This window comes from Sinomicrobium endophyticum (assembly GCF_052983315.1).
This window is the reverse complement of sequence record NZ_JBRKIS010000066.1, coordinates 57672-141144: the sequence shown is the minus strand read 5'-3', so window position 1 is coordinate 141144 and position 83473 is coordinate 57672. Positions and strand designations below refer to the sequence as shown.

The window sequence follows — 83473 nt, the reverse complement described above, 5'->3', positions numbered from 1 at the left end:
AGGTTGCTTCCGATGTCCTACCCAACTACTTCAGCGGCAAACCGGGTTACGTTGACCGCTAACGGGTTTGCTTCCGATGTCATACCCAACTACTTTAGCGGCAAACCGGGTTACGTTGACCGCTAACCGGGTTGCTTTTGATGTCATACCCAACTGCTTTGACGGTAAACCGGGTTACGTTGACCGCTCAGGGGAATGAGTTTACGGTGCCATGAACCTCTTTAGCCGTAAAAGGAAAAGGGGATGAATGCGTAAGCAATTGGGTTAGCGGTCAACCTGGTTGCTTACGAATGCATACGCAAATACAAAAGCGGCGAACTTAATTAAGTTCGCCGCTAACCGGGTTGCTTTAGCCGCTAACCCAACCCGGTTCCGTGTATACGCATTCCCTTAAATGGGGCTATCCGGGCTTGTTTGGAAACAAAAATCTACACGGTTCTTAAAACCGGAAGTGCTTCCGGAGCACTCGGGAAGGGACTATAAAGACCATAATCGCTATGGCGATCAACCACCGGCTGGCGCCGCGGGTGCCGGTACGTTCTACCCCCTTGGCCTCGTGCTGCTGTACTTCGCGGATATAGCTGCTGTCGCGCAGCTTGCGTTTTTCCTGCCGGGTATGGCTGTAGTGTTGGTTTTGCAACGCATCGTAAGCCACCTTACGCCGATTGCAGATCACCACCTTTCGGCCTCTCTGCCGAAACCCTAACCGGGTTTCCACTGTCCTTGTTTAAGCCCGGCGGAAACGAGGGCTGTCGTATAATGCGTTTACTTCGATATCCCGATAATCCCGATAATATCGGGATCGGGATCAGCACAGGTGTAACGCGCGTGAAAAAGTATTCAAACAAATGAACCTTAACTTAATACAACGCCCTTCGGCAAACTAGGATATCATATTTCGACATAGGGCATCGGGGGAATTAAACTCGTCTAATGGAGTAAATTCGTATCTTTGATTAAAAAGTGAATAGTATGGATTTGCAAACCAGGAAAATAGAGTTTGTCCAAGAGTTTTTAAAACTCCAAAGTGAGGAAGCTATCGCCCGGCTCGAAAAATTACTAAAAAAAGAGCGAAAAGCAGCCGTTCACAAAGACTTCAAACCAATGACAAAGGAAGAATTAAACCAAAGGATAGATCAATCGGAATCTGACTTTAATAATAATAGGTTTAAACGAGCTTCTGAACTACTCTCCAAATATAAATAATGGAATTCGAAGTTATCTGGTCTGAATTTGCCGAGAGGCAACTCGACGATATTTTTGAATATTATAGTGAAAATGCCAGCGCAAGAGTTGCCAAAAAATTGGTCATTGGCCTTATAAATGAACCTCAAAAATTAATCCACAATCCATCTTCCGGACAAGCAGAACCACTGCTACAGGAGCGTAAAGAACCTTATCGTTATTTAGGGCCTGTTAACACTACACACTCAAAGCGGCTTTTTGGCCTATTTTCTGCCTCTCTTCGTTATTTTTTCCTTATTTGGCAGCGCCAAACTCGTCAAACATGCCTCGATAGACAAAAAATATACTCAAAAATCCATCTTTTCTGGTAGTGTTAACAGGCCCTAGTACATAAAAGTTATAAAATCATCTATTCGGTAGACCAGAAAAACGGGTTTATCAAAGTCGCCGATGTTTTTGACACCCGTCAAAAAGATCAAAATAGATTCCCAGGAATAAAGCTTCCCATGCCTGCTCCAGGAAGTATTTAAGACCCTGCGAGTACCCCTCGCACTGCTCCTCGTTTTGTAAGACTGCGGAGGTGATAAAAGTGGAGCCGGTTGAAATAACCGGACAGGTTCGAAACCATGGTATCTCCAACACAGGTAAACAAGGCCCTTATATATGGAGGCACAGAAAATCAGACCCGGACATCCTACCATGTCCCGGGCTGGAAAAATATCTCCGGGCAAAAAGATTAAACCGGGAATTTTAGAACATGACAAAAATAGAATTTCAGCAATTCCTAGATTGTCTCTTTCTCGTAGCCTTTTTACGACTCCCTCCCAAAACCCACAACTCCAAAACTAACAACTAAAAGAGGGATAGACTACTTTACAGAACGGTTCGTTTTAACAAGTCCTTACGGCCCCGGATTTCACCCCCGGTACTTTTTCACATACCACGCTACTGTCTTCCGGATACCGCTTTCGAAATTCTCTTCGGCTTTCCAGCCCAGCTTATTTTCTATTTTGGCCGCATCTATAGCATAACGCCTGTCATGGCCGGCGCGGTCTTCCACATAGGTGACCTGGTCCTTATAAGAACCGGATGTTCCGGGACATACTTCATCCAGGATATCACAGACGGTACGGGCTATATAATTGTTGTCCTTTTCGTTTTTCCCACCGATATTATATACTTCCCCGGCATCGCCTTTATGGAAAGCCAGGTCGATCCCCAGGCAATGGTCTTTTACGTAAAGCCAGTCTCGCACATTACCCCCGTCACCATAAATCGGGATAGGTGCTCCCGTCAGCGCTTTCCGGATTATGGTAGGTATCAGTTTTTCATCGTGCTGTTTTGGGCCGTAATTATTGGAACAATTGGTAATAACGGTATTCATACCATAGGTATGATGATAGCTACGCACAATCATATCGGACGACGCCTTACTCGCAGAATACGGCGAATTGGGGGCATAAGGGGTTTTTTCGGTAAAAAGCCCTGTTTCCCCCAGGGTGCCGTAGACCTCATCAGTTGAAATATGGTGAAAACGGCAGTCCGCATAGCCCGGCTTACAGGAAAAAGGCCGCTGCATCCAGTACCTGTAGGCTATATCGATAAGGGTAAAGGTTCCCTTAACATTGGTTTCGATAAATACTCCCGGGTTGCTGATGGAATTATCCACATGCGATTCCGCCGCGAAATGGATAACCCCACTGATATCGAAACGATAAAAGATGGTCTCCACCAGGTCCCTGTCGCACACATCGCCTTTTACAAAGGTATAACGAGGGTTATTATCCAGTTCCGCCAGATTTTCCTCTTCCCCGGCATAGGTGATGACATCCAGATTGATCACATGATAATCCGGGTATTTTTCCAGAAAATAAGGAATGAAATTAGATCCTATAAATCCCAATCCCCCTGTAACCAGTATTTTCTTTTTTTCGGACATATTTGTTGTTTGTTTTTTGTTGTGTGCCCTCCGTCCCGGATCCCAGCCCTAAAGGGTGGGACGGAGGGAAATCAACATATCTACATATTAACTTCATTCATTCCCCTTGACCAAGACTTCTCCGAAATTCCGCTCCCTTTAGGGTTGGGGTAACGGAATTTCAAGCTCGTATCGTCTGCCCCCTCCGTCCTGAACCCCGGCCCTAAAGGGTGGGACGGCGGGATATCAATATATCTACAACTAGCTTCACTTATTTCCTTCGATAAAAATATTCTCCGAAATTCCGCTCCCTTTAGGGTCGGGGTAACGGAATTTCAAACCTCAAGCACTCTCTATTCCTTCATTCGGTATTAAGATTATATATCATTTCTCTAATCTCCTGCATTACCATATCCATATTATTTAAAACCTGATCGTTTGTAAATCTAATAACTTTTATTTCCTGAAATGTAAGTAACTCCTCCCTTTCCAAATCCAGTTTCTTCTGTTCCGGGCTGTTATGATATTCACCATCCAACTCAATAATCAGGTTTAGTTTGTGACAATAAAAATCGGCAATAAATTTATGTATGGGGTGTTGTCTCCGAAACTTATATCCATCCAATTTATTTCCTTTTAATTCTTCCCATAACAATTTTTCAGCTTCGGTCATGCTCTCTCTTAAGACTTTAGCTCTCGCAAAAATCTGAGCAAAGGCACCTTTCCACATGCTTTCATCGTGATATGGGTGTTTTTTGTTCATTTCCTGTTCAAACCATAAAATCTGTTTATAGTAACCTGGGCGCCCTCCGTCCTGAACCCCGGCCCTAAAGGGTGGGACGGAGGAAAATCAACATATCTACAACTAGCTGCACTCATTTCCCTAGACAAAACCTTCTCCGAAATTACGCTCCCTTTAGGGCCGGGGTAACGGAATTTCAAGCTCACCCCATCCCCTTCAAACACCCTCTCAAACTATCCCTCCAATACGGAATATCCATTTTAAAATCTCTTTTAAAGGCCTGTTTGCTCAACACGGAAAATTGTGGCCTTTTGGCTTTGGTAGGATATTCGGAGGAGGGGACGGGTATTACTTGGCAGGGTAATTTACCGTATTCCATAATGGCCTTTGCAAAGTCATACCAGGAGCATACGCCTTCATTGGTATAGTGATAGGTCTTTACGTTCTCATTGTCCAGCCCGGGAAGTATTTCCAGGACGGCGGCAGCGAGGTCGGCAGCGTGGGTGGGGGTTCCAACCTGGTCGTCTACTACCTTTATGGTTTGTTTTTCCTTTCCTAATTTCAGCATGGTCCTGACGAAATTATTTCCCCGGGATGCGTATACCCATGAGGTACGGATGATTACCGACCGGGGTGGATTTATCTTTCGCATCGCTTCTTCGCCCTCCCATTTGGTTTTGCCGTAGATACCCAGCGGGGCTACGGGATCTTCTTCAAGATACGGGCTGTTCTTTTGTCCGTCAAAAACATAGTCCGTGGAAAGATGTACCATCTTCAGGTTCTTTTCTTTACATACTGCTGCCAGTATTTCCACCGCCTTGCTGTTCACCAGTGCAGTCGGTTCCGGATTGTCTTCCGCATCGTCTACGGCGGTAAAGGCAGCACAGTTAATTATGGCTTCTACCGGGTGTTTTTCCAGGAACTGCCGTACGTTTCCGGCATGGGTAATATCCAGCGCATCCCGGTGGGCAAAGAGAAAATTTTCTTTTCGGGAGGCGGACAGTTTTTTTATTTCGGAACCGACCTGCCCGGATGCTCCCGTAACCAGTATTTTACCCATTTCGTTCGGTTTTAAGTTCAAAATACTCGGCTTCGGCAAACAGGGGCTGGTCCTGGTCTTTGGCGGACAGTTTTAACCGGTTTTCGGGCAACTGCCAGTCTATGCCAAGGGCGGGATCATTATAGCGTATGCCTCTCTCGCTTTCCGGGTGATAGTAGGCATCTGTTTTATAAGAGAAAACCGCTGTTTCGCTCAATACTACAAAACCATGTGCAAATCCCCTGGGGATAAACAACTGTTTTTTATTTTCCCCGGAAAGCTCTACGGCTACCCATTTCCCGAAGGTGGGCGATCCTTTCCGTATGTCGAGCGACACATCCAGCACCCGGCCTTCGATGACCCGCACCAGTTTTGCCTGTGCATGAGGGGGCAACTGGTAATGCAGGCCGCGGAGTACTCCTTGTGAGGACCTGGATTCGTTATCCTGGCAAAAATCCGGTTTTTGACCCAGGAATGCCTCAAACCGGTCCTGCCGGAAACTTTCCATAAAATATCCCCGGTGGTCTCCATGTATTTCCGGTTCGCATATAATGACGTCCGGTATTTCGGTTCGGGTAAAGTTCATATATTCTTTTTTATTCTTTATGTCCGGATCCTGTATTTCAGGAATCTTTGACTGTTTATATTTTGTTGGGCATGAATACACAAATTGTTTATTCGCCCTGTGTTGGGATGGACTATGGCTCAAACAGGGATTGTTATGTCATTTACCCCAAATGTTTTTCTATATACAAAGATCACCTCTTTTTAGTATTTGACAAAATTCGATACCTCCTCTCCCGAAAGCCTGCCTGGCCGGCCAGGCAGGCTTTCGGGATTGTTATCCCAGCCATTTCGACTGGGTCCAATGCATCGCCTAAAGGGCAATGTCATTTAATTAAGCCAATTTGTTCGTTTTTTGGCCTTTTTTAAAGCTCCCCGCTTCAGATGAAGAGGGGTGGACCGCTTTGCGGGACGGGGAGTTTGACAAGTCCAGGCTTTCGCGTGTTTGCCTTAACGTTTGGGAGTATCCCTATGGCCGGGGATTTCAAAACCCTCCCCCCGTAGCTGCGCTCGGGTACCTCCCTTCATCACAAGGGAGGAGCTTTTTTGGTTTTTTCTCCTTTCTTTACCCCATTATAACTCCACAGAGCTCCCCGCTTCATCCCGATAATTATCGGGAGAAGAGGGGTGGACCGCTTTACGGGACGGGGAGTTTGACAAGCCCAGGCTTTGGCCTATTTGCCTTAACGTTTGGGGTTATCCCTATGGCCCGGGATTTCAAACCCTCCCCCCATTGCTACGCTCGGGTACCTCCCTTCATCTGAAGGGAGGAGCCTCTTGATTTTTCTATTATCAATACTATTTTTCTATTCTTTTAAATATTCTTTGATTTCCCATAACACAAACTCAAGGTTTTCAAAGACCATTTTATTTTCAAAACGAAGTACGGTATATCCCTTTTTATTCAATTCTTCTGTTCGGATAAAATCATATTCCTCCGCTTGCGGGTTGTTATGAACTTTTCCATCCAGCTCTATTATAAGATGTGCTTTAGCACAATAAAAATCTACTATATAATTAGCTATGCTATGCTGACGTGTAAAACGATATCCATTAACCTTCCTCGCTTTTATATGTTCCCATAGGAATGCCTCGGCAGGAGTCATATTTTTACGCAGTTCACTTCGGTATTCCCGGAGTTCTTTAAGATTATGAATTTGTGTCTTTTTCATGTATCTCATTTCCTATGGCACTTGTTTCCCAATAATAAACCCTGCCAGGGTTTTCTCTTGTGATGAAGACAAACCCAGGCTTTAGCGTATTTGCCTTAACGTTTGGGAGTATCCCTATGGCCTGGGATTTCAAAACCCTCCCCCCGTAGCTGTGCTCGGGTACCTCCCTTCATCACAAGGGAGGAGCCTTTTTGGTTTTTTCTCCTTTTTTTACCCCATTATAACTCAATAGAGGCTCCCCGCTTCATCCCGATAATTATCGGGAGAAGAGGGGTGGACCGCTTTGCGGGACGGGGAGCTTGACAAGCCCAGGCTTTGGCCTGTTTGCCTTAACGTTTGGGAGTATCCCTATGGCTTGGGATTTCAAAACCCTCCCCCCGTAGCTGCGCTCGGGTACCTCCCTTCATCACAAGGGAGGAGCTTTTTTTATATGCTTTTTCCAGCATCCTGCCTAAATAGCCGAATAACTCCCACTCCAAAACTCACAACTAAAAGAATGGTACTCAGTTTACGGAAGGAACTTATTTGCTGTTAACTCAAAATTAACTACACGTTTAACCCTGCATTTTTACCGCTCTCCACCCCTATTCGCTTTTCGCAACAGATACTGTCCGTACGCGCTTTTGTGCATGGGTTCTGCCAGGGCGAGCAGCTGCTCCTTGTTTATATATTTGCGGTCAAATGCTATTTCTTCGAGACAGGCCACTTTAAGTCCCTGTCGTTTTTCTATGGTCTGGATAAAATTGGAGGCTTCCATCATGGATTCGTGGGTGCCCGTATCCAGCCAGGCAAATCCCCGCCCCATGAGTTCTACTTTTAAATCGCCACGGCGTAAGTATTCCTGGTTTACGGAAGTTATTTCCAGTTCTCCCCTGCCACTGGGCTTTACCTGTGCTGCAATATCCACTACGGAATTCGGATAGAAGTAAAGCCCGGTAACGGCATAATTACTTTTAGGGGCCTTTGGTTTTTCTTCGATACTGAGGGCATTGCCTTCCGTATCGAAATCTATGACCCCATACCGCTCCGGGTCCTGTACATAGTAGCCGAATACGGTGGCTTTGTTATCTTCCTCCACATTCCGCACCGATCTTTGTAAGAGATCGGTGAGACCGTGACCGTAAAATATATTATCGCCCAGGACCAGGCATACGTTATCGTCTCCTATAAATTCCCGGCCTATAATAAAAGACTGGGCCAATCCGTCCGGACTGGGTTGCTCCGCATAGTGCAGGTTAATCCCCAGTTCCGACCCGTCACCCAATAACTTTTGGAAATTGCCGAGGTCTTCCGGGGTGGATATGAGAAGTATTTCCCGTATCCCGGCCAGCATAAGCACGGAAACGGGATAATAGACCATGGGTTTGTCATAGATAGCAAGCAACTGCTTGGAAACACCTTTGGTTACCGGGTATAAACGGGTACCGGAACCCCCGGCAAGGACTATTCCTTTCATACTACTCCTTTTTGTTGTCATTTCATTGATCCTATAAATGTATAAATATATAATGAACCCGTGTAATTTTTTTGGGAAGGAGAGGGGAGCCGGTGGCTTCGATACACCCCGGTGGAGCCGGGGCACTCAGCCACCTTTGCTCGGGCTATATACGGAGATTAGGTTATCGGGAATAAGTAAAAGACTCTGTTTCCACTGTCCCGATAATCCCGATGTATATTGAAACCATGGGAGAAGAGGGACGGACTGCTTGCAGGACGGGGAGTTTTGACACGCCCAGGCTTTGGCGTATATACCCTAACATTTGCGCTTATCATACGGTCCGAGATATCAAACCCTCCGTCTCATCATAGATGAGCCACCTCCCTTCATCTGAAGGGAGGAGCCTTCTTGTATACCTTTTATAACATTCTCCCTAAATAACCGAGTAACTCATTAACCAAATAACTCAATCCACTTATTAACCTGTTAACCCGAAACATAACTTTCCAAAGACCAAAGAAATCCATAATCAGGAAATACACGAATCGTTATAACATACTATTACATCCGTGTATCCGTGGCTAAAAATTTACAGAATGACATTCCATAAAAAAAGCCGTTTTCCATAGAAAACAGCTTTTTATTTATGACTATATGTTTATTTACTGCACAAGAAACCAGTTATTCAGCAGGTTTTCCCTGTTGTATTTCATTTCTTCTTTTGTGGTGTAATCTATGACCTTAAAGCCGGCATGTTCGCAGATGGCCTGTCCGGCTGCGGTATCCCATTCCATCGTTGGGGCAAAACGCGGGTAACAATCGGCTTCTCCTTCGGCTACCATGCAAAGTTTGAGGGAACTGCCTTTGGAAATGGTTTCTACCTCCCCGTATTTTTCTTTTAATGCATCGATAAAATCTTTGGTTTCCGGGGAAAGGTGAGATCTGCTGGCGACAACGGTATATGCCTTCTTATTTCTTTTAGCGGGAAGTTTAACGGCATCGGATATCTGTTTTTTCCATGTACCGTTTTCCAGGCTTATATCTTCACATTTAAACGAACCGATTTTCTTTCCGGAAAAGTAAAGTGCCCGGGATGCCGGCACGTAAATTACTCCCAGTACCGGTGCCTGTTGGTGAATAAGGGCTATATTAACGGTGAATTCCCCGTTCTTTTTAATGAATTCCCTGGTACCGTCTATAGGGTCTACTATCCACAGTTTTTCCCATTTTTTTCTTTCTTCGTACGGAAGCTGTCTGCCTTCTTCGGAAAGTACGGGAATACCTGTTTTATCAAGGTATTCCATTATAATATGATGTGCGGACACATCTGCAGTGGTAAGCGGGGAATTATCGGATTTATAATCCACATCAAAATCCCCGCTATCGTATATTTCCATTATTTTTTCTCCGGCATCCAGGCTTGCTTTTATGGCTACCTCCAGGAGTTGGTCTGGCTTCATATTAAACGATCATTCCTGCCGCTACGGTTTCGTTGGTACTTTCGTCTACCAATATCAGGCTTCCCGTAGTGCGGTTTTGTTGATAGGAATCGAACATGAGGGGTTGGGTAGTGCGTATTTTCACCTTTAAAATATCGTTCATACCGATCTCTTTGTCTTCCAGGTTCCTGTCAAACGTATTAATGTCCACCTTATAAAGTACTTCCTTGATCATTGCCTTTTGCTCGTTGGACGTATGCCTTATGGTGTATTTGGCCCTGGGACGGGCGGGACGAGCTTGTAACCAGCACAGCATAACATCGAGATCCTGGGATGCTTCGGGCTGATTATTGGTCCGCACGATCATGTCGCCACGGCTGATGTCGATATCATCTTCCAGGGTAATAGACACGGACATAGGCGCAAAGGCTTCTTCCTGTTCGCCATCGAACGTATCTATGGATTTAATGCGTGAAGTAAAACCCGAGGGAAGTACGGTAACTTCATCTCCCCTGTAGAAAATACCACTTGCTATCCGTCCGGCATAACCGCGATAGTCCCGGAATTCCCCACTTTGCGGACGCAGTACGGTCTGCACGGGGAAACGGGCATCTACCTTATTGGTATCGCTGCTGATATGCATGTTTTCCAGTGTATACAGCAGGGTTGCTCCTTCATACCAGGGCATATTCTCCGAGCGGTTCACCACATTATCGCCCAGCAAGGCACTGATAGGCCGGAAACGAATGTCTTTTACCAGCAGCTTGGAAGAGAATTCCTCGAACTGGCCAACGATGTCGTTAAACACTTCTTCGGAATAATCTACCAGGTCCATTTTATTTATACATACTATAATATGTGGTATTTGGAGAAGCGACGCGATGAACGCATGTCTCCTGGTTTGCTCAATGACTCCATGACGCGCGTCCACCAGGATAATGGCCGCATTGGCCGTAGAGGCACCGGTAACCATATTCCGGGTATACTGAATGTGCCCGGGGGTATCGGCAATGATAAATTTTCTTTTCGGGGTGGTGAAATAGCGATACGCCACATCGATAGTAATACCTTGTTCCCTCTCGTCCCGAAGGCCGTCGGTAAACAAAGCGAGGTCTACCCCTATATGTCCTTTTTTCTTACTGGTCGCTTCCACCGCTTCCAGTTGATCCTCAAAAATAGATTTGGAGTCGTATAACAGACGGCCTATCAACGTACTTTTTCCGTCATCCACACTACCGGCCGTGGTAAATCGCAATAATTGACTATTATCTAGTTGCATGTTTTCTTTCTTTCTTTAATCCTTAGTATGTTAGAAATATCCCTGGCGTTTCCTGTCTTCCATGGCAGTTTCCGAACGCTTGTCGTCGGAACGGTTACCGCGCTCCGTCTGCCTCATAGCCGAAACTTCTTCGGCAATTTTCTCTACGGTATCCGCTTCGGACTCTATTCCTCCCGTAATGGTGATATCTCCCAGTGTACGGAAACGTATTTTTTTCTTTATTACCTCTTCGTGTTCTTCCAGTTTCAGGAATTCGGAATTGGGTATCCAGGAATTATTGCGCCACACGACTTCTCTTTCATGGGCAAAATAGAGGGAAGGAATTTGTATATTCTCTCTCTTTATATAGTTCCACACGTCCATTTCCGTCCAGTTGCTTATGGGGAATGCCCGGAAGTGCTCTCCTTCAAAATGTTTGCCGTTGAAGATATTCCACAACTCCGGACGCTGGTTTTTAGGGTCCCATTGTCCGAAATCGTCCCGGTGCGAAAAGAAACGTTCTTTGGCCCTGGCTTTTTCTTCGTCCCGGCGCCCTCCTCCTATGGCACAGTCTACCTTATTTTCTTCTATAGCGTCCAGCAAAGTGGTGATCTGAAGGGCATTACGCGTAGCGTTCTTTCCTCTTTCTTCCGCTACACGTCCGTTATCTATGGATTCCTGTACCGAACCTACAATAAGCCTTACCCCCAGGCTTTCTATTAACCTGTCCCGGAATTCTATGGTCTCCGGAAAATTATGCCCGGTATCTACATGCATCAGCGCAAAAGGTATTTTGGCAGGATAAAACGCTTTATGTGCCAAATGGGTTACTACGATGGAATCTTTACCTCCCGAGAAAAGAATAACGGGATTCTGGAACTGCGCCCATACCTCACGCAATACATATATGGCTTCCGATTCGAGTTCATCGAGGTAATTAAGATAATATTTACTCATGGTTTCTACGCTTAACTCTAATTCCTTTTCCAACATCTTTTTAACTTTTACCGGTACGACTTAATAGTCTACAAAATTACTAGACTTTTGTTATAATCAAACACCTGGAACGTTTTTTTTTCGTTATTTAGAGTAAATCCAAGATTTGTCCGGTAAAAAACCCCTTCCGAAAAAAACATTAATACACTGTAAATCAAAACATAAGACGGAAACAAGGAAGGTTTGAAACATCATTAAATAATTGTATTGCAGTACCTTAAATCGTAGATATTCCAAAAAAACAGAGCCCGGATCATGCACATACAACGGAACACTATAGAAACAAGTTAACCGTACCTGGCCATTCTTTTTAAACTAAGCTCCCAAAAAACGGCTTAGTATATGACAAAATTAGATTTTGGCACTATTTGTCGGAAAATCAGTTTTACCCCAACCCTAAAGCCTGCCTGCCGACCAGGCAGGGGAACCTGATTTTCCTCAATTTCTCCCTTTAGGGCTGGGCTCAAAAATTGAGGAAAATCCCGCGGAATTGAATTTTGTCATATACTAAAAAAAGGGATAAAAGGTTATTACGTTTATTCCAGGTAATGCATATAATTTTCAGAAGTTATAATATCTATAGGTAAGAGTTTATTATCCGGGATTTTCTTGTCAAAGGCAAAGTATTCGGACAGGTAACTGACACCGAGGTAGGCCTGTTGCTTCGGGTTTTGATGTATGAGGAAATCAATACTGCCGGAGCTAAGGCATTCGATATTCTTATCTATAAGGTCATAGCCCACAACGGGAATGGAAGGCTGTGCCTGCTGAAGCGCTTCGGCGAGAAGGTACGCCTTGGAAGTGGTGACGAATATTCCGGATATCTCCGGATTGTCTTTCAGAAAATCTTTAACGGACTTCCGTACGTTCTTTATGTCTTTATGCGGAACTTTGTGTGTAATTATTTCGTGTCCCTGTTTAAGGCCTTCGAAGTAATCGCGGAACCCTTTTTCCTTTTCCTGCATGTGGATGGCATTTTTATAGGCTTCGTCCATATGCACCACAGCCGCCTGTCTTTTACCGGCCAGCAGGGTGTACATGAGTTTTCCGGCCACCCTTCCGCTCTGGTGCAGGTCCTGGCCTATAAAACTCCTGGCATTATCGGCGCTGAGGTAACTGTTGAACGTAGCCAGGGCAATGCTGTTCTTTTTGCAACTCTCTACAAAAGTGAGCGCCTCCTTATAGAACAGGGGGACAAACACCACGCCGTCGGGTTTGTTTTTCAGCACTTCTTTGCTTTTGGATATAAAGCTTTTTGTAGCGGTGGGATCAAACAGAAAGGTTTCGATCATCACACCAAAAGCCTGGAATTCGACAGCCGCCGTTTCTATTCCTTCTACACAAGGAGCCCAATAGGCGTCCTTTTCCGGGTCCGGTATCAATACCAAAAGCCTGTACGTCTTGTTCTTTTTCAGGTTTCGGGCGACTAGATTAGGCTGATAATCAATATCTTTAAGTATCTTAGTGATCTTCTCATGAGCCTTTTTGGATACCTTGCCCCTCTTGTGGATAACCCTGTCCACAGTACCTTTAGAAACCCCGGCCATGAAGGCTATATCCGCGATGGTGTACTTTTTCCTCAGCATTGCTTTTATTTAACATTCAAATATATAAAAATAATTAATTCTTTTTATACATTTGTGTTCGAACACACAATTTGTATATTTGTTCTTCCCTAAAAAGGGATTTTATATTTTAGCTTTTAGTACGTGACAAAAAGCGTTTTTGTAAAATTTTGACAGGAAAATCAGTTTGACCTCTCCCGATAGTTATCGGGATCGGGAGAGGAATTATCGAAATTCAATTTTTGTAATGCACTAAAAATTTTAGCCATATCGGAACGTATTAACAGACACAAACAGTGCTTTTTAGTTTCGATGAGATAACCTGAATTACATGACCCACTTAAAAAAAACAGAAGAAATACTTTCTATAGCCCCCGGCCGGGTGTGCCTTTTCGGAGATCACCAGGACTATCTCGGACTTCCTGTAATTGCCTGTGCTATTAACCGGTTTGTTACGCTTAAAGCTACGGAAAACGATAAAAAACGGTTTAACCTGCTGCTACCGGACCTCAACGACCAAAGGAGTATTGCCCTGGATGTTTCCGCGGATGAACTCACTTACCGGGATTACCTGGTATCTTCCCTGAAAGTGCTGCACCGCTATGGCTGCAGGCCGGATACGGGATATGATATAGAGATCAGGGGCGAAGTACCGATGAACGCGGGGATATCCAGTTCGACCGCTGTGGTGGTTGCCTGGGTGAATTTCCTGGCCACCACTTTTGGCACGGAAGAGGAAATAACCCCTGCCCTGCTTTCGCAGATCGCTTATGAAGCGGAAGTACTGGAGCACGGTGAACCGGGCGGGAAGATGGACCAGTATAGCATAGGTGTGGGAAATATCGTTTATATAGACACCGGGGACGATTTTTCCTGCCAGATCATAGGCGACACCCTGGACGGGCTCATTGTAGCGGAATCCGGTATCCCAAAAGAAACCATAGGAACACTGAGCAGGCTGAAAAATAACGCTTTGGAGGCTGTAGCCCATATAAAGAACAAGCGTGAAAATTTTGTGCTGGAGGACACCGTTCCGGAAGAAATTCCGCAATACCTGGACATGCTTCCGGAAGAACTGCATCCGTTCTTTGAAGCTGCCGTAAGAAACCACGCCTGTACCCGGCAGGCCCTGGAAATACTGAAAGGAAAAGATCCCGACATGGAACACCTGGGAAGCCTGATGAACGAGCATCACAATATTTTACGCGACCTGCTGCACATTACCGTACCGCGGATAGATGCCATGGTGGAAGCAGCACTACAAGCCGGCGCTTACGGGGCCAAAATAGTAGGCTCAGGGGGCGGGGGCAGCATTGTGGTCATTGCCCCGGAAAACCGACAGGAAGTTATCCGGGCGCTCAAAAATGCCGGGGCAAGAGACGCTTATGAAGTAGTCGTAGACCAGGGGGCGAGGATAGTGAGTCCTGTTGTAAAAACAACTAACAAATCGTAACCGGGAAGGGACTGTGAGTGTGGTTATTGGGTTAATGGGCTATTCGGTTATTTGGTCAATACCCATAAACTCCGTATCCGTAGACCGGGAAATGAAAACAGGGAACCGCGTGGTATAACAAATGACAAATTGTGACTGAAAATTGGGAAGAGATAATGGAATTGATAGATTTATTGAGTTAATAAGTTATTTTTTAGTACATGACAAAAATTAAATTTCGATAATTCCTCGATTTGTTACCCCCAGCCTAAAGGGAGCAAATCGAGGAAAATCAGGCTCCCTTTAGGGCAATGTCATTTAGTTAGTGTTATAATAGGCTGAAAAAGAAGTATGTTTAGAAAAGGACAAAAGGCTCCTCCCTTCAGATGAAGGGAGGTACCCGAGCGTAGCGAAGGGGGGAGGGTTTGAAATCCCGGACCATTGGTATAAACGTAAACATTGTGTATATGCGCCAAGGTTCGGGCTGGTCAAAACTCCCCGTCCCGCAAAGCGGTCCACCCCTCTTCATCTGAAGAGGGGAGCTTTAAAAAAGGCCAAAAAACGAACAAATTGGCTTAACTAAATGACATTGCCCTTTAGGGTCGGGGTTAAACTGATTTTCCGATCAAATTGTACAAAACCGATTTTTGTCATGTACTAATAAGTTATTTAGTCAACACCCAATTAACTTATTAACCCAATAACCCATTAACTCAACAACCAAACCTAACAATAAAACACAACCAGAGACATGCACGACAATCTGATTATTTTAGCGGGAGGAGCTTCTTCCCGAATGAAAAAACCGACACAATCCGCATCACTTACGGAAGAAGAGACCAACCAGGCCAACGAACGAAGCAAGGGACTCATCGGGGTAGGCCCCAACGGAAGGCCCCTGCTGGATTATGTTCTCTACAATGCCCGGAAAGCCGGGTACATAAATATCTATATTGTAATCAGTGAAAAAGGCGGGTTGTTCAAGGAATTCTATGGCAGTAACACCAAAGACAACGATTTTCACGGTCTGAATATATCTTTTGCCGTGCAATATATCCCCGAAGGAAGGGAAAAACCGCTGGGGACGGCAGATGCCCTTTTCCAGGCAGTGGAACAATACCCGGAACTGAACAAGCAGGCCTATTCCGTATGCAACAGCGACAACCTGTATTCCGCCGAAGCTTTGCTCGAACTGCGAAAAGCGGAAGCTCCTAATGCATTTATCGCCTATGACCGGGATTCGCTGGAATTTCCCCACGAAAGAGTATCCCGTTTTGCCGTTGCCCATATGGACAATGATAATGCTTTACTTAATATTGTAGAAAAACCGGCCGTAGACGATATTCCGAAATACGCGGATGAAAAGGGTAAGATACGGGTAAGTATGAATGCCTTTAAATTTGACGGAAAGGCATTTTACCCTTACCTGGAAAACTGCCCGATCCACCCGGAAAGGAATGAAAAGGAACTTCCCACCGCATTGCTGAACATGATCAATGATCTTCCGGAATCTGCAATTGGTATTCCCTTTGCGGAACATGTTCCGGACCTGACGGCCAAGGACGATATTGTGGATGTAAAGAAATACCTGGAAAAACATTTTTCCGAACTGGACTGGGCGTAATCAGGATACAAAAATCGGGATTACGAGGGTCTCTAAAAAGATTTTTAACCACAAAGTTCACAAAGCAGGCACAAAGGCCACGGAGAAATAAACTCCGGATTACAAACTATTTCACTCTTTGATTCCTTTGTGGTTTTGATAGGATACCCGGACTTTTTGTATACCTTTTATAATAGAACTCGTCTTGAGTTGTTCTATTATCTGACAAAATTTGTTTTGGGCAGATAAGAGATTGAATTGTCTTAAAGGGACACCTCCCTGGCCCCTCAATACACACCCCCGGCCCCTCTCAAGAGGGGAGCTGTAACGTTTTTAAAGGTCACAACTCCCCCCTCGCTGCGCTCGGGTACCTTCCTCCTTCTTCGGTGGACAAGATTCATCACAAGGGAGGAGCCTTTTATTTTTTCTTCTGTATTTGCCCCGTTATAATTCAACAAAGCTTCCCCGCTTCATCCCGATGATTATCGGGATGAAGGGAGGAGCCTTTAGAGACTTGTAAAATGTAGAACATATCTCTTTTTCAAACTAATATCACACTAATTAAATGATATTACCTATAGGGTGGGACGGAGGAAAATCAGTATTTCTACATAATCAACTACCTCGGGGCAACCCCGATAATTATCAGGATCAGGACAGGCGTTGGGGAATTAGACCCATTTAATGGGATTAACTTTGCTTCTTTCTCTTGACAAAAGCTTCCCGGAAATTCCGCTCCCTTTAGGGCCGGGGTAACGGAATTTCAAGCCTGTACCCTCTGTCCTGAACCCCAGCCCTGAATAACATTCCCCCCGAAAGGGAGCAATAAAAAAGCATCCGTGTATCCGTGGCTACTAAAAAACCTTCTCTTTTCCATTGTAAAAAGAAAAAAACCGCCCTGTATTTACAGAACGGCTTTTTGCCAAATCAAAATAACTAAAAATAAAAACTAAAGTGCTATTATCTTCCCTGACTGTTTTATTCCAGTCCGGACAGGTCTACGGAAGGGGGGACTCCCGTAGCTTCCCTGGTGTGATAGCTGTCTATTGGTGTATTTTCACTGAAAAAGCCACAATTTTTCATAAAAAAGCCTGTTCCTTCCACGCCCCCGGCATAATCCATACGGGCTTCTTTGCGGGCTGTGGCATCCGCGGTGAATTTAGCTTTAGTGAGTTCATGCCATTCTCCGGCAGTGTCCCTTACCCATTGATTGGTATAAAGCCCTTTACGGCCTTTAAACCCGGTTTCGGTCCGGAAATTTTCCAGGAAAGAATGCGGCCTGGTCAGGTAGGTACTGGTATGCGGCCTTCTGAAGCTGGCAATAAGCTGCCAGTCGCCAGTCTCAGGAGCATAGAACCAGGCGGTAAAATCGGTGGAATTGTTTTCTGACGGTTCTCCTTTCAACAGAAATTTGTACGTCGTCCCCGCTTCCCACATAAACTTCTTATAGCTCTGTCCGCCCGAACCTTCGTTCCCGAATTCACCTGCATGTACATCTTCTCCTTTATCCAGCAGTATGATCTTATAATCATCCGGGATACTGGAAGGGTCGTCGGTTTCATACGGACTCCACACGGAAAACAATATCCTGCGTTCCGACTCCGAGTTTACCTGGATACCGAAATACCCCTGGCCAAACCCGTTAGCCATAAAGTAAGAACCCAGAACATCTTCTCCTTCCGGTACGGTGATCTCGTTGTAAAACCAAAGGATATCCTCCGTAGTGGGTACTTCATAACCCAGGTGTACCGAAGGGCCTCTCCTGCCCCAGTAAAAATCGTCTTTTACATAATACACCTTTTCTTCGGTGGCGCTTCCGCCCAGGAGTACTTCGTTGACATCGGCTATGTAAGCAGACGATTTTTCCTTGCCCTGCAATTCCACATAGTAATAGCCGGGAGCCTCTACTTCGAATACCCCTACGGGGACATCTTCATAATCGGTATTTTCCAGGGTTATTTCCCTGGTTTCTTCTCCCAGGGTAACTTTTACTACCGATACGCCGGTCGGAGCCTTGGCATTCAGGCCTACGTGGACTTCTCCCGCCCTGCTTACTTTAAACCAGGTACGTATAACATGATCGGTATTGGTCCAGTTGTGTATACCGGAATCAAATATAATGTCTCCGTTGGCTTCCGGGTTGTTCACCACCCAACTGTTTCCTCCGGGGGAAACACGGATGGAAAATTCCAGTTCGGGGTCCTGGTCCGGATCTCCCGGTATAATGTTTCCGTTTACACAGGAAATAAGGAGTACTGCCGTTAGCAATACATAAAACTGTTTCATAAAATGCTTCATAACTTAAGTGGTTTTTGGTTAATCGTTCTGTATCAATGACGGTTGCGCATTGATCTGGTTTTCGGGGATATATTCTATAACACGGTTATCCGTGGGTTGCACTTCGTAATAGGGATTGTTACCGTTAAGATGGGTTCCGGGATAACGCCTGTCCAATACCCGGTTGTTACGGAAAACATCAAATTTACGGTGCCCTTCATAGGCAAACTCCAGCCGGCGTTCGTCCAGTACTACATCCAGGACATCCTGACCTGCGGGGAGATCAGAAGCATTTTCATAGGCAGGTATTCCGGCCCTTTCCCTAAGGATATCCACATTGGCAATGGCTTCACCTCCGTTACCCATTTTGGCATAGGCCTCCGCTTTGTTCAGGTACATTTCCGCCAGGCGGGACACTACGGGCGACCACAACTGGGGGATATTTTCCTGCATGGATGCTTTGAGAATGTAAAACTTGGGATACCCGTTTCGTTTTTCCATATCGTGATCTTTGGTAACATATACCTTGTTACCGCCATGTATAAAGTAATACCTGGTATTGGTTCCGTCGGCTTCCTCCTGTACTTCCACATTGGTCTCCCCTTCTTTAAAATAGGTTTTTCCGCTTTGCTTAAAAGTTTTCCGGAACTGGTATTTATACTCGGCATCCGTCCAGTAAACAGCAGGTATAAGGTTACCATCCTCGTCTTTGAGATACTGAGCTTCTATAAATTCTTTTCTCACATCTTCGGGATGCCGGTTAATGAGGTCCAGGTATGAAGCGGAAGCGTACATTTCGCCCCAGCCGACATTTTGTATGCTGGCATACAACGATCCTACCGTATACCATCCGTTACTGTAATCGGATTCTTTATGGTATCGCAAACAGAAAATGGTCTCCGTATTCTCTTCGGGTGCTTTAGCAAAGTACCTCCCCATTTCCGATCGGGGGAGCAGTTGGAAACGCCCGGAGTTAATTACCTTATCCGCATATTCTATGGCTTTTTCATTTTCTTCCATGTAGAGATATACCCTGGAAAGCAAGGCTTGTGCCGCCTCCTTGGTCGCATAGGCATTGGTCTTTTCTATGTTCATCAGGGATTCGGCCTTCAGCAGATCGGAAACTACCTGTTCGTATACTTCTCCTACCGTGTTCCTGTCCGGAAGGTCGTTGACATCGGCCGTTAGTTTAAGCGGCACCCCGGGATTGGATGTTCCCTGGGAATAGGGCCTTCCGTAAATGTTTACCATTTCGAAAAAAACATAGGCCCGGAGGAAGTAATTCTCCCCGATAAGCTGATCCGACTCCGGGGACTCCCCTTCTTCTATAAGCGATATCACCTTATTGCAACCAACCACGGCTCTGAAGCCGGAAGACCACAGGTCGTTGGAGCGGTAACTGTTTATTATATTCCGATAGTTATAAGCATAGAACAACGGATCGGTAGTGGTTCCGCTCAGGGAAATATTATCCCCGGGATACTCGCTGTAGCGGTGCAATTGCGGGGCAAATCCGTATCCATCAGCATTTCCTTTCAATATGGAATAGTTACCCAAAGTTACCGCTTCTATGGCGCCTTCGTTCTCAAAGAGTTCTTCTTCCCGGATATCCTTGTGGGGAAACCGGTCTACATTACAAGCGACTAAAGTGACCGCTGTAAAGATGATATATATGATTCGTTTCATTGGTCTTTTAGTTTTAGTTAAAATGAAAGGTTGATTCCCAGCGTTAACCTTTGAGATACCGGGTATAGCATGCTGTAATATCCCACCCCCTGTATGGGGTTATTGGAATCTACTCCTACTTCGGGGTCCATACCGGAGAAATCGGTAAATGTCAGCAGATTGTCGCCGGACAGGTACAACTCGGCATTGGTAATACCCACGGAGCGCAACCAGGTTTCCGGGATGGTATAGCCCAACCTTATATTTCGCAACCGCAGGTAACTGCCATCTTCCAGGTACCTGGACGAGATCTTATTGGACAGGTTATTACCCCCGTATATCAATCTGGGGTGTGTGGCATTATCCCCCGGTTCTTCCCACCTGCTCCAGCCATCGGCCAGGGCCTGCTGGTTATAGGTAGGGTATGCCCCGTCCGCATCGTACAGTTCCCGGCTGGAGTTGTATATTTTCCCTCCTTTGCTGAACACAAAATTGGCGGATAGTGAAATTCCTTTATAGCCAAGCCTGGTGTTGAACCCTCCGTAAAAATCAGGAGAAGCTGTTCCTACCTTCTGCCGGGTCGCAGTATTGTAATCGGAAGTCTGTGACTTTTCGCCGGTCTGCGGATCTACCACTTCCCAAAGGGGATCGCCGGTTTGGGTATCGACCCCGAGCCACTTGCGCATATACCAGGTATTGACATCTTCCCCTTTACGGAAAATCTTGGTGTCGTTATTTATAATATCCTGGTTTTCGAACAATTCCGTAATCTCATTTTTGTTGGTACCTATATTAAAACCGAGACTCCAGGAAAACGTATCGGTCGTAAAGGCATCAAAAGAGGCCGAAGCTTCATACCCGATGTTCTTAACGCCTCCTATATTTTCCCAGTAACCGTCATACCCGGAAGATGCGGGCAGCTTTACGAAATAGAGCAGATCGGAAGTGTTCTTGTTGTAGTATTCTACGGAAAGGTTCAGTTTATTGAAAAACCTGGTATCTATACCGATGTTGGTCTGGTACGATTTTTCCCAGGCCAGGTCGTCATTGCGCAATTGCTTCAGCGCGGCGGCAGGCCTTCCGTCATAAGGGTTATCTACGGAATACAGTTCGAATTGCGGATACAGGTTATCCGGCCGGTTTCCCAGTGCCCCGTAACTTGCCCTTAACTTTAACTGGTCTACTGTTTTCGAGTTGAAGAAATCCTCGTTGTGGATGTTCCAGCCTGCGCTGAAAGAGTAGAACGTTCCATATTGATTATCCAGCCCGAAGTTGGATGCCCCGTCCCTACGAAGGGATACCTGGGCAAGATAGCGGTCCGCATAGCCGTAATTGGCATTGAAAAGAACAGATTGCAGGGCATATTCGTTCTTTGTCCCTCCTACTGCCCCTGGCGTTACCGTATTGTCCAGCACTTCATTTCCGGAGATCAGTCCCCGCCCCGTAGCCGAAAGACTTTCATACACATAATCATTATACTCATAAGCCGCGAGGGCGTTGATACTGTGATCGCCGAATGTGTTGGAATACCGTAGCATCTGGTTGGTAAACCTGGTAATCCTTTTGGAATCGAACTGGTACAGTTCACCGTTGACCGCCTGCCCGGAGGTGGATTTCGGATCGGTATAGGATTTACTGTCATTCCTGTAAAGCGTATAACTGTTGGTAGATATAAACTTCAGGTTGGGCAGTATTTCAAATTCGATATCAAAATTGGAATACAGGTTAAATTCGGTTCCTTTACTGTAGTTCCACTGCAGGTCATAGAGATAGTTACTCTGGTCCCTTCCGTACCAGGTACCGGAAAAATTCCTCGGGTTTATAAGGCTGCCATCGGCGTTATAAGGAGAATCCCATGGAAGGTTGAGATACATTTGGTACAGGGAATGCTGCCTGTTTTCGCGGGTATTGTAGTTTACTGCGAATTTGGGTTTCAGGGTGAGCCTGTCATTCACTTTATAATCGTGATTCAGACGAAAACTCAGCCGGTCGAACTCGTAATCCTTTACCGTACCGGTCTCGTCGTAAAACCCGAGCGAGATAAATGTTTTGGATTTCTCCGTTCCGGAAGTAAAGGTCAGCGTGTGGTCCTGTACCGTACCGGTTTTGGTGCTGTTGTCTATCCAGTTGTAATTGTTTTGCTGTACATCTTCGGAAAACCAGTCGGGTATACTGCCCGGATTGGTGAATTTACCGAAGTAATCGTATAACTGGTTCCCGTTCATGACCTCGAAGTTCCCCTGGTTAAAAAAGGAAAAACCGGTTTTGGAGGAAAGGGTAAGCTGACTCTTACCTGCCGAACCTTGTTTGGTGGTAACTACCACCACCCCGTTGGCTCCCCTGGAACCGTAAAGTGAAGTTGCGGAAGCGTCTTTCAGTATCGAAACGGACTCTATCTCGTTAGGGTTGAGGTTGGGAGTACCGTGCATGATAACCCCGTCAACGACCCAAAGCGGGCTTACGTTCCCGTTGATGGCGGCTATCCCCCGGATACGAATTGCCGGAAGTGATCCCGGCTGGCCGGACCCCTGCATTACCTGTACACCGGAAGCTTTTCCCTGTAACATGGTAGACACATCGGGCGAGGTAATGTCTGTCAGTTCTTTGGAACTTACACTTTGCACCGATGCCGTCACGTCCGACTTCTTCTGGGTGCCATAAGCTACGACAACTACTTCTTCCAGTTGGGAAACATCTTCCTTCAACTGTACGTTAACAGTGCTTTGCCCGTTAATGGTTATGATCCGGGTAACCATTCCCATATAAGACACTTCGAGGGCAGTTCCCCCGTCGGGTACGGCAATGGTGTATTCGCCGTCCATGTTCGTGGAAGTTCCGACGGAAGTTCCTTCAACGACAACACTGGCCCCCATAATAGGGACGCCTGCATCGTCCGTTACTACTCCTTTTACCGTCTGGTCACTCTGTGCACGTACACACAAAGAGGCGGAAAAGAAGAAAGCTAAAATGATCCATACATTCTTCATAAAGTTTGAGTTTGAGTTAGTAGTTTAAAAAAATGAACAACTTTTAACCATGATATTTCCCGGTTAAAAGCTGTTATAAGATCAATATGTATCCTTTATCCAGTTATAAGGCTGCCGCCTTACCCAAAGCCCCCTGGTAAAGTCCGGAAAATCCTGTGGTTCCCCGTTGTTTTCAATGGATGCTTCGGAAAGTGGGGTGATAGCACTCCATGCCGCGGCATCATAAGCGTCCATAGGCGGCGCTATATTTTGTTTGGCCGATTCGACGAAGGCATTGAGAACGAAGAAGTCCATCCCTCCGTGGCCCGCCCCGGTGGCATGTTCGCCATATTTCTGCCAAAGCGGGTGGTCGTACTTTTTAAGCCATTCCTTGTCGGCATCCCAACGGTGCGGTTCGGATTTACCTTCAATATACATGCGGTCCCCGTCATTTTCCCACAGTCCGTTTGCCCCCTGTACCCGGAATCCGAGGGAATAAGGTCGCGGGAGGTTACAATCGTGCGTAACGATTATGGTTTCTCCATTGGTGGTTTCAATAGTGGTGGTAATAACATCTCCCTGTTTGAATTTTACCTTAGCGTTGGGATGATCCTTCCCCCCGTGCTTTACCACATAATTGTGAAGTCCGATTGCTTTGGTAGCATTTGAAGTCAGGGACATAAAACGGTTTCCCCTGTTTATATCGCACATTGCTGCTATAGGGCCCGCGCCGTGTGTGGGATAGGTATCACCGTTGCGCAACACGGAATGCCAGGTTCGCCATTTGGCTTCGGAAATAGCATTGTCCCCGAATTCCACACCGCCTCCGTAAGGTTGTTTTCCGTTGTTGAATTTCACCTCACGCAGGTCGTGCTGATAGCCGCAACGGAAATGTACCAGTTCGCCGAAAACATTTTGTTTTACCATATTGAGCACGGCCAGGACATCTCTCCGGTAGTTTACGTTCTCCAGTATCATCAGGTGCGAACCTGTTTCTTCATGGGTATTTACCAGGTCCCAGCACTCCTCTATGGTATTTGCGGCAGAGACTTCCAGCCCGGTATACTTACCGGCTTTCATAGTATCTACTGCCATCCGGGTGTGCCAGAGCCAGGGTGTGGCGATGACTACGGCATCTACCTCTTTTAATTCCAGAAGGTTGCGGTAATCATAATCGGAATCCCCGAATACTTTCGGTTTTGTAAAACCGGCCTCCTCTATTTTTTTCAAAGCGATTTTGATCCTTTCGGGATCTACATCGCAAATAGCGGTTATTTCAAGGTCTTTTCGTTGCAGGGCGTTATTCAGGTGGTTGGTTCCCCTGAGCCCTACTCCTATAAACGCGAGCCTCAGTTTACTATCCGCCGTACCGTATATGTTTCCGAAAGACATATTCGGCATTACGGAAATCCCGGCTCCCGCTATAGCAGTTTTTTTGATAAAATCCCTTCTTGAACTCATTTCAGTCAGTATTATAGTTTGTTAATATAATTCCGGATTAACGAACTCATTTAAACTTTTTTTGATGGAAGTGAAAATGAATTCAATTTCTTTACGAAGAAATAAATTTTTTATTAAAAAACAAATGTGTTCGATAACAATTTTATATAACAAACAAAATTTTAACAGAATGTGAATACCTATTGTTGCTTTTTTCTCGTGTTTTTTGTAATAAAATAATACGGAATGAAATCTTTAAACAGAGAGAATACCAAATACCAGGTAGAGCAGTGTGGTTAATACTCCTCCGATAAGGGCGTACGGTAACTGGGTGTTTACGTGGTCTATATGATCACTCCCGGATGCCATAGACGATATGATAGAGGTATCGGAAATAGGCGAACAGTGATCTCCGAAAACTCCTCCGCCCAGGGTTGCGGCTACCACCAGCGTTAATTCGGACTGATGGATTTCGGCCATAGGCACGGCAATGGCCATCATAATGGCAAAGGTACCCCACGAGGTGCCGGTAGAAAAAGCGATAAATGCACTTATGAGGAAAACAATGGCCGGCAGGAATTCCGGGGAGAGCCAATTCCTGGAAAAATCGGCTACAAACTGTCCGGTTCCCAATTCGTTACAGGCATTTCCGATTGCAAAAGCAAACAGCATCAGCAGTGCCAATGGCATGAGTTCACTAATCCCCTTTAAGGTAATATCGATCATTTCTTTTGTCTTCATAATACCCTGTGCCCTGTACATGACCATCGCCGTTAAGATGGAAGCGAGAACAGCATACAATACGGCGGAAGAACCGGACCCCTGCCCGATAGACCGGAAAAGATGTTCTGAAAACGAATCAGCGCCTTCCACGTTCCCCCAACCGGTATATGCCAGGTTCACCGGCATCATGACGACCATAACTGCAAGGGGGACGATCATATTAAAAGCCTGGGGCCTGACCCCTTCTTTGGTTTCGAACGAGGTTACTTCGTCCGAAAGCATGGGCTTGGCATTGTCGTTCATCAGCTTCCCCGTTTCCCTGGTCCTTTGTTCCGCCTTTGCCATAGGACCTATGTCTTTTTTGGTAAGAACTACAATCAGCACAATAACTATGGCAAGGAGAGGGTAAAAGTTATAGGCAACGGTAGAGAGCATCAGTGAGAACGGGGCTTCAATCCCCTGGGTCACCAAAAGTCCCATAACAAACGCGCCCCAGGCGTTAAACGGAATGAGAATGGATGATGGCGCCGAGGTGGAATCTGCAATATAGGCCAATTTTTCTCTCGGGATTTTAAGTTCGTCAAAAACCGGGCGGTACAACGTACCCACGGTCAATGAGCTGATATTGGTCTCTACAAAAAGTAAAAGCCCGGTGAGCATGGCCAGTAACTGTACTATAACCCTACTGTACCCTTTTTGCTTTTTTTCAAAATAGACAATGAGTTTGTTCAGCTGAAGAATAAATCCTTCCACTCCACGTGAATATTGGATAAACAACAATAATGCCCCGACGAGGGCACTGAACATGATGGTCCTGGTGTTTCCGGGGGATTTGAATACATCCACGAGACCTTCTATGGTTGCCAGTGTTCCGTCCAGCACATTCCAGTCATTCATGATCAGCCACGAAAACCAGATACCGAAAAGCAAGGCCAGGTAAACCTGTTTTGTTCTCAGCGCAAGGATAATTGCCAATACCGGAGGTAAAACGGAGAGGAAGCCATAGTTGTCCATAGAGGTAGATAAAATATAAAAGCTCAATACTAAATCACCCTGCACCGAAAGGTGCATAGGTCTTAATAAATAATCCTGCCCATCCGGCGGGGAAATTGCTCTATAGTTATTGGTTATTGAGTTATTCAGCTAGTAAGGCGACATATATAAACTCAATAACCAAACTATAATTTTACACTATTAAAGTGCTGTAATAATCCCCGATCCCGATAATTATCGGGACTATCGGGAGCAGGTTTTAGCCCCTCCACGAGGACCAATAAACCGGCCCCTTCAGCGATGGGCGTAACACTAATGTCCGTACAGGCAGTAGCTCAGCACAAAATAGGTGATTTTTATTGAAAAAACCAATTCCGTAGCCCCCGGAGAAAAGTTTCCGGTTAATTTCATTTTTCTACTCTTTTAACCACTTGGTTTTCAACACTTCCATGTCTACATCAAAATAACATCCAGAAAATACCTTATATTTATTTGGCAGATCATAAAAACATCGTATCTTTGCCACCGCAAACATCGCGGGATAGAGCAGTAGGTAGCTCGTCGGGCTCATAACCCGAAGGTCACTGGTTCGAGTCCAGTTCCCGCTACAACAAGCCAAATACGAAAGTGTTTGGCTTTTTTTGGGTCATTAACTCAGTTGGTTTAGAGTGTCACCTTGACAGGGTGGAAGTCGCTGGTTCGAGTCCAGTATGACCCACATATACAGAGAATTCAAAGGAGGCTGTCTAAAAAGGCAGTTTTTTTTCAATTTTTAATGATACAGTCTTCTTGGATCATGCCCAATTGTTGTGTTTATGCAAAAATAGTGGTCAATCTATAAAGGAAGAACATAACTGCAATTCTGAATATTTTTTTCATTTATTTTTTCTTTCGTTCAAAAATGGATAGTCGATATAACCTTCTTCAGCACCTCCAAACATGGTAGCCTTGTCTGGTTGATTTAATTCAGCATCTAGTTCAAATCGTTTTGGTAAATCTGGATTCGCTAAAAATAGATTCCCAAAAGAAATCATCTTTGCAATGCCTTTTTCTAACTCTGCTTCTGCAGATGCTTTGTCGTAGCCAGTATTGGCCATTAAAGTTTGTTTAATTCTTTTACCATACAATTCTACCTCATCACCTTTTGGATAGTGGGCTGGTGGTGGGAAATATGGATTTTGTCTCATTAGTTCCACAAAAGCAAAATCCAATTTATTGAGTTCATCAATTAAATAGGTGTATGTTGCAACCGGGTCATCATAAAATATATCCCCATAGGGATGGTATGCAGAAATTTTAATTCCCACTTTATCACCTCCCACTGCATTTATCAATTCCTCCATTACTTCTAATACAAAACGAGCTTTATCTGGAATGCTTCCACCATACTGGTCAGTTCTTTGATTGGCACTTTCTGCTAAAAACTGATTTGGTAAATATCCATTAGCAGCATGCAATTCTACACCATCAAAACCTGCTTCTATGGCATTTTTGGCTGCTTGTCCATAATCCTTTACTGTTTGCTTTATTTCGGCTATAGTAATTTCTTGTGGTGTTTCATATTCTTTCATCCCTTGAGAGGTGAAATGTTGCATTCCTTTAATAGGTAAAGCTGATGGAGCAAGGGGTAGTTTCCCATTTCTATCAATTGAATGCCCCGCACGTCCCGTATGCCAAAGTTGCGCGATGATGATACCACCTTTATCATGAACTGATTTTGTCACTTTTTTCCAAGCTTCTATTTGCTCATTGGTGTAAATACCCGGAGTTAGCGGGCTACCGGTTGCTTCTTCACTTATCCTGATGGCTTCGGTAAATATCAGACCTGCACTAACTCTTTGCGTATAGTATTGAACTGTTAAGTCGCCAACTATTCCGTTATAATCTGCACGGCTCCGGGTCATAGCAGACATGGCCATTTTATTCTTTAATGTTAAATTTCCTAATTGTGTTTTTTCTAATAATTTCATTTTATTTATTTTTAAAGTGTTATTATTTATGATACAAAGTTGAGCTGAATACTTTTTTGAAACTTGTATCAAATCACTATTAGCATTAACTATTGTAAATAGGCAGGTAAATTTCATTTACAAATTCTTCTGCCGTAGTAGGGGTTGTAGCGGATTTATCCCTTTTTTGATAATTCATCATTCCTGATTTGATAGCAACCGCCATACCTAACAGGTTATCTACAAAATCTCCTGAAAAACCGTTACCTAAGAATACCTGCTTTGCCTGGTCTATGGGGATTTGCACATAAGGTAACTCAGGATTTCCGATGGCTTTGCCAATGATATTGGTAAACTCTCTGTATGTATAATCTCTTGGCCCCATTACGGCATGAACGCTTTTACCCGTAAAGTCAAGATTTGACAGATGTGCCGCTGCAACTTTCGCTACATCCTGCGTAGCAACCATTGGTATGGCATGGTCACCCTCCGCAGCAGTACCATTGATACCTTTAGATTTAACCAAACCAATTGTTCTTAAAAAATTCTCCATGAAGTAGGCAGAACGAATGTGCAATACATTTACACCTTTCAATTGATTTAATCTTACTTCCTGCTCGCCAGTACCGCCCATGATGCCATTACCCTCGTGCATATGAGAACCAAGGCTGCTCATGTTTACAATATATTTAATGCCTGATTTTTCAATAGCTTCTATATAGTTGCTGGTAACCTGTCTTTGGTATCCCCTGGTGTGCTCTGCTTTTACATTATCCGGTAAAATGATAAAGGCACTGTCAGCATTTTTGAATGCATCAATAAGTGTGCTGACATCATTGACATCACCTGAAATGACTTCAGCGCCCAACCTTTTAAATTGTTGTAACTTATCTGTATGTCTTGCCATTACTTTGATCTGATTTTTTCCTTCCTCCAAAAGGATTTTCACAATTTTACTTCCCACCGTTCCTGTTGCCCCAAGGATTACTATTTTCTTTTTCATGATTATTAAATTTTTATCGATTATTACTATGCAAAGATTGCGTGATTAAAAATGTGAAACTTGTATCAAATCACTGTTATACTCATTATGCACCCCAAGTAGTTCTATTTTCTAGCTTCCCGGTCTCCAGGTCATTTTTTATGATATCCAAGGCATTTTTAAGCATGGATTTCAGCGCTTTCATGAGCACCAGCTTGACCATAATCCTTGCTAGAAAATTTGTTGGGATGGTGCGGTACGTCCATTCAATTTTAGTTTTGTTATTTCTTAAATCCGTGAACAACCATTCACCTTCCAGCCTTTTAAGAAGTGCCGAAAGGACTTTCGAAGTAAATTGCTCGTTCTTATACGAAAATGAAGTTGGCGCATTGACTGTCAGAAGGGTTTCCTGGGAGGTCGACCCATCTGCAAAATAAACCGTTCTTCGTAACCCTGCCTTATTCCATCCCTGTTTTACACTGGTATCAACGATGGCAGGAATCATGGCATTTCCGCGAAAGATGTGCATTAAGTTGATCGGAGCGATATAATGGAAAGCTTTATCAATATCAGAATTGACGGTCATTACCATGGTTATTTCCGGATTTTTTTTGGGATTTTCGGTTTCTCTATTGGTTTTCATATTATAATGTTTTTGGTGTTTGTTGTCTGATTACTATACAAAGGTGCGGGGATTGCGAGCGATAAACTTGTATCAAATCACTGTTCTAATGTTGTTTGGAGTCGGCTTATTAGTGGAGATTACCGCTGTACATGCCCCCATCAAAATGTTTTGCATCCGTTTGGGTAATAAATAGTACAAGGTCAGCTGTTTCAATAGCAGTAAAAGTTGGATTTTCATTTTCTATCAAAACACTTTCACCGGTGTCGAGCAGCATAGTACCATTGACTTGTATTTCTCCATTAAAGACATACAATAGAAATGATGTATTCTCCATAGATAGTTCGGGCAAAAACATTTCTTCACCTTTTTGTAACTGCATATCCATAAGCCAAGTGTTGCTTCTTATTTGCAGTGGATAATCATTGCCTTTACCAGCTATTTTTCGCCATTGATTGATACTGTAGATTTCGGATAATTGATAAAATTGTACTTGTGGGTTTAAATTTTCACTTTCCGGTCTGATAAAAATTTGCAAGCCTTCCAATACTTCTCCTTCTTCCAAAACTTTCTCTTCGTGATAAAATCTTGAACCTGCATTCATCATCATCAATTTTTTATTTGAAATTATATCAGCATGTCCTTCGGAGTCCTTGTGCTTTACTTTTCCACTGCGTAAATACGTGAGTATTTCATCATCTTTATGCGGATGCATCGGTATGAGTGTGCCGGGTATTACCCGTGCTTGATCAATTCTTCCAATGGTAAAAAAACCCGTATCCTTTAGTTCAGGTTTTATAAGACCCGGATATAAAATATGGATTCCAAAGCCACCATGTTGTTTACCATATTTTATGGTGTTGTCTATTTTCGTTATCATTCTTCTGATTATTAGGATTGCTAGTTTATTTCTACGGCAACTTTTCCTATGTATCCCCCTTTTTCAGCGAATTGATAGGCTTCTTTGTATTGAGCAAATGGAAATACTTTATTGACTTCAATTTGTAATCCTTTTTTTACTGATCTTACCAAAACATCTGTTTGCTTTGTAGATGGACTTGAAAGTATGACAATGTGTTTTTTTGAGGTAAATATGTTTTTGAAAAGCGAAGTTGGGATTTCAATTGGTTTGGGTGTCGGGTTTAGAAAAATAGCTTTGGACTTCATTATTTTTTTGGCGGTTTTGTAACTCATTTTGCCTGATAAATCAATGACAATATCGTAGCGGTTTTTTTGCGACAGTACATTTTCTTTAGTGTAATCAATCACATAATTCGCACCCCATTTTTTGGCTGATTCTATGCCTTTCGCGCTTGTAACAGCCGTTACGTCTGCTCCTTTTTCCCTTAATAATTGAAGTAGAAACATCCCAAAACCTCCTGTAGCGCCATTCACTAAAATTTGAGTCCGTGCTTTAATATTTCCCATCTTTTTTAATGCTGTAAGGGCTGCGGTACCAACTACTGGAATAGAGGCAGCTTGGGGAAAATTGATATTGGAAGGTTTTTTCCAGACCAATGAAGATGTCACGGCGACATATTCAGCTGAAGCACCTTCTTTCATCATGTTTTTGACCACCCCAAAAACTTCATCGCCTTTTTTAATGCCAATGACAGAGGATCCAATTTCTTCAACGATACCGGCGAAATCAGTACCTGTGTGCTTTGGGAATTTTGAACCGGACATTAATGTCATTTCTCCTTTCCTGATTTTCCAATCCATTGGATTGATGGAAAATGCTTTTACTTTGACCAGTACCTGATCTGTTTTAGTAGTAGGCCTGGATTGTTCTACAGTTTGCAGAACATCTGTAGTTCCGAATTTTTTATACACTATTGCTTTCATGATATAATTTTTAAATGGTTAAATTGATATCACAAAGTTGCGAACAAGTTCATCTTCAAACTTGTATCAAATCACTGTTGTGTTAGGATTAAGCTTAATGCGGATGAGCTAAAAAGAAAAAGGTACCAACAAAAAATGCAGGTACCTTCAATAAAATGGGAGTTAACTTAAAATAGCCAGGTTAATAAATCTGAATCAAATCACTATTATGTTTTAAGGCCTTAGGAGGCATTCCAAACATTTCGTACATATACTTATTAAATTGGGGGAGATCGTAAAAGCCGGTATCGTAGGCAATATCGGTAAGGCTTCTGTCTTTGTCGGAAAGTGCGAGATAGATGGCCTGGCGTAACCGTGTCCACAGTAAATATTTGGAAAGACTACTTCCAGTTTGTTGTTTAAAGAGTGACGCTAAACGGGAGGGAGAAAGAAAAACTATATCGGTAAATGTTTGTGGCGTGATATCGGATTGAAAGTAATTAGCCTTAATGTATTCCACTATTTTAGTAACTCTTTCGTCATAGTTATTAGAAGGTAATTTAGAGAGCAAAGCATCAACTACTTTCGTAACATCCAAACTGTCTTTTGGTGTCTGAAAGAACGAATTTGTTTCTACTGGTGTTTCAAAAACAATATATTCTTCACTTTCTTTAAAGCGTCCAGCTAATTCTAAACCAATATTTGAGTAGGGTTCTATATTTAAAACATTCAATGTTCCTTTTTCCGCAACGCAAAAATGCGGCATATGAGGTTTTATCAGAAAACCGTGAATGCGTTCGTATAACGTCCCACTGATGGTCGAATTAAAGGGTGTATCATTGGACAGAACGATTTGATATGCAGAATGATGATGGATTTCTACTGTGAGATTTCGGGCTTTAAGAGCAAGAATGAATGGGTTATTGTGCTGTTTTTTCATATAACTTAAATTATTGCGATATCATTTGTTTGAAATTTACCAATTTTATGGATAGTTATTAAATTATTCGGACTGTAGTATCGTTTTTTAATATCGAACTCGTTTGAACTTTTTCCTGAATATTCCCTATAAAATAACTACTTTTCATACAGAGTAATTATTTTTCCCAGTATAGAATCAGGAACAATTTCCGAAAAACAAACGAAGGAATCTTCTATTTTGGTATAGGTTTTGGTACGGTCTGCAAAAACTCAGTTATCATGAAAGCAATAATATTTAAACAAACCGGTTTATTTTTAGTCGCACTTTTGTGCATGAGCTCCATAGCTATGGGCCAATCATCCATAACAAAAACCGATTTATCCATTTATCCCGAACCTGAAAAAGGGTTTAAGCAAATGGTGATTGAAGTTCCTTATTCCGATAAGGATTCCAAAAAGAAAATAGAATTTACCGTCGGAAAGTGGATGGAGACGGATGCGTGTAACAAACACGGTCTTCAGGGTACCTTAGAAAAAAAGGACTTGCAAGGTTGGGGGTATAATTACTATGTTTTCAAGACCAACGGAAATGTCGTATCAACACAAATGGCATGCATTGATGACAAAACAGTTAATCAATTTATCTCAGCCCAGCCCGAAATGGTGAGATACAATGGAAAATTACCTGTTGTCATCTATGTTCCGGAAGAATACGATGTACAATTCAGAATATATAAAGCGGAAGAAGATATTTATCAGGCCAGTGAAGTTAAGCAGTAATATGACCGTTACCTACGGCAGCCAGTATATTATATTTTAGTATATTTCGTCCGGGATATTTTATATCCCGGACTTTACAAAAGTTCCGGAAATTCAGGAGCTCTTTTTTATTGGATCAATCCCAAACGTTGCGGACTACACAAAAATTCACAGACCACCCCTACCTCAACCTTATCCTCAACACATACATATCATTAGTGACATACAACGTCTTTTCATCTCCCGAAAGGGCCACATTGGATGCCGATTCGTCCAGTCTTATTTTACCCAGGACTTTTCCATCCTTATTAAATATCCATATTCCTCCCGGTCCAGTGGCATAGACATTTCCCTTTTTATCGATCTTTAATCCGTCCGGCGAGCCTTTTAGTCCTTTGCGCTGATCGGTTGCACTGTAAAATATGACCGGCTCTTTTTCGGTATCGTTGACATCCAGCAGGTACCAATCGGCCGCGCTTCGATCGGAACAGGCTACAAGCAGTTTTGTTTCTCCCGGGAATAACGCGATGCCATTCGGCCTTGTGATGCTATCGGTCAATAATACCACTTCGCCGTTCCGCTTCACTTTATAGACGCCATTAAAGTTGATCTCTTTTGTCGGGTCCTCGTCATTTTGCATCGGGAGTCCGTAGGGAGGGTCCGTAAAGAACAGGTCACCGTTACTGCTGTATACGGCATCGTTGGGACTGTTAAAACGTTTACCCTCATAGTTATCCGCCAGATTGTGGAACACCGGTTCCGGTTTACTTAACGGCGCTTCCATTCTTGCCATCCGGCGGTTGCCGTGCTGACAAAGAACGAGATTACCTTTGGTATCCAGCAACAACCCGTTGCTGCCCGGTTCTTTACTCTGACTTGGTTCTGTTCCGGTATAACCGCTTGGCCGTAAATAAATTTCGGTACCGCCTTCTTCCGTCCATTTGTAAACCGTATTCTCCGGCACATCCGAGAATAACAACATCTGTTCGCTTTCTACCCATAAAGGCCCTTCGCTCCAGACAAAACCTTCGGCAATAATTTCGGCTTTGGCCGTGGTATTCATAATCGCATCCAATGCCGGGTCTATTCGCTCCATACTACCGGTGGTTTTATACGTTGTTTCCTGGGCGATACTATGGTTCACAGCCAGGGCTAATACCAGTAAGACAAATGGGGACTTCATACTTTCCTGTTTTTTGTTGCTATGATTAATGCTGTTTTCTCTACTCTCTTTCTTTACTTAAATTTTCAAATAGGTCCAGGCCCACCATATCAATACGAATTGCAATGGAATTCTCCATACCAAAAGCCATCGTGGCAAACCTGCGCCTGCTTTCGGGGAAGAAAGCATATGAAAATGTACCGTAAAAAAAATTACAAGCATGACAATGATACCGTAAACCGCATAATCTTTGGTCTCCGGAAAACACAGCCCCAGACCAAGCAGTATTTCCGCCACGCCACTAAGATTAACCATAGTACGGTGCACAGGAATATAAGGCGGCATAATTCTCATATACATTTTCGGCCGGACAAAATGATTTATTCCTGCCAGGATGTACAACGCAGCCATTATATAAAGATGCCAGGGAAATTGCATTTCACTCTTTTAAGTCAGTTAATATAGACTTTTTTTGTCAGTTTTCCCAGTCCGGACTCCTTTTACACAGGGCAAACGCATTATACAGGAGAGATAATTGATAAGCGGTAACCGTGTTATAGTTTGGAGTTGAGGAGTTATTTTTGTTACAAGTTCCAGGTTCCAGGTTTCATTGCATTCCAGAAAGAACAAAGCGAGGTGGCTGAGTGTCCCGGCTCCGCCGGGATGTATCGAAGCCACCGGATTTTCCCGGTCCCTGAGCCCTTCGGTAGGCTCAGGATACCCGCCGGACGGGCAGGAACCAAGACCGAAAGGCTGGTTATAGGTTTATGAAAACCTGCAACTTGCAACATGGAATTTTAAAACGTTGCTATTATAGTTTTTTTAATGCGTTTACCCTGCCCTTTTTACATCCCGTTATTTTCCAGCAGATAATCAGTGATGAGAGTATACAGGTGACGTTGTGTGTTTGCCCCCTCATAGATACCATGCGAGCGATTGGGATAAGCCATCATCCGGAATTGCTTGTTCTTACGGATGAGCTCATTGACCAGGTATTCCATATTCTGGTAATGTACGTTATCGTCTCCTGTTCCGTGAATAATCAGCAGGTTTCCTTCCAGCTTCCCGGCGTGGGTAACAGGAGAACCTTCGACAAAATCTTCCGGGTTTTCCTGCGGAAGCCCCATATAGCGCTCCTGGTAGACGTTATCATAAAAAAGCTGGTTGGCCACAGCGGCTACGGCTATTCCTGTTTTGTATATTTCCGGGTAGCGGAACATCAGGTTGAGGGTCATGGAACCTCCTCCGCTCCATCCCCATACGGAGACTTTTTCGTCGTCTATGAAATCCCATTTCAGCACTTCTTTTGCGGCCAATGCCTGGTCGTCGGTATTTATCACTCCCACTTTCCTGTAAATACTCTTCCGCCATGCACTTCCTTTTAGCGAAGGCGTTCCCCGGTTATCCATATTGATAATTACAAATCCCTTCTGCGCCAGGAAAATATCATAAAGGCCTATCCAGCTATCGATAGCCATTTGCCCCCAGGGTTCCCCGTATACATGAAATATCACAGGATATTTTTTGGAAGGGTCAAATCCGGAAGGTTTGGTTATCCGGCCTTCCACCTCAACACCTTCGGAAGTAGTTACCCGGAAGAACTCTACGGACGGGAGTTGCAGGGTTTTCAGTTTACCCTTCAATTCTTCATTATCCACCAGTACACTGATAGTCTTATGCCCCGGCAGACGGATAAGCCTGGTAGTAACGGGATTTTCGGCATCGGTATGGTTGTGAATGGCATATTTGCCATTCGGTGATATGTTATAGGTGTTCACCCCACTGAAATCGTTCGGAGTTATGCGTTTTAAATCTCCTTTTCCGTTCAACGGTACGCTGTAAAGATAACGCTGCGCGGGGTCGTCCGGAGAGGCACTGAAGAAAATATCCTTATTTGTGATGGCGTAATATGCCGCAACATCGTATTCACCCGGAGTAAGCAATGTTTTGCTGCCGTCTTCCAGGCTTATTTTGTAGATATGTCTCCACCCGTCTTTTTCGGTCATACGCAATAAAGCCGTATTGTTATCGGTCAGCAGAAAATCGTTATTCCCCCATTGATTGGAGGAGATATCCGGATACCTCAGGTCTGCCCAGGTATCTTCGGTTTCGGTGTATATTCTCTCAAGTTTCCCGGAGGAAGGTTTATAGGTATAAATACGGAGTTCGTTTTGCTTCCTGTTGAGTTGCTGGATCAGCAAAAGATCTTCGTTTACCCACTGCATGGCAGGCAGATAATGCTGTATGGCATCGCCGGGAACGGGGATCCAGGTGATTTCTTGGGAATTTACATTGACCACTCCTACCTTGGTTGCAGACGGGTCATAACCCACTTTGGGGTATTGCAGCGGAACGGGCTTTGCATAAACGGAATCGGTATTATTCATCATGTAAAAAGTACCGATATCCGAAGCATCCAGTTGCCAGAAAGCAATTTTTGATGCGTCCGGGCTCCATGAAAAACCGTCACGCATACCGAACTCTTCTTCGTATACCCAGTCAAATGTACCGTTAATGATGTCACCGTTACCATCAGTGGTAAGTTGGGTGACCTTACCGGTGGTAAAATCTTCTTTATAGATATTAAAGTCCTGTACATATGCTACAAAGCTGTTATCCCTGGAAAACTTGGCGAACATCAGGGAAGAGGAAGGAAAATCCTTTCCTACCCGGCTCAACTTACCGTTATTGAAATCATACACCCAGTAATCGCCCTTGGTATTGGAACGCCATACCCTGCTGGAATTGGTAAAGATCAGCACTTTGGTCTCATCCGGCGACAAGGTGAAATCTTCTATTTTCAGGGCTTTGTCCGTGCCTTCCGGGGTAATGGCTTCTGCGGAAAGATAGATGCTGCTCCTGTTATTTTTACTGATGTATTTCACCAACTGGTCTTCTCCCTGACTGTTACGTTCTATACTAACAAAAGCATCTCCGTCTTCAACCCAAAAAACGGGTCGCTGCCTGTCTGCCCGGAATTCCCGGGAATTATGGATACGGTTCAGGGTAAGTATGGAATCTGTCTGTTGTGCACTAAGCAATGCTGTGCCCGATATCAAAAAGGTCAGCAGCAGGATATTTATCTTATTCACTTTCAAAAAGGTATTCTTTTATGAATTCTTGAGTTCTTCTATCGCTTCGGGAGTTTTGGCCAGGGGCTCCCCGAGGAGTTTACTGCCGGAATCGGTAATCACGAAGTCTTCTTCAACACGGATCCCTCCGAAGTTCTTAAATTTTTCAACCTCATCATAATTGACGAAATCCGTATATTTTTTCTGTGCCCTCCACGCATCGATCAAAAACGGGTTAAAATAGATTCCCGGCTCCACGGTAAGCACATAGCCCGGTTCCAGTTCTTTTCCTAACCGGAGTGATTTGAGTCCGAATTCCGTACTTTTTTTCAGGTTGTCCGTATACCCCACATAGGCTTCACCGAAGTTCTCCATATCGTGTACGTCCATGCCCATCATGTGACCGAGTCCGCACTGAAAGAACAGGGTATGCGCACCTGCGGCAACGGCTTCTTCCGTACTGCCCTTCATCAGTCCCATATCTTTAAGTCCTTCGGTTAACCTGGTACAGGCCAGCAGGTGCACATCTTTGAAGCGCACCCCTGGCTTCAGGGTCTCTATAGCCGAATTATGAGCATTAAGGACAATATTATACACTTCTTTTTGTAAAGGGGTAAACGTTTTTCCGGCAGGGAAAGTCCGGGTCATATCCCCCGCGTAGTTCATAGCGGTCTCAGCGCCACAATCACACAAAATAAGATCGCCTTCCCGTATCACAGCCTGTGTAGCGTGATTGTGAAGGTACTGCCCGTTTTTGGTCAGGATGATCGGGAAGGAAATATTTCCCCCGCCACCGATGGCTATGGCCTGTAAATCCCCGGCTATCTCCTTTTCGGTTTTGCCCGGTACTGCATTCCGGATAGCGTAGGTATGCATTTTTGCCGTAATGTTTACAGCCTTGTTTATTTCTTCTATCTCCTCACCGGACTTTACCGAACGCTGTTTTACCACCGCTTTTATAAAAGCATCCGACTTGCTTTTTTCTACTTCCCCTACGGTAATATACAGCAAATCACTGAATTGCACGGTAGTTTCGGCACGATAGGGCGGTAAAAAGTGAATTGTTCTGCCTTTTTGTTTTTGTGCCCTGATAAAATCGGCGAGCTCCCTGAAAGGTTTTACTGTAGCAATACCCGATTTCTGCGCAAAATCTGCCAATGGGTCTACGGCGCCCGTCCATACCATTTCTTCCGGGGTAGGATCGTCCCCGAAAAGTATTTCCCGGTCTTCATCGATATCGATCGCAAAATAAATATCGGGTATATTATTGATTCCGGTGTAGTACAAAAAGGTACTGTCCTGCCGGAAAGGATACCAGTTATCTTTATAGTTCATCCCGCTTTCCCCGTTACCCGGAAACAGCAAAATACCCTGTTGAACTTCTTCTTTTAATTGTTGTCTTCTGGATTGATACGTCTGTGTTGAAAACATAAAAATAAATTGCTTTTATGGATTATGGTAAAGCATCCGCTTGTTTTATCCCGATGTAATACATTTTTTCTACGGCTTCGGGGAGAAATAAAGAGCGTTGATCTTCATTGACAGGTATGCTTTGCCATTCCCCGGACGGGATAATGCGAATGTCCGCTTTTTTGTTCCGTAAAGATAGGGGTAAATTAAATCCTTTTATACTATTGCCCCACTTGTAATACATCTCTTTTTTACCGGCATCGTAATACAATTCCAGTTCCGGTATCTCTGTAGTAGTGAGGTATTGCTCGAATACTTTACTGTAATCGTAGCCTGCCTTTTGCGAAATATACCCGAGTATTTCCGTGCCGTCTACGGTTTGATGATAGAAAGTCCTGTTCAAACCGGTAAGGATATCCCGAAAGAGCGAATCGTTGTCTATACTGTGTCTTACGGTATGAAGCATATTCCCTCCTTTGGGATACATGTCCCCGCTTCCTTTGGCATTGATACCGTATTCTGGAATAATAGGTTTATCGTTCTGAATACCCTTACGAATACCGAAATTGTATTGGTTACCGGCTTCTTTTCCGAACATGGACTCCACAAACAGGGTTTCGCTGTAATTGGTAAAACTCTCATGTATATACATATCCGCCAGGTCATTGCTGGTAATGTTATTGCCGAACCATTCGTGACCGCTTTCGTGTATGATGATAAAATCCCACTTCATTCCCAGGCCGGTGCCCGAACCATCCCGTCCGCGGTAGCCGAGTTTATAATGATTTCCATATGCTATGGCCGACTGGTGTTCCATACCGGTATGTTCTGTTTCTACCAGTTTGTAACCGTCTTCGTAAAACGGGTACGGCCCGAACCAGTATTCGAAACTTTGTAACATATTGTGTACTTCTGCAGGCATGTATGCTTTGGCTTTTTCGAGGTTATAATCGAGTACCCAGTAATCGATATCCAGACTACCCTTTTTCCCTTCATAGGTTTCACCGAAATTCACATAATGTCCTATGTAGGGGATGATGTTGTAGTTGTTTATCGGGTTCTTTACTTCCCAGGAATAGGTCATTTTTCCTTTGTCGGATGTTTTTTGGATCAACCTTCCGTTGGCTACGGCGGTCAAATCTTCCGGAACGGTCATGGTTAGTGATGCCCCTTTGTCCGGCTCATCGCTCTGATGGTCTTTGTTGGGGTACCAGACGGAAGCTCCCAGTCCTTGACAAGTTACCGTCATCCACGGACGGTTCAGGGAATCCCGGGTAAAGGTCCACCCTCCGTCCCAAGGGGCGCGGACGGCTTCTCTGGGGTTACCGTGATAGAACACGGTTATGGAGTTTTCCTGGTTTTCCGGTTGTTTCCCGGTTTTTATATACCATACGTTTCCGTCATTCGTAAAGGACAGGTTTTTATCGTCATTGTATATAACACTGTCTATTTGCAGCGGAGACTGCAAATCGATTTGCATATACTCCGAATGGTCCTTTTCTACTACTTTATAGGTTATTCTGTTACTCCCTACCAGGCTTTTGGTGTCAAAATCGGGGTTTATGGCGATGTCATACCGCTGTACATCCCACCAGCTTCGTTCCGGAGTGATACTCCCCCGAAGTTCTTCCTGGCTTCGTTTTTCCGGTTTCCCGCTTTGTTCTTTTTTCTGTCCGCAACCTTGCAATACAAGGAGAAGGGAAATAAAAAAGTATTTTACTTTCATGTGTTTATTTTTATTCATTGGTCTGTTCTTCCGAAAAATCAGTTTTACCCCTCCCGAATTATCGGGACCTAAAAGGAGCATGGTTTTCCTCGGTTTGCTCATTTAGTTAAGCAGATATATCCATTTTTTTATCCTTTTAGAGCTTCCCTCTTCAGATGAACCTCTTGACGGGGAGTTTTGACAAGCCCCGGCTTTGGCGTATATAACAAGTGTTTTGTGATTATGCCAATGGTCCGGGATTTCAAACCCTCCCCCCATTGCTACGCTCGGGTACCTCCCTCCTCCTTCGGCGGACAAGATTCATCTGAAGGGAGGAGCCTTTAAATTTTTCTAATAAAATAAAAGATCCTTTTTTTAAAACTTCTATTACACAAACCGAAGGGCCTCTCATTGAATTTATTTAAAATCAGTAGAAAATTTCCACTTTGTCGAAAACTTCTTTGTCAACGGCTTATCCTGTAAAACAGCCCTGAGAATTTCTACAGGCATCCGGTTTTCTTTTATCACCCGGTCGTGGAACTGCTTTTCTGTCCATCCTTTTTCGAGCATTTCTTTTCGCAAGGCATAAAATTGTAACCCTCCGATCATATAAGCCACCTGATAGAGAGGCGGCGTATACGTGGTAGCAAAGGACCTTCTCACTTCTGCTTCTGCATTGGCGTATTCGTGCCCGACTTCTTCAACCAGCATATCTATACATTGCTGCGGGGTCATTTCTCCAAGCTGGAATTTCAGGGAAAAAATGATACGGGCACAGCGATGGATACGCCAGAAGAGCATTCCCATTTTCTGTTCGGGTGTCTGTGCAAAATCCTTATTCCACAAAATGATCTCCCAGTACAGGGCCCAGCCTTCAATCCAGAACGGTGTGTTGAACGCACGCCGGTAGCTTTTGTGCCGTGCATTCATAAAGAACTGTAGGTTGTGCCCGGGCAATAATTCGTGCTGTACGGTTCCATAGGAAAAATTGGGATTATTCCCCCGCATGCTCATCAACTTATCTTCCTGCGACATGTCCTGTGTGGGATAGGAGATACTGATTTCCCATCCCCCGGTAAAAAACGGGTTTACTTCCTGCCGTTCCGGGGTCATCATGATCATACGCCATGTTTCCTTCGCCAGATCCGGAAGGGTTATCAAATCTCTTTCTTCTATAAATTTCACGGAATGATCAAAAAGATCCTTAATAGCCTGAGGTTGTTCTCCTGCGGGAACATATGTATTTTTTACATGTTCGAAAGCCGCTTTCCAGTCATCCCCGTACCCCATTTCGCGGGATGCTTTTATCATTTCGGCCTTACACCAATTAAACTGTTTTTCTGCGGTAGCAATAAGTTCCTCGGGAGTATAGGGAATAAATTCAAAAGCCAGTTCTTTCAACAACGCATCCCGCCCTATGGGTTTTCCTATAATACCGCTTCCGTCGTCTTTTACGCTATTGTCGGAATAATGTTCTTTTAAAAAAGTTTCGTAAGCCGAGAGTTTTTCGTCCAGTTCCTCATAAGGTTTTTCCATCCACCAGGTAAATTCCGGATCGTAGCTATAGTAAAATTTGTAGGCTTCTTCCAGCGCCTGGTGCAGTGACGTCACCACTGCCGCAGCCTTATCGGCCTGCACCCAGTCTTCAAAAGGTGTTTCTTTCAGCGTTTTCATTTTTTCTTCTACCTGCTGCGAAGCCGTTGTAAACTGCCGGGCCAATGTTTGTGCCTCAGGGCGTTTACCATGTCTTCGTTCCCGGATAAAAGTATAGAGGTCCCCGGCAAAATCCGCCACGGCCGCCACCTTTTTGTACGCCTTGTATGCCAGTTGCAAATGATAATCTTCTTTGGCAATACGGTTTTTGAGCATAATATAATCGGCTTTGCCTTCCTGCGACAATGCATCGAAATCGATCGCTTCGAGTTTTTTGTTCCAGGTTTGATAAAGCGTACTGAACCGCTGGTAATACTCCCCGGACTCCCCGATGGTATAGGTGGCATTTAAGGTTCGCTTATCTGCCTCGTAGCTGTCTATAGCATCGATCATTTCATGGGCATGCGCGATACTGCAGATGGAAATAAAAATAATAAGAGTGCTTACTAGTTTTCTCATAGCAAAGGTTTAATGAGATTTGAAAAATTATAATACTTGTTTTTTAGTACATGGCAAAAATTGAATTTTGATAATTCCTCTCCCGAAAGTCCCGATAACTATCGGGATCGGGATTGTTAGCCCCAGCCCTAAAGGGAGCATCCCGATGAATATCGGGACGAGGAAAATCAGGCTCCCTTTAGTCCCGATAATTATCGGGAGGGGTAAAACTGATTTTCCGGGAAACCTGGTAAAAACAATTTTTGTCATGTACTAAATCCTTGTTCATTGTTTTTGATATATCCGCAGGTATCGCAATGTTGTTGCCTGATAAATATATGAAAGTCTTCCCTGACTGTAGTCGGGGTCTACTTTAACATAATATCCAGGTAAACCGAATGACGTCCGTAGGTTTCATAAAAAGGTTTAAAGATGACACCGTCAATGGTGAATTCCAACTGCGTGGGGTCACCTTTTATCGATTTACCTATATCCTCTGCATCCAGGGTCACTTTTCGCCATTCCTTTCCCGGTTCGGACTCCTGGGCTGCCAGCAGTACCGGTCCGTAAAACAGGCTGGCAATGTTTTGCCGGTCCATTACCGGGTCCAGGTAAAACCGGAATGGCATCTGCAACTCTACAGTGTCGCCGTCTTTCCATTTACGGCTTAGTTTGAGATAGCTACCAGGCTTAGTCTCTATCTTTTGCTCTTTCCCGTTGATCTTTACGAAAAATCCTTTGGTAGCCCATTTCGGTACACGCACATGAATATCGAATTTCCCGCTGCCTTTTATTGTTAAACGGGTGTTGTCTTCCTTGGGGAAATTAGTTGTTTGCTCTACCGTTACATTACGTTCGGTCCACTTTAGAGTGGAAGGCACATAGAGATTTACATACAGCGCACGGTTATCTTTACCTTTAAAATAAATCGAATTTTGCAGTTTGGTACTGCTCTCTATAGCCGTACCGTTACAGCAGGTAAAGCCGGTCATATGAGGATTTCCAAACTGTTTGACTGCACCCGGTCTTAGCGGAACATGATAGGTATTGGCAGGGCTGTCCTCGGCCACGGAGGCCAGAATATGATTGTACAGTCCACGTTCGTAATAGTCCATCAGCTCTGCCCGCTGATCGAAAAGAAAGAGGTTTCGGGTCAGTTTTAACATGTTGTAGGTCGCACAGGTTTCATTCTGTCCCCCGGAAGAGAAGCCGTTTTCATAGAGTGTTGCCGGCTGACTGACAAAACATTCGGCATTGGCAGGATTACGCGCACCTGCAACACCTCCGATGCTATACATATAATCATTGACGGTTTTATACCAGAAATTATCGGCCACCCGGTAATATTCGGGGGCATTTGAGTCGCGATACATTTCTATGGCTCCCACGATCTGGGGAATGTGCTGATTGGCATGCAATCCGCGGAAGGAATCTACATTTTTAGCGAGTCCGTGCGAATGCCCTGCGTCTCCGAAAAAGACATCGATATTATCGAACAATTGAGCGGCTTTAAGGTAACGCGGTTCTTTGGTAATGCGGTACAAACGTGCCATAGCCTCATTCATTCCTCCGAATTCACCTGCTATGTAGGTATTCCACATGCTTATGAGGGTTTCCGTGGGCAACCGGCTAAGGCGGATGTATACCCAATCACTCATCCCTGTTACGATTTCAAGGGCTTTTTCATTACCGCTTACTTCATAAACATCCATCAATCCGGCCAGAATTTTATGTAACGTATAGTAAGGTGCCCAAACCTGGTTTTTCTGTCCTCCATACTTAGCCCCGTTTTCCAGCATAATGAACTGATCGGGCGGATAAGCGCTGATAAACCCTTCACCCCAGTTCCAGTAATCGGTACGGATCCCTTCTTCGCTAAGATCGGAGTCATAACCTGATTTTCCGGAGCCCGGTGGCACCACTGACGGATCGGATACATGTCCGGCACCAGCCTCCCCGGGCTTCCCGGCCATTTGCGATAATTCGTAGAGGGTGTTAACCATATATTCCATTTTATCAGCAAAACTGGCCTGAAGTGTCTTATCATATCTCGTGCCCGCATAAGCCTGCGCGATCGCCGTAAGATAATGACCTGTCGCATGCCCGCGTAATTTAGTTTCCTGGCTGTCCCAGACTCCCAGAGGTTTCGCCCCCTCAGGTTGCTGCTGTCCGAAGGCATTACGAAACATATAGAGAAAAGCATCGGGATCGGTTTCGGCCAGCGTGGTTATAAATTTATCGCGATTCTCGATAAATTTGGTTTCGTGTCCATGAGCATCGGCGTTTAGGGAAACCTGGTCCAGTGCAAAGACGTCCAGTGTGCGGTTGGGTGTAGTTGATTCTTTGGTCTTTTCTACTGTTACCACAGCCTTCGGCTGCAAATTTGTACCGGCAATACGACCGGTTACGGTGTAACGGCCCGGCTTAAGGACATCGCCATTATCGGTTGGTGCCGGCCAGAGTACACGTACTTCGGGTCCATCAATACCATCTCTATACGTACCTTTTATGTAACGCGGTAACCGCGGCAAATATCCTTCTTCTGTTTTTACTTCTATATCCGGTACGCTAACAAGGTATTCGTTATACAGCTGAGGATCGGTCTCCGAAAATTCCGGCAGATCGTCTTCCGACTTCTCCATTTTCGCAGAACCTTCGTGCTCTCCTTTCAACGCATTATAATGGATTCTGGCCACCTGCTTTTCACTCAGGGGAATACGGTAGATCCGGAAATCATGTATACTTGCATTAAGATACGGATCTTCCGGCAACAGCGATTTTCCGATATAGAGCAGGTTATTTTCACCGGACTCTTTATCGAATACTTCTTCTAACTCCAATTCTATCTTCTTGGTCTCCCCTGTTGACTTGCCATTGACATATGTCCGTATGGATTTTGAAGGGATGTCAATAACTACGGCAAGGTGCTCCCAACGATCAGTACCTACGGCCGGTGAAACCGGTCCGTTCTCATCGCCTGCTCCTGCCGTAATGGCTGCCTGAAAACCTTTCTTATTCTCAGTTCCCGCAGGTGCGGCAAAAAAATGTATGTCTGCGTCTTTACCGAAATCAAAAAATCGCTGGCCCGGTTGGTCTGAGTACAGGTAAATCCATCCTGTTATACTGAGAGACTCTATTCCCATTAAGGCCTGGCCGGGAATCGACACAAAAGATTCGCCGTCACCGGGAAGTGCCAGGACTTTTCCGAATTTATCGTCCCTGACAAATTTTGCCCTGGGACCGTGAATAGTGCTGTGTAAATTATTACGCGACCAGTCTTTACCATCTCCGTTGAACATATAACGTGCAATCATCCCGGTCTCACCGATCCCGTCCAGTATCTGGTCGCCATTTTGTGCCTGAACCGTTACTACGTGCCCTGCCAAAACAGTAGCAAACAGGATTACCCGAATGAATATAGTATTATACACCTTCATATTTTAATTGTTTTCTACAATAATTTTAAAAATCTTTCCTTTTCTGCCATGAGTTTTTTACTCATATATGCTATTCCAGGAGGGTGGGGTTACCTTTAAAAGGTTTTTTACAAAAAAGTCCCTTCTTTTCCGATCTCCGTATTCTCCTCCCGAAGTATGTGATTGTCCCGGTAATACCACCAGTTCGAAATCTTTCCCCGCCTTGATCAGGGCGTCGGCAAACTGCATGGTTGAAGCGGGATCTACATTGTCATCTACCTCTCCTACCATCAATAAAAGTTTTCCGTTCATGGAAGCTGCATTTTCGGTATTGGAACAGGCGGCGTAATGCGGCCCTACGGGATATCCCATCCATTGTTCGTTCCACCATATTTTGTCCATACGGTTATCGTGGCACCCGCAGGATGCTACGGCAGCCTTATAGAAATCGGAATTAAACACCACAGCCGCCCCGGCATTTTGCCCTCCCGCCGAAGTGCCGTGAATACCTACCATTTCACTGTTGATATAGGGATATTTCTTTGCCGCGGTTTTTATCCATAACTTCCTGTCCGGGAAACCGGCATCTTTCAGATTTTTCCAGCATACGTCATGGAATGCCTTGGAGCGGTTGGACGTTCCCATACCGTCTATCTGCACTACTATAAATCCTAATTCCGCCAGGGTGGTCATCCCGTAATATACGGACCGGAAACTTTTAGGCACAAAGGAATCGTGAGGGCCCGCGTAGATATATTCTATAACGGGATAATTTTTGTCCGGGTCGAAAGTCGTTGGTCTTACGATAATACCCCAGATATCCGTTTTTCCGTCACGCCCTTTGGCGGTGAAAGTCTCTGGTATTTTCCATCCGGTTGCCAGTAATCCGGAAATATCAGCTTTTTGTAAAGGAAGAACTTCTTTTTGAGTATCCGTACTTTTTAAAACCGTTACCGATGGCGCATCAACCCTGGAATACTGATCTATATAAAATTTACGGCCCGGGGAAAATGTGACTTTGTGGTTACCGTTCTCTTTGGTAAAGCGAACGAAGTTCTTTCCGTCAAAATCTATCCGGCAATAATGTAACAGGTACGGGTCCTGGTCTTTATCCATTCCACTTGCGGTAAAGTAGATCTGCCGATTCTTTTCGTCTACCTCCAGAACTTTTCTCACCGGCCATTTCCCCCTGGTTACCTGGTTTTTCACTTTTCCTGTTTGTCCGTCATACAGGTACAAATGATTGTATCCGTCTCGTTCGGAAGCCCATATTATCTCCTTACCGTCATCACTGTCATACCTGTATTTTTTGCCGCTGTAGTCTATAAATGTGGGACTGGTCTCTTCTATAATTGTACTTACCCTCCCGGTATTGGCATCTGCGGATAAAACCCGGTAAACCTGGTGTCCGCGCTGATTGTATTCGAAAGTAAAAGTGCTGCTGTTTTTCTTCCAGGTGAAATTTGACAGGCTGTATTGCTGTGAAAAAAGGTCGGTAGCTACGGGCGTATGTTTTCCGGATACCACATCAAACAGTTGCGGACTGCGGAAAGGTAGCTCATCGCCCGGTTTTAGATAATCACGGGATTCCAGTCTGGGCTGAAACTGGTCGTCAGGCGTTGATCTCACAAAATATATCTTATGTTCTTCTCCGGGGCGGACTTTATAAGCCATTATTTTTTTACTGTCCGGCGACCATTCTATGTGGGAAGAATAATAAAAACCCCCGGAACCGTCAAAACTCAACCGGGTTTCTTCTTCGGTATCCCTGTTTTTGATGTAAAGATTGTGATTTTTAATAAAGCCAATGTAAACACTGTCCGGTGAAATTACCGGGTCGTTTTCGGATTCATCGAAACGTTTCCCCCAATATCTTCTTCTGTCTCTTTCCTTTTTTTCAAGTTCTTTTATCACCCGGAGTTTATAATCCGAAAGATCACAGTTTATTTCCAGGCTATCCGTCCGGAAGGTAAATGAGCCTTCCGCAAATCGGAGGTTATCCATGCCCAAACTATCTGCTTCTATCTTTTCACCGATGAGTTCTTCCAGTTTCGAAGCCAGTCTCTGATGGTCAAAAGCTTTTTGCTGTGCTATATCTTGTGTGGAAATCAAAAGATATTCCGTCCCTTTTGCCGTATTGTTTTTATACCAGCACAAACTATCGCCCTGCCAATGAAAGAGTTCCGGGGTATTGTAAACCTTGTTTTTGAACAGGGTATCCACAGCCTCCGATTTCTTATACTCCGCGAGAGTCCCCTGACCGTACAGTGAGGGAACGAGGGAAAAAAGTGCCCAGAAAACACTTAATTTTAATCGTTTTTTCATCACAAAATAATTATTTATAAACCTATAAATAATCATTAAGTTTCTGTAAGTGTATATTAACCAAAAATTACACTTTATTAACCGGTATTTTGAAGAAATCCACAGAAGTATGTGATTTTAATATGATTTTTGATGCTTTTTAACAAGAATATACATCCAAACCTGTTATTTAAAACGCTCCGGTCGCAATGGTGTTATATCCATTAGGGGTTTTTCACCGACAACAAGCTGCTTTACGAGTTTACCGGTTACCGGTCCCAGGCTGAATCCCATCATGGCATGCCCGGATGCTATGGTAAGGTTTGTATACTTTAATGTTTTTCCGATAAAAGGCAATCCGTCCGGAGAAACAGGGCGCAAACCGGAAAGCGCCCCGGCTTTTTCTTCTTCGCTGATCTCAATGCCATTATAATATTTTTTTACGGCAGCGGCGACAGCCTGTACCCGTTCTTTCCGGATAAAATCGTTATTACCGGAAAACTCCATACTTCCGGCAAAGCGGGTAAAGCCGTGCATAGGAGTTACGGCTACCTTTGCTTCCGTCAATATAGCCGGAAGAGTAATCCCGGTATGGCGTTTTACATTCATACTGTAGCCCTTCCCTCCCTGAACCGGAATGTAAAGGCCTAGTTTTTTTGCCAGGGGAAATGTCCAGCTTCCGGCAGCGAGAACAACCTCATCTCCTTCATAGTTGCCTTTGTTTGTCTGTACCGCGGCAATTTTATTCCCGGAGATTTTCATGTCGGTAACTTCCTGGTGCAATTGGAATTCCACACCTTTTTTAACGAGCCATTGTTTCAGATTCTGCATAAACTCGTTGGGAGTAATATGCCTGTCGCACTCATACAAGACCGCACCGAGGACATTATCGGAGAATACCGGTTGCATTGTTTTCAGTTCCTCTTTATTCAGGCATCTGGCTTCCAGCCCTTCTTTCATTGCTCTTTCTGCCAGGTGCAGTTCCTCTTCTTCCGCTTTGGCTCCCGTGTAAACCATTAACACCCCGTCACGACCATAATGGAATTCAAAATCGAGGGAATCGAGCATGGCATCGTAGAGATCCCTGCTTTTCAGGTTCAGTTCTTTTATAACCGGGATAGATGCTTCTACCCGTTGTGCCGTGGCGGATTTTTTAAACAGGAGCCCCCACTTCATAAAATCAATATCCAGGCGGGGCTTAATGTAAAGCGGGCTCTTACTGTTAAACATCCATTTCAGTCCCTTGGTGACCATACCCGGTGCGGCAAGGGAAATAATATGGCTCGGAGTAAGATATCCCGCATTGATAAAGGAGGCCCCGCCGGAAATATCTTCGCGGTCTATCACCGTTACCCGGTAGCCCTCTTTAACCAGGTAGTATGCGGAGCAAAGCCCCGCTATCCCTCCTCCTATGATAATCGTTTTTCTCAATGGCTTAAAGTTTAGTTATAGTACCTGGAAACCATGTGCATAAGGGTCATCTTCATCATCTATGATAATCGTATTATACCCGGTCACTTTAGCCCAGCCTTCTATACTGGGAATAATAGCTTTTTTACCGGCCAGTTCGGATTCTTCCTCAATACGACCTATAAATTTACTGCCAATAATGCTTTCGTGGATAAATTCATCTCCTTTTTTGAGCTTACCTTTGGCATACCACTGGGCCATCCGCGCGGACGTACCTGTACCACAGGGCGACCTGTCTATGGCTTTATCCCCGTAAAAGACGGCATTCCTGGCGGTACTTTCTTTATCCAGCGTAGCGCCGGTCCAAAGAATATGGCTCAGGCCGTTGATCGTAGGATCTTCGGGATGTACAAAAGAGTCGGATGCGTTGATGCGGCTGCGCATTACCCTGCTCCAGGTTATCAGTTCACCGGCCTGGTAATGTTCCAGTCCTTTGAAATTTTCCTGAACCTCTACTATGGCATAATAATTCCCGCCATAGGAAACATCCACAGCCAGTTCTCCCAGGTCCGGGCATTCCACGGTAATATTTTCGGCTGCCAGGTATGATTTTATGTTTGTCAGTCGTACCGAAGTCACCTTTTTACCTTCCTGCCTATACACTACTTTTACCAGTCCCGCCGGGGTTTCCAGTCGTAACTGCCCGGGAATTTTGGGGGTTACCAGTCCTTCCTCGATCATGACCGTTACCGTACCAATGGTACCGTGTCCGCACATGGGAAGACATCCGCTGGTTTCGATAAAAAGTATTCCTACATCATTCTGAGGGTCAGCAGGCGGAAACAAAATGCTTCCGCTCATCATGTCATGACCCCGGGGCTCGAACATCAGTCCTTTCCGGATCCAGTCGTACTCTTTTAAAAAATGCTGACGTTTTGCACTCATGGTGGCTCCCTCTAAAAAGGGGCCACCGCCGGCAACCACTCTCACCGGGTTGCCACAGGTATGTGCATCTACACAAAAAAAGGTTTTTCTCGCCATTGGCTATACAGCGTTTTTAGTCACTTTTCCGTTTATAGTTCTTGAAATCTGTAAGGGATTACTGTTTTGTAACGCCTTCGGTAATAATGCATCCGGCCAGTCCTGGTAGGATACCGGACGTACCCAGCGTTTCACGGCGGTGAGGCCTACGGAAGTAAATTTACTGTCCGACGTTGCGGGGAACGGTCCACCATGTGTCATTGCGGCACAGACATCTACCCCGGTAGGGACCCCGTTAAAGATCAACCGGCCTACACGGCTCTTCAGCGCTTCGATCGTTTCTGAAAAATCGTATAATTCAGCTTCATCTTCGTTCAGTACGGTACCGGTTAATTGTCCTTCGAGATTTGCCAGGACTTCCGTAAGTTGTGCTTTATCTTCGCACTGCACTATAACCGAAAACGGACCGAATACTTCCCGGTGATAGGTTTTGTTTTTCAAAAAGACATCGCCGTCTACAGTAATCACGTTTTGTAAGGCATAATTGTCCTTTACCTCTACATCCGGGGAAGCTACTTCCTGAAAACCGGGCTGGGACAATACGGTTTCTTTGCTTTTATCGTATTGTTTTTTAATCCCAGGATGTAACATACATGTAGGGGCGATTCCGGAAATCGCTTTGCCTAAGTCCGTTATAAAAGTATCGAAAGCTTCACTTTTAACTCCCAGGATCAATCCCGGATTTGTACAGAATTGCCCGGTCCCGGCAGTAATGGAGCTTGCGTATTGTTCGGCCCAGAATCCTGCCTTTTCTTTTAAAGCGGAAGGAAGGACAACCACAGGATTGATGCTTCCCATTTCGGCATATACGGGAACAGGTTCTTCCCGTTCTGCTGCCAGCTTGCACAAGGCCGTTCCTCCTTTTATGCTTCCTGTAAAACCTACGGCCTTAACCAGGGGATGTTGTACCAGGGTTTGTCCGACTTCGATCCCTTTACTGTTAAGATTGGAAAAAACTCCATCCGGCATACCTGTTTTTTTTGCCGCTTTTATAATTGCCGAAGAAACCAGTTCTCCGGTCCCTGCATGTAAAGGATGTGACTTTACAAGGACAGGACATCCTGCAGCCAGGGCACTGGCCGTATCTCCCCCGGCTGTGGAGAAAGCAAACGGAAAATTACTTGCACCGAAGACCACCACGGGGCCCAGGGGAATCTGCATACGCCGAAGATCGGGCTTTCCTTCCGAAAAATTGAGAATGGCCTCTACCCATGATCCTTCCCGGAGCATGGTGGCAAAAGCCCTGAGTTGCCCGGTTGTACGTACAAATTCTCCGTTGGCACGGCCATCCGGCAGGCCGGATTCCTTTTTATAGATATCTATAAGGCCGTCTTTTAAAGCTTCCAGCTCTGTAGCGATACCTTCCAGAAAAGTCGCCTTATCTTCATCGCTGGTATTTTTATATGTACGGAAAGCTTTGGTGGCAAGTACAACCGCTTTATCCACTTCCTCATTTGTAGCTTCGTAAAACACGGTTTCGTTTTCCGAATTGGTTTCCGGGTTAATGGTTTTGTAGGTTACTTGTCCTGATGCGGAAAGCTCTTCTCCTATGTAATTTTTTCCTGTAATCATAGCTTTCTTGTTTTTGGGTTATTAAATTCATTTACACTTTTCATCCCGTGATAATCCCGATAGAGTTATAGGGATCGGGAGCAGTAATGGATTTCAAGCTTGTCTCGTTTACCCTCCGTCCTTGACCCCAGCCATTTCGGCCTGGCTCAATGCAGCGCCTAAAGGGTGGGACGGAGGGTAATCAGTATAGTTACAAATTCATATAATCCGGTAATGCCGGACGGGTTTTCATGGCTTCGTCAATGATAGCCAGAACTCTTTCGCGTTCTGCTCCCTGTAAAGGCAAACGCGGCGCCCGTACGTTTTCCGTTCCTATACCTGTGGCTACCTCCGCCAATTTTATATTTTGTACCAGTTGCGGGGAAATATCCAGTTCCAGCAATGGCATAAACCACCTGTATATTGCTATTGCTTCCTCTATTTTACCGGCTTTTACCAGCTTGTAAATAGCTACCGTCTCTGCCGGATAGGCATCCACAAGTCCGGCGACCCATCCGTCCGCACCGGCAGCTAAGCTTTCGAGTGCCAATGTATCTACTCCACCGAGTATCTTTAACCGATCTCCGAAACGATTTTTGAAACGGGTAACATTGGTAATATCCCTTGTAGATTCTTTTACAGCCTGGATATTATCTAATTCCAAAAGTTCTTCGAACATATCAAGGGTAACTTCTATTTTGTAATCTACCGGGTTATTGTAGATCATTATAGGCAGTGAGGTACTTTTTGCTATTTCCTTGAAATACACCACGGTTTCGTAGTCCGTTGCCTTGTAACGCATGGGAGGAAGGATCATGAGTCCGTTAGCTCCCAGTTGTTCTGCTTTTTGAGCTACTTCGATAGCTTCTTTGGTACTTTGCTCGGCAATGTTAATTACTACCGGTACGCTGCCGTCTACAATTTTCAGCGTTTCTTTTATAAGCGTTTCTTTTTCGTCACCTGTCAGTGTACTGGCCTCTCCGAGAGTCCCGCCTAGTATAATACCACTTACACCTGCTGCTAACTGTGCTTCGACGTTTTTTCTGAAAGTGACCAAATCTAACTGGTCGTCGTCAGTAAACTTTGTTGTTACCGCTGGCATTACGCCTTCCCATTTTAGTGTCATCTTAATTAATTTTTCAACAAAAATAAAGGTTATGAAAAAGTCTGTATGAGCGATTATTAGCATATACTGACACTATATTACCACAAATATTGATTTCCAAGTGATTTTTTAGTAATATTTACAAAAAATTAATGCTTTGAAAGTCCTCCCCTTTAAAATACCGAAACCCGAACAGGAAGCGCTCGTCTACCAGGAAGACCATGAAATTGCTTTTTATGACCAGCTTCATCAGCACGAAGAGATCCAGATAAGTCTTATCGTTGAAGGTGCCGGGTCACTTATTGTCGGTGATACGATCAATCACTACAAGAAAAATGACATCCTGGTTATAGGAGAAAATATCCCTCATGTGTTCCGCAGTGATTTACAGGCTTCTCCCCGATCTGTAATGTACACTCTTTTTTTTACCAAAACATCCTTCGGAAAGGATTTTTTTACGATCCCCGATTTAACGGATACACAGGTTTTCTTTAAAGAAGCAGAATATGGAATTAAAGTCTTATCCGGACAGAAAAAGATCATCAAACGCTTCAATAAACTGAAAAAGGAAAGCAAGATAGAACGTATAGGATCTCTTCTAAAGATCATCCATATTATTATAGATTCCGAAAAGCAGCCCTTATCTTCTTTTGTGTACCGTAAAAAATATACGGATGATGAAGGAAAACGCATGAGTGCGGTATTTGAACATGCTATGGAGCATTTTAACGAAGTAATTTCCCTGGATGCCGTTGCGGAAAAGGCCAATATGAGTAAAAATGCCTTTTGCCGGTATTTTAAAAAACGTACGAACAAGACCTTTTTCCAGTTTTTGATTGAGATACGGATTGAGCATGCCTGTAAACTACTTTATCGCAATCCGGAACTATCCATTTCCATTATTTCGGAAATGTGCGGGTTTCAGAACATTACCAATTTCAACCGGAAGTTCAAAGAATTGAAGAGCATTACCCCGTCCCAGTACAGGGCACAGTATTAGAGCTTGTTTAAACTGATTTCAATTGGCTAAAAAATGTCCTTTTTGTTGCCGACGCGCCACCTGGCCCCTTCACTAAAAACAGCCACTGGCTGTTTTCTTAACGTTCGGTCCTGTCTTTTTCTCGCCCCATAGCTATGGCTATGCGGCTCAAAAAAGCCTTCATATGGAACAGGGCGGAGCGTATAAAAATAACCCTGTGGGTTATTTTAGCGAACGAGCCAGCCGGCGCAAGGGTATTTTTCGCTTCAATCAAATCAGTTTAAACAAGCTCTTAGCAAAAAAAGCGAATGAAAAACATTCGCCTTTTTGCGTGTCGGGGACACGAAACTAATCAAATCAAATTACTATGAGAATCTGTTTTATTTTAATATCCGGTGTTCTGTTTTAAATTGGCATTGGTATTCAACTCTTCCAGCCCGATAGGAAAAAGTACGGTATGATCTCCGTTCGGTTCATGGTTATACCAGTTTTTGGTCTGGAAAACCCCGAAGCGGATAAGATCGGTCCTTCTTCTGGCCTCACATGCAAATTCCCATCCTAACTCATCGAGAAAGCGACCGTATTGTACGGGAGACTGATCGCCGGGCTTATCTATATTTCCCTCTGTATCCAATGTTCCGTATTCCATAGTAGTATCCCCTTCCAGTTCGGCACCGGTAACTACAGCATCTGCAGGGTCGTCAAAGGAACGTCTTCTGACCTCCGAAACGATTTGTGCTGCTTCCTCGCTGCGTCCCATACGCAACAGACACTCAGCTTTCATCATCAGGACATCGGTATATCTGTAGAACGGGAAATCATTGCTCAATGCGCTTGTTGCCCCTTCTTCTATTTCATATTTCCCGCAACGAAACCCCTGCGTAGCGCCACAAAATTCAAGACTCGGCATTTCTTTGGTCAATGTCATCACTATACTTCCGCTATTTATATTCCGTTGATCTCCCATAAGCCAGGTATCCTCCAACCTGTTGTCTGAGGGGTCATAACTGTCTATAAATTGTGGATTACAGCTGGAGCCGCCCCAGGGTTGTGCTTCCATACCAAAAACATTTCTATGGTCAGGAAGCAGCATTTTCATATGAGCATTCCACTGCCCGGCGTAAATGGCATCGTAGGGAATGGCGAAGACCATTTCCGGATTTTTATCATTTTGAGTGGCAAAAATATCTTTATAGCTTGACGAAAGACTGAATTTCCCGTCGTTGATAATAACATCACATGCATTTATGCACTTTTCCCATTGCGGCGTACCGGTATATACTTCTGCATTGAGATATATCCTTGCCAGGGTGTGATATGCCGCATATTTGGTCATGCGTCCGTAAGAGATATCTGCCACACTATCCGTAAGTGCGGGAATTACTTCTTCCAGTTCCGCTTCTACAAAATCGAACACTTCTTTTCTTGTATTCTGCACTGGTAATTCTTCCCCGTAATCTGTTATAACAGGGACATTACCATGTGTGTCCAAAAGCATGGAGTAGTACAATGCACGCAATGCTCTCATTTCGGGAATTATCTCGGCAGACTGTTGTTCATCTACGGGGATCAATTCGGATTCTACCTGGAGGATAACACGGTTTATACTGTTTATTCCCCTGAAACAGGATCGCCAGGTATTCGTTGGCTGCCATTGCAGATTATCCCATTCGTGCCAGTGCATTCTTTTGTACACCCCGCCATCATCCCAGCCATTGGGCCGGGTCGGCGTTACGATGATATCGGCGGATTCTTCCTGAAGATCAAAATATCCCTGCCAGCCCATCACAAAACGCAAAGGCGTATAGGTAGATGCCATAAGCGCTATTATATCTGATTCGGCAGGTATGAAAGTGTCTTCCGTAACCTCCGAGAACACTTCTTCATCCAGACCGGTACATCCGGAAAGGCCCCATCCGAACAGGAAGGTTAACATCCATATTCTTATATTCTTAGTCCTCATATATATTGCAAAAATTTTCATGGCTATCCGTATTTTAAAAAGTGAGATTGATTCCTAATGAAAAAGTCCGGGTAGAAGGATATTTATCCCTTTCGTCAACGCCGGGGTTGAGTTCGTCCGTATCCACTTCAGGATCAATCCCGTTATATCCGGTGATCGTGACCAGGTTTAACCCGGTGGCGTAAATCCGGAAATTCTCTATAAACTTAAAAGCCGATTTCGGCAGGGTATACCCGATGGTAACGTTATCTATTTTGAGAAAATCCCCGTCTTCCACATAGTAACTCACCAATCTCTGAACATCATTCAGCACTGCTTTTCCGTATACTTTATCGTAGGCGGAATTAAGTGTGTTATAGCTTACCGTGGGGTTTTCATAATACATTCTCGGGAAATTGAGTATCTGGTAACCGAAAGCCCCCCGCAGGTTTACATTAAAATCCCAGTTTTTGTATTTCACGGTGTTGTTCCAGCTAAAATAAGATTTTGGAAGACCATTGCCCAGAACCTGCCGGTCTTCGGCTGTGGCTTCGGTAGAGGGGACAATATTTCCATCGCGTGTTTCGATCAGCCATATGCCGTCATCGGTAATATCCACACTTTTCCACCCGAAGAAATTACCAATGGGTTGTCCTTCCTGTACCCGGTGTGTGCTCACCTGTATGGGCTCACTGGCATAACCGGTATCAAAAAAATCGTTGGTCAGTTGAAATTCGCTGTTCGACAACGATACGATCTCGTTGCTGTTCCTGGAATAGGTGAGGTTGGCCGTCCATTGAAAATTATCGGTTTTTACGGGTATGGCACTTAACAGTATTTCCAGACCGGAATTTTTAATTTCGGCCACATTAGCGGTCATTTCATTGTAAAAATACGGGGGAGTAGGTACGCTATAATTGTACAGTGAATTTTTTGTTCTCCTGCTGTAATAGTCTATAGTACCACTTATCCGCCCGTCCAGAAAACCGTAATCCAGTCCGAAATTCACTTCCTCTTTTTTCTCCCATTTCAAATCGGGGTTGGCATTCCGGTTGGGTACCAGTTGACGTATCCACTCTCCGTTATACAGGAAGTATTCGCTATAGGTAAGTCCGCTCAACGACTGGTAATTGTTACCGGCATTGATCCCCGTGACCCCGAATCCTGCGCGGAGTTTCAGGTTATCCAGCCATGTGAAACTATCCATAAAAGATTCTTCATGAATACGCCAACCGGCGGAAACCCCGGGAAAATACCCCCATTTGTTATTGGAACCGAACCGGGAAGACCCTTCGCGCCGTAAACTGGCCATTAAAAGATACCGGTCATCAAAATTATAGGTTACCCTGGAGAAGAAGGCTATGAGTTTATTTGAATTCTTATAACTTCCCATTCCGGCCCTGCCTTCTTCCAGCCATTTTCCGGTACCGATATTGTTATACGTAAATCCGTCCGTCGGGAAGTTACTGTTATTCACCCAGAAACCTTCCTCCATTTCATCCTCATAGTTATATCCCACCAAGGCGGTTACCTTATGTTTTCCAAAGGATTGATTGTAGTCTATGGTAAACTGGCCATAGTTATTAATATAGTTATCGGCTCCCCTGGAAGCAAAACCTCCCTGTGAATATTTTACCGTAGAGACGTGGTTTTTGGTCTGGTAAAAACCCCTCATTTTCGAATTACCTCTGCGGGCATACATTGCTTTGGCAGTAAGATTTTCATTGATCTTATAACTGGAACTAAAATCGAAACGAACGTTTCTTTCCCTGTTTTCGCCCATAGTTTCCATAATATAGGCTACCGGGTTGTCATAAAAATACTCGTCTCTTTCCATCCAGGTACCATCCGGGTTCTTTACCGGCTCTGTAGGATTCCGTATCAATGCCTGCCGGTAGATATACGGATTAAAACTGGTGCCGTCACCAAGCGCATTATACACCTGTTCGCTGACTATAAAACCGACAGTAGTTTTGAGTTTATTGTCAAACATGGAATGAGCGACATTTACCCTGCCGGTATATTTTTTATTGTCCGATTTGAGAAATATTCCTTCTATATCCCTATAGTTTAAAGAGGCGGTAAGACTGGTACTTTCGTTTCCACCGCGAAAAGTAAGGTTGTGTACCTGGCTGTAGGCATTCCGGGTAATTTCATCCAGCCAATCGGTATCGGCTCCATAATCCCGTATGTTTGCGCCCACAAAGGTATATCCTTCATCCCATCTTTTCCGGAGATCCGAGGCATTCATAAAATCCAGTTCCCGGGCAATGGTGGATAAGGAAGCGTACCCGTTATATTCTATGGTGGGCTTCATGTTATAGCCACCGGATTTGGTGGTAATGATAATAACCCCATTGGTACCGCGTGTACCGTAAATGGCCGTAGCCGAACCGTCTTTAAGTACATCTATGGATTCAATATCCTCGGGTGCTACCGTATTGAGACTTCCGGGGACACCATCCACGAGAATCAGAGGGTTTGTTCCTCCGGACAAGGAAGATATTCCCCTTAGTTTAATCTGTGAACCGGAAGTCGGGTCTCCCGAAGGTGTGGAAATAGTTAAGCCTGCTACTTTACCCTGGATAAGTTGTGCTGCATCTTTTACATTACCCTGGATAAAATCTTCCGACTTTACCGAGGCTACGGCGCTGGTTACATCGGCCCTTTTCTGCGATCCGTAACCGATAAGCACAACTTCATCCAACTTCTGGAGGTCTTCCTGCAACACGATATTTACCGTAGTTTGCTGCCCAACTTCAATCTCTGTTGTCTTAAATCCCATATAAGACACTGCCAATACCGCCGTTTCCGATTGTACGGTGATGTTGAAATTACCATCAAAATCAGTGACCGCTCCATTCGAAGTATTTTTTTCCTGTACGGAAGCTCCCCCTATGGGTATGCCCTGATCGTCTTTTACCGTACCGCTTATGACCTGCTGCCCGAATGTTGTAAAAGAACAGCATAGGAATAAAATAAGATACCAGGATTTTCTCCTGAAACTCCCCCTGTTAAACAGCTTAACGGATAAGTTTGTTTGTTCCATAATTAAATTTTTACCGGTTAGTTTTTGTTTTTTTAGCGTGTCACACATTATCGTCAAAAAGGGATTGTATCAGATAAACATTATGGTGTAACTTAAACACTTGTAAAAATATAATTACTCGGAACCAGGAGGTATTTAAATATTATCCGATCCTGACACTATGTTATCTATTTAGCAATGAAATAACTCAAAAGGAAGATTAAAACGGACAAAAAAGCCAAATGAGCGAATAAAAAATAACCTTTTTCGATTAATATTAAAAAAAATATAAACATCCCGCTTGGCTGGCCGGAGCACAAAATCTTTTGTAAACCATACACTACGGTGATCAGCGGGTTTAAAGGAGAGATTCAATAGGAGATGAAAAATACGAGTCCGACGCCGGAAACGACACGCGGTAATATATATCTTCGTTGATCCGGGAGCTTATCTCATAAATTCATAAGGCCGGAAATTCTCCGGCCTTTGATGTCGTATGCTGTATTCATTCATCATTTTTCCGGATCAGGGAACAGGCTTAATCCGGAATCGTACATCCATAGTTCGGACTCTATATTCCCTGCTACACTTTCGTATCCTTTTAATTGATTTGCGGAAACTTCTCCCTGAAAGATGGCATCACATAATTTCAGGTCCTCTATTTTGTCCAATCCTACGAAGAGTATATATATCCCCGGGTTTCCGCCAGAAACGGTTTTCATCCAGACAAAAGGTCTTCCTGCCAGTTTTTCATTTAACCACGGTGTCATCCTGGTGAGATATTGACTCATCTTCTCCCCGGACACACCGGGAGTATAAATGTAATACACCTGCAGATACTTGCTCTTATACCAATCCGGATTGTAGTTACTATACGAATCCATTATCTCTTTATATGATCCGGAAGGGTTTTCCACGTAGGGCAACCAATGGATCTGATTGAGTCTTGAATTTTCTGCTCCGTCCACCTTCCAGTTATCAAAATCATTCCATGTGTGATTTGGAGTGGCATCGACAAAACGGCCTCTTCTGTCTCCGTTAAGTATAAACCAGCCCACCCACGACCAGTCATCTCCCTGCGTCTTCTGCCATTCCAGGTCACGTGCATATCCGTTTACAAAGGCTTCTTTCTTATCTGCACGGATATCGTATTCAAAAAAGGCAAACACCTTGTTTTGTCCGTAGGAAGGTATCATACTCATTAATATGAAGCCTGCCAGAATTATTGTTGTTTTCATATGTCTCTGTTTTTGGGTCGCTTTTATTTCAAAAACCAAAGAAAAAGAAAACCTTTCGGAAAAGGAGGTGTAAACTTGTAAAGTGTAATATAGGCTTCCGAACTGTAATATTCAGGATGTTAATCAAGCGACAAAAGCTTAAGTATTTCCTTTTTTCTGCTTCTTCCCAAAGGCACTTCATCCCCACTCTCCAGGATAAGTACATAATTATTAGGTCCGCTTTTCTCTACGTATAGTATTTCCGTAATACGAACAGCATAAGATTTATGCACCCGGCGAAAGTCGTCCGGTAATATTTTCAGAAGTTGGCTCAACGGCTTGTCATAAAGCTTTTTTCTTTCGTCATACAAATGCAATTCGGCATAAATTCCAGCGGCTTGTATAAACTTAACACTTTTCATATTTATGAATTCCAGCCCTGCCTTACCTTTTACCGCCAGTTGTTTTAAGCTTCTTTCCCGTACCGGAATCCCTTCCAGGTAGCGATTAAGGGCTTTAGCTATGCGTTCTTTTTTGAAAGGTTTTCCGACAAAATCCATCACACCGTACTCATAGGCTTCGATAGCTCTATCCGTGTATGCGGAAACAACGATGGTATGAAACGGTCCTGCCATAAAACTCTCCAATACCTCATACCCGTCTCTCCCGTGTAGGTTCAGGTCCAGAAAAAGTAAATCAATTTCGTTGTTCTTCAGATAGGTTTCTGCTTCTCCGACAGAATAAACCCTGTCGATTTGTACCTGATCCGCAATAACCTCCCGAACAAACCGCATTAAGCGATTGGATATCAACACTTCATCTTCACAAATCAAAATTCGTATCATAAAAAGATCTTTATTACAGACATCCATCCGCCGGGACATGGATAGGACGAAAAATCGAATTTCTTCCCGTAGGATTCCTCCAATCTGGAAATTACGTATTGAATTCCCATGCCTTTCTCTTTTATGATATCATCGCCGGTGCCGTCATTGGAGATTACATATTGCCGATAGTTCACTCCTCTCTCTTCACTTATGGTGAAATTACCGGAGTTTCGGTTTTCATAGCCATGTGTAATTCCATTTTCCACCAGGGTAAGAAAAACTCCGGGAGGGATGCTTTTCTCTTCGTCCAGATTCTTGGTATTAAGGGCAAACACCACATTTTTTCTAACCGCCATAATACCGAGATAATGCCGTACCAGCTTCAGTTCGTCTTTTACCGGTATCTGTTTTTTATGGGATATTTCCGAGAACAGTTCAAATTCTCCGGATATATCCTCCAGAAAAACACCTGCCTTTACAGGATCGGTCTCCATCAGTTCCTGTAAAGAGGTAAGGGAATTAAAAAGAAAATGGGGTTGAATACTTTTTTTCAACAACTGATTCTCCAGCCGGGAGGATCTCAATAAGACCTGCCTATGTTCTTTTTGTTGCCTGGAAAGTTCTATCCCCACCGACAAAAACATACAAAAAATAAAAAAAATAATCCCTATAAAATAACCGTAAGGCATATATCCCGAAACCCGTAGTATAACACATATTGAAAAAACTATAACCCCGCACAGAACAATCCCGGTCTCTCTATTGTTGTTCCGGGCCCACAAGGTCAGAAGGAGCGCACCTCCAAGGCTCATAAAAATATAGACGTTTTCTTTTAGAATGAAAAAGGAGATAGCGGAGGTCCCCATAAGTAGTATCACTATATGTTTTTTGTACGGCAGGGCAAAGTGATATAACAAAAAAATATTTAACGAAGCCATCCCCAGCAATACGGACAGGTAAATATAATCCGTTGTTGTCAGCGGAATAAAAGGTATAAGTTTTTCCTCTTCGGGAAAAATTTTCAGATATATCTTAAAAATGTGGAAAAGGCAGTAAAAAGCAAAGAAAAGATAGGCGGCCCTTTTATGATATCCGAAATAGAGAACCAGGTTAAAACAAAAAGTTGTTCCCAAAACGGATGTAATGATAAGAAGGCTCTCATACGGGTTAAAGATCATCATAAATCCTCACTATTATTCCGAAAATGCTCACCTATTGTTCTTTGAGTACCGGACATGGTATTTTTGACAAAAATTTTAGACAGTCTCTTAGTATCCAGGCAATCGTATCTTTTCAAATATAGTGGAAAAAAACAGAAAAAATACCTTTGGCAAACGAAGGCGGAAATGAAAGACAAAAGCCTTCCGGAGTTCCGAAAGGCTCTATCTGATTATGAAAAATATTTATCACTACTCAACCAGGGTAGTCATGCAGATGTAAATGTAATGATTTCTTTTTTTATTTTGAAAATTTTTAACAAAACATCTCCCTGCGCTTTACAAATGGGATTTTACCCGTCTTTCTCTATTGTAATTTAAACGTAATAGGAATGCTGAAGGGTACCCGGACAGCCCTGTTTCCCTGTTTTCCCGGAGTCATTTTAGGAAGTTTATTTATGATACGTGCCGCTTCTTCTTCCAGGCTTTTATCCGGCCCCCGCATCTGTATACCGGTAATATTGCCATCTTTGTCAATAACAAAGTTCACATAAACTTTTCCCTGTATTTCTCTTTCCTTTGCCAGTTCCGGATAACGGAAATTTTTCCGGATATGACGCATCATATTCTCTTCGAAACATTTACGTTTATCCTCTGCATTCTCGCATCCGGGGAACACAGGTACATTTTCTACCAGGTTAATAGATATCATCTCATCCGGAACAGGATCGTCTATAACGGGGATATCATCCACATCTACGGGATCATCAAAGCTATCTTCGATAGGTATTAATTTAGAATCTTTTGTATCCGAATCGTCTTCTTCAAGAACGATTTTATCCGCTATTACTTTCGGAGGTGGCGGAGGGGGTGGTGTATTTAACCGGATAACCGGTATATCTATTTCCTCCGGTTGTTCCGGTACGGATAAATTGTCCGCTATATATTTCGTCTTGTCATATTCCTTCCATTCCATACCTTTCCAGGTAAGAAATAACACTATTGCCATTCCTATGACAAAAAACAGCCCGCTGTTCCGGGCCAGATCGGCTTTCGGGTTCTTCTTTGGTATCATACAATAAAGTTTAAGGTTAATTACTATCTGCAGGTATTGACGTCATTTTTGCAGTGTTAATCAGACCTTCTCAACAATCGTACCAGAGTCCCCGAACGGGAAACACTTTATGCAACAAGCTGTTACCTCTAAAAAAACAAAAAAAAAGCCCGTTCTATACGAACAGGCTTCTCTAATATTATGCTTATGCAGTTTATTGTAATCGGAAAGTAATCGGTATACTGAATGGAACCCTTACCGCTCTGCCTCTTTGTTTCCCCGGGGTCATTTTCGGCAACTTGCTTATGATTCTCTCTGCTTCTTTTTCCAGGTTTTTGTCCGGGCCACGAAGTCTTACGTTATTAATACTTCCGTCTTTATCGATAGTAAACATTACGGCTACTCTACCCTGAACTCCCATCTCCTGGGCAATTTCCGGGTAACGGAAGTGTTTACGGATGTGTTTTTGCATCATTTCCTGGAAGCAAGCCCTTTTGTCTTTAGCATCTTCACATCCGGGAAATACGGGAACATCCTCAATTACGGCAAAAGGTACATCCACATCTACCGGCTCTTCCACCTCTACGATCTCTTCTACTTCTACAACCTCATCCTGGTTTGTTTCGGTAGATTCGATAACTGTTTCTTCTATTTCTTCATCATCCTCGACAACCTCAATTACCTCGGGCGCTGCGGGTGGCGGTGGCGGTGGCGGTGGCGTTTTCAGCATTTCCGTGATCGGAATTTCTTCCTCCAGTTCTTCATCCACATCCATCTTATAAGTGAATGCCTCGTCCTTCTCATACTGTTTCCATTCCAATCCCCGCCAGGTAAGAAACAGCACCACGGCCATCCCTATCGCAAAATAGAGGCCGCTGTTCCTGGTGAGATCGGCTTTTGGATTCTTTTTAGGTTCCATTGATTCAAATTTTATCTTTTGGTTTACTTTTTATTTGTCTATCAAAACAAATTCAACACTTTTTCCAAGTGTTTTACCTGCCGCACCTGCTCCTTCAAAACTTTTATCGGTCGCTAATTTAATTATTTATTTGAAATGAAAGCAACTAATTTGTCCTTTTTATAGTTTTATTTACGGCATTAACAATAATGACCGTAAAAATACCACAAATCATTCCGGTCGTATTGGCCAAGGCATCCAGGACATCCCCGGAACGGCCTTTACCCATGGTATGCTGTAGTACCTCAACAACCGTACCATACACAAAAGCTATAAAAAAAGATATAATTATTGCTTTCTTTTTTACCGGCCCGAAGGTATTTTCTCCCCGAAGTGCGTAATACCACAAGATAAGAAAAATGTAGTAAAAAATAAAATGCACTATCTTATCCAGATGGGGATAGGATACGGAAGGCAGGTCCGAAGGGGGGACCAGACTCAAAATAGTAACGGCTACCACCCATCCGACTGCTAGTATTAAAAATACTTTCCTTCTATGCTCCAACCAGTTCTTTATACGCCTCACTACTCAACAAATCATCTGCTTCCGAAGGATCGCTCATCTTTATTTTTATCATCCAGCCATCGTTATAAGGATCGGAATTTACCTTTTCCGGTTCTTCCTCCAGAGTTGTATTAAACTCAATTATTTCTCCGGAAAGTGGTAAAAACAGATCGGATACGGTTTTTACGGCTTCTACCGTACCGAACACCTCTTCTCTGTCCAGGGTTTCGTCTACGGTCTCTACTTCTACATATACGATATCTCCCAATTCGCTTTGTGCGAAATCCGTGACCCCCACAGTGGCGATATCCCCTTCTATTTTAACCCATTCGTGGTCTTTGGTGTACTTTAAGTCAGATGGTATGTTCATTTGAATAATGTGTTAGGTATTATTTTGCGACAAATGTAACTTTTAAAGTATTTTAATCCAAAAGTTGTCTGCGTTAAAATATCCGTATTGCTCCTTTATATCCCTTACTTTATCAATAAAGTATCCGCTACCCGGCCTCATGCGTATGCCGTATAACGGAACACCTGTGAAAGCCGGTTATTTTTCGACACATTCCAGCTAATTTCCAAAATTATAACGCAATGTTATACCGGATCGTATAGTGGTTTGCGGATATGCGGTGGAAATCGCGTATTTAGAGAAGGTATGGTCATAAAAAAACAGGGTGGTAAAGTTCTTGGTCAAGGCATAATCTGCCGTAAATCTCACACTCCATATGGTCTGGCCGGAAGTTACCTGGTTATTATCCAGGTCGAGATTTCTGATGATCGTAATATTATCCCGCAATGACAGGTCGGCCTTCAGGTTGATATCTCCTTTGAGAGTCTGCCTTATTCCGCCGATGTTGGTAGTAAAGGGGACTTCCTTAAAGCGGTATCCCAATCCCAGAAGGTACTCTTTGCCCGTGGTTTCGGTAAGCAGATTATTATCAAAACTAAGGGATAATGCCCTGTCGGTTTTTATTTCTGCCTGTATATTAACGGAATTCTTCATTTCAAAATCGACACGGACCAGCGGGTTGAACTGTTCTACGAGTGTGACGTTAGTATAGAGCAACTCGTTCATAAAATTGCCGGATTGATCGATCTTGTCCGGATTCTGCCGGCTGTATTCCAGGTTGGTCCGGAAAGAGTTTACACTATAGCTGGCCCTGTAACCATGTCCCAGGGAAAATCGCCGGAAACGGTTTTTAAACCAATCGAGCCGCATGAGCCCCGTATATTTAAGTGTCCAGTTGGGAATGGGCACATCGCGAAAAGCCCCAAGGCTTACTTTGTCTGCAGTTTTGCCGGTATAAGCAGCGAGGAAGGCAGGCAACAATACTGCCTGATTATTTTTTCCGTACCCTTTGGGATATCCTTCATCGTCCAGGTTATCCGGATCGGCAATATCAATTCCCCGTTGTACTGCAAGGCGATTAGCTACTTCTCTCCGGTTTTGACGAAACTCCTCGAAAGTGGCGGAATTCATTTCATCGCTCTTACTGAAAGCAGTTTTTATTAAGATCGTAGAGATGGAAAAGTCCCCGTATTTATTTCCGAGCAGGCTTTCGTACTCGTACTGCTGATCTCCCAGGTCATTGATCGAAAAGTTCTCCGTATAGCTATCGGCATACTGCCGGTTGGCCACGAGGTCTATGGTGAGGTCCGGAGTAGGCTCAACATTGGCGGTTATATTCAACTGGCTGCTGTTCCTCTCCATATATTGCTGGTTGAGATCCGGAAAACGGGTTAACCACCCTTTTCTGCCAGCTTCATAACGTATGTCGGACTGGCTACCGAAAACAAATCCCCAGGACGGCCTGAGCGTTCCTATAAAACCTATAGATTCGGTATACCCGGGCAACACTTTACCCCGGTTATCCGTATAACTTACATCTATACGCTTTACCATAGTAAGCAGGTCTATCCCCGCATTGGCCAGCCGGGAACTCTTTTCTTGTTCCTGTTCTTCGGTATTATCTTTATCGGCATTCAGTGCAGGCCTTCTTCTTACGGGTTGCTCACGGTTTTCTTTCTTAAGTCCCAGGTAACTGTAAAAACGCTCCATTCCCATAGAGGCATTGAGAACATGTGTGGAAGCATTTTGTATCGTATTTACATTTTCCCCGGCGATATCGTTAATAACATCATTTCCCCGTTGCCAGTCAAAATCACCGGTATAGGTATAATTGGCCTCTATAAAATTCAGGAAGGGTATTTTATCAAAAGGTAATTCATAGTTTAACTGCAACTGCTGGGTATGCCTGTTGGGATCGCCGGTATTCCAGAAACCGTCCCAGATACCGAATTCTTCCCGTACAATCGTATTGTTATCTTCATCTTTATCATAGTAGTTTCTCACAATATTATAATTGGACGCGGTAAAGTTCAACCGGAGTGACTTGGTAATGTTGTAATTTATGGTGTACTGCCAGTCGAAAAGGAAGTTGCGCTGTTGCAGGGTCGGTAGCTCAAGCTGTTCTCCGGGGTCTATCCCTTCCAGGTCTACCGAACGGAACCTTTGTTCATTAAAACTCCTGGTAATATTGGAGTTAACCGAGATATTCGTGGGAAGCGGGTTAAAATTGAAATCCTTAAGCCATTGCCAGTACCTGCTTTTCAGAATGGAATCGTTCTTCCGGAAAGGTTCTACCTGTGTCGGTTTGAAATTATAGTTATAGACAAACCCGGTCCGAACCCTCTGGTCCCGCATATCTTCGACCTCATAATCCCGGTGGTTCACTTCGTTGTACGCATAGTTGAAGGTGAAGTTCTCTATATCGTAAACACGTTGTTTTTGTTCTTCTCCCCTGTTTTTCCGCACCCCGATAAGGTTTATACTTCTTCTTTTGGTATAATCTTCGGCGCGCCGCCGGATGTTATCTTTTTCTGCTTTGGTCGTTGCTGCGTTTATCCTGTCCTGCAGTTTAAGGTCTTCATAAACCGGGTCGAACTCGGGCGTGATGAGCTCTTCAGCAACGCTGTAATTGAACGGTAGTTGTATTCCCCAGTTTTTAGGGAGAAGCTGTCCGAAATTCACATTGGTATTTACACCGTATTGCACGATATCTTCCCTGCTTCTTTGATTGGGCCTCTGATCTATGGCTCCGAAACCGGAAGTACTCATGCTTCCCGTAGCGGAGAGGTTGGCAAAATCGGCCACATTCGCATCTATCTGGGCAGTGGCGGCCCATCCGCCTTTATTATCCAGTTCAGAAAGACGCAGTTCGTTAAACCATACTTCTCCGCATATCCGGTTACCGGTAACGTTTTTCACCCCAACCATAATTGCTCTTACACTACCGAGAGAAGGGTTACCTTTTATCCCCACCCGGAGTTCTCCGGATGCCCTGGGATCAAATTCCTGTACACGATTTCCTTCGGCATCGTAAAAAACCAGCTCCGAAAGTGTGGAATTGGCTATTCCCTCCGATTTAACTTTAGAAAACAGGCTCAGCGCCACATCCATATTGTTTATTTCGGGCCATACCTCCTCTGAAGTGGATGCCCCGGGACGGGTAACTTCCAGTGGAATTTCTACCTGGTAGAAGTTTTCCGAAAAATCGGTCCCCAGTCGCAGAAAAGCAACCAGTTCACCATCTCTCAACGGATTATTCTTATAGGCTTCTGCATGGAGGAACATTTTCAGCCGTTTGTACTGCCGCATATCCATCTCCACGTTTTTATATACTGCACGGGAATCTTCTCCTTCCAGGTCACACACGGCAAAAGAAAGAGATTGTTCGTTCTGCCGTACTATCATATTATTGTTGGTTAGCTGCTCACGTATTACTCCGGGGGGCAACCGGTAAGGTATCGGGGTTCGTTGTTCGTTTTCTTCTATATTTACGGTATTTACGTCTACCGTTGTACCGTCGTCTTCGGGATTGGAATCCTCTTCGGGTTGCAGGCTCCGGGTATAGGTCCTCCAGTCTCCCCTTACGAGGTCGAGCGTTCCGAAACGAAGTACGATATCTTCGTTAAAGCCCGTAAGATACATCCTCATAAAACTCATGGAACGAAAATCGGAAATCCCTCCTATGGCATTATCAAATTCTTTCACCGGAACTTTAAATTGTATCCACCTGCCCCTTACAGTCCTGTTATTCGGCATTTGCCGTTCTACGTCCTTAATATCGGAAACATACCTGTCGGATCTCTGGATGTTGGGTTTTATCGGGATACGGTATTCGTAATAGCTGTTTATGGTATTCATAGTACCATCACCGTTCACATCTTCCACATCGGGTTCTGTGGTAGACCCCCTGTTATTGTTCCCTACATTTACGGGAGAGTTCCCCTGCGGGTTGTTGTAATTGAGATATCTTTCCAGGATACTTCCGCTGGCACTGACATAATACTCATAATTGTCCAGGGCAGGGTCGGGGCCGGGATTGTTGGTAAAAACAGCCGCTTCCGCCGCGTCGTCCAATCCATCGAAACCCACATCCTGTAATGTCCTGTTCTGCGTATCGGCGTCAAAGGCATAAACGAGCGATTGTGCTGAGGGCACCTGCCCCCAGGAAGTCCGGGAAACCAGATCGTTGCTCCCAACTCCGGGAAGCCCGTTCTCATATTGTTTTTTTCCGTCCTTGAGTATGTCTTCGGATATGTTACCCAGATTGAAAACGAGTTCTCCCCCCATACCATTTTCCGTACCTTCCACATAAGGGTCCAGAACCCAGAACTGGATGTATTCCACATTTCCCTGTTCGAAGTTGGTGCTGGTAAGTCCTCTCATGATCCCGCCCCAGCGCTCTTCGGAGGGAAGGCTTTCAAAATCCGCTCCCGGGCTGTTGTTATACGGTCCTTTGCTGGTTGGGTAATAAGCGAGATCGAGGGTTGCCTGTACGGTGGTTTCTCCCTGCGACAGGTCCACTTCCGGAAATATTTCGTCTATAAATATCCTGCGGGTCTGGTTTATGGAAATATCGTCATTACTTATCCCCGAAGGTTTCTGCGATGTATAAAATATGGGGTCTATGGTATACCAGGCCATTTTAGACCTGTTATAACCGTTTCTAAGATTATCCGGGTCATCCGGCGAATTCCCGTAGAGTTCTCCTCCCGGTACAAATTCGAGCGGTGTACTGGCAAGAGACCATGCCAGGGGTGCCCGCATATCTATGAGTGTCTGCGCTCCTTCAAAATCATCCACATATACGGTAGTCTCCCCGTCAAAATTATCGTTCTTCGGTGAACCGGGAAGCAGGTAAGCTACTTCACCTCTTACGGACAGGCTGGATGGCACATCGGTATCTATATTGGGGAGTTTATTCGCCCAGCGTGTCAGGAAAGGGAGTTCGGTAGAGAAATTACCGTTAACACCGAATATGGTATTATTTACGGGTTCCAGTCCGTAACTGGCTTTCTGGGTCAGCGGCTTTTCGCTCATATTCAGCAGGGTTGCCCCGAGCATAAAGTTCTTATTGAACTGATGCTCTATGTTCACTCCTGCAAATCTCCTGGTCTGCCTCCCGAATATGGCATTATTTTCTACGGAAACTTCTATCGGGATATTAGATGCCCGAAGGCTTTCGTCCAGGATATGTACGGTCCCTGTCTGGTAATTCACCGTGAAATCTATACCTTCCTGCAATCTTCTTCCGCCGGCAGTAACTTTTACAGACCCCTGCGGCACATTGAATGCCCCAATGGGTATACCGTCCCCGCCTTCCGATTTATATCTTCCCTTAAGCTGGAACTTATTTTTATCGGAATCTTCCAGGGCTGCAGCCTTGGTAAGGGCATACATGTTCCGGAAGACATATTTATTCTGGTTGGGGTTATAGGAATCCGGCTGATCGTAATTACCCCCGCCGAGCAAGGTGTGCAGATAGTCTCCGAAGGGTTCTACCTTGGTAAAGATAATGCGCCCTGTCTGCGGCGCTATGGTTACCCCCGGAAGGTAATCGAAAAAACCGTCCCCCCCGTTCTGCGGATCGTTATAAGCATTCAGCCTGTCGAAATTAAATACATTGAGAAGTATCCTGTCCTGTAACCCGGAAGGCCATGAAGACTCTTCCACCGGTTTTATATAGTTTACGGGTGAAGGGTCCCGGTACAATATGTTCAGTTTAAAATCCTCCTGGCTAAGCTGATAGGCCCCTGTGGCATAAATGTTTTTCATCATCAGGTCCCATATGGGATCGGACACATTGGTAATGTTACTTTTAAGCAGTTTTACCACAAGGGTTTGATTATTTACCGCTATGACCTGGCCGTTGGCCCCGGTTTCGTACTCGGTGGCATTTACCCCGTCATTGGCAAACTCTCCTACCTGGTAAGCCTGTCCGCGATAGGTATACTGGTAAGCTACTGCAAGTACTTCATCGTTACTCAGTCTCTGGTTCAGTGAAATGTAGCCCAGCTTGGGGTCGAAGGTAAAATCTGTTCCCTGTATCAGTTTCTGGGCATTTTCCAGTATCGCGTAATCATATCCCTGGTTTACCATGGAACTCACGGCTCCGAAACCGGACCTCACGGTGGCTACGTCCCGTATCTGTTCGGTAAGCACGGAGGAACCTCCTATTTCCCTGGGATCGTAGTCATTGGCTCCGTTCCTGGGTAGTAATCCTCCCGTACCGGGATTAAAAAACCCGCCGGGAGCATTGGTGTTGATCCTGGTATTCTGCGGATCGGCTTCTCCCAAATCCTGTATCCCCACTATATTACGGATGTTATCTATACGTTGCCCGCGGTTGGTTACCCAGACTTCGATCCTGGTAATCTGTACCTGGCTATTGATAAAGGGGTAATTGGCCAGAGCGGCATCGTACTGGTCGCGGAAAAAATGGGACAGGAAGAAGTGGCGGTCCTCATCGTAATCGAGGGCAAAAAGCTCAAAATCCTCTACTGTTCCCCCTCCCTGCGCCACAACCGACCTGGTCTCGGACCGTTGTTCGGAAAACACTCCGGTTACCCGGGTTTTACCGAACTGTAATTCGGTTTTCACACCAAAGAGACTCTGAGCCCCTGTTATAAGGGAGCTGTTGAGCGGCATGCTCACATTACCTACTTCTATTTTCCGGATAATATCGTCTTCGGTAGGTTCGTATTCCAGTTTTATGAGGTTCTGAAAATCAAAGGTGGCCTGAGTGTCGTAATTGGCTGTTACGGTTAATTTTTCACCTATCTTTCCGAGTAGGCTCATGCTTATCCTCTGGTCAAAATCGAAAGTTACGGTGCTTCTGTTCCTCGGGGAAAAGGAAGGATTGTCATTTCGGTTATACAGCACTCCAAGGTCTACAGCCACAGAGCCCTGCGGAACGATATCGATATTAGAGCCTCCGAAAATGGATTCGAAAAAACCGGAGTTTACATAAAAATCTGGTAAGAGGTCTTTCTGTGCTTCTTCACTACCTTCTTTTTGCCCGGAGATAGCATCCATTTTCTGTTTGAAATAACGCTTCATACTATCTTTCCGTTCCAGTTCCCGGAACTGTTCGGGGGTAAGAATAACGGGATGTTTTATATTGAAACCATCTATGGACGAAGAATAGATATACATATCCATAACCGGATCATAGGTGTACATGGAAGAGATGCTCTCGGGGACTTTCAGACGTATCTCCCCCGGCACTGCTCCTGTACTGCTAACAGAGTCCTGCTCCTGGGTTCCGTTTTCTTCCTGTGCAAAAGAGACCGTCGCACAGAGTAAGAAAAGGGGCCATAGAAAAACTCGTAACGGTGTATAATTTTTACGGTTGGTAGTTGTTTCCAAATTTACTATAGCATTTTAAGCGCGTTTTTGATCATATCCTCTACACTTAAATCCGGTGATCCTTTCGCAATTTTATCAACAACTTTTTCGGATTGTTTGCGCACAAAGCCCAATACCTCTAATGCCGATAACGCTTCTTCTCTGTTTGTATTGCCCTGACCCGAAGAAATTTCTTCCAGATCGTATATTTTCAACACTTTATCCTTGAGGTCCAGTATTACCCGCTGCGCTGTTTTAGCACCTATTCCCTTTACACTCTGAATGGCCGAAACATCGTTAGACGCAATGGCATCTCTTACCTGAACGGGGGTCAGGGAAGAAAGCATCGTACGCGCCGTACTGGTGCCTATTCCCGAAACCGAGATCAGAAGACGAAAAATATCGCGTTCGGACTTGTCTGCAAATCCGAAAAGAGTATGTCCGTCTTCCCTGACATGGAGATGTGTGTAGAGTTTTAATTGTTCCTTATCGGGAATCCTGGAATAGGTGTGCAGTGAAATATTCAAAAAATATCCTACGCCGTTACAATCTATGACTACATCCGTAGGGTTCTTCTCAACTAATCTTCCTTGTATATGTGCAATCATAAGCATACGGTTAGCAGACCAAATGTAATAAAATATTTCGCAAAAGAAGTATAATCCGTAAGGGATACCTTATATAAATATTTACAGAGCGCAAAAGTTCTTCTCGAATATAGAATTGTTTTCTCTCCTCACGCGATAAAAGTGTCCAAATGTCCGGATATTCCTTTTCATTTCCGTCATTTTTTGCTATCTTTAATACAATGTAAACCCTTATCCATGAAACGTATTTTAGTACCTACCGATTTTTCGGACGAAGCGGAATTTGCCTTGCAGACCGCAGCAAATTTTGCTAAAAAATTCGGTTCGGAATTATATTTGCTTCACGTACTGGACCTCCCGGTACACCTGGCCACCAGTGAAATGAGCGAACTTCCCGAGGCCCTGTTTTTTATAAAACTGGCACAGCAAAAATTCGAATCTTTTATGGACAAGCCCTTCCTGAAAGGAATTAAGGTATACGATATGGTGGAATCGGACAGTATTCCGAACGGGATTGCAAAATCGATAGCAGAGAACGATATTGACATGGTTATCATGGGGTCCGGCGGAACGTCCGGGTTACGGGAAATGTTTGTGGGATCTAATACGGAAAAAGTAGTGCGTATAGCGGAAGTACCCGTATTTACCGTAAAATCACTGTTTGAAATCCGGGAAAATGAAAGTATTGTTTTTGCTTCCGATTTTTCCACGGAAACCCTGGAATCCTACAAAAAGGTGTCGGAATTTGCAAAAAAACTGGGGGCTACACTTCACCTGCTTTTTGTGAATACTCCCCATAATTTTGTCACTACGCGTGAAGCTGAAAACAGAATGAATGTCTTTATTAAAAACGGCACCCCGAAAAAATATACACTGAATATATATAATGACAACACGGTGGAACAGGGCATTATCCGGTTTGCCAATGTAATCCATGCGAGAATGATAGGAATGAGTACGCACGGCCGTACAGGACTGGCGCATTTTTTTAACGGTAGTATAAGCGAAGATCTCGTTAACCACGCCATGCGCCCGGTAATAACCTTCAAAATCCCGGAAAAGGCAGGGGAATAATCCATCCCGCGCTTCTATCTTATATCAATCCCATGTCTTTGGCAATGGCCACGAGATGTGCCGGATTTTTGGCACGGAATATATCTTTCAGTTTGTTAATCCGTTTTTCCACAGAACTGAGACTATAGGGAGAAATGCCTTGTTCTTCCATGTATATGCTTATTTCCGGCTGGGATAATCCTACGGCCAGTTGCTTTATAATCGTAATATCGTAGTCATTTATCTCCGTATCGGCCTTAGGGCTCATAGCTGCCCGGACCTGTGGCGACAAATACGATTCGCCTTCGCATACTTTACAGATGGCTTCTTTGAGCTCTTCGGTACCTTTCCTTCCTTTACAGACATACGCATTTATGTTACCGGACATCATCAGGCTTCTCACTTTCTGAAAACGGTCTTCCACACTATACACTATGGTTTTCATATCCGGGTACTCTTCCTTCAGGGCATTGGCAAGCGAATCTCCCGAAGTATACTTCTGATACCGGTGATCTTCCCGGAAGAATAAATCGGTTATCAGTAAATCATAGGGCTGGCCATCCATAGCGGCTTTTTTGACCTTAATAAAGGCATCGTCGCAATACTGGGTCTGCTCTATTTCGGATATTCCCAGTTCACAAAGGGTCGTATACACCCCTTTGTTTATATCGTCCTGATCTTCTGCAATGATTACTTTGGAAAACATAAGCTATATTGTAATTTTAACACGGAACCCTTCTTCGGGTTCAGATACAAAATTAATAGTACCGCCAATGAGTTTAATACGGGTTTCCGCATTGGTCAATCCGCTTCCCATTTCCAGGTCACATCCTCTGCCGTTGTCCGTGTATTCTACCAGGACCGTTTTCCCCGAGCGGAGGAACTGTAACAGCACCACAGAAGCCTTACTGTGCTTTTTCATATTTACCATGAGTTCCAGCAATACTTTGTACAACGTGCGTTTTTTATCTTTCTTTATGGCATCCCACGGAATATCGGATAGGCCTTTCAGGATAATGTTCACTTTATCTGTACGGAATTGCAGTAACAAACCTTTCAGCATATCGGCATAATCTTCTCCCGGTTCGGGGGTTTGTATTTCCCTGGATATATCTCTTGTCCTGGAATAAATAGCATCCAGATCATCCAGTATTTCTCCGGATAATCCGTGTTTGGCCTGAAGATTCGTCATCACCCGGTACATGTCGTTAGCTATTTCGTCGTGCATTTTCCTTGAAATACGGGCTTCGGAAGCATTTACTTCCTGTAGAATTTTTCTTTTCTGCCTTATGCGAAGATAACGGTATACTAGAATGCCTATAAGTATAATAAAGAGTAGGATAAACTGAAATACTATACGGCGCGATCTTTCTTTGACCCTTTGCAGTTCACTTTCCCTGGCCTTTCGCTCCTGAACTTCGAAATTGTACTTGGCGGAGATGTATTTGTTTCGTTGCATCCGATCGGCATCTGCCATGCTGTCCGTATATCTTTTAAACTCCAGGATATCCGGATCCCGTTTCAGGTCTATGATTTTGGATAAGACATGTGAGCGCCATTTGGGATTGTTTGCCGAAAAAGCAATTTTCCGTGCTTCGCCAGCCAAAGAATCTGCTTTTTCACGATCTCCGTTATCCAGGTAAAAATCGATCAGGTGGGTGTAGCTTGTTATGATCCCAGAAGTATATTTTCCGGCCTTTCGGATTTCCAGAGCCTTTTTCATATTGGATAGTCCTTCCGGTAATCCCAGCTTTGCCTGAACTACTCCCAGGTTATTCAGAGACCTGGATAAGATAATATCGTTTTTGCTCTGAATAGCATATCCATATACTTTTTCAAGTTCGACAATGGCTTTACCAAATCTCCTTTGATCCTTATATACATTTGCTATATTATTCCAAGCTGCATATCTATGTTCCTCAGTTATTGCTATATTAAGACTATGATTATAATAATATAAAGATTTGTCAAAATCATCTCTCTGCCTGTATAGCATCCCCAAATGGTTATACAGACCAATACGCGGTTCTATTAAAGTGTCTTTCCCTCCTATGTCATCTAATAATCTGAGTGCCTCCGTAGCAGAAGCTTCACTCTCGTAAAGAAAACCTATTTTATTTTGTATCTCCGCAATATATCTTGTGTAAAAAATAACATTCAGGGTATCTTTATTACTAAGATTTTCCTTTCTCTTCTTCTCAAAATAAACATAAGCACGGGATAAATCCGTATTGTTTACAGGTTGATTTATTATCGAATAATAATAAAGAAGACTATCTGCCGGTTGCTGTAAAGCATAATTATTTCGTGCAGAAAAACACAAAAGCGGTATAAAGAAAAAGAGGAATGAATTTATAAAAAATTTCATTCCTCTAAAATACTAACTTTTAATTATTAATTACCACCATTTCCAGGAGGGTTTGGTGGTGGCAAAATCGGAACATCATCATCACAACACCCCTGCACATCTTCCGTACCGGGCAGTTGGTTGACTTCGTTATCATCCGGGTCACAAGAAAAAAGGACCATACTGAGGGTTACCGTAAACATAATTATATATATTTTCTTCATTTTGCTTCAATTAAAATTTGACAATCGGATTCCTGTCCGGGATTTTCCCGGATGGTGAGATCGGACAGCACATCATGCTGCCGTGAAATGGAGAGAGACGTCTTTCTCTGTTTGGGAAGTCTTGAGAAAACCTGGCAAAGAAGTTTGGCTACTTCCCGGAAGTCATCCTACCCCGCCAGGGGTTCTCTAATGTGGAATCAGGTTCGTATTGCCGGCAATCCGTTTCGTGATTCTGAAGCAAATAAAGGGTGGTATTCCGGGAAAGGACGGAAAAGAAACGGAAACTATCCGGAAACTTTACAGAAGCCGTTTTCCAAAAGTTTTCCGATTTTTTTCTACCTATTTTTCAGGTATTTAAGGAATAATTTTAGTAATTTGAAGCATGAAAACCGACCGAGAAATGCACCGAAAACTTATTGAAGAAGCCTTTAAAAAGGCGGAGGAAGATCTCATTGATGAAGGACATGCCAGTCCATCCGTTGAAAAAAAAGCAACACATCTTTCACAGGTTTTAGAAGTGGATTCCAACTACGGACCTAAAACCTTTCACAAGCTGTACAATAAAACTCTGAATGCTAAAGACAAAACAGAAATCAAGCGATTAGATGTTGTTTTGGGTATATGTAAATATCTGGGATACCCGGATTATGAAAGTTGTAAGAAAATTTTTGATGTGGATCCTGATGAAAATGAACAAAGTGAAGAAATAACTTCATCCCATTCCCGTTCCAAAAAACTGATATTAACCGTTTCCATATCCATTGCATTTGCACTTATAATAGGTATATGTTACCAGATCTTTATGCCAAAACAACAATGGATGGAATGGAAAAGTGATCATTACACAGAAGTAAAATTCGATTCTAAAAAATTAAACAGCGGCACGTTAAAACTATACAAAGAGGAACGAATTCTTTATTTCAAGAAAATAAAACCGGATTGTAATACGGAGTTTTTTACGGACAAAGGCATTGAAAATCTTTGGTATGGAAAGAATGAAAAAGGAAAACTGGAGTTTTTCACGGATCAGGGCCTGCACCCGGAAACCGGGAAAACCTTAAAGGCGATAACTCCTTATATGATCCGAAAATATATATGTGAAGATTATTAAAAAACTAAGGGGATATATGCCTTCACACATCCCCTTATTAACGTTCTTGGAATTCGTATAGAAATTGATCTATTTACAAACCAACAATCGTGTAGTTTTTCAATTCATTAAAGCTTATTTGGGTTGTGCTTATATTATCAACCCACTCCCTAATACCATAGGTATCTAATATATAATCATCATGTATTGCATAGGCAAACTTTTCCCCATTTGCGTTGTATAGGAGATATAAAATTTTATTATGCTGATCATAATATTTTTTCATTTGGGCCTCGTCTATGTTAGAAATTGAATTCGTATAATATCTATGATAATTTCTTCCAATGTAAAAATTATACTCTTCGAATTTAGTATTGTCATCCAATACAGCAATAGCCTTTAACTTAAAATAGTCCAGCTTTTTTGCAGCTTCTTGTTTTGCCAAATTTATCATTCTTTCCGAATTCCAGTAATCTCCGATCTCCTCATAAAAGGCATTTTTCTTCGTATCAGAAATTAACAGTTCATCCCCAAATCTGGTTTTTAATATTATCACGAGCCTATAAATATCAATATATTCATGCAACCATCTTGCTACTATAACGGGTTCTTGTAGTTTTTTTGGCTTAAAGGTTCCTCGAAGATATAGGTTAATATCGTGTTGTAGATTGTCCTCCAGTATAAAATCTGAAATAGGATGAAGTCCCTCATCATTTATATCTACAAGCACCGTTTTACTCTTATCATTCAAGGAAGAAGCCCACTGCGTTAAATTGATATTTACATCATCTATACTTTTTGGAATCGTAAATGAACTCAATCCATAATCTCCCCCATAGGTTTTAGTAGTAGTAGAAAATTTCGAAATATTATTAGATTTTGCTATCGCACTTCCTTTGCTATTTCCTATTCCCAAATCCAAAGAAGAAGGATCTGAGTTTTTAATCTTATATGAAGCACTAATTGAGTTATCCATAGATTTCTCCATGGTTTCCGTATTGGAATTGGAAGTATAGACTCCAGAAAACAGTGCATTAGCTCTACCGCCTGAAACAAAATCTGTAATGACAAATCCACCGTAATTATCAACGAATTCACTCGTAGGAGTATTGTATAACTCATCCAGGAAAAAGGAGTTTAGATACTTTTCCTTTATTTTATTTAAAGTATTTGAACTAACAAACAACTCATACGAAGCATCTTTAACATATACATTGAGTTCTCCAAAAACCCTTTTACTTTCATTAATGACCTCGGAAGAAAAAGCCTTCTCATACTTATGTTTAGCCCCTACACTAAAAACACCAAGATTTAAAGAAAGTCCTCCTGAAACTTTTTTAGACTTTTTAGTTTTTTCCTCATATCTGTCAAAACTAGAAAAGGAAAAACTTTGTGCTACAGAATTCCTTATCTGTTTAGACAAATATGAATCCGGATAATCCGTAACATATTTTTCTATGTCTATTACAGGATATTTTACTCCATCCGGATTTCCAATATCTCCCAATGTGGTATTATAAGATCGGCCTAAATAATATTTAACGTCCAACATCCCATCGGGCAATCCTTTTTCACCTGAGCTTTGCAGTTTGAAAGAAGTGTTTCTTTCAGATTTATTGGACAACAGAAAAGCATTATCAGAAGCTCTCTCTACTAGAACAATAGTATCTTTTTGAGCATTTACATGATTTTGATCTAATGACGATTCATCGTTTTCACTACATGACATAATGATTGCAGAAGAAATCAAACAGATGGCTAAATTGTTTTTATTTATCATACATAATAAGGTTAAGTTATTAAAAAGATTAACAAACATTGCAATTGTTTGGAAAGTCAAAAATATTAATTTTATTTAGACTTAATAATAAAAGACCGGCAAAACTATCTCTTTTATACGCCCGGCACCTTACGCCAAACGGAGAATTACCTACGCAAAAAGAGAATAATTGTTATTACCCGATAACTAAGCCAGGGCCTTTTGTTTTAGTTTAAACACCACGGCAAAAGCGATAACCGAAAGGGAAATCCAGAACATGTCTACAACGAAGATTTGGGAATATCCGTTAGCCATCGACACCCAGGGCCAGTTGCCTGTTTTTATACCACTTGCTACCGGGACCAAAAGGCCCATACATCCTCCCAGGATAAGTGTCGCTTTATTTGTAAAATGTGTACTTTTTTTGAAAAGTAACAGTACGGACTGAACCAGCCAGGACCAGAAAAACGTAGAATAGATAAACTGCTTTCTATCATCCGCATAGTCGTCTGCGAATAATTTTACCATTATAAAGGTAAATGCGGTGACGGGGTACATGGCGAGACACGCGGACATGTATATTCGCACCAGCCAGTTATTAAAGTTCCTCTTGGCCAGGGATACATTCTTTTTATCCCTGGCAACAAGCCAGATAAGCACCCCGGACAAGATAACAAAACAGGTAATAAAACCGAGAGCGAGGTATATGACCTTCATACCATACCCTCCGAAATCCCCGAAATGGAGCCTGGCAAGAATATCCGAAGATCCTTCTATGTACGATATTTTACCGAAAGGGTCTTTTTCATCCACTATTTTTCCATCGCCGGCTCTGAAGGTCAGGTATCCCTCTCCTAGCAACTTCTCCCGGAAAGACGGCGCTGCCACTACCTTTACATGCATGTTGGCATCTCCGTAATTATATACCTGCAACCCGTTTATCTCGGCATCCGGCCATTTTTTAGCTGTTTCATTGATAAAATAATTAAAGGATGTTTCTCCGGTTGGAGCCTCCCCGGTAAAGGCATAATCCGCCGGATTTTCGTAGCGCATAACCTCTTCCATCCGTTGATTCTCATCATTGAACAATACCGACGATACCGGGGCGAGCATTACGGTATATCCGACAATAAAATAGACCCCGGTAAAAGCAAACATGAATTGATAGGGCAGACCTATCATTCCCAGGGCTACATGAGCGTCGGTCCATATGGTTTTCCATTTGGTTCCGGGGCGGAACACATAAAAACTGGAGACTATTTTTTTCCAGTGTACAATAACCCCCGTTACCACGGCAAACAAAAACAAAAACGCTACAAGCCCGGCCAGGTAATAGCCGGATCGGCTCTGAAAATTCAAAGGAGCAAAGAAATGCAGGCGGTAAAAGAACTCTCCCAGGGAATAATTGCTTCCGTAATCCCTTTTGGCGTAATTCTCCATATCCAGGTAGAAAAAGTTTCGTCTTCTACCTCCTCTTTCCTCCTTTATCGTAGTATCCTTTGGCGACGACATAAAAACCGCAACCCTGCGTTCAAAAAAACGGTGGGTGAACCTTATGTCCCTGCTATATAGTTGCTGCTCCTTTTCAAGTGCATTAAAAGCATCGTCAAAATCAATCCTGCCGAAATATCCTTCGGATATGGGTTCGTTACGTTCCCAGGCATTGATCTCATCCCGGAGAAAAGAGATCGATCCGGTAAAAAAGATCACATAAAGTAAAGCGCTGATAATAATACCGCTTATGGTATGGGTATGAAACAGGATATTATAAACTCTTTGTGACATTACTGAGCCAGGGGATTTATATGGTTACCGAAATAAATAAAGGCGTAAAAGAAAAGAGTAGTCAGGAAATATATTCCCCATATCTTCCACCCGTTCTTTGCCAGAAAAGCAAGTATCATTAATCCCACCCAAAGAATTGCTCCCGCAAACCTCAGGGTCATCAGTACATTTCCCGTATTCAGCCAGGCTGCAAGTGCCATGTAAAAAGTTTCGGTAACAAAATATCCCCCGAGAAACCCGGCAGATATTTTGGCAAAGCGTTGTATCGGGGATTGGGTGAGGTATTTTTTATTAGGTGGCATTTTATGTATTTACAAAATATTATGTGTGAAGAAATAAAAAAGGTTACCGGCCCGGAAGATCTCTTCCCGGTTTTTCCAGAACAATAAGCACCTGCTTATCCCTTCTCCCGGCTGTAGTATTGATTTTCATTCCCTTGTTTACATGAAACATCCTGAAGTCCCTGACAATAAATCCTGCCTCCATAGCAGAATCTACAATGGAAACTGCTTCGTCGAACTGCTTCCGGGGTTTGTATACAATCACCATTATTCCGTTTTCCGCAAGCACCCTGTGATTTTCCGTAAAAAAAGCCGGGGATGTATAAGCTATACCGGATATTGTACTTAAAATACGGTGAAAGAACCTGCTTACATACGGAATTTTCTCCCCATCATATACATTAAAGATGGCTTTTCTCTCTTCGGTATAAGCAGAAAATAATTTTGTAGCCTTCTGCACAAAAGCCTCGGAAGTTTCCAGACCGAAGTAGTGTGTTTTCCAGGCTTCCCCGATAACTTCCGTCACCAAGGGATCCGATCCGAAGAAAATATCCAGCACTCTCGAATTCGGTTCGATACACAGCGCTTTCAGTATACGTTCCTTTAACTCCAAAACAGCTATGTTTTCACCGGTGTGCATTACCCGGCCCTTCACTTGGAAAAGGTCTTCCGGATTCCCCGTTATCCACATTTTCTTTTCGTTTAATTATTACTACTCTGCCATTCCGATATCGGCCATTTGTAAAGAATCTACAGTTAATTTTTATTTAGATTCATTTCAAATAACTATCTTTGGCGGCAAAGTTATACATAACAGGCCTATTAAAAAGTACGCGAAAAGGAGAAAAACATACGCAAAAAGGAAAAGGCATAACATAATGATACCACGGCATGTAGATATACACACCGAAGAAAAATCGACCTTCAGTTTCGGCATTAATACTTCGGTAAAGGATATACAGGGCATTATAGATTCCCGTATCATTTTTGATGATCCTAAAATAAAGGGATGGATACAGGAAACCCTACTTGAGGACTTTAAAGTTATTCTCGCCGACCTGAAAATTTCGGAAAGCCCTCTTATTAATTTCACCTATTCCGGCAAGGCAGTGGAAATGCTGTTTGTTACGAAGGGGAATTTTGAAATGCACTTTACCTCTCATAATAACCACCATGTATTTGACAAGCACACACACAACCTTCTCTTCAGCAATAAAGCCACCGGTTACTTTCAGCCGGGGAACAAAGA

At 43.7% G+C, this 83473-nt stretch carries 61 protein-coding genes and 2 tRNA genes (1 of these 63 running past the window's edge); 11 read left to right on the top strand and 52 right to left on the bottom strand.

The genetic code is table 11. The annotated features are described in order from the left end of the window. Positions 1-439: 439 nt before the first annotated feature. Positions 440-679 (bottom strand): hypothetical protein, encoded by a 240-nt coding sequence (locus ACVBDU_RS22990; RefSeq protein ID WP_447182011.1) that lies wholly within the window; start codon positions 677-679, stop codon positions 440-442. A 293-nt stretch (positions 680-972) separates the two neighbouring features. On the opposite strand from ACVBDU_RS22990, the gene ACVBDU_RS22985 reads away from it, so the two are divergent. Both ACVBDU_RS22985 and ACVBDU_RS22980 read left to right on the top strand, forming a co-directional pair. Beyond that, positions 973-1206: a hypothetical protein gene (locus ACVBDU_RS22985; RefSeq protein ID WP_447182010.1), complete on the top strand. Its 234-nt coding sequence runs from the start codon at positions 973-975 to the stop codon at positions 1204-1206. Continuing rightward, entirely contained in the window at positions 1206-1556 is a 351-nt protein-coding gene (locus ACVBDU_RS22980) for a type II toxin-antitoxin system RelE/ParE family toxin (protein ID WP_447182009.1), read from the top strand. Before ACVBDU_RS22985 ends, ACVBDU_RS22980 begins: the two co-directional genes overlap by 1 nt. Before the next feature lie 545 nt (positions 1557-2101). Here ACVBDU_RS22980 and rfbB read toward each other — a convergent pair. From rfbB to ACVBDU_RS22930, 10 genes are all read right to left on the bottom strand, one after another. Beyond that, entirely contained in the window at positions 2102-3124 is a 1023-nt protein-coding gene (gene rfbB / locus ACVBDU_RS22975; RefSeq protein ID WP_447182008.1) for a dTDP-glucose 4,6-dehydratase, read from the bottom strand. 340 nt (positions 3125-3464) lie between these two features. Beyond that, on the bottom strand, positions 3465-3866 hold the full coding sequence (locus ACVBDU_RS22970) for an endonuclease domain-containing protein (RefSeq protein WP_447182007.1): 402 nt from the start codon (positions 3864-3866) through the stop codon (positions 3465-3467). A 181-nt stretch (positions 3867-4047) separates the two neighbouring features. Next, the gene (gene rfbD, locus ACVBDU_RS22965) at positions 4048-4905 is read right to left on the bottom strand and encodes a dTDP-4-dehydrorhamnose reductase (RefSeq protein ID WP_447182006.1); all 858 of its coding nucleotides are present in this window, start codon (positions 4903-4905) and stop codon (positions 4048-4050) included. After that, on the bottom strand, positions 4898-5470 hold the full coding sequence (rfbC, locus tag ACVBDU_RS22960) for a dTDP-4-dehydrorhamnose 3,5-epimerase (RefSeq protein WP_447182005.1): 573 nt from the start codon (positions 5468-5470) through the stop codon (positions 4898-4900). Before rfbC ends, rfbD begins: the two co-directional genes overlap by 8 nt. Before the next feature lie 784 nt (positions 5471-6254). Further along, a complete protein-coding gene (locus ACVBDU_RS22955) occupies positions 6255-6620 on the bottom strand; it encodes an endonuclease domain-containing protein (protein ID WP_447182004.1) in 366 nt (121 codons plus the stop codon). A 568-nt stretch (positions 6621-7188) separates the two neighbouring features. Next, complete coding sequence (gene rfbA / locus ACVBDU_RS22950; RefSeq protein ID WP_447182003.1) at positions 7189-8076, bottom strand: glucose-1-phosphate thymidylyltransferase RfbA; 888 nt, start codon at positions 8074-8076, stop codon at positions 7189-7191. Positions 8077-8720: 644 nt separating this feature from the next. Next, entirely contained in the window at positions 8721-9518 is a 798-nt protein-coding gene (cysQ, locus tag ACVBDU_RS22945; protein WP_447182002.1) for a 3'(2'),5'-bisphosphate nucleotidase CysQ, read from the bottom strand. A gap of 1 nt (position 9519) precedes the next feature. Continuing rightward, positions 9520-10776: a sulfate adenylyltransferase subunit CysN gene (gene cysN, locus ACVBDU_RS22940; RefSeq protein ID WP_447182001.1), complete on the bottom strand. Its 1257-nt coding sequence runs from the start codon at positions 10774-10776 to the stop codon at positions 9520-9522. 30 nt (positions 10777-10806) lie between these two features. Then, positions 10807-11712, bottom strand: a complete 906-nt coding sequence (gene cysD, locus ACVBDU_RS22935; protein WP_447182013.1) for a sulfate adenylyltransferase subunit CysD — start codon at positions 11710-11712, stop codon at positions 10807-10809. A gap of 575 nt (positions 11713-12287) precedes the next feature. Next, positions 12288-13337, bottom strand: coding sequence for a LacI family DNA-binding transcriptional regulator (locus tag ACVBDU_RS22930; protein ID WP_447182000.1), 1050 nt, complete (start codon positions 13335-13337; stop codon positions 12288-12290). Between the two features lie 310 nt (positions 13338-13647). Between ACVBDU_RS22930 and ACVBDU_RS22925 the strand changes: the two genes are divergently transcribed. Together ACVBDU_RS22925 and ACVBDU_RS22920 are read left to right on the top strand one after the other, a co-directional pair. After that, positions 13648-14769 (top strand): mevalonate kinase family protein, encoded by a 1122-nt coding sequence (locus ACVBDU_RS22925; protein ID WP_447181999.1) that lies wholly within the window; start codon positions 13648-13650, stop codon positions 14767-14769. A 730-nt stretch (positions 14770-15499) separates the two neighbouring features. Next, positions 15500-16372, top strand: a complete 873-nt coding sequence (locus ACVBDU_RS22920) for a sugar phosphate nucleotidyltransferase (protein ID WP_447181998.1) — start codon at positions 15500-15502, stop codon at positions 16370-16372. Positions 16373-17329: 957 nt separating this feature from the next. Here ACVBDU_RS22920 and ACVBDU_RS22915 read toward each other — a convergent pair. The 5 genes from ACVBDU_RS22915 to ACVBDU_RS22895 all read right to left on the bottom strand — a co-directional run bounded on the left by ACVBDU_RS22915 (position 17330) and on the right by ACVBDU_RS22895 (position 26436). After that, entirely contained in the window at positions 17330-18649 is a 1320-nt protein-coding gene (locus ACVBDU_RS22915; protein WP_447181997.1) for a DUF3472 domain-containing protein, read from the bottom strand. Between the two features lie 18 nt (positions 18650-18667). After that, the gene (locus tag ACVBDU_RS22910) at positions 18668-20314 is read right to left on the bottom strand and encodes a RagB/SusD family nutrient uptake outer membrane protein (RefSeq protein ID WP_447181996.1); all 1647 of its coding nucleotides are present in this window, start codon (positions 20312-20314) and stop codon (positions 18668-18670) included. 17 nt (positions 20315-20331) lie between these two features. Beyond that, positions 20332-23280, bottom strand: coding sequence for a SusC/RagA family TonB-linked outer membrane protein (locus tag ACVBDU_RS22905; RefSeq protein WP_447181995.1), 2949 nt, complete (start codon positions 23278-23280; stop codon positions 20332-20334). Positions 23281-23361: 81 nt separating this feature from the next. After that, a complete protein-coding gene (locus tag ACVBDU_RS22900) occupies positions 23362-24720 on the bottom strand; it encodes a Gfo/Idh/MocA family protein (protein ID WP_447181994.1) in 1359 nt (452 codons plus the stop codon). A gap of 234 nt (positions 24721-24954) precedes the next feature. Continuing rightward, on the bottom strand, positions 24955-26436 hold the full coding sequence (locus tag ACVBDU_RS22895; protein WP_447181993.1) for a Na+/H+ antiporter NhaC family protein: 1482 nt from the start codon (positions 26434-26436) through the stop codon (positions 24955-24957). Positions 26437-26950: 514 nt separating this feature from the next. Between ACVBDU_RS22895 and ACVBDU_RS22890 the strand changes: the two genes are divergently transcribed. Together ACVBDU_RS22890 and ACVBDU_RS22885 are read left to right on the top strand one after the other, a co-directional pair. Continuing rightward, a tRNA-Met gene (locus ACVBDU_RS22890) sits at positions 26951-27023 on the top strand. Positions 27024-27058: 35 nt separating this feature from the next. Further along, positions 27059-27133 (top strand) — tRNA-Val (locus tag ACVBDU_RS22885). Between the two features lie 157 nt (positions 27134-27290). Here ACVBDU_RS22885 and ACVBDU_RS22880 read toward each other — a convergent pair. The 6 genes from ACVBDU_RS22880 to ACVBDU_RS22855 form a co-directional block, all read right to left on the bottom strand. Further along, positions 27291-28385, bottom strand: a complete 1095-nt coding sequence (locus ACVBDU_RS22880; protein WP_447181992.1) for an alkene reductase — start codon at positions 28383-28385, stop codon at positions 27291-27293. 85 nt (positions 28386-28470) lie between these two features. After that, positions 28471-29367 carry an NmrA family NAD(P)-binding protein gene (locus ACVBDU_RS22875; RefSeq protein WP_447181991.1) on the bottom strand — a complete coding sequence of 299 codons (897 nt, stop codon included), beginning with the start codon at positions 29365-29367 and terminating at the stop codon, positions 28471-28473. An 85-nt stretch (positions 29368-29452) separates the two neighbouring features. Then, complete coding sequence (locus tag ACVBDU_RS22870) at positions 29453-29989, bottom strand: SRPBCC family protein (RefSeq protein WP_447181990.1); 537 nt, start codon at positions 29987-29989, stop codon at positions 29453-29455. Positions 29990-30098: 109 nt separating this feature from the next. Beyond that, a complete protein-coding gene (locus ACVBDU_RS22865) occupies positions 30099-30848 on the bottom strand; it encodes a pirin family protein (protein WP_447181989.1) in 750 nt (249 codons plus the stop codon). Between the two features lie 20 nt (positions 30849-30868). After that, on the bottom strand, positions 30869-31813 hold the full coding sequence (locus ACVBDU_RS22860; RefSeq protein ID WP_447181988.1) for an NADP-dependent oxidoreductase: 945 nt from the start codon (positions 31811-31813) through the stop codon (positions 30869-30871). A gap of 181 nt (positions 31814-31994) precedes the next feature. Next, positions 31995-32732 carry a helix-turn-helix domain-containing protein gene (locus ACVBDU_RS22855; protein WP_447181987.1) on the bottom strand — a complete coding sequence of 246 codons (738 nt, stop codon included), beginning with the start codon at positions 32730-32732 and terminating at the stop codon, positions 31995-31997. A 260-nt stretch (positions 32733-32992) separates the two neighbouring features. Between ACVBDU_RS22855 and ACVBDU_RS22850 the strand changes: the two genes are divergently transcribed. Continuing rightward, the gene (locus tag ACVBDU_RS22850) at positions 32993-33493 is read left to right on the top strand and encodes an ecotin (protein WP_447181986.1); all 501 of its coding nucleotides are present in this window, start codon (positions 32993-32995) and stop codon (positions 33491-33493) included. Between the two features lie 160 nt (positions 33494-33653). Here ACVBDU_RS22850 and ACVBDU_RS22845 read toward each other — a convergent pair whose 3' ends face one another. The 12 genes from ACVBDU_RS22845 to ACVBDU_RS22790 all read right to left on the bottom strand — a co-directional run bounded on the left by ACVBDU_RS22845 (position 33654) and on the right by ACVBDU_RS22790 (position 53759). Further along, positions 33654-34655, bottom strand: coding sequence for an SMP-30/gluconolactonase/LRE family protein (locus ACVBDU_RS22845; RefSeq protein ID WP_447181985.1), 1002 nt, complete (start codon positions 34653-34655; stop codon positions 33654-33656). Between the two features lie 57 nt (positions 34656-34712). Further along, positions 34713-35072, bottom strand: coding sequence for a DoxX family protein (locus ACVBDU_RS22840; RefSeq protein WP_447181984.1), 360 nt, complete (start codon positions 35070-35072; stop codon positions 34713-34715). A gap of 407 nt (positions 35073-35479) precedes the next feature. Beyond that, positions 35480-37726, bottom strand: a complete 2247-nt coding sequence (locus ACVBDU_RS22835; RefSeq protein WP_447182012.1) for a S9 family peptidase — start codon at positions 37724-37726, stop codon at positions 35480-35482. An 18-nt stretch (positions 37727-37744) separates the two neighbouring features. Beyond that, positions 37745-39136 carry an aminopeptidase P family protein gene (locus tag ACVBDU_RS22830; RefSeq protein WP_447181983.1) on the bottom strand — a complete coding sequence of 464 codons (1392 nt, stop codon included), beginning with the start codon at positions 39134-39136 and terminating at the stop codon, positions 37745-37747. A gap of 22 nt (positions 39137-39158) precedes the next feature. Beyond that, on the bottom strand, positions 39159-40841 hold the full coding sequence (locus ACVBDU_RS22825; protein ID WP_447181982.1) for a M1 family metallopeptidase: 1683 nt from the start codon (positions 40839-40841) through the stop codon (positions 39159-39161). A 396-nt stretch (positions 40842-41237) separates the two neighbouring features. Further along, complete coding sequence (locus ACVBDU_RS22820; protein ID WP_447181981.1) at positions 41238-42932, bottom strand: DUF885 family protein; 1695 nt, start codon at positions 42930-42932, stop codon at positions 41238-41240. A gap of 347 nt (positions 42933-43279) precedes the next feature. Then, positions 43280-46348 (bottom strand): beta-L-arabinofuranosidase domain-containing protein, encoded by a 3069-nt coding sequence (locus ACVBDU_RS22815; protein WP_447181980.1) that lies wholly within the window; start codon positions 46346-46348, stop codon positions 43280-43282. Positions 46349-46405: 57 nt separating this feature from the next. Then, positions 46406-48652: a S9 family peptidase gene (locus ACVBDU_RS22810; protein ID WP_447181979.1), complete on the bottom strand. Its 2247-nt coding sequence runs from the start codon at positions 48650-48652 to the stop codon at positions 46406-46408. A 165-nt stretch (positions 48653-48817) separates the two neighbouring features. Continuing rightward, positions 48818-50062 carry an NAD(P)/FAD-dependent oxidoreductase gene (locus ACVBDU_RS22805; protein WP_447181978.1) on the bottom strand — a complete coding sequence of 415 codons (1245 nt, stop codon included), beginning with the start codon at positions 50060-50062 and terminating at the stop codon, positions 48818-48820. 15 nt (positions 50063-50077) lie between these two features. Further along, positions 50078-51082 carry a 4-hydroxyproline epimerase gene (locus tag ACVBDU_RS22800; RefSeq protein ID WP_447181977.1) on the bottom strand — a complete coding sequence of 335 codons (1005 nt, stop codon included), beginning with the start codon at positions 51080-51082 and terminating at the stop codon, positions 50078-50080. A gap of 3 nt (positions 51083-51085) precedes the next feature. After that, positions 51086-52654 (bottom strand): aldehyde dehydrogenase (NADP(+)), encoded by a 1569-nt coding sequence (locus ACVBDU_RS22795; protein WP_447181976.1) that lies wholly within the window; start codon positions 52652-52654, stop codon positions 51086-51088. Positions 52655-52844: 190 nt separating this feature from the next. After that, positions 52845-53759 (bottom strand): dihydrodipicolinate synthase family protein, encoded by a 915-nt coding sequence (locus tag ACVBDU_RS22790; RefSeq protein ID WP_447181975.1) that lies wholly within the window; start codon positions 53757-53759, stop codon positions 52845-52847. A 136-nt stretch (positions 53760-53895) separates the two neighbouring features. Here ACVBDU_RS22790 and ACVBDU_RS22785 point away from each other — a divergent pair, with 136 nt between their 5' ends. Continuing rightward, entirely contained in the window at positions 53896-54738 is an 843-nt protein-coding gene (locus tag ACVBDU_RS22785; RefSeq protein WP_447181974.1) for an AraC family transcriptional regulator, read from the top strand. Between the two features lie 364 nt (positions 54739-55102). Here the strand turns inward: ACVBDU_RS22785 and ACVBDU_RS22780 are convergent, their stop codons facing one another. The 11 genes from ACVBDU_RS22780 to ruvA form a co-directional block, all read right to left on the bottom strand. Then, positions 55103-56701, bottom strand: coding sequence for a RagB/SusD family nutrient uptake outer membrane protein (locus ACVBDU_RS22780; protein ID WP_447181973.1), 1599 nt, complete (start codon positions 56699-56701; stop codon positions 55103-55105). A 13-nt stretch (positions 56702-56714) separates the two neighbouring features. Next, positions 56715-59708 carry a SusC/RagA family TonB-linked outer membrane protein gene (locus ACVBDU_RS22775; protein WP_447181972.1) on the bottom strand — a complete coding sequence of 998 codons (2994 nt, stop codon included), beginning with the start codon at positions 59706-59708 and terminating at the stop codon, positions 56715-56717. Between the two features lie 491 nt (positions 59709-60199). Then, on the bottom strand, positions 60200-60925 hold the full coding sequence (locus ACVBDU_RS22770; RefSeq protein WP_447181971.1) for a hypothetical protein: 726 nt from the start codon (positions 60923-60925) through the stop codon (positions 60200-60202). A 119-nt stretch (positions 60926-61044) separates the two neighbouring features. Continuing rightward, the gene (locus tag ACVBDU_RS22765; protein ID WP_447181970.1) at positions 61045-61749 is read right to left on the bottom strand and encodes a LytR/AlgR family response regulator transcription factor; all 705 of its coding nucleotides are present in this window, start codon (positions 61747-61749) and stop codon (positions 61045-61047) included. Then, the gene (locus ACVBDU_RS22760) at positions 61746-62912 is read right to left on the bottom strand and encodes a sensor histidine kinase (RefSeq protein WP_447181969.1); all 1167 of its coding nucleotides are present in this window, start codon (positions 62910-62912) and stop codon (positions 61746-61748) included. Before ACVBDU_RS22760 ends, ACVBDU_RS22765 begins: the two co-directional genes overlap by 4 nt. Positions 62913-63255: 343 nt before the next feature. Next, on the bottom strand, positions 63256-63963 hold the full coding sequence (locus ACVBDU_RS22755) for an energy transducer TonB (protein WP_447181968.1): 708 nt from the start codon (positions 63961-63963) through the stop codon (positions 63256-63258). Positions 63964-64156: 193 nt separating this feature from the next. Beyond that, positions 64157-64861, bottom strand: a complete 705-nt coding sequence (locus tag ACVBDU_RS22750; RefSeq protein WP_447181967.1) for an energy transducer TonB — start codon at positions 64859-64861, stop codon at positions 64157-64159. Between the two features lie 145 nt (positions 64862-65006). Beyond that, positions 65007-65405, bottom strand: a complete 399-nt coding sequence (locus ACVBDU_RS22745; RefSeq protein ID WP_447181966.1) for a VanZ family protein — start codon at positions 65403-65405, stop codon at positions 65007-65009. Beyond that, positions 65395-65775, bottom strand: a complete 381-nt coding sequence (gcvH, locus tag ACVBDU_RS22740) for a glycine cleavage system protein GcvH (RefSeq protein ID WP_447181965.1) — start codon at positions 65773-65775, stop codon at positions 65395-65397. The genes ACVBDU_RS22745 and gcvH overlap by 11 nt, the downstream gene beginning before the upstream one ends. 198 nt (positions 65776-65973) lie before the next feature. After that, positions 65974-73119 carry a T9SS outer membrane translocon Sov/SprA gene (gene sov / locus ACVBDU_RS22735; protein ID WP_447181964.1) on the bottom strand — a complete coding sequence of 2382 codons (7146 nt, stop codon included), beginning with the start codon at positions 73117-73119 and terminating at the stop codon, positions 65974-65976. Between the two features lie 5 nt (positions 73120-73124). Beyond that, positions 73125-73706 (bottom strand): Holliday junction branch migration protein RuvA, encoded by a 582-nt coding sequence (gene ruvA / locus ACVBDU_RS22730; protein ID WP_447181963.1) that lies wholly within the window; start codon positions 73704-73706, stop codon positions 73125-73127. A gap of 216 nt (positions 73707-73922) precedes the next feature. Between ruvA and ACVBDU_RS22725 the strand changes: the two genes are divergently transcribed. Next, entirely contained in the window at positions 73923-74759 is an 837-nt protein-coding gene (locus ACVBDU_RS22725) for a universal stress protein (protein ID WP_447181962.1), read from the top strand. 19 nt (positions 74760-74778) lie between these two features. On the opposite strand, the gene ACVBDU_RS22720 is transcribed toward ACVBDU_RS22725, so the two are convergent. Genes ACVBDU_RS22720 through ACVBDU_RS22710 form a run of 3 tightly spaced genes read right to left on the bottom strand, consistent with a single transcriptional unit; the run spans position 74779 to position 77309 of the window. Continuing rightward, on the bottom strand, positions 74779-75444 hold the full coding sequence (locus ACVBDU_RS22720; protein WP_447181961.1) for a helix-turn-helix transcriptional regulator: 666 nt from the start codon (positions 75442-75444) through the stop codon (positions 74779-74781). A 3-nt stretch (positions 75445-75447) separates the two neighbouring features. Then, entirely contained in the window at positions 75448-77106 is a 1659-nt protein-coding gene (locus ACVBDU_RS22715) for a tetratricopeptide repeat-containing sensor histidine kinase (RefSeq protein WP_447181960.1), read from the bottom strand. A 26-nt stretch (positions 77107-77132) separates the two neighbouring features. Then, positions 77133-77309, bottom strand: coding sequence for a hypothetical protein (locus tag ACVBDU_RS22710; protein WP_447181959.1), 177 nt, complete (start codon positions 77307-77309; stop codon positions 77133-77135). A gap of 400 nt (positions 77310-77709) precedes the next feature. Here ACVBDU_RS22710 and ACVBDU_RS22705 point away from each other — a divergent pair, with 400 nt between their 5' ends. Further along, a complete protein-coding gene (locus ACVBDU_RS22705; RefSeq protein ID WP_447181958.1) occupies positions 77710-78420 on the top strand; it encodes a hypothetical protein in 711 nt (236 codons plus the stop codon). Positions 78421-78493: 73 nt separating this feature from the next. Here the strand turns inward: ACVBDU_RS22705 and ACVBDU_RS22700 are convergent, their stop codons facing one another. From ACVBDU_RS22700 to ACVBDU_RS22685, 4 genes are all read right to left on the bottom strand, one after another. Next, the gene (locus ACVBDU_RS22700; protein WP_447181957.1) at positions 78494-80179 is read right to left on the bottom strand and encodes a BSAP5a family pore-forming toxin; all 1686 of its coding nucleotides are present in this window, start codon (positions 80177-80179) and stop codon (positions 78494-78496) included. Positions 80180-80365: 186 nt separating this feature from the next. Continuing rightward, positions 80366-81943: a PepSY-associated TM helix domain-containing protein gene (locus ACVBDU_RS22695; protein WP_447181956.1), complete on the bottom strand. Its 1578-nt coding sequence runs from the start codon at positions 81941-81943 to the stop codon at positions 80366-80368. Beyond that, positions 81943-82245, bottom strand: a complete 303-nt coding sequence (locus ACVBDU_RS22690) for a hypothetical protein (RefSeq protein ID WP_447181955.1) — start codon at positions 82243-82245, stop codon at positions 81943-81945. Before ACVBDU_RS22690 ends, ACVBDU_RS22695 begins: the two co-directional genes overlap by 1 nt. A 43-nt stretch (positions 82246-82288) precedes the next feature. After that, positions 82289-82915, bottom strand: a complete 627-nt coding sequence (locus ACVBDU_RS22685) for a class I SAM-dependent methyltransferase (protein ID WP_447181954.1) — start codon at positions 82913-82915, stop codon at positions 82289-82291. A gap of 187 nt (positions 82916-83102) precedes the next feature. On the opposite strand from ACVBDU_RS22685, the gene ACVBDU_RS22680 reads away from it, so the two are divergent. Then, on the top strand, positions 83103-83473 hold the 5' end (the start) of the coding sequence (locus ACVBDU_RS22680; protein ID WP_447181953.1) for a helix-turn-helix transcriptional regulator. 613 nt of this gene lie beyond the right edge of the window; only the first 371 of its 984 coding nucleotides appear in the window; its start codon is at positions 83103-83105; its stop codon lies off the right edge, out of view.

Coding starts and splice junctions, on each gene's coding strand:
- ACVBDU_RS22780 (WP_447181973.1), bottom strand. CDS start 56,701: ATGAAAATTTTTGCAATATATATGAGGACTAAGAATATAAGAATATGG.
- ACVBDU_RS22880 (WP_447181992.1), bottom strand. CDS start 28,385: ATGAAATTATTAGAAAAAACACAATTAGGAAATTTAACATTAAAGAAT.
- ACVBDU_RS22695 (WP_447181956.1), bottom strand. CDS start 81,943: ATGTCACAAAGAGTTTATAATATCCTGTTTCATACCCATACCATAAGC.
- rfbB (WP_447182008.1), bottom strand. CDS start 3,124: ATGTCCGAAAAAAAGAAAATACTGGTTACAGGGGGATTGGGATTTATA.
- ACVBDU_RS22810 (WP_447181979.1), bottom strand. CDS start 48,652: ATGAAAAAACGATTAAAATTAAGTGTTTTCTGGGCACTTTTTTCCCTC.
- ACVBDU_RS22930 (WP_447182000.1), bottom strand. CDS start 13,337: ATGCTGAGGAAAAAGTACACCATCGCGGATATAGCCTTCATGGCCGGG.
- ACVBDU_RS22765 (WP_447181970.1), bottom strand. CDS start 61,749: ATGATACGAATTTTGATTTGTGAAGATGAAGTGTTGATATCCAATCGC.
- ruvA (WP_447181963.1), bottom strand. CDS start 73,706: ATGATTGCACATATACAAGGAAGATTAGTTGAGAAGAACCCTACGGAT.
- ACVBDU_RS22750 (WP_447181967.1), bottom strand. CDS start 64,861: ATGGAACCTAAAAAGAATCCAAAAGCCGATCTCACCAGGAACAGCGGC.
- ACVBDU_RS22875 (WP_447181991.1), bottom strand. CDS start 29,367: ATGAAAAAGAAAATAGTAATCCTTGGGGCAACAGGAACGGTGGGAAGT.
- ACVBDU_RS22770 (WP_447181971.1), bottom strand. CDS start 60,925: ATGAAAACAACAATAATTCTGGCAGGCTTCATATTAATGAGTATGATA.
- ACVBDU_RS22700 (WP_447181957.1), bottom strand. CDS start 80,179: ATGATAAATAAAAACAATTTAGCCATCTGTTTGATTTCTTCTGCAATC.
- cysQ (WP_447182002.1), bottom strand. CDS start 9,518: ATGAAGCCAGACCAACTCCTGGAGGTAGCCATAAAAGCAAGCCTGGAT.
- ACVBDU_RS22850 (WP_447181986.1), top strand. CDS start 32,993: ATGAAAGCAATAATATTTAAACAAACCGGTTTATTTTTAGTCGCACTT.
- ACVBDU_RS22710 (WP_447181959.1), bottom strand. CDS start 77,309: ATGAAGAAAATATATATAATTATGTTTACGGTAACCCTCAGTATGGTC.
- ACVBDU_RS22855 (WP_447181987.1), bottom strand. CDS start 32,732: ATGAAAAAACAGCACAATAACCCATTCATTCTTGCTCTTAAAGCCCGA.
- ACVBDU_RS22830 (WP_447181983.1), bottom strand. CDS start 39,136: ATGTTTTCAACACAGACGTATCAATCCAGAAGACAACAATTAAAAGAA.
- ACVBDU_RS22790 (WP_447181975.1), bottom strand. CDS start 53,759: ATGACACTAAAATGGGAAGGCGTAATGCCAGCGGTAACAACAAAGTTT.
- ACVBDU_RS22760 (WP_447181969.1), bottom strand. CDS start 62,912: ATGATGATCTTTAACCCGTATGAGAGCCTTCTTATCATTACATCCGTT.
- ACVBDU_RS22860 (WP_447181988.1), bottom strand. CDS start 31,813: ATGAAAGCAATAGTGTATAAAAAATTCGGAACTACAGATGTTCTGCAA.
- ACVBDU_RS22825 (WP_447181982.1), bottom strand. CDS start 40,841: ATGAAAGTAAAATACTTTTTTATTTCCCTTCTCCTTGTATTGCAAGGT.
- ACVBDU_RS22715 (WP_447181960.1), bottom strand. CDS start 77,106: ATGAAATTTTTTATAAATTCATTCCTCTTTTTCTTTATACCGCTTTTG.
- ACVBDU_RS22910 (WP_447181996.1), bottom strand. CDS start 20,314: ATGAAACGAATCATATATATCATCTTTACAGCGGTCACTTTAGTCGCT.
- ACVBDU_RS22925 (WP_447181999.1), top strand. CDS start 13,648: ATGACCCACTTAAAAAAAACAGAAGAAATACTTTCTATAGCCCCCGGC.
- ACVBDU_RS22870 (WP_447181990.1), bottom strand. CDS start 29,989: ATGAAAACCAATAGAGAAACCGAAAATCCCAAAAAAAATCCGGAAATA.
- rfbC (WP_447182005.1), bottom strand. CDS start 5,470: ATGAACTTTACCCGAACCGAAATACCGGACGTCATTATATGCGAACCG.
- gcvH (WP_447181965.1), bottom strand. CDS start 65,775: ATGAACATACCATCTGACTTAAAGTACACCAAAGACCACGAATGGGTT.
- ACVBDU_RS22845 (WP_447181985.1), bottom strand. CDS start 34,655: ATGAAGTCCCCATTTGTCTTACTGGTATTAGCCCTGGCTGTGAACCAT.
- rfbA (WP_447182003.1), bottom strand. CDS start 8,076: ATGAAAGGAATAGTCCTTGCCGGGGGTTCCGGTACCCGTTTATACCCG.
- ACVBDU_RS22895 (WP_447181993.1), bottom strand. CDS start 26,436: ATGGACAACTATGGCTTCCTCTCCGTTTTACCTCCGGTATTGGCAATT.
- ACVBDU_RS22865 (WP_447181989.1), bottom strand. CDS start 30,848: ATGATAACGAAAATAGACAACACCATAAAATATGGTAAACAACATGGT.
- ACVBDU_RS22705 (WP_447181958.1), top strand. CDS start 77,710: ATGCACCGAAAACTTATTGAAGAAGCCTTTAAAAAGGCGGAGGAAGAT.
- ACVBDU_RS22840 (WP_447181984.1), bottom strand. CDS start 35,072: ATGCAATTTCCCTGGCATCTTTATATAATGGCTGCGTTGTACATCCTG.
- ACVBDU_RS22920 (WP_447181998.1), top strand. CDS start 15,500: ATGCACGACAATCTGATTATTTTAGCGGGAGGAGCTTCTTCCCGAATG.
- cysN (WP_447182001.1), bottom strand. CDS start 10,776: ATGCAACTAGATAATAGTCAATTATTGCGATTTACCACGGCCGGTAGT.
- ACVBDU_RS22795 (WP_447181976.1), bottom strand. CDS start 52,654: ATGATTACAGGAAAAAATTACATAGGAGAAGAGCTTTCCGCATCAGGA.
- ACVBDU_RS22970 (WP_447182007.1), bottom strand. CDS start 3,866: ATGAACAAAAAACACCCATATCACGATGAAAGCATGTGGAAAGGTGCC.
- ACVBDU_RS22725 (WP_447181962.1), top strand. CDS start 73,923: ATGAAACGTATTTTAGTACCTACCGATTTTTCGGACGAAGCGGAATTT.
- ACVBDU_RS22820 (WP_447181981.1), bottom strand. CDS start 42,932: ATGAGAAAACTAGTAAGCACTCTTATTATTTTTATTTCCATCTGCAGT.
- ACVBDU_RS22815 (WP_447181980.1), bottom strand. CDS start 46,348: ATGAAGGTGTATAATACTATATTCATTCGGGTAATCCTGTTTGCTACT.
- ACVBDU_RS22775 (WP_447181972.1), bottom strand. CDS start 59,708: ATGGAACAAACAAACTTATCCGTTAAGCTGTTTAACAGGGGGAGTTTC.
- ACVBDU_RS22685 (WP_447181954.1), bottom strand. CDS start 82,915: ATGTGGATAACGGGGAATCCGGAAGACCTTTTCCAAGTGAAGGGCCGG.
- ACVBDU_RS22800 (WP_447181977.1), bottom strand. CDS start 51,082: ATGGCGAGAAAAACCTTTTTTTGTGTAGATGCACATACCTGTGGCAAC.
- ACVBDU_RS22690 (WP_447181955.1), bottom strand. CDS start 82,245: ATGCCACCTAATAAAAAATACCTCACCCAATCCCCGATACAACGCTTT.
- rfbD (WP_447182006.1), bottom strand. CDS start 4,905: ATGGGTAAAATACTGGTTACGGGAGCATCCGGGCAGGTCGGTTCCGAA.
- cysD (WP_447182013.1), bottom strand. CDS start 11,712: ATGAGTAAATATTATCTTAATTACCTCGATGAACTCGAATCGGAAGCC.
- ACVBDU_RS22985 (WP_447182010.1), top strand. CDS start 973: ATGGATTTGCAAACCAGGAAAATAGAGTTTGTCCAAGAGTTTTTAAAA.
- ACVBDU_RS22905 (WP_447181995.1), bottom strand. CDS start 23,280: ATGAAGAATGTATGGATCATTTTAGCTTTCTTCTTTTCCGCCTCTTTG.
- ACVBDU_RS22915 (WP_447181997.1), bottom strand. CDS start 18,649: ATGAAGCATTTTATGAAACAGTTTTATGTATTGCTAACGGCAGTACTC.
- ACVBDU_RS22755 (WP_447181968.1), bottom strand. CDS start 63,963: ATGATACCAAAGAAGAACCCGAAAGCCGATCTGGCCCGGAACAGCGGG.
- ACVBDU_RS22720 (WP_447181961.1), bottom strand. CDS start 75,444: ATGTTTTCCAAAGTAATCATTGCAGAAGATCAGGACGATATAAACAAA.
- ACVBDU_RS22900 (WP_447181994.1), bottom strand. CDS start 24,720: ATGAGTTCAAGAAGGGATTTTATCAAAAAAACTGCTATAGCGGGAGCC.
- ACVBDU_RS22980 (WP_447182009.1), top strand. CDS start 1,206: ATGGAATTCGAAGTTATCTGGTCTGAATTTGCCGAGAGGCAACTCGAC.
- ACVBDU_RS22955 (WP_447182004.1), bottom strand. CDS start 6,620: ATGAAAAAGACACAAATTCATAATCTTAAAGAACTCCGGGAATACCGA.